Origin of the sequence: Vibrio mytili, from assembly GCF_000830505.1 — a bacterium.
GTDB lineage: Bacteria > Pseudomonadota > Gammaproteobacteria > Enterobacterales > Vibrionaceae > Vibrio > Vibrio mytili.
On the sequence record NZ_JXOK01000076.1, the window covers coordinates 1 to 115343 of the forward strand.

At 45.7% G+C, this 115343-nt stretch carries 108 protein-coding genes and 9 pseudogenes (1 of these 117 running past the window's edge); 49 read left to right on the forward strand and 68 right to left on the reverse strand.

Going from position 1 to position 115343, the window contains the following annotated elements; genetic code table 11:
• Window positions 1-18 precede the first annotated feature (18 nt).
• The 4 genes and pseudogenes from SU60_RS22940 to SU60_RS17915 form a co-directional block, all read left to right on the forward strand.
• Window positions 19-190, forward strand: a pseudogene (locus SU60_RS22940) (HipA domain-containing protein); the annotation flags it as partial.
• Window positions 132-332, forward strand: coding sequence for a hypothetical protein (locus SU60_RS22050; protein WP_041156728.1), 201 nt, complete (start codon window positions 132-134; stop codon window positions 330-332). The pseudogene SU60_RS22940 and the gene SU60_RS22050, both read left to right, overlap by 59 nt.
• 230 nt (window positions 333-562) lie before the next feature.
• A complete protein-coding gene (locus SU60_RS17910; RefSeq protein WP_041156729.1) occupies window positions 563-1144 on the forward strand; it encodes a YqaA family protein in 582 nt (193 codons plus the stop codon).
• Window positions 1145-1368: 224 nt separating this feature from the next.
• Window positions 1369-2172, forward strand: coding sequence for a MetQ/NlpA family ABC transporter substrate-binding protein (locus tag SU60_RS17915; RefSeq protein ID WP_041156730.1), 804 nt, complete (start codon window positions 1369-1371; stop codon window positions 2170-2172).
• Between the two features lie 95 nt (window positions 2173-2267).
• Here the strand turns inward: SU60_RS17915 and SU60_RS17920 are convergent, their stop codons facing one another.
• Together SU60_RS17920 and SU60_RS17925 are read right to left on the reverse strand one after the other, a co-directional pair.
• Window positions 2268-2540 (reverse strand): hypothetical protein, encoded by a 273-nt coding sequence (locus SU60_RS17920; protein ID WP_041156731.1) that lies wholly within the window; start codon window positions 2538-2540, stop codon window positions 2268-2270.
• A 163-nt stretch (window positions 2541-2703) separates the two neighbouring features.
• Window positions 2704-4070 (reverse strand): annotated as a pseudogene (locus tag SU60_RS17925) (8-oxoguanine deaminase).
• Window positions 4071-4395: 325 nt separating this feature from the next.
• On the opposite strand from SU60_RS17925, the gene SU60_RS17930 reads away from it, so the two are divergent.
• The 4 genes and pseudogenes from SU60_RS17930 to SU60_RS17945 all read left to right on the forward strand — a co-directional run bounded on the left by SU60_RS17930 (window position 4396) and on the right by SU60_RS17945 (window position 10579).
• Window positions 4396-6153 carry a bifunctional lysophospholipid acyltransferase family protein/GNAT family N-acetyltransferase gene (locus SU60_RS17930; protein ID WP_041156732.1) on the forward strand — a complete coding sequence of 586 codons (1758 nt, stop codon included), beginning with the start codon at window positions 4396-4398 and terminating at the stop codon, window positions 6151-6153.
• A gap of 622 nt (window positions 6154-6775) precedes the next feature.
• A complete protein-coding gene (locus SU60_RS17935) occupies window positions 6776-8728 on the forward strand; it encodes a PTS mannitol transporter subunit IICBA (protein ID WP_041156733.1) in 1953 nt (650 codons plus the stop codon).
• A 111-nt stretch (window positions 8729-8839) separates the two neighbouring features.
• Window positions 8840-9988 carry a mannitol-1-phosphate 5-dehydrogenase gene (locus tag SU60_RS17940; RefSeq protein WP_041156734.1) on the forward strand — a complete coding sequence of 383 codons (1149 nt, stop codon included), beginning with the start codon at window positions 8840-8842 and terminating at the stop codon, window positions 9986-9988.
• A gap of 61 nt (window positions 9989-10049) precedes the next feature.
• Window positions 10050-10579: pseudogene (locus tag SU60_RS17945) on the forward strand (MltR family transcriptional regulator).
• Window positions 10580-10715: 136 nt separating this feature from the next.
• Here the strand turns inward: SU60_RS17945 and SU60_RS17950 are convergent.
• The 4 genes from SU60_RS17950 to SU60_RS17965 all read right to left on the reverse strand — a co-directional run bounded on the left by SU60_RS17950 (window position 10716) and on the right by SU60_RS17965 (window position 16855).
• On the reverse strand, window positions 10716-13403 hold the full coding sequence (locus SU60_RS17950) for an ImpA family metalloprotease (RefSeq protein WP_164833057.1): 2688 nt from the start codon (window positions 13401-13403) through the stop codon (window positions 10716-10718).
• On the reverse strand, window positions 13355-13636 hold the full coding sequence (locus tag SU60_RS17955; protein ID WP_041156736.1) for a hypothetical protein: 282 nt from the start codon (window positions 13634-13636) through the stop codon (window positions 13355-13357). Before SU60_RS17955 ends, SU60_RS17950 begins: the two co-directional genes overlap by 49 nt.
• 455 nt (window positions 13637-14091) lie before the next feature.
• Window positions 14092-15924 carry a glutamine--fructose-6-phosphate transaminase (isomerizing) gene (gene glmS / locus SU60_RS17960; RefSeq protein ID WP_041156737.1) on the reverse strand — a complete coding sequence of 611 codons (1833 nt, stop codon included), beginning with the start codon at window positions 15922-15924 and terminating at the stop codon, window positions 14092-14094.
• Window positions 15925-16093: 169 nt separating this feature from the next.
• Window positions 16094-16855 (reverse strand): DeoR/GlpR family DNA-binding transcription regulator, encoded by a 762-nt coding sequence (locus SU60_RS17965; protein ID WP_041156738.1) that lies wholly within the window; start codon window positions 16853-16855, stop codon window positions 16094-16096.
• A 431-nt stretch (window positions 16856-17286) separates the two neighbouring features.
• Here SU60_RS17965 and pykF point away from each other — a divergent pair, with 431 nt between their 5' ends.
• Window positions 17287-18699 carry a pyruvate kinase PykF gene (gene pykF / locus SU60_RS17970; protein ID WP_041156739.1) on the forward strand — a complete coding sequence of 471 codons (1413 nt, stop codon included), beginning with the start codon at window positions 17287-17289 and terminating at the stop codon, window positions 18697-18699.
• Window positions 18700-18858: 159 nt separating this feature from the next.
• Here the strand turns inward: pykF and ilvN are convergent, their stop codons facing one another.
• From ilvN to SU60_RS18000, 6 genes are all read right to left on the reverse strand, one after another.
• Window positions 18859-19353: an acetolactate synthase small subunit gene (gene ilvN / locus SU60_RS17975; RefSeq protein ID WP_041156740.1), complete on the reverse strand. Its 495-nt coding sequence runs from the start codon at window positions 19351-19353 to the stop codon at window positions 18859-18861.
• Window position 19354: 1 nt separating this feature from the next.
• Window positions 19355-21079, reverse strand: coding sequence for an acetolactate synthase 3 large subunit (locus SU60_RS17980; RefSeq protein WP_041156741.1), 1725 nt, complete (start codon window positions 21077-21079; stop codon window positions 19355-19357).
• 460 nt (window positions 21080-21539) lie between these two features.
• Entirely contained in the window at window positions 21540-23336 is a 1797-nt protein-coding gene (locus SU60_RS17985; protein ID WP_041156742.1) for an AMP-dependent synthetase/ligase, read from the reverse strand.
• A gap of 310 nt (window positions 23337-23646) precedes the next feature.
• Window positions 23647-24606, reverse strand: a complete 960-nt coding sequence (gene calR / locus SU60_RS17990) for a LysR family transcriptional regulator CalR (RefSeq protein ID WP_041156743.1) — start codon at window positions 24604-24606, stop codon at window positions 23647-23649.
• A 565-nt stretch (window positions 24607-25171) separates the two neighbouring features.
• Complete coding sequence (locus SU60_RS17995; protein WP_041156744.1) at window positions 25172-26221, reverse strand: MJ1255/VC2487 family glycosyltransferase; 1050 nt, start codon at window positions 26219-26221, stop codon at window positions 25172-25174.
• 3 nt (window positions 26222-26224) lie between these two features.
• Window positions 26225-26773 (reverse strand): phosphatase PAP2 family protein, encoded by a 549-nt coding sequence (locus SU60_RS18000; protein ID WP_041156745.1) that lies wholly within the window; start codon window positions 26771-26773, stop codon window positions 26225-26227.
• Between the two features lie 426 nt (window positions 26774-27199).
• Here SU60_RS18000 and leuA point away from each other — a divergent pair, with 426 nt between their 5' ends.
• The 5 genes from leuA to SU60_RS18025 all read left to right on the forward strand — a co-directional run bounded on the left by leuA (window position 27200) and on the right by SU60_RS18025 (window position 32943).
• Window positions 27200-28747 carry a 2-isopropylmalate synthase gene (gene leuA / locus SU60_RS18005; protein WP_041156746.1) on the forward strand — a complete coding sequence of 516 codons (1548 nt, stop codon included), beginning with the start codon at window positions 27200-27202 and terminating at the stop codon, window positions 28745-28747.
• Window positions 28748-28826: 79 nt separating this feature from the next.
• Entirely contained in the window at window positions 28827-29918 is a 1092-nt protein-coding gene (gene leuB / locus SU60_RS18010; protein ID WP_041156747.1) for a 3-isopropylmalate dehydrogenase, read from the forward strand.
• Window positions 29919-29992: 74 nt separating this feature from the next.
• Window positions 29993-31411 carry a 3-isopropylmalate dehydratase large subunit gene (leuC, locus tag SU60_RS18015; RefSeq protein ID WP_041156748.1) on the forward strand — a complete coding sequence of 473 codons (1419 nt, stop codon included), beginning with the start codon at window positions 29993-29995 and terminating at the stop codon, window positions 31409-31411.
• Window positions 31412-31422: 11 nt separating this feature from the next.
• Complete coding sequence (gene leuD, locus SU60_RS18020; protein ID WP_041156749.1) at window positions 31423-32025, forward strand: 3-isopropylmalate dehydratase small subunit; 603 nt, start codon at window positions 31423-31425, stop codon at window positions 32023-32025.
• 135 nt (window positions 32026-32160) lie between these two features.
• Window positions 32161-32943 carry a DUF547 domain-containing protein gene (locus tag SU60_RS18025; protein WP_041156750.1) on the forward strand — a complete coding sequence of 261 codons (783 nt, stop codon included), beginning with the start codon at window positions 32161-32163 and terminating at the stop codon, window positions 32941-32943.
• Window positions 32944-33083: 140 nt separating this feature from the next.
• Here SU60_RS18025 and djlA read toward each other — a convergent pair whose 3' ends face one another.
• Window positions 33084-33941 carry a co-chaperone DjlA gene (djlA, locus tag SU60_RS18030; protein ID WP_041156751.1) on the reverse strand — a complete coding sequence of 286 codons (858 nt, stop codon included), beginning with the start codon at window positions 33939-33941 and terminating at the stop codon, window positions 33084-33086.
• Window positions 33942-34111: 170 nt separating this feature from the next.
• Between djlA and lptD the strand changes: the two genes are divergently transcribed.
• The 6 genes from lptD (at window position 34112) to apaH (ending at window position 40869) form a co-directional block, all read left to right on the forward strand.
• Window positions 34112-36457, forward strand: a complete 2346-nt coding sequence (gene lptD, locus SU60_RS18035; protein WP_041156752.1) for an LPS assembly protein LptD — start codon at window positions 34112-34114, stop codon at window positions 36455-36457.
• A gap of 59 nt (window positions 36458-36516) precedes the next feature.
• On the forward strand, window positions 36517-37806 hold the full coding sequence (surA, locus tag SU60_RS18040) for a peptidylprolyl isomerase SurA (protein WP_041156753.1): 1290 nt from the start codon (window positions 36517-36519) through the stop codon (window positions 37804-37806).
• On the forward strand, window positions 37796-38794 hold the full coding sequence (gene pdxA / locus SU60_RS18045; protein WP_041156754.1) for a 4-hydroxythreonine-4-phosphate dehydrogenase PdxA: 999 nt from the start codon (window positions 37796-37798) through the stop codon (window positions 38792-38794). Before surA ends, pdxA begins: the two co-directional genes overlap by 11 nt.
• On the forward strand, window positions 38791-39600 hold the full coding sequence (rsmA, locus tag SU60_RS18050) for a 16S rRNA (adenine(1518)-N(6)/adenine(1519)-N(6))-dimethyltransferase RsmA (protein ID WP_041156755.1): 810 nt from the start codon (window positions 38791-38793) through the stop codon (window positions 39598-39600). The genes pdxA and rsmA overlap by 4 nt, the downstream gene beginning before the upstream one ends.
• Before the next feature lie 70 nt (window positions 39601-39670).
• The gene (gene apaG / locus SU60_RS18055; RefSeq protein WP_041156756.1) at window positions 39671-40051 is read left to right on the forward strand and encodes a Co2+/Mg2+ efflux protein ApaG; all 381 of its coding nucleotides are present in this window, start codon (window positions 39671-39673) and stop codon (window positions 40049-40051) included.
• Window positions 40052-40062: 11 nt separating this feature from the next.
• Window positions 40063-40869, forward strand: coding sequence for a bis(5'-nucleosyl)-tetraphosphatase (symmetrical) ApaH (gene apaH / locus SU60_RS18060; RefSeq protein ID WP_041156757.1), 807 nt, complete (start codon window positions 40063-40065; stop codon window positions 40867-40869).
• Between the two features lie 81 nt (window positions 40870-40950).
• Here the strand turns inward: apaH and folA are convergent, their stop codons facing one another.
• From folA to rplU, 6 genes and pseudogenes are all read right to left on the reverse strand, one after another.
• Entirely contained in the window at window positions 40951-41433 is a 483-nt protein-coding gene (folA, locus tag SU60_RS18065; protein WP_041156758.1) for a type 3 dihydrofolate reductase, read from the reverse strand.
• Between the two features lie 9 nt (window positions 41434-41442).
• Window positions 41443-41914 (reverse strand): annotated as a pseudogene (locus tag SU60_RS18070) (threonine/serine exporter family protein).
• Window positions 41911-42714, reverse strand: coding sequence for a threonine/serine exporter family protein (locus SU60_RS18075; RefSeq protein WP_052481561.1), 804 nt, complete (start codon window positions 42712-42714; stop codon window positions 41911-41913). Before SU60_RS18075 ends, SU60_RS18070 begins: the two are co-directional and overlap by 4 nt.
• Before the next feature lie 300 nt (window positions 42715-43014).
• Window positions 43015-44190 (reverse strand): Obg family GTPase CgtA, encoded by a 1176-nt coding sequence (cgtA, locus tag SU60_RS18080; protein ID WP_041156759.1) that lies wholly within the window; start codon window positions 44188-44190, stop codon window positions 43015-43017.
• A 215-nt stretch (window positions 44191-44405) separates the two neighbouring features.
• Window positions 44406-44663 (reverse strand): 50S ribosomal protein L27, encoded by a 258-nt coding sequence (gene rpmA / locus SU60_RS18085; protein WP_005383095.1) that lies wholly within the window; start codon window positions 44661-44663, stop codon window positions 44406-44408.
• A gap of 20 nt (window positions 44664-44683) precedes the next feature.
• Window positions 44684-44995 (reverse strand): 50S ribosomal protein L21, encoded by a 312-nt coding sequence (gene rplU / locus SU60_RS18090; RefSeq protein ID WP_000271393.1) that lies wholly within the window; start codon window positions 44993-44995, stop codon window positions 44684-44686.
• Window positions 44996-45251: 256 nt separating this feature from the next.
• On the opposite strand from rplU, the gene ispB reads away from it, so the two are divergent.
• Window positions 45252-46223 (forward strand): octaprenyl diphosphate synthase, encoded by a 972-nt coding sequence (gene ispB / locus SU60_RS18095; protein WP_041156760.1) that lies wholly within the window; start codon window positions 45252-45254, stop codon window positions 46221-46223.
• 160 nt (window positions 46224-46383) lie between these two features.
• Here ispB and SU60_RS18100 read toward each other — a convergent pair whose 3' ends face one another.
• Complete coding sequence (locus tag SU60_RS18100; RefSeq protein WP_041156761.1) at window positions 46384-46575, reverse strand: hypothetical protein; 192 nt, start codon at window positions 46573-46575, stop codon at window positions 46384-46386.
• A 110-nt stretch (window positions 46576-46685) separates the two neighbouring features.
• Window positions 46686-47621, reverse strand: coding sequence for a malate dehydrogenase (gene mdh, locus SU60_RS18105; protein WP_041156762.1), 936 nt, complete (start codon window positions 47619-47621; stop codon window positions 46686-46688).
• A gap of 359 nt (window positions 47622-47980) precedes the next feature.
• Between mdh and argR the strand changes: the two genes are divergently transcribed.
• The 4 genes from argR (at window position 47981) to SU60_RS18125 (ending at window position 53233) form a co-directional block, all read left to right on the forward strand.
• Complete coding sequence (gene argR, locus SU60_RS18110) at window positions 47981-48451, forward strand: transcriptional regulator ArgR (RefSeq protein ID WP_041156821.1); 471 nt, start codon at window positions 47981-47983, stop codon at window positions 48449-48451.
• A 410-nt stretch (window positions 48452-48861) separates the two neighbouring features.
• Window positions 48862-49830 carry a TAXI family TRAP transporter solute-binding subunit gene (locus SU60_RS18115; protein ID WP_041156763.1) on the forward strand — a complete coding sequence of 323 codons (969 nt, stop codon included), beginning with the start codon at window positions 48862-48864 and terminating at the stop codon, window positions 49828-49830.
• A gap of 341 nt (window positions 49831-50171) precedes the next feature.
• Window positions 50172-52751, forward strand: coding sequence for a TRAP transporter permease (locus SU60_RS18120; protein ID WP_041156764.1), 2580 nt, complete (start codon window positions 50172-50174; stop codon window positions 52749-52751).
• A gap of 44 nt (window positions 52752-52795) precedes the next feature.
• Window positions 52796-53233 (forward strand): universal stress protein, encoded by a 438-nt coding sequence (locus SU60_RS18125; RefSeq protein WP_041156765.1) that lies wholly within the window; start codon window positions 52796-52798, stop codon window positions 53231-53233.
• Between the two features lie 140 nt (window positions 53234-53373).
• Here the strand turns inward: SU60_RS18125 and thiQ are convergent, their stop codons facing one another.
• The 5 genes from thiQ to mpl form a co-directional block, all read right to left on the reverse strand.
• The gene (gene thiQ / locus SU60_RS18130; RefSeq protein WP_041156766.1) at window positions 53374-54078 is read right to left on the reverse strand and encodes a thiamine ABC transporter ATP-binding protein; all 705 of its coding nucleotides are present in this window, start codon (window positions 54076-54078) and stop codon (window positions 53374-53376) included.
• Window positions 54072-55664 carry a thiamine/thiamine pyrophosphate ABC transporter permease ThiP gene (gene thiP / locus SU60_RS18135; RefSeq protein ID WP_084735954.1) on the reverse strand — a complete coding sequence of 531 codons (1593 nt, stop codon included), beginning with the start codon at window positions 55662-55664 and terminating at the stop codon, window positions 54072-54074. The genes thiQ and thiP overlap by 7 nt, the downstream gene beginning before the upstream one ends.
• Window positions 55665-55678: 14 nt before the next feature.
• Complete coding sequence (gene thiB / locus SU60_RS18140; RefSeq protein WP_041156767.1) at window positions 55679-56686, reverse strand: thiamine ABC transporter substrate binding subunit; 1008 nt, start codon at window positions 56684-56686, stop codon at window positions 55679-55681.
• Window positions 56687-56944: 258 nt separating this feature from the next.
• Complete coding sequence (locus tag SU60_RS18145) at window positions 56945-57580, reverse strand: flavin prenyltransferase UbiX (RefSeq protein WP_041156768.1); 636 nt, start codon at window positions 57578-57580, stop codon at window positions 56945-56947.
• Window positions 57581-57587: 7 nt separating this feature from the next.
• Window positions 57588-58946 carry a UDP-N-acetylmuramate:L-alanyl-gamma-D-glutamyl-meso-diaminopimelate ligase gene (gene mpl / locus SU60_RS18150; RefSeq protein ID WP_041156769.1) on the reverse strand — a complete coding sequence of 453 codons (1359 nt, stop codon included), beginning with the start codon at window positions 58944-58946 and terminating at the stop codon, window positions 57588-57590.
• Window positions 58947-59259: 313 nt separating this feature from the next.
• On the opposite strand from mpl, the gene fbp reads away from it, so the two are divergent.
• Both fbp and ppa read left to right on the forward strand, forming a co-directional pair.
• Entirely contained in the window at window positions 59260-60276 is a 1017-nt protein-coding gene (gene fbp, locus SU60_RS18155; protein ID WP_041156770.1) for a class 1 fructose-bisphosphatase, read from the forward strand.
• 127 nt (window positions 60277-60403) lie between these two features.
• On the forward strand, window positions 60404-60931 hold the full coding sequence (gene ppa / locus SU60_RS18160; RefSeq protein ID WP_041156771.1) for an inorganic diphosphatase: 528 nt from the start codon (window positions 60404-60406) through the stop codon (window positions 60929-60931).
• Window positions 60932-61035: 104 nt separating this feature from the next.
• Here the strand turns inward: ppa and SU60_RS18165 are convergent, their stop codons facing one another.
• The 3 genes from SU60_RS18165 to tamA all read right to left on the reverse strand — a co-directional run bounded on the left by SU60_RS18165 (window position 61036) and on the right by tamA (window position 67110).
• Complete coding sequence (locus SU60_RS18165; protein ID WP_041156772.1) at window positions 61036-61383, reverse strand: gamma-glutamylcyclotransferase family protein; 348 nt, start codon at window positions 61381-61383, stop codon at window positions 61036-61038.
• Window positions 61384-61447: 64 nt separating this feature from the next.
• On the reverse strand, window positions 61448-65401 hold the full coding sequence (gene tamB, locus SU60_RS18170; RefSeq protein ID WP_041156773.1) for an autotransporter assembly complex protein TamB: 3954 nt from the start codon (window positions 65399-65401) through the stop codon (window positions 61448-61450).
• Window positions 65398-67110, reverse strand: a complete 1713-nt coding sequence (tamA, locus tag SU60_RS18175; RefSeq protein ID WP_041156774.1) for an autotransporter assembly complex protein TamA — start codon at window positions 67108-67110, stop codon at window positions 65398-65400. The genes tamB and tamA overlap by 4 nt, the downstream gene beginning before the upstream one ends.
• Window positions 67111-67332: 222 nt before the next feature.
• Between tamA and msrA the strand changes: the two genes are divergently transcribed.
• Window positions 67333-67971, forward strand: coding sequence for a peptide-methionine (S)-S-oxide reductase MsrA (gene msrA / locus SU60_RS18180; protein ID WP_041156775.1), 639 nt, complete (start codon window positions 67333-67335; stop codon window positions 67969-67971).
• 68 nt (window positions 67972-68039) lie between these two features.
• Here msrA and SU60_RS18185 read toward each other — a convergent pair whose 3' ends face one another.
• Window positions 68040-68240 carry a DUF1107 domain-containing protein gene (locus SU60_RS18185; protein ID WP_041156823.1) on the reverse strand — a complete coding sequence of 67 codons (201 nt, stop codon included), beginning with the start codon at window positions 68238-68240 and terminating at the stop codon, window positions 68040-68042.
• Between the two features lie 274 nt (window positions 68241-68514).
• Between SU60_RS18185 and SU60_RS18190 the strand changes: the two genes are divergently transcribed.
• From SU60_RS18190 to SU60_RS18220, 6 genes and pseudogenes are all read left to right on the forward strand, one after another.
• Entirely contained in the window at window positions 68515-69066 is a 552-nt protein-coding gene (locus SU60_RS18190) for a YtfJ family protein (protein WP_041156776.1), read from the forward strand.
• A 241-nt stretch (window positions 69067-69307) separates the two neighbouring features.
• Window positions 69308-70000, forward strand: coding sequence for a zinc uptake protein ZrgA (zrgA, locus tag SU60_RS18200; RefSeq protein WP_041156778.1), 693 nt, complete (start codon window positions 69308-69310; stop codon window positions 69998-70000).
• 49 nt (window positions 70001-70049) lie between these two features.
• Window positions 70050-70772 (forward strand): annotated as a pseudogene (locus SU60_RS18205) (ABC transporter ATP-binding protein); the annotation flags it as partial.
• 4 nt (window positions 70773-70776) lie between these two features.
• A pseudogene (locus SU60_RS18210) lies at window positions 70777-72035 on the forward strand (ABC transporter permease).
• Window positions 72036-72039: 4 nt separating this feature from the next.
• Window positions 72040-72534 carry a DUF3299 domain-containing protein gene (locus tag SU60_RS18215; RefSeq protein ID WP_041156779.1) on the forward strand — a complete coding sequence of 165 codons (495 nt, stop codon included), beginning with the start codon at window positions 72040-72042 and terminating at the stop codon, window positions 72532-72534.
• A 399-nt stretch (window positions 72535-72933) separates the two neighbouring features.
• Window positions 72934-73839 (forward strand): TIGR03899 family protein, encoded by a 906-nt coding sequence (locus SU60_RS18220; protein WP_041156780.1) that lies wholly within the window; start codon window positions 72934-72936, stop codon window positions 73837-73839.
• 134 nt (window positions 73840-73973) lie between these two features.
• Here the strand turns inward: SU60_RS18220 and cysC are convergent, their stop codons facing one another.
• From cysC to cobA, 5 genes are all read right to left on the reverse strand, one after another.
• Complete coding sequence (cysC, locus tag SU60_RS18225) at window positions 73974-74591, reverse strand: adenylyl-sulfate kinase (RefSeq protein ID WP_041156781.1); 618 nt, start codon at window positions 74589-74591, stop codon at window positions 73974-73976.
• Between the two features lie 24 nt (window positions 74592-74615).
• Window positions 74616-76340 (reverse strand): SLC13 family permease, encoded by a 1725-nt coding sequence (locus SU60_RS18230; protein WP_041156782.1) that lies wholly within the window; start codon window positions 76338-76340, stop codon window positions 74616-74618.
• A gap of 181 nt (window positions 76341-76521) precedes the next feature.
• A complete protein-coding gene (gene cysN, locus SU60_RS18235) occupies window positions 76522-77952 on the reverse strand; it encodes a sulfate adenylyltransferase subunit CysN (protein ID WP_041156783.1) in 1431 nt (476 codons plus the stop codon).
• Between the two features lie 17 nt (window positions 77953-77969).
• Window positions 77970-78878, reverse strand: coding sequence for a sulfate adenylyltransferase subunit CysD (cysD, locus tag SU60_RS18240; protein WP_041156784.1), 909 nt, complete (start codon window positions 78876-78878; stop codon window positions 77970-77972).
• Window positions 78879-78936: 58 nt separating this feature from the next.
• Window positions 78937-79812: a uroporphyrinogen-III C-methyltransferase gene (gene cobA / locus SU60_RS18245; RefSeq protein WP_052481563.1), complete on the reverse strand. Its 876-nt coding sequence runs from the start codon at window positions 79810-79812 to the stop codon at window positions 78937-78939.
• 264 nt (window positions 79813-80076) lie between these two features.
• Here cobA and cpdB point away from each other — a divergent pair, with 264 nt between their 5' ends.
• Entirely contained in the window at window positions 80077-82038 is a 1962-nt protein-coding gene (gene cpdB / locus SU60_RS18250) for a 2',3'-cyclic-nucleotide 2'-phosphodiesterase (RefSeq protein ID WP_041156786.1), read from the forward strand.
• A gap of 214 nt (window positions 82039-82252) precedes the next feature.
• Here cpdB and dbpA read toward each other — a convergent pair whose 3' ends face one another.
• Window positions 82253-83632 (reverse strand): ATP-dependent RNA helicase DbpA, encoded by a 1380-nt coding sequence (dbpA, locus tag SU60_RS18255; protein ID WP_041156787.1) that lies wholly within the window; start codon window positions 83630-83632, stop codon window positions 82253-82255.
• Window positions 83633-83777: 145 nt separating this feature from the next.
• On the opposite strand from dbpA, the gene SU60_RS18260 reads away from it, so the two are divergent.
• Complete coding sequence (locus tag SU60_RS18260) at window positions 83778-84245, forward strand: GNAT family N-acetyltransferase (RefSeq protein ID WP_041156788.1); 468 nt, start codon at window positions 83778-83780, stop codon at window positions 84243-84245.
• Window positions 84246-84351: 106 nt separating this feature from the next.
• On the opposite strand, the gene SU60_RS18265 is transcribed toward SU60_RS18260, so the two are convergent.
• A complete protein-coding gene (locus tag SU60_RS18265) occupies window positions 84352-84966 on the reverse strand; it encodes a LysM-like peptidoglycan-binding domain-containing protein (RefSeq protein WP_041156789.1) in 615 nt (204 codons plus the stop codon).
• Between the two features lie 244 nt (window positions 84967-85210).
• On the opposite strand from SU60_RS18265, the gene bamJ reads away from it, so the two are divergent.
• Entirely contained in the window at window positions 85211-85831 is a 621-nt protein-coding gene (bamJ, locus tag SU60_RS18270; protein WP_041156790.1) for a BamJ family beta-barrel-assembly machinery protein, read from the forward strand.
• Window positions 85832-86271: 440 nt separating this feature from the next.
• Window positions 86272-86750, forward strand: a pseudogene (locus tag SU60_RS18275) (DUF2780 domain-containing protein).
• 92 nt (window positions 86751-86842) lie between these two features.
• Here the strand turns inward: SU60_RS18275 and rplQ are convergent.
• From rplQ to rpmE, 29 genes and pseudogenes are all read right to left on the reverse strand, one after another.
• Entirely contained in the window at window positions 86843-87223 is a 381-nt protein-coding gene (gene rplQ / locus SU60_RS18280; protein WP_005383141.1) for a 50S ribosomal protein L17, read from the reverse strand.
• A gap of 26 nt (window positions 87224-87249) precedes the next feature.
• A complete protein-coding gene (locus tag SU60_RS18285; protein ID WP_014230672.1) occupies window positions 87250-88242 on the reverse strand; it encodes a DNA-directed RNA polymerase subunit alpha in 993 nt (330 codons plus the stop codon).
• A gap of 24 nt (window positions 88243-88266) precedes the next feature.
• A complete protein-coding gene (gene rpsD, locus SU60_RS18290) occupies window positions 88267-88887 on the reverse strand; it encodes a 30S ribosomal protein S4 (protein WP_014230671.1) in 621 nt (206 codons plus the stop codon).
• 27 nt (window positions 88888-88914) lie between these two features.
• Window positions 88915-89304: a 30S ribosomal protein S11 gene (gene rpsK, locus SU60_RS18295; protein WP_001118870.1), complete on the reverse strand. Its 390-nt coding sequence runs from the start codon at window positions 89302-89304 to the stop codon at window positions 88915-88917.
• A gap of 18 nt (window positions 89305-89322) precedes the next feature.
• Window positions 89323-89678 (reverse strand): annotated as a pseudogene (gene rpsM, locus SU60_RS18300) (30S ribosomal protein S13).
• A 149-nt stretch (window positions 89679-89827) separates the two neighbouring features.
• Entirely contained in the window at window positions 89828-89941 is a 114-nt protein-coding gene (gene rpmJ, locus SU60_RS18305; RefSeq protein ID WP_000868186.1) for a 50S ribosomal protein L36, read from the reverse strand.
• Window positions 89942-89979: 38 nt separating this feature from the next.
• A complete protein-coding gene (gene secY / locus SU60_RS18310) occupies window positions 89980-91314 on the reverse strand; it encodes a preprotein translocase subunit SecY (protein ID WP_041156791.1) in 1335 nt (444 codons plus the stop codon).
• Between the two features lie 20 nt (window positions 91315-91334).
• Window positions 91335-91769 carry a 50S ribosomal protein L15 gene (rplO, locus tag SU60_RS18315; RefSeq protein ID WP_041156792.1) on the reverse strand — a complete coding sequence of 145 codons (435 nt, stop codon included), beginning with the start codon at window positions 91767-91769 and terminating at the stop codon, window positions 91335-91337.
• A 5-nt stretch (window positions 91770-91774) separates the two neighbouring features.
• Window positions 91775-91951, reverse strand: a complete 177-nt coding sequence (gene rpmD, locus SU60_RS18320) for a 50S ribosomal protein L30 (protein ID WP_005379565.1) — start codon at window positions 91949-91951, stop codon at window positions 91775-91777.
• Between the two features lie 7 nt (window positions 91952-91958).
• The gene (rpsE, locus tag SU60_RS18325) at window positions 91959-92462 is read right to left on the reverse strand and encodes a 30S ribosomal protein S5 (RefSeq protein WP_004745894.1); all 504 of its coding nucleotides are present in this window, start codon (window positions 92460-92462) and stop codon (window positions 91959-91961) included.
• Between the two features lie 14 nt (window positions 92463-92476).
• Window positions 92477-92830, reverse strand: coding sequence for a 50S ribosomal protein L18 (gene rplR, locus SU60_RS18330; protein ID WP_005435088.1), 354 nt, complete (start codon window positions 92828-92830; stop codon window positions 92477-92479).
• 9 nt (window positions 92831-92839) lie between these two features.
• Window positions 92840-93373: a 50S ribosomal protein L6 gene (gene rplF, locus SU60_RS18335; RefSeq protein ID WP_041156793.1), complete on the reverse strand. Its 534-nt coding sequence runs from the start codon at window positions 93371-93373 to the stop codon at window positions 92840-92842.
• 13 nt (window positions 93374-93386) lie between these two features.
• Window positions 93387-93779, reverse strand: coding sequence for a 30S ribosomal protein S8 (rpsH, locus tag SU60_RS18340; protein ID WP_009707834.1), 393 nt, complete (start codon window positions 93777-93779; stop codon window positions 93387-93389).
• Window positions 93780-93808: 29 nt separating this feature from the next.
• Window positions 93809-94114, reverse strand: a complete 306-nt coding sequence (gene rpsN / locus SU60_RS18345) for a 30S ribosomal protein S14 (RefSeq protein ID WP_004410442.1) — start codon at window positions 94112-94114, stop codon at window positions 93809-93811.
• Window positions 94115-94131: 17 nt separating this feature from the next.
• Window positions 94132-94671, reverse strand: coding sequence for a 50S ribosomal protein L5 (rplE, locus tag SU60_RS18350; RefSeq protein WP_041156794.1), 540 nt, complete (start codon window positions 94669-94671; stop codon window positions 94132-94134).
• Between the two features lie 47 nt (window positions 94672-94718).
• Window positions 94719-95036, reverse strand: coding sequence for a 50S ribosomal protein L24 (gene rplX, locus SU60_RS18355; RefSeq protein WP_041156795.1), 318 nt, complete (start codon window positions 95034-95036; stop codon window positions 94719-94721).
• A 13-nt stretch (window positions 95037-95049) separates the two neighbouring features.
• On the reverse strand, window positions 95050-95421 hold the full coding sequence (gene rplN / locus SU60_RS18360; protein ID WP_004410450.1) for a 50S ribosomal protein L14: 372 nt from the start codon (window positions 95419-95421) through the stop codon (window positions 95050-95052).
• Between the two features lie 163 nt (window positions 95422-95584).
• Window positions 95585-95839 carry a 30S ribosomal protein S17 gene (rpsQ, locus tag SU60_RS18365; RefSeq protein WP_041156796.1) on the reverse strand — a complete coding sequence of 85 codons (255 nt, stop codon included), beginning with the start codon at window positions 95837-95839 and terminating at the stop codon, window positions 95585-95587.
• Window positions 95839-96030, reverse strand: coding sequence for a 50S ribosomal protein L29 (rpmC, locus tag SU60_RS18370; protein WP_005379576.1), 192 nt, complete (start codon window positions 96028-96030; stop codon window positions 95839-95841). The genes rpsQ and rpmC overlap by 1 nt, the downstream gene beginning before the upstream one ends.
• Complete coding sequence (gene rplP / locus SU60_RS18375) at window positions 96030-96440, reverse strand: 50S ribosomal protein L16 (RefSeq protein WP_005379577.1); 411 nt, start codon at window positions 96438-96440, stop codon at window positions 96030-96032. Before rplP ends, rpmC begins: the two co-directional genes overlap by 1 nt.
• Before the next feature lie 11 nt (window positions 96441-96451).
• Window positions 96452-97150, reverse strand: coding sequence for a 30S ribosomal protein S3 (gene rpsC / locus SU60_RS18380; protein ID WP_041156797.1), 699 nt, complete (start codon window positions 97148-97150; stop codon window positions 96452-96454).
• Between the two features lie 18 nt (window positions 97151-97168).
• On the reverse strand, window positions 97169-97501 hold the full coding sequence (rplV, locus tag SU60_RS18385; RefSeq protein ID WP_041156798.1) for a 50S ribosomal protein L22: 333 nt from the start codon (window positions 97499-97501) through the stop codon (window positions 97169-97171).
• 10 nt (window positions 97502-97511) lie between these two features.
• Window positions 97512-97790 (reverse strand): 30S ribosomal protein S19, encoded by a 279-nt coding sequence (rpsS, locus tag SU60_RS18390; RefSeq protein WP_041156799.1) that lies wholly within the window; start codon window positions 97788-97790, stop codon window positions 97512-97514.
• A 20-nt stretch (window positions 97791-97810) separates the two neighbouring features.
• On the reverse strand, window positions 97811-98635 hold the full coding sequence (rplB, locus tag SU60_RS18395) for a 50S ribosomal protein L2 (protein ID WP_041156800.1): 825 nt from the start codon (window positions 98633-98635) through the stop codon (window positions 97811-97813).
• A gap of 15 nt (window positions 98636-98650) precedes the next feature.
• Window positions 98651-98953: a 50S ribosomal protein L23 gene (rplW, locus tag SU60_RS18400; RefSeq protein ID WP_004398471.1), complete on the reverse strand. Its 303-nt coding sequence runs from the start codon at window positions 98951-98953 to the stop codon at window positions 98651-98653.
• Window positions 98950-99552 (reverse strand): 50S ribosomal protein L4, encoded by a 603-nt coding sequence (rplD, locus tag SU60_RS18405; protein ID WP_041156801.1) that lies wholly within the window; start codon window positions 99550-99552, stop codon window positions 98950-98952. The genes rplW and rplD overlap by 4 nt, the downstream gene beginning before the upstream one ends.
• A gap of 17 nt (window positions 99553-99569) precedes the next feature.
• The gene (gene rplC / locus SU60_RS18410) at window positions 99570-100199 is read right to left on the reverse strand and encodes a 50S ribosomal protein L3 (RefSeq protein ID WP_041156802.1); all 630 of its coding nucleotides are present in this window, start codon (window positions 100197-100199) and stop codon (window positions 99570-99572) included.
• Window positions 100200-100213: 14 nt separating this feature from the next.
• Complete coding sequence (gene rpsJ / locus SU60_RS18415) at window positions 100214-100525, reverse strand: 30S ribosomal protein S10 (RefSeq protein ID WP_004410492.1); 312 nt, start codon at window positions 100523-100525, stop codon at window positions 100214-100216.
• Window positions 100526-100964: 439 nt separating this feature from the next.
• Window positions 100965-101183 carry a 50S ribosomal protein L31 gene (gene rpmE, locus SU60_RS18420; RefSeq protein WP_041156803.1) on the reverse strand — a complete coding sequence of 73 codons (219 nt, stop codon included), beginning with the start codon at window positions 101181-101183 and terminating at the stop codon, window positions 100965-100967.
• Between the two features lie 295 nt (window positions 101184-101478).
• Between rpmE and priA the strand changes: the two genes are divergently transcribed.
• The 7 genes and pseudogenes from priA to rraA all read left to right on the forward strand — a co-directional run bounded on the left by priA (window position 101479) and on the right by rraA (window position 110568).
• Window positions 101479-103680, forward strand: a complete 2202-nt coding sequence (gene priA / locus SU60_RS18425) for a primosomal protein N' (RefSeq protein WP_041156804.1) — start codon at window positions 101479-101481, stop codon at window positions 103678-103680.
• A 338-nt stretch (window positions 103681-104018) separates the two neighbouring features.
• Window positions 104019-105025: pseudogene (gene cytR, locus SU60_RS18430) on the forward strand (DNA-binding transcriptional regulator CytR).
• A 549-nt stretch (window positions 105026-105574) separates the two neighbouring features.
• Complete coding sequence (locus tag SU60_RS18435) at window positions 105575-106120, forward strand: SPOR domain-containing protein (RefSeq protein WP_041156805.1); 546 nt, start codon at window positions 105575-105577, stop codon at window positions 106118-106120.
• A 496-nt stretch (window positions 106121-106616) separates the two neighbouring features.
• The gene (gene hslV / locus SU60_RS18440) at window positions 106617-107168 is read left to right on the forward strand and encodes an ATP-dependent protease subunit HslV (protein ID WP_041156806.1); all 552 of its coding nucleotides are present in this window, start codon (window positions 106617-106619) and stop codon (window positions 107166-107168) included.
• A gap of 23 nt (window positions 107169-107191) precedes the next feature.
• Window positions 107192-108523, forward strand: a complete 1332-nt coding sequence (hslU, locus tag SU60_RS18445; protein ID WP_041156807.1) for an ATP-dependent protease ATPase subunit HslU — start codon at window positions 107192-107194, stop codon at window positions 108521-108523.
• Between the two features lie 520 nt (window positions 108524-109043).
• Window positions 109044-109961 (forward strand): 1,4-dihydroxy-2-naphthoate polyprenyltransferase, encoded by a 918-nt coding sequence (locus tag SU60_RS18450; protein WP_041156808.1) that lies wholly within the window; start codon window positions 109044-109046, stop codon window positions 109959-109961.
• A gap of 82 nt (window positions 109962-110043) precedes the next feature.
• On the forward strand, window positions 110044-110568 hold the full coding sequence (gene rraA / locus SU60_RS18455) for a ribonuclease E activity regulator RraA (protein WP_041156809.1): 525 nt from the start codon (window positions 110044-110046) through the stop codon (window positions 110566-110568).
• Between the two features lie 423 nt (window positions 110569-110991).
• On the opposite strand, the gene zapB is transcribed toward rraA, so the two are convergent.
• A complete protein-coding gene (gene zapB / locus SU60_RS18460; protein WP_041156810.1) occupies window positions 110992-111234 on the reverse strand; it encodes a cell division protein ZapB in 243 nt (80 codons plus the stop codon).
• 348 nt (window positions 111235-111582) lie between these two features.
• On the opposite strand from zapB, the gene glpX reads away from it, so the two are divergent.
• From glpX to SU60_RS18480, 4 genes are all read left to right on the forward strand, one after another.
• Window positions 111583-112590 (forward strand): class II fructose-bisphosphatase, encoded by a 1008-nt coding sequence (glpX, locus tag SU60_RS18465; RefSeq protein WP_041156811.1) that lies wholly within the window; start codon window positions 111583-111585, stop codon window positions 112588-112590.
• Window positions 112591-113029: 439 nt separating this feature from the next.
• The gene (locus tag SU60_RS18470) at window positions 113030-113644 is read left to right on the forward strand and encodes a helix-turn-helix transcriptional regulator (RefSeq protein ID WP_041156812.1); all 615 of its coding nucleotides are present in this window, start codon (window positions 113030-113032) and stop codon (window positions 113642-113644) included.
• Window positions 113645-113763: 119 nt separating this feature from the next.
• Complete coding sequence (locus tag SU60_RS18475; protein WP_041156813.1) at window positions 113764-114090, forward strand: DUF3135 domain-containing protein; 327 nt, start codon at window positions 113764-113766, stop codon at window positions 114088-114090.
• Between the two features lie 464 nt (window positions 114091-114554).
• Entirely contained in the window at window positions 114555-115196 is a 642-nt protein-coding gene (locus SU60_RS18480; protein WP_041156814.1) for a YrbL family protein, read from the forward strand.
• 136 nt (window positions 115197-115332) lie between these two features.
• On the opposite strand, the gene tpiA is transcribed toward SU60_RS18480, so the two are convergent.
• Window positions 115333-115343 carry the end of a triose-phosphate isomerase gene (gene tpiA / locus SU60_RS18485; protein WP_041156815.1) on the reverse strand. The gene runs 760 nt beyond the window's last position, so the window shows 11 of its 771 coding nt (coding positions 761-771); its start codon lies off the right edge, out of view; it ends in the stop codon at window positions 115333-115335.

Sequence of the window (115343 nt, forward strand, 5' to 3'; positions counted from 1 at the left end):
GCAATGAGGAAGGCTGGTATGAGTAAGTGGCAACAGTTAGACGTATTTATCAGTACGAATACCAAAATTGGTCGTTTTATTCTTCCTATCGGAACACTCTGGTTTCCCGATTTCGCCACACATCCCTTTCTATGATAACGCTTCGCCACGTAGTATCGAGAACTATCTCAGAAATCTCCTTCCTGAAGGAAGCGATTGAACTTACGGAAACTCAAGTAGTCGATGAAGGGGAGCGTGAACACATAGAACTATGTATGTTACTCATACAAGCAGAATGTGAATACTTGCTAACGCAAGCCGACATTGTGCCAGAAATGAGTGAGCTTCTTTAATGGCAAACGCAGGGGCTATAGTAAACAGTTTATAAATTATTTTTGAACATAAACGTTTTAATGGTCGCCAGATATTCAACAAAATGGCATACCTTGATGTTTAAGAGCATAAAATCAATAAAGAACTTCGGTACCTTCAAAGCAAACAGCACTTACTGGCACGGTCTATCATAATAATGTCACTAGGGTCTGAATAAGCTTCATCAAATATTCTCAAGGATAAAGTTTTCATGGTTAAAACATTGAAAAGAAAAACCAAAGATCTGATTGAGTCTGAGTATATTATGGGGGGAGTTTTCACAGCCTCTTTTCTTGAGTCCACCATTGTCCCCATCCCTTTGGAAGCATTGCTTATTCCATTGTTGCAGAAACGGCGCGATAAGCTCTGGCTGATTGCGTTAATGGCCACTTTAGGTTGTATCGTGGGCGCGCTATTCGGATATGCGCTTGGATACTACACTTTCGAACTATTAAGAGATTATATAGTGGCAAACTGGATAACGGAGCACCGCCTTGATACGGTCATACTGAAAATGAATACCGAGGGCTTCTGGTTTATCATGACTTTAGGCATAGCACCCATCCCATTCCAAATTGCTATGTTGGCGGCAGGAGCAACTCACTTTTCGCTCCCTTTGTTTCTACTCGCGACGGGACTATCTCGTGCCGTGAGGTACTTTGGTATTGCGTTGGTAGTGTATGTTGCTGGTGACAAAGCAGAAGAATTAATAAAAAAATATAAACTTGCAACAGTAGGTCTAATAACGCTGGGATTGATAATGGCCTGGTATCTGAGTACAAGCGGTGGCTAGTATATCCGTAATCATTAAAGGTGCAGGATTTTCGATGCAATCATACTAATCTAAGTAAACATATAATTTAACTGAGGCGAATACTTTTCTCGTGAAAACGGATGATATGAAAAACCTCGATAACTAGGATATTTCTATTACCTTGCAATCAAAGATTGACCTTACTTATAAGCCTGATAGGATGGCCATATAGACGTCTAAAAATCGATATAAATGGAGTTATCATGAAGCGTTTTCGTCATCTTAAGCAGTTGTCCCTTGTACTCGCGGCAGCGCTTAGTCTAACCGCCTGTGATCAAAAGGAAGAGTCTGTCATCAAAGTTGGAGCAACAGTGGGGCCTCACGCACAAGTCGTTGAAGCCGTCGCGAAAGAAGCCGCTAAACAAGGTTTAAACGTCGAAGTCGTCGAATTCTCAGACTACATTACCCCTAATGCAGCATTAAGTGATGGCAGTATCGATATCAACAGCTACCAGCATCAACCATTTTTAGACAACTTCAACAACAGCCGCGACGGACACCTTGTCTCTATTGGTCAATCTATTCTGATGCGTATGGGCTTGTACTCAAACAAATACCGTTCATTAGAAGAGTTGCCAGCCAATGCTCGAATTGCAATTCCGAACGATCCCACCAATGGGGGGCGCGGTCTTCTTTTACTGGCTGATGCGGGGTTAATCGAGTTAAAGCCTGGCGTTGGCTACAAAGCGGCACTGACCGATGTCACTTCCAATCCAAAAGAGTTTGAGTTCATCGAAGTTGATGCGGCCCAACTGCCGCGAACACTCGATGATGTCGATGCAGCCGCGATTACCATGAATTACGTGATGTCGTCTGGATTGGATCCGAAAAAGCAAAGTATCTATCTTGAATCAAAAGATGCCCCATTGGCTGTTATGGTCATCGCGACGCGAGAAGACGCTAAAGATAATGAAGCGTACCAAAAGTTCGTTTCTATATATCAATCACAAGCGATTCGTGATTTCTTAAACGATACATTCAAAGGCACGATAGAACCCGCATTCTAACGACAAGCCTATTCTAACGAAAAGCAAAAGGCGCATGGGTTCACCATGCGCCTTTTGTATATCAGGCTCTCATCTCACATCACTATGATTTCGTATTAATTGCGCTCAGCATCGAGCTTTAATTCTAAATAACGTTGGCGCGCTGAGGTAAGTTCTGGGTTGCTGAGCCACTTCCAAAGAAAATATGGCGGCACTAAAAATACAATGAAGTACATGGATTCACTGAAAAATATGTGCGCAATCGATGCTTGATGTTCGAAAAGTGCCGTTAAGCCAAACAAGTCCAGCAAGATCCCCAACACACCGAATACCACTGAAATGACAATCGCCAACCCCAATAGCTCTCTTAAGAGATATTTATATAACATGGTACTAATTCCTTCTAGCAGTCGGTCATATAAACTTACGCTCATACTACATGCTTTGATTTGATACTTATCAATTTCGCATGACTACAATTAAGATCTTAGTTTTACAAAATATCGCCAACAAAATCCGCTCATTCATCGGAGCAGCTCAGTATATTTGGGTTTAATGACTGCTACCCGCAGACAGCTCTGCCAGTCGCTTAGCAGCTCGGCTATGACGGGTCATCAAGTCCTGTAAATCGACGCCGATCACTTCACCATCATGCACTCGCCACTGTCCGGCAACCATGACTCGGTCCGCCTGTTGTGCGCCACATAATAACAAGGCAGCAAGCGGATCATGACTGCCAGAAAAGCGAATATCATCCAGCTTAAACATCGCGATATCGGCTTGGAACCCAGTGGCTAGTTCACCAATATCGTGCCGCCCCATCGCAAGCGCTGATCCTTTGGTTGCCCAGCGTAACGCATCGAAATGACTCACCTTGCAGAGCCATATTGCAAACGCTGTAAATACATCGCCATTCTAACTTCGGCAATCATATTAGAGCCATCGTTTGAGGCGGAACCATCGACACCAAGCCCTACTTTGACTCCGGCCTGCTCTAGCTCTAGGTTTTTACACATGCCCGAAGCCAGCATCATATTCGAGGTTGGACAGTGACTCACTCCTACTCCCGCCTTGCCTAAGCGGCCGATCTCCTCAGCGTTAAAATGAATACCGTGAGCCAACCAAGTGCGCTCGTTCAACCAGCCAACGCTTTCGAGATAATCAACAGGCCGTAAGCCGAACTGCTTCAGACAGAAGTTCTCTTCATCAATGGTTTCACATAAGTGGGTATGAACCATCACATTCTCATCGTGCGCGATTCGTGCGGTCTCTTGCATTAAGTCTGTAGTCACGGAGAACGGGGAGCATGGCGCAAGAGCAATTTGTGTCATCGCGCCATCGTGTCCTTGGTGGTATGTCTGGATCAGTCGCTGACTGTCATCAATGATGGCTTGCTCGGTTTGGATGGTGTGCCGAGGCGGCAAACCGCCCTGATCTTCACCCAAACTCATGGAGCCACGGGTAAAAATGGCGCGTACACCTAGCTTTTTAGCCGCTTCAACTTGTAAATCAATCGCGTGTTCTAAGCCATTAGGCAATAAGTAGTGATGATCAGAAGCCGTGGTACAACCTGATCGCATCAGTTCCACTAACGCTAATTCTGTGGCAACACTCATCATCTCTTGATCGAGGTTGGCCCAAACTGGATAGAGGCTCTTTAGCCAATGAAATAGTTCTTTGTTAAGCGCATCGGGGTATGCACGGGTCAGTGTTTGGTAAAAGTGGTGATGGGCGTTGATCAACCCTGGAGTGATAACGTGCTGGCTGGCGTTGACGACCGAGTCGATTTTGGTGTCAGGTGTGGCATTAAGGGCCACCAGCTCAACAATGGTATTACCGCGAATCACCAGCCCGCCACGAGCATCCTGCTCATTGCCAGTGTAAATCGCGAGTGGATTCTTAATCCATATTGTTTCCATTCATAAATATCCTTAGCCGTTTCAACCATTTCAGGGGAAGCGGACTTGTACCCAATGATGCACACAAAGTGGCCTGGGTCATGTTGTAAATAAATCATACCGACATGTAAGTCAGCGTCATACCCAATCGTCTTGAAGTCGTTCGGGTATCGTTACCATAACATAAGCCATTGAAGATGGTCACGAATCAAACATCAGTAGCTCTACTTGCTCAAACTGGTCAACAAAACGTCACCCTTTTGTCACCAAAGTCTCACGACTTTGCCTCTGAATTGTCATGCGTAATTTCTACTATCCGATCAGTCACTCGTACTCTGAGGTATATATGGACCGTTCGACTCCTTTTCGTCTCCCCCGTAAAACACCATTTGGTATTGGTGAAAATGTCGCAGAATGGGCAACCGGGTTATCTCAACTCGATAAGTTTTACGCTCAACGACCAGTTAATGCGGACATTCCGACCTTCTTACGCTTTACGCTCGATATCTTAGGCATCGATTATCGCGTTGTGCATGGTTCACTGAACACGATACCCAAGCATGGAGCAACGGTCGTGGTGGCAAACCATCCACTCGGGTGCGTAGAGGGCGTGATTCTGGCAGAGCTATTGTTAATGGTGCGTGACGATATTCAAATCCTAGCTAATCAATACCTTAAAACAGTACCAGAACTGGATCAGCTATTTATTGGTGTCAATGTTTTCGAAGGCAAACAAGCGACCAAATCGAACATGAAAGCGCTACGTAGCGCAAACAAACACTTAGCCAACGGTGGATTATTGTTAGTTTTTCCGGCTGGCGAAGTATCGCATTTGGTGGATTCGAAGCAACAGCGGCTCGAAGACAAAGAATGGAGCCGCAGTGTCAGCACCCTGATCCGCAAAAACAAAGCCACAACAGTGCCTGTTTTTATTAACGGACAAAACTCCAAACGCTTTTACATGGCGGGGAAAATTCACCCTTTACTGCGCACATTGATGTTAGGGCGTGAGTTATTAAACAAAAAAGCGCAATCCATTGAGCTCTCGTTCGGTCAAGCGATTAAATTTAAAGAGCTGATGAATTTAAACGATGATCAAGTGGTGAATTATTTGCGGCTCAATACTTACCTCCTCAATCGTCAAACCAACACAACGCAACAAAATATCGCAGCCAATGCTTTACTTCCGATAGCCGCAGGGTTACCTATAGACCAATTGCTTGAAGAGCTGAACAACCTACCAAAAGAAACCAAGCTTTTACAAAGTGGCGAGTTTGACGTTTACTGCACTGCTGCGCATCAGATCCCCTCACTACTGCATGAAATTGGGCGTCTGCGTGAACACAACTTTCGTCTGGTTGGCGAAGGCACCGGCCAAGCCATCGACATTGATCATTTCGATCACGATTACTTACACCTGTTCGTCTGGGATAGAGAAAATCAATGTTTAGTCGGGGCTTACCGTCTTGGTCTAGTGGACCAGTTGCTGGCGAAACATGGTGTGGAAGGTTTGTACTCTCGTACTCTGTTTAACTACGATGAAAGTTTTCTTAACAAAATGGGCAAATCGATCGAAATGGGACGTTCGGTGATTGCCGAGCAATACCAAAAGAGCATGAGTGCCCTACTTCTGCTATGGAAAGGAATTGCGACATTTGTACATCAAAATCCAGACTACACTCACCTGTTTGGTCCTGTGAGTATCAGCAACGACTACAGTGATACCGCCCGTCAGCTACTCGCGCAATCCATGACACTTCATCATTACGACACCACTTGTGCAGAGCACGTGACACCATCAAACCCGTTACCAGAAAACCATATTTCTTGGAATACCAGCATGTTGACGGCGCTAGGAGATTTACAGTTATTATCGCGCGTTATCGCACGCATCGATGAAGGTAAAGGAGTCCCCGTACTGCTGCGTCAGTATTTAAGCCTCAACGGAAAGCTAGTCTGTTTTAATGTCGATCCTGCCTTTAACAATGCACTGGACGGCTTAATTATGGTCGACTTACGTAATGTGCAAGAAAAAACGTTGTCTCGCTATATGGGCAATGAGCACGCACGTGAATATTTTGTTCATCATGCTAAGCAAAGCTAAATAGTTAAAATAGCAACTGAATTCATCAGGAGCTCACTTCCTTTATTCATAGAAGTCCTGCTTAGACTGGTTACAAGCAGGACTTGTCTAAACAGGTAAGCAATGCGCTATCTACAAGACATCAATCGGTGTACAAGAACCCATCAGAAAAAATGATGCATAAGTAGTGCTTCATAAGCCATACGACCAATTTCGTTACAAAATTTCACAAAACAACAAATGTGATTTAGATCGCACTTACCACAAAAGCAACCAAGGATAAAAGCGTGATATTGATCGGCTCGATCATTTAATTTGATGTTAAAAAAAAATCAAAAGTGATTATGATCACAATTTATTTTTTATATTAATTTCAAAAAACATCGAAATGATCACTAATATTTTTATTGACAAAAATGAAAGTGAGGTTTTGTTATAAAGTTACGTGTCAGTTAATTGATCACTATCACGTAAAAAATGCTTTTCTGCTAAAGAAATGCGGGGGCAGATCACGAAAAACCCGTTGTCAGTTCCAATTGGAAATTGTGTGGTAAATTGATTGGGTACTAAACAATCAAACAAGCGGTTTTGGCGAACCGTTTACGACAACAATATTCATCAGAACATCGAACGGGGAACTGTTATGATATCACCAGATGCAAAGATCAAGATACAAAATTTTGGTCGTTTTCTATCAAACATGGTAATGCCTAACATCGGCGCGTTCATCGCGTGGGGCTTTATCACTGCTCTATTTATTCCAACTGGGTGGCTACCAAATGAAACACTAGCCTCTATGGTTGGCCCGATGATCACTTACTTACTGCCACTGCTTATCGGTTATACCGGTGGTAAATTAGTCGGCGGCGATCGCGGGGCGGTCGTTGGTGCCATCACCACAATGGGTGTTATCGTCGGTACCGACATCCCCATGTTTATGGGTGCCATGATGGTCGGCCCTATGGGTGGTTGGGCCATCAAAAAATTCGATAACTACATTGATGGTAAAGTAAAAAGCGGCTTTGAGATGTTGGTGAACAACTTCTCAGCAGGCATTATCGGTATGCTGTGTGCCATCCTTGCTTTCTTCCTAATTGGCCCATTTGTCAAAGTGCTTTCAGGTGGCTTAGCTGCGGGTGTTAACTTCCTTGTATCAGCGCACCTTTTGCCACTGACTTCTATTTTTGTTGAGCCAGCGAAGATCCTATTCTTGAACAATGCCATCAACCACGGCATCTTCTCTCCATTGGGCATCCAACAAGCCTCAGAAACAGGTCAATCTATCTTCTTCCTGATTGAAGCAAACCCAGGTCCTGGTCTTGGTATCCTATTGGCTTACATGGTGTTTGGTAAAGGTACCGCTCGTCAAACAGCAGGTGGTGCATCCATCATCCACTTCTTCGGCGGTATTCACGAGATATACTTCCCATACATCCTAATGAATCCCCGTCTTATCCTTGCTGCAATCGCAGGCGGTATGACAGGCGTATTTGTTCTGACCATGTTCAATGCAGGTATCGTTTCTCCAGCATCACCAGGTTCCATCTTCGCGGTGTTATTGATGACACAAAAAGGCGCGATCGTTGGTGTGTTGGCCTCTATCATTGCAGCCGCAGGGGTATCATTCTCTGTAGCCGCTCTGCTAATGAAAACCCAACGTTCTACAGAAGAAGACGGTGATGGCGCATCGTTAGAAAAAGCCACATCACAAATGAAAGACATGAAATCTGCCGCAAAAAACAGCGCTGCGGTAAACAGTGAAAGCAAAGGCGACATCGACCTAGCAACAGTACAAAGCATCATTGTTGCTTGTGATGCGGGTATGGGCTCAAGCGCAATGGGCGCAAGCATGCTACGTAAAAAGGTCCAAGAAGCGGGTTTAAATATCAGCGTAACCAACCTTGCCATTAACAGCTTACCAGAGAGTGTAGATATCGTGATTACTCATAAAGATTTAACGGATCGTGCTCGTAAGCATGCTCCAAACGCACACCATATTTCATTGACAAACTTCCTAGACAGCGAAATGTACAACCAGCTTGTCACCAAACTGCTGGCTGCACAGAAACAGACAGCGGCAAATGACGATCAAATGGTCAAAGTTTCGATTCTTGCAGCAAATGACGACAGCTTTGAAGAGCAACAACCGTCTGTATTCCGTATCCAACGTGAAAACATCCATCTAGGGTTGCAAGCCGCCAATAAAGAAGAAGCAATTCGCTTTGCAGGCAATAAACTAGTCGAACTTGGCTATGCAGAGCCTGAATACGTTGACGCAATGTTTGAACGTGAGCAACTGGTTTCCACCTATCTTGGCGAATCTATCGCAGTACCTCACGGTACCGTAGAAGCGAAAGATCGCGTGAAGAAAACTGGCATTGTTATCTGCCAATACCCATCTGGTATCCAATTTACTGAAGACGAAGACGATGTAGCAAAACTGGTTATTGGCATTGCTGCCAAGAATGATGAGCACATCCAAGTGATCACCACCATTACCAACGCGCTTGATGAGCCGGAAGCCATTGAGAAGCTGACAAGCACCACCGACGTAGAAGAAATTCTCAACATCCTTGGTGGTCAACAAGCCGCTTAATGATGCTTTCCATTTGCTCCTGAGCAAGCTGAGGTCAACCGTCACCCCCTATGTGGTTGGCCTCACTTTAGATTCATTCGTCAATATTGAAGACATTGGTAGGTAAAGATTATGAAAAATGCAGTTCATTTTGGTGCAGGTAACATTGGTCGCGGCTTCATCGGTAAACTCTTAGCAGACGCAGACGTTGAGGTCACGTTTGCGGACGTAGACGCACCATTGGTCGACCAGCTGAGCCACAAACAAGAATACAAAGTCAAAGTCGTCGGCACAGAGTGTCAAATCGACACTGTGACACACGTAACCGCGGTAAACTCAGCTAGTGAAGACGTGATTGACCGCATCGTAAAAACCGATTTAGTCACTACAGCGGTCGGTCCAAACGTATTGGATATTATCGCAAAAACCATCGCGGCAGGGATTGCAAAACGCTTTGAAGTGGGTAATGACGAGCCGTTAAACATTATCGCCTGTGAAAACATGGTGCGAGGTACAACACACCTGAAAGGCGAAGTGTACAAACATCTGGATAAATCACTGCACGCCAAAGCGGATGAGTTGGTTGGCTTTGTTGATTCCGCGGTCGATCGCATCGTACCACCAGCAGAAGCAGCCAACGATGATCCACTCGAAGTCACCGTAGAAAGTTTTAGTGAATGGATCGTCGATGAACAACAGTTCAAAGGTGACATTCCCGATATCACGGGCATGGAAAGAACCAATAATCTAATGGCCTTTGTCGAACGCAAGTTGTTTACGCTCAATACAGGTCACTGCATCACCGCTTATTTAGGCTGTTTGAAAGGCCATCGTACGATTCGCGAAGCGATTGAAGATCCGAGTATCCACGCTCAAGTCAAAAAAGCGATGCAAGAAAGTGGCGAAGTGCTAATACGTCGGTACGGTTTTGACCGTGACATGCATAATGCTTATATCGAGAAGATCCTAGGTCGCTTTGCTAATCCGTACCTGGTTGATGAAGTGGACCGTGTTGGTCGTCAACCTATCCGAAAATTGGGGGCGAACGATAGATTAGTCAAGCCACTACTTGGCACAATGGAATATGGCACTGAAAATAAGACGCTTTTAAAAGGCATAGCAGCCGCATTAAAGTACACTAACGACACTGACCCCCAAGCGGTTGAACTACAACGTGCTTTACAAGAAGTCGGTGTGAAAAAAACACTGACGAAGTACACCGGTCTAGCAGAAGATAGCATTGAAGTAGCTCAAATTGAGGCTCTCTACAATCAGCTATGATGGGCTCAAGGGGAGCGCTCCACGCTCCCCTCAATATAATAACAACACAGTAACTCAGTATATGGCAGAAAACATCAACGAAACCGAGATCATTGAACGGCTAAATAGCGCACCATCGGTACGAGGCTTCTTTATCGCGGCTGTTGACGTGTTTAACGACGCGATTGACGGCTTGATACAGAGAATCTTTCGTAAAGATAACTTCGCAGTTCAGTCCGTTGTCGGCCCGTTATTGCAAGACTCAGGCCCCCTAGGCGATCTCTCCGTTCGTTTGAAACTATTGTATGGTTTAGGTGTGTTACCTGACGATGTATATCATGACATCGAAGACATCATTAAGTTAAAGCATCACCTTAATAGTGACGCTTCAGACTACGAATTCACTGACCCAAGCATATTGAGCCCGATCAAAAAGCTACACTTGGTAAAGAAAATGGGCATGGTTCAATTTGAAGTCAACCAACCCGATGACGATATCGATCTTGAGTTCTATCAGCTGCAATTGCAGCGCCAGCAACAAATCATCAAATCAGGCTTTCACTTGCGATTGTCGAGATCTGCAATGAACTCGGCAAGGAAAGCCCATTTTAAACGATAACTTCTGAGCCAGTCACCTAAGATTACCCAAGAGTGGGCTTACCAAAACATAGGCTTATCGCAACAATAGATTTACCCAAAACAATTGTCTATTCAAACAACATCTATCTATTCAAACAGTAAGGCAAGATTATTCGGTGGCGTACTCCAGCGTTGATGGGTCTGACGACATATCAATTCGATGCCCTGCAGCGTAATCATTCATCGGCGTTGTGGTATAGAAGAACAGCGGCTCTACGGGTAAACCAAATGTATCAAGTTGCTGTGTCGCTGCTGAAGAATATTTAATTCCCCACATATCAAACACATTTCGCTGATCATGACCGGTCAGTTTAGATAATGTGATCAGCAAGTAGTCATTCCCATACTGGCTGTTTCTTGAGCCATCTTGATCTGGTCGAGTCGCGTACGTACTAAAGCCAAGCTTACCCTTCACATTATCCCAATCGTCTTCTGTCTCTTGAGTGCTGTTGTCGACATCCGCCGCTAAGAACTCGCGCGCATGAAGATACAGTAAGGTATAAATTTCCCAAGCGGTTTTAGCATCACTGCTATTTTGCTTATCGGCCCAATACAGAGCCCATTGGGTGTAAAATGCTAAGCGCTTATTGCCTTGAGCCGAGTAACTTGCGTCAGTCCAGAGATCCTGATTCAGCTTATCTGATGAGTTTCCACTTTTTAGGCCTGCGACTAACATGTCAAAGGTCGCTTCATAGTCGACTTTGTTGGAACCTAAATCGACGCCAAAATCTTGGTATAAACGACCGTTCTTTTGCAGTGGGAAAATGTTATTAGACACTTCACCACTGATGCCACCATCCACTCTAAACTCTTGATACTGCAAGTTATGCCCAAGCTCATGACTCTCCAAAAAGCCTCTTGGGTTTACGCCTTGCATTTGTGTATAAGGATTGCCACTACAACCCGCGCCACACGCAGCGGTATTTCCCGCAGTAATGTGCTGAACATTTGGAAGTTGATGCAGCTCGGCATTCTCACAATCCCATCCGAATTGATTGCACTGTGCTAACACTGCCGCCGACAATGGTTTCGTGCCCGCGAAACCGGCCATATGGTAAGCGCCGCCAATAAAGTAATAATCCAACTCATTAAGGTATCGGGTTAAATCACCAGCGTAAATATCATTGTTGACCACACTTAGCATCTTATCGACTCGGGTATGAATCTCGACGCCATCAAGTTTAATTTCAGCCCACTCAAACGGGGTTTGCATCAACTCATCGACAAACGAGCTGACGTTGCCATTTTCACGCAAATTCAACACAGGTTGCGTGCCAACATTGGTCACGTTGAACGTCAGCGTTTGCCCTGCTACGGCACCATTAAAGCGAACTTCTAATGTGCCTCCGTAGGGAGAATTCACCTCTACTGGCTCAGATGGATTCAATGGCATATTCGGACTTTTCAAAAAACGTGGACGCGCATAGCCGACAATACCAGAACCTTTTTCAGGGTTCCAAACTCGGGTGCCGCCATTTGGTGTTGTGTTGATATAGAAACTGACGCTTGCGTTACCCGCATCGACAAGTTCAATGGTTGCGGTCCTACCCGGCTTTATATAGCGGCCCAATGCGGTAAAACCACTTTCTGCCGGAAGTGTGACAGTCACGGTTTCTTGTTGAGGTGACACAGGGAGTTGGCCCTGATCCGTTAACGCAAAAGTCCCCATATTAGGCTGCGCTTCCCCTGCGGTACGCAAGTACGTCACCATCGCATCTGATACATACGCTTTCTGAAAACGGTAATCTGCCATATCCTCTTCTTTGAACATAGGATAAGACATGCTGCGACGATTAAGATCTGCCCAAATATTGGCTAAGCGATAAAATTCATTCCCCGGTGCAGAAAATAGTGGTGTCCCCGACTTGGTGTAGCTATCAAACACGTCACGCAGCGCCTCAACAGGCTCAACCAATGACGCATTTAAATTCGGCACATCCGGGCACTTAAATGTTCCCGCAGAATTGACACAAGAACTCCAGTCGTAGTTGGTGTTCAACGAACCATCGTTTAATGCGGTAAAGAAAGGCAAGTATTCGTGGAACGGATTAGAAAGTCGCTCAATATTTTCTGTCGCACTACGTCCCCCAGTATATTGATCTTGTTTAAAGTAGTTGCTGGCGCCCGCAACTGCATACTCCATTCCCATCGCGGCTAGAATCTGCGCACCTTCCTCTGGCAAGAACTCACCATGATTGTGGAGGTACAATATTGGCACCCCAGATTGCAGCAATGCCGAAACCTGACTTTGCAGATCACCAACCTCTTTCTCGACCGCACTGATCAAAACCAGATCGGATTGCTGAGCACACGCGAGATTTTCTTCATCGGTCCCGCCAAGCACTGAACACTGAGACTGAGTCACATCAATGCCAATATGCTCAAACGGCGCTTCAACACAGTCTTTAAACGCTGGCTGACATACCCAACCAGAAGACAAATCGTAAGCGATGTTCAACGTACTAGGAATGGGTGCATTCGCATCGCCACTCACTAACCAAGATAAAACTCGTTTAAAGTCCTTTTGGTATGCATCGAGATAAGAATAATTACTGTCGTTATCCTGGATTAAAAAGTTGCCACCAAAAGCCGCCGCTCGTACACCATCATGGCCCTGTATCGTCGCTAACGTATTGCCATCGTCACCCATAATAAGTGGCGTTGCTCCTTGTGCCCCCATTGGTTCTATTAACACGGAACGTCGCCCAATAAGGTATGGTGACGGTGCGGCACTTCCGAGCACGTCGCTTAACAATGAGGTATTGGACTCAATCGTTCGGTTGGCGGAAGCGAGCATAGCTCCAACACCATAGGCGCATCTTCAACAGTGAGGCCAGAAATATCCCCGTCGCTTAACGCAGCTTGTAAAGCGACCGCTGGCTCAGGCGTACTCGAACCGCCGTTATCGGCATCTTCCTCAGGGATTTGCTCAATCACATCAGACGTAGAGTCATTTTTATTGTCGTCACTGCTACCGTTACAACCGAGCAGTAAAAAAGGCAGTAAAGCCATCAAAAGCATTTTAAACATGGTGGTATTTATCCAAGAAGTTGAAAGAGACCTTACAGCGAAAGCATCCAAGCAAGATTAAACGATTGTGATACAGAATGTTATGACAATGAATTAAAAAGTAACACAATCGATTAGCGAGAAAATATGACTCTGATGCCAAAGTCGGTTTTAATACCAATTACAGTAAATATCACAGTAAATAAGTGAGCAGAAATAGCGCAGGAAAAATGCTTGAGAACGAGGCGAAATTTTTCGATAAGCAGTTATTCTACAATCAACCTACTTTATAAACGAAAAAGGCAACGAAGTTATCGAGTATTTTAACAAGCTAGAATGACCAGTTATTGACTGCGATTGGTATAAGTCTGATGTGGATGTAAAGCAAACTGATTTCGGATCCTAAGTGGCTGATAAAAAAGCGGCACATACGCTCGCATGTGCCGCTTTTATAAATCAAAATGTAAGTGTCGTCATTACTCTACGGTTACTGCTTTGGCTAAGTTACGAGGTTGGTCGACGTCAGTGCCTTTGATCAGTGCGATGTAGTACGACAGTAACTGCATTGGGATGGTGTAGTAAATCGCCGCAGTAATTTCGCTAACGTGTGGCAGCGTGATGATCTTCATCGTATCATCGCCTTCAAATCCTGCGTCAGCATCGGCAAATACATACAACAAGCCACCACGTGCGCGGACTTCTTCAACGTTGGATTTGAGCTTTTCAAGTAGATCATTACTTGGCGCTACCACAACCACTGGCATGTCTGCATCGATCAAGGCAAGTGGACCGTGCTTTAGCTCACCCGCTGCATACGCTTCAGCGTGGATGTAAGAGATCTCTTTTAGCTTCAGCGACGCTTCCATCGCGATTGGGTAAAACTCGCCACGACCTAAAAATAGTGTGTGGTGCTTGTCTGCAAAATCGGTTGCCAGAGCTTCAATGTCTTTTTCGAAAGAAAGCGCGGCTTCGATCTGTTTTGGTAACGCGTGTAGCGCTTCCACAATCTCTTTCTCTTTTTCTTTGCTGATGCGGTTTTGTTGTTTACCCAGAGCGGTAACTAACATCAGAAGTGCAGAAAGCTGCGTGGTGAAGGCTTTGGTTGAAGCCACACCGATTTCTACGCCAGCGCGAGTCATAAAGGCAAAGTCTGACTCACGAACCAAAGAAGAACCCGCTACGTTACAAATCGTCATTGCCGCCATGTAACCTTTCTCTTTCGCTAAACGAAGTGCGGCTAATGTATCCGCGGTCTCACCTGACTGAGATAACGTGATCAGAAGGCTGTTTGGACGCGTAACAAACTTGCGGTAACGGAACTCAGAAGCAATTTCTACGTCACAGCTCACGCCGGCAATATCTTCAAACCAGTAACGTGCTGTCATGCCTGCATTGTAAGACGTACCACACGCAACGATTTGCACGTGCTCAACTTTGTTCAAGATGTCCGCAGCATGCACACCAATCGCATCCGTTACAACAGAATCAGCGGTGATGCGTCCTTCCATGGTGTTGATTAACGCTTTTGGCTGCTCGTAGATTTCTTTCTGCATAAAGTGGCGATACTGACCTTTATCACCCGCATCATGCTCGGCGTTGGATTCTGTAATTTCACGTTCCACACGCTCGCCTTTCTCATCGTAAACAGTGACTTCACGACGTGTGATCTCCGCGACATCACCTTCTTCTAAGTACATAAAGCGACGTGTCACGTTTAGTAGCGCAAGTTGATCCGAAGCAAGGAAGTTTTCACCGACACCAAAACCGATCACGATCGGGCTGCCTGAGCGCGCAACGACAATACGAGAAGGATCTTTACGATCCACAGCTACCGTGCCGTAGGCACCTTCCAGTTGCTGCGCGGTTTTTTGTACCGCTTCAAGCAATGTTTCTGAGGTGCGTAGTTCCCACTCAACCAAATGAGCGATCACTTCTGTATCGGTTTGCGACTCAAATACATAACCACGTGAACGTAATGTTTCACGCAGCTCTTCGTAGTTTTCAATAATGCCGTTATGGACAACAGCAATGTCGCCTGACATGTGTGGGTGTGCGTTAACTTCTGACGGCTCACCGTGCGTTGCCCAGCGAGTGTGAGCAATCCCAGTTCCGCCGATGACTTTTGCTTTGTCAACCGCATCAGCAAGCTCTTGAACTTTGCCTAAACGACGAACACGGGTGAGGTTGGACTCACCATCGACAACCGCAACGCCAGCAGAGTCATAGCCGCGGTATTCCAATCGGCGTAAACCTTCAACCAAAATTTCTGCAACATCTCGTTGTGCCACTGCACCGACGATTCCACACATGTATTTTTCTCCGTTAGTAGTTTTGTACTTCCCTTAGCCATAGTTTCGTAATGAGGCAGCAAGCAAAGGCCTTTCTATGGGGAAGTAAATTTGAAACTTTTGAAACTGAATATGTTCGGTAATGGCGCATCAATAGCGTAAGATGCACCTATGACCTACACACGGCTGACTAGGCGCAAATCACCTTCACACCATGTTGTTCAATCTGCAATTTGTGCTCAGCTTTAAGCTCAGCATCAGTGACAAGCACATCAATTTGATGCCAATCAAGCTCAAGATTTGGGATTCGACGCCCTATTTTTTCTGATTCGATCATCACGATCACTTCTCGAGACACTTCGGCCATCACTTTGCTCAAACCAACCAATTCATTGAATGTCGTCGTTCCGCGATCGAGATCGATCCCATCAGCACCAATAAACAGTTGATCAAAGTCGTAAGCGCGTAATACCGATTCGGCGACTTTGCCTTGAAAGGACTCCGAGTGCGTGTCCCACGTCCCTCCGGTCATTAACAACGTCGGCTCACTCTCCAATTCGTTAAGAGCATTCGCAACGTGGAGTGAATTGGTCATCACAACTAAGCCACGCTTATCGTTTAACTGTTGAATGAGAGCCGCGGTTGTACTGCCACTGTCGATCACAATGCGATTATGGTCGCGTATCAGCGAAGCCGCCGCTTTTGCTAAGCTTAACTTTCGAGTCGAAACATTTGAGCTCAATTCTTCATGAATGACTTCTGTTGGAATGGCGATGGCGCCACCATAGCGGCGTAAAAGTTGTCCATTTTTTTCTAGAGAAGCCAAATCCTTTCTAATGGTAACTTCTGAGGTCTCAAATTTTTGTGCTAACTCATCAACACTGACTTCTCCCCGCTCGGAAACCAAGTTTGAAATCGCATGTCTTCTGAGTTGAGTGTTTCGTTTCGACATTTATATTTATTTTTAAAGTTTCGATGTGAAAGTTATTATAGTCAAAACGAAACTTACAAGTCCATTTATTTCGAACCAAAAAATTAATATTTCTCGTTAAAACCTTGTCCTAAGACAAATCTTAAGCCGTGATATTGCGGTGATTCGGTGGTAGAATTCGCCACCGAAAAGAAAAAAAATTACATAAATGACGGTTATTTTTTTGCAACTTTTTGCATATAAAGTGGGATCAGTCACAAAAAGGTAATCAAAATCGCCGAACCTTTAGTCATAAAATGACTAAACTTGGTGAAAGACTTTCAGAATCTGAAGTTAAATATTGTGGTGACAATTTGGTTGGTGGCAGGCACTAAATGTCACAAGAATCACCTCAAGCTTCAGGAAAAAAACAACTTTCAAATTGTAACTATACTTACCGGAGAGTATCTTCCATGAAAAAGACCAAAATCGTTTGTACGATTGGCCCTAAAACTGAATCTGTAGAGAAGTTAACTGAACTAGTAAACGCAGGCATGAACGTAATGCGTCTAAACTTCTCTCACGGTGACTTCGAAGAGCACGGCACTCGTATTGCGAACTTCCGCCAAGTAATGGAAGCAACTGGCAAACCACTAGCTATTCTTCTGGATACTAAAGGCCCTGAAATCCGTACCATCAAACTAGAAGGTGGTAACGATGTGGACCTTGTTGCTGGTCAAGAATTCACTTTCACAACGGATACATCAGTTGTTGGTAACAAAGAAAAAGTAGCCGTCACTTACGCTGGTTTCGCAGCAGACCTAAGCGCTGGTAACACTATTCTTGTCGACGATGGTCTGATCGAGATGGAAGTTATCTCAACGACTGATACTGAAGTAAAATGTAAAGTACTGAACAATGGTGCTCTAGGTGAAAACAAAGGTGTTAACCTTCCTGGTGTTTCTGTAAACCTTCCTGCTCTATCTGAAAAAGACAAGAACGACCTTAAGTTTGGTTGTGAGCAAGGTGTTGATTTCGTAGCGGCTTCTTTCATCCGTAAAGCTTCTGACGTTAAAGAAATCCGTGAAGTACTTGCTGCAAACGGCGGCGAGAACATCCACATCATCTCTAAAATCGAAAACCAAGAAGGTGTTGATAACTTCGACGAAATTCTTGAGCTTTCTGACGGCATCATGGTTGCTCGTGGTGACCTAGGTGTTGAAATCCCTGCTGAAGAAGTTATCTTTGCTCAGAAAATGATGATCGAGAAGTGTAACCGTGCACGTAAGATGGTTATCACTGCAACTCAAATGCTTGATTCAATGATCAACAACCCACGTCCAACTCGTGCGGAAGCGGGCGACGTTGCAAACGCTGTAATGGACGGTACTGATGCTGTAATGCTTTCTGGTGAAACGGCTAAAGGTAAATACCCTGTTGAAGCGGTAACTATCATGGCTCAGATCGCAAACCGCACAGATGCTGCACTTAAGGCTGAGCTAGGTTCTCGTCTAGATAGCCCACGTCTACGCATCACTGAAGCAGTATGTAAAGGTGCAGTGGATACCGCTGAGAAACTAGCGGCCCCTCTAATCGTTGTCGCTACGGAAGGTGGTAAGTCTGCTCGTTCAGTACGTAAATACTTCCCAACAGCAAACATCCTAGCACTAACAACAAATAAGAAGACAGCAGCTCAGCTAGTTCTGACTAAAGGTGTTACACCAGTTGTTGTTGACTCTATTGCAAGCACTGATGCTTTCTACATCGCAGGTAAAGAACTTGCTCTAGAATCAGGTCTTGGTAACAAAGGCGATATCGTTGTGATGGTTTCAGGTGCACTTGTTGCTTCTGGCACAACAAACACAGCGTCTGTACACGTACTATAAGACTGGATTTTCAGTTAACTGATCGAAGAGGGCTTTAAGCCCTCTTTTTTTTATTTTTATTTTTGTATGAGTGAATTGGAAATACCAAAGCAGCAGAAAAAACCATCGTCAATGACGATGGTTATGATTTAAATGATGAAAGCTTGGGCTCGCTTAGGGTTAAGGTTTTAACGCACGCTCTCCACGCGCAATACCAACCACACCACTTCGCGCGACTTCAACCACGTCGGTGACTTCCGATATCGCTTGAATAAATGCATCCAGTTTTTCGCTGGTACCCGCTAACTGCACGGTATATTGTGAAGCAGTGACATCAACAATTTGGCCACGGAAGATATCCGCGGTGCGTTTCACCTCGGCACGAGCAAAGCCACTGGCTTTGACTTTTACCATCATCAGTTCGCGTTCCAGATGTTCAAACTCAGTCACTTCCTGAACTTTTAATACATCAATCAGTTTGTGCAACTGTTTCTGGATCTGTTCCAATTGCATCTCGTTGGATGTGGTAGTGATGTTCAATCGTGAAAGGGTTTCGTCATCCGTTGGCGAAACCGTCAAAGATTCAATGTTGTAACCACGTTGAGAGAACAACCCGACAACGCGAGACAATGCACCCGGTTGGTTTTCCAATAGTAATGAAATGATGTGTCTCATATTAAGTTCTCTCCGTTTTGCTTAGCCACATTTTATCCATACCCTCGCCTTTAATTTGCATTGGGTAGACGTGTTCAGTTTCATCGACATTAATGTCAACGAACACGAGGCGGTCTTTCATATCTAACGCTTTTTGTAGCCCTTCTTCGAGCTGATCTGGCGTTTCGATACGAATACCAACGTGACCATAAGCTTCTGCAATCGCTGCAAAATCAGGAACAGAACTCATGTATGAATTTGAATGGCGGCCTTGATAAATAATGTCTTGCCACTGCTTTACCATGCCTAAGAAACGGTTGTTCAAGTTAATTATCTTAACCGGGATGTCGTATTGCATTGCGGTCGACAACTCCTGAATATTCATCTGGATACTGCCATCCCCCGTCACGACAACGACTTCTTCTTCCGGCATTGCAAATTTAACGCCCATGCCCGCAGGTAAGCCAAAGCCCATTGTGCCTAGACCACCGGAGTTGACCCAACGACGTGGCTTATTAAATGGATAGTAAAGCGCTGCGAACATTTGATGCTGACCTACATCAGAGGCCACATAAGCATCACCATTGGTCAATTTATGCAGAGTTTCAATAACTTGCTGTGGCTTGATACGTTCAGGTGAGGTTTCGTAAGCCAAGCATTGACGATCACGCCATACTTTTATTTCTTCCCACCAAGCGTGAATGGCTTCTTCATCATTACCACAAGATTGCTCAGCCAAAAGACCAAGCATGGTGATCAACACTTTTTCCGCTGAACCGACAATCGGCAGATCCACTTTGACGTTTTTAGAGATCGACGACGGATCAATATCGATATGCATGACCTTAGCGTTCGGACAGTATTTCTCTAGGTTGTTGGTGGTACGGTCATCGAAACGGACACCGATACCAAAGATCAGATCAGCATCATGCATCGCCATGTTGGCTTCATAAGTACCGTGCATCCCCAACATGCCAAGTGAGTTTTTGTGCGTTCCAGGGAAAGCACCTAACCCCATCAAGGTACTGACCACGGGTAAGTTAAGCTTGTCTGACAATTCAAGAATGTGCTCATGTGCTCCAGATATCACCGCGCCACCACCGACATAAAGCACTGGTTTTTTCGCTTCCAGTAACGACTTCAACGCTTTCTTGATCTGACCTTTATGGCCAGAAGTGGTTGGCTTATAAGAACGCATCGAAAGACTTTCAGGATACTGGTAAGGCAATTTGATTTGCGGGTTAAGCACGTCCTTTGGCAAGTCAATCACTACCGGTCCAGGACGACCCGTTGTCGCAATGTAAAACGCTTTTTTGATCGTTTCAGGAATGTCTTCCGCTTTCTTAACTAAGAAACTATGCTTCACCACGGGGCGCGATACACCAACAATGTCACACTCTTGGAATGCATCGTTACCAATCAGGTTATTGGGTACGTTACCTGAAATCACGATCATTGGGATTGAGTCCATATACGCGGTTGCAATACCAGTAATAGTATTGGTCGCGCCTGGACCTGAACATACCAGTACCACACCCGGTTGTCCGGTTGCGCGAGCATAGCCATCCGCCATATGCGTCGCGGCTTGTTCGTGTCTGACTAGTACGTGTTTAATTTGGTCGGTTTTGGCGTGCAGTGCGTCATAGATATCTAGAACGGAACCACCAGGGTAACCAAAGATCTGAGGTACATTCTCTTCGATCAGAGATTGCACAACCATCTCTGCACCTGACAACATTGCTGTCATACTTGCTCTCCTTACCCAGTACCCTGTCCGTAAGGTCAACGGATTGGTCTGGTTTCACATAGTTTAGGGCTTATTCGTAGCCTAATCGAAATACTTCAACGTTTTCGGCTATGTCTTGCGATTGTCATAACATACCGCAAGGTTACCCAACAAATGTAACGTTTTATTATCAACGGGTCTAATGTGATTCAAATCACGTTTTTCAACAACATACCGAAGATGAGAGAGTTTGAAGGGATAGCCGCCAAAGAATGAAGCATAGACAGCACGATAAAAGATGGTGCGACTTCAAAAGAGCATATTATTTCAAGACTAGTGCGATAGTGATGACAAAACAATCGCTCCTGACAGTACAACATAGACGGAACACTGACATAAAAAAATCCCCATAGCGATAAGCAATCACTGTGGGGAATTTTTCATCAATCTGAAATCTAACTGAGTTTAACTGCGATTATTATCACTTTTCTTTGTACATTTCTTCGATTTCAACCTGGTATTTATCATTGATCACTTTACGACGAAGTTTTTGAGTTGGCGTTAATTCACCATCGTCCATGGAAAAGGATCTGGGTAGTAATTTGAACTTTTTCACCTGTTCAAATTTAGCCAGCTCTTTCTGCAATTCATTCACACGTTTTTCCAGCATTTCCACCACTTGGTGATGCTTAATCAGTTCAACTCGATCGTGATAGGCAATGTTTAACTCTTTCGCGTACTCTTCCAGCGAATCAAAACATGGCACGATAAGCGCCGAAACAAATTTACGTGTATCAGCGATCACTGCAATCTGTTCGATAAAATGGTCTTTACCAATCGCGCCTTCAATCATTTGTGGTGCAATGTACTTACCACCCGACGTTTTCATCAGTTCTTTGATTCGATCAGTAATAAATAGATTACCATTTTCATCAATATGACCCGCGTCACCGGTTTTTAAGAAACCGTGTTCGTCGAATGTTTTCTCGGTCTCTTGTGGCATTTTATAGTAACCACGCATCACCATCGGACCGCGCACCAAGATTTCGTTGTTTTCGCCTATTTTAACTTGCGCACCGGGCATCGACATGCCAATAGAATCAGGGTCAAAGGCTTGGTCATCCCAGCATGACACCGTTGCTGTGGTTTCTGTCATACCGTAGCCCAACTTCACGTTAATACCAATGGCATGAAAGAATCGACCGATTGTCTCATCCAACTTAGCGCCACCACACGGCATGAAGTTAATGCGGCCGCCAAGTAAAGCTCGTAGCTTACTCATTACTAACTTATCGGCCAGAGCGTGAGATTTACGCAGTAACAAAGATGGCTTACGTTTTTCCTGATGGCACAACGCCATTTTTGCGCCCATATTGACTGCCCAGGTAAACATAATTTTACGGTGAATTGGCGCACGAGACACTTTCTCGTGAATCGCGGAGAAGATTTTTTCATAGAAACGCGGAACCGCACACATTACGGTTGGACGTACTTCGCTCAGCGCATCTCGCACTTGCATGGTGTCTTGCAGGTAACAGTTGGTTGCTCCTTTATACAAAACATAAAATGTCCATGCGCGTTCAAATACATGTGAAAGTGGCAAAAAACACAGTGAAACATCATCTTGAGATAAGCTTAAGCGCTGGTCATGACCATCAAGTTGTGCCGCGATATTGGCATAATCCAACATCACACCTTTAGGCTGGCCAGTTGTGCCAGAGGTATAAATCAGGGTAAGTAAATCGTCTGATCGTGCCTGCAATAAGCGCTCATCTAGCTCGACTTGATACTGATGCTCGCCACTGGCAATAAAGGCTTGCCAACTGATCGCAAATTCATGCTCACCCAGCTCGATGCTGTCTGACATGGCAACCACCAACTCGAGTTGAGGACACTGTTCGAAGATACTCACCGCGGCATCGAACTGTGCTTGCTCACCGACGAATAGTACTTTGACGTCGGCATTATCGAGAATATACGCAGACTGAGCGGCGGTATTCGTCGGATAAATAGGAACCGTGACACCACGTAATTGCAATGCGGCAAAATCAGCAATGGTCCACTGCGGCATATTGTTAGAGAAAATGCCCACTTTATCCTGAACTCTCAATCCTTGAGCCAAAAGTGCAAGCGATAACCCATCAACTTGCTGACCAAATTGCGTCCAAGTCATCCCTTGCCATTCATCGCCCACTTTGTGTTTGAGCGCAACGCGAGAGCCGCCGTTTGCAATTTGTTCACGAATACATTTAACAATATGAAAATCTAATTTGGCCATTTCTTCACTTACCTTTTGGCTTACAGGCGTAAGCTAATTGAGCGAACAAGTGTACTCACAACCTTTCGAAACACAACTGACCGATATCAAACTTCCACCTAATTAGCGACGAACATCACCAACATCGTCTATTTCTAAGTAAAATGCAACGGTAAACTGCCCTTAATTAATTGTTTTCACTTACAATAAAGACACTAAAATGCCCCTAAAAAGCTCACACCTTTTAGGGGCATTTTATTGTAAAAATTGATGACTTTATTGTGAATAATTGACAAGTTTAGTGTAAAAGCTCAATTTTCAATCAGGTGAACTACTTAGTCGCGATGACTTCGCCACAAATGATCATCAGTTGATCGCGTAGCCAGATGTGACCTTTGTCTTTTTCACTCGACTCGTGCCAACTTAAGTAACCACCGATCTCTTTGTTCGCAAATGGCAAATCAAGGATCTGTAACTGATCGCTGTTCACTGCGTTTTCGGCCATCCAACGCGGTGCAATGGTCACCAACTCAGACTGTCCAACGACATACAGTAGATTACTTAAACTTGAACCTTGGTATGAAGCTAAGCAATCAAGTTCACGGTAAGCTTGTTCAGAAAAGCTGCGTTGACCATGCACTTTTGATAGTTTTGCATGCTTTTCATTAATGAGCTGTTCTGCACTCACACCACCTTGAATACGCGGATGCGATTTAGAGGCGATCACGACCAACTCATCTTTAAAAATTTCTGTACTTGAGAAGCCTTGTTCATCAAATCGAGCATAATCAATCACAAAGTCGATTTCTTGATAGCGCATACGCTCAGACAAAAGACGGTCAAACTCGGCATCTAAATGCAATTGAACATTTGGCGCTTGCTGGTGCACTTTCGACATGATTTTCGGTGCAAAGCGCATATCACATGGGCTGCAAATCGCGAGCTTAAACAACCGATTTGACGACTCAGGCTGAAAAACTGAGCTTGGGAGTTCATTACGGATTAACTGCAATGCTTGGCGAATAGGGCCAAATAACTGACGAGCACGTTGCGTAGGTTGAATGCCTCGCCCTTGGCGCATAAACAACTCGTCATTAAACATCACTTTTAATCGCGCAACCGCATTACTTACAGCGGGTTGCGACATACCCAAATTGTGTGCTGCACGGGTAATATTTTGCTCTTGCATTACCGCATCAAATACGGTCAAAAGGTTCAAATCGACACCGCGCAATGTGCTTTCCATACGGTAGCTAGCAATTGCGCTCATCGCATCTTTTTTATCTGACATGGAGTGCGTCTCTTTTAGTAATCGTCAATTTGGCACAATGAATACTCAGCGCTTAGAGCCACATTTTTTCGCAACCGGATCTCACGAGTTCTGCGCTTGTTCATAACCAAAAATGAATCATTTATTATATTTGTTGACCAGATGATTCCGGCTTGAAATGTACTATCAACTAATTGGTCAGTAATTCGCAACTCGTTTGATATTTAATCACTAAATTTTAGCCAACACGACCAATAAACAAAAATAATCAATAAGTTAACTAAAATATAAAAAACTCTAAAACGCCTTTCTCAGAGCATCCCTACCGCCATCGAGTCTATTGATGGCAAATTAAAAATTTAGTTAAAATTATTAATGACGATTATTCTTACCCACCGTACCCTAAAGTCGCATCAATCAATTGTTTTAGAGACATCAGGGAAACCGCACAAAGACAATGCATAGAAATAATGTGGTGAGCATAAGACTGCAGCAACTTAAGCAGGTTAAGTTGCTACTTATTTCCATGACAAGATAGGGAGGATTGGTACCTTATCGTTTAGGAGAATTAGAGAGGTTAAGGGAGCTAAAGGTTTGGAGAAACGTAACTCGGAAAGTCAACTTGCTCCCAAAGTTGCTTGGAAAGCATTTCTTGCGAATCCCACTCCCCCTGCAAGACCCACTGCGCGATCGCCTGGGCAACATCGGGGTAATGGACACTTTCCGCCTGTTGCTCTTTAAGCCATAAACGCACAGTTGAAATGTCTAAGCTGCCCATCGACATCGCAAGCCCCAATTCTTCAAGCGTCGCCACATTACTTTGTTGCTCAAACTGCCCAGATAAGGGTTTTAATAATAGCTTTTTACCCAACGAAAGTGCTTCCGAAGGTAACTCAAACCCACCATTGGCAATCACACCACTGCATTGATGTAAGTGATGCTGAAAATCTGTGTGGCTAAGCGGTCTCAACTCAATATTTTCAATGTATTCAGGCTCAATCACATCCGGGTGATAACAAATAAACGATTGTTGATTGAAATGAAACAGCAGATCACCGATGTCTTCTATCGATTCAAAAGGCAAATAAACCAGTACAAAGTTATCGTTGTTCGTTTGGTTGTTGTTCGTATGCACGATAGGAGGCAATAATGGTTGATCAAAGTGATACCAATGAAGACCTAAGTAATGTTGCGACGGAGCAAAGTGCTGGATGACTGATTTATCTAACCAACTCGCCCCTTTTAACGGAACTGGGTAACGGAAGGCATTTTGATGGCTGATACCAATGCATGGTTTTTTCTGCTTGCGAGCTGCCCATGCCGTCACTGGTTCAAAATCATTAAGAACCAAATCGTAGGAGGATAAATCCAATTGATTGACCTCTTTACAAAACTGTATGAGGTTATTCTGCAGCGCCGTTTTTGTGTAGTTAACAGCTCCCTTGTGGGTAATAAAAGTAAAGCCTCGACGTGTTTGATAGTCTCCAAAGTCTTCCATCGAAAAATACTTTTCTGGTGCTCGACCTGAAAATAAAAAATCCACTTGAACATCATGAGATTTAAACGCGTGGCTCATGGCTCTGGCGCGAGCTATATGACCGTTTCCCGTCCCCTGAACACCGTAAAGTATCTTCATAAATTACGCTCCTACTATCATTATCGCTAAGCCACCACAGACGCTTCCTAACAGAGCACCAATCATCACGTCGGTCACAAAATGTACCCCCAGAAGAATACGTGACATACCAATCAGGCTGGCCCAAATGAACGCGGCAGAACCCATACCTGGATAGTAGTGATCAATCAGAGTTGCCATCACAAAACCTGCAGCAGTGTGTCCTGAAGGTAAGCTGTAGCGATCAGAAGGGGTAATGAAAGCAGGCAGTAACGCGTTCAACTCTTCTGGACGGCGACGTTTAAAACTGTTTTTCAACGTCCAATAAATCGGTAACTCAATGACAAAAGCCAATAAGCCAGAGAGTAAAAAGATCGCTCCATATTGTTTATCCACGAGCCAAGCAACCAACCCAAGGGCGAGGTAGAGGTGTCCATCACCGCTGTGAGAAATTGCTTTGCTAACATTGGCAACGGGTTGATTAAAGCGATGCTGAAGACAAACACTTGATACCGCGAGATCCAGCTTCGCTATCTTAGTGAATGGATGTGCAATTGACTCAATGGTTCTCATCTGATTTATCCTTACTTACGCAGGCAATGCCCTTGTAGAAAAATTAGGCGATTTAGGTGACAGGTAAATGACGGGATGTTGGAGAATTGATGACAGCAAGATCCAGTATCAAAACACGTAGCATCTTTGACTGACTCATCCGATAAGAGTAAAAAATTCACTTTAGGGTTGACGTACTCCACTGAGTGCGGTACTAATTCTGTTAACTTAATTTCGTGGAAAGCTTAACAACTATGTCAGCTCATTTTTCTATCCTGCTTAGCCTCCTCCTGATCGTGACCAGTTCGCGCGGGTAGGCTGTGGAAGAAAAAATAACCACAACGTCTTCAAAAAACCCGCATGTCAATGCGGGTTTTTTTATATCTAAATACTGGAAGTAAACGATTAACTCACACAAAAAGTGTAGAAATCACTAAGGAAGCAAACATGAATGATCAAGTCATTATATTCGACACCACCTTGCGTGATGGCGAGCAAGCGTTGTCAGCAAGCTTGACGGTTAAGGAAAAACTGCAAATTGCCTATGCGCTGGAAAGGCTAGGCGTTGATGTCATCGAAGCAGGCTTCCCAATCTCTTCTCCTGGTGATTTCCAGTCAGTACAAACCATTGCTAAAAATATCAAAAATAGCCGTATTTGTGCGCTTTCACGTGCCGTTGCCAAAGACATCGATGCAGCAGCTGAAGCATTGAAAGTCGCGGATCAATTTCGAATCCACACGTTTTTGGCCACTTCCACTATCCACGTAGAAGATAAGCTACGCCGTAGCTATGACGACGTGCTAGAAATGGCTGTGAACGCCGTCAAACATGCGCGTAACTACACAGATGATGTTGAGTTTTCGTGTGAAGATGCAGGCCGTACTCCAATCGATAACCTATGCCGTATGGTGGAAGCCGCAATCAATGCAGGTGCCACGACAGTCAACATTCCAGACACCGTAGGTTACACCGTTCCAAGCGAGTTCGGCGGTATCATTCAAAACCTATTTAACCGTGTACCCAATATCGATAAAGCGGTCATATCAGTCCACTGCCATGATGATTTAGGCATGTCGGTTGCCAACTCCATCGCTGCAGTACAAGCAGGTGCTCGCCAAATTGAAGGAACCATCAACGGCATCGGTGAGCGTGCAGGCAACTGTTCGCTTGAAGAAATTGCGATGATCATTAAAACCCGACAAGAGCTATTGGGTGTCCACACGGGCATCAAACATGACGAAATTCACCGCACGAGTAAGTTGGTTAGCCAACTATGTAACATGCCAATTCAAAGTAATAAGGCCATTGTCGGGGCCAATGCATTCAGCCACTCTTCAGGTATTCACCAAGATGGTATGCTTAAAAATAAAAACACCTACGAAATCATGACGCCTGAGTCAATTGGTCTTAAAAATCAAGCACTAAACTTGACAAGTCGTAGTGGTCGAGCAGCGGTGAAGAGCCACATGGACAGCATGGGTTATAAAGAAGATGAGTATAACCTAGATGCACTTTATACCGATTTCTTGAAACTGGCTGACCGTAAAGGACAAGTATTCGACTACGATCTCGAAGCCTTAATGCACTTCTCGAATCTACGTGAAGAAGATGACTTCTATAAATTAAACTACTTGAGCGTACAATCTGGTAGTGTGATGGCAACCACCAGCATTAAAATACAATGTGGTGATGAGGAAATGTCTGAAGCAGCGGTGGGTAATGGCCCAGTAGATGCGCTATACCAATGCATCTACCGCGTCACAGGTTACGACATTGTGCTAGATAAGTTCGACTTAACCGCGAAAGGCGAAGGCGAAGACGGCTTAGGCCAAGCAGACATCATCGCCAATTACAAAGGACGCAAATACCATGGTACCGGTGTATCCACCGATATCGTTGAAGCTTCTGGCCAGGCGCTACTTCATGTAATCAACAGCATTCATCGCGCAGATGAAATTGAAGAGATGAAGAGAAAGAAAATCGCGGCGGTATAATTTTCCGGAGCGGCACCGCTCAGGACTGAACTAATTTGATAAAAATTAAGCTTAAATATTAGAGTATTAAAGGATTAACATGACAGACAAATCATACAAAATTGCCGTTCTACCTGGTGACGGTATTGGCCCTGAGGTGATGGCACAAGCGCACAAAGTGCTCGATGCAATCGAGAAAAAGCACAGCTTGTCATTTGAGCGCGATGAGCACGATGTCGGCGGCATTGCTATCGATAATCACGGCACGCCACTGCCAGAGAGCACAGTAAAAGCGTGTGAAGAGTCTGATGCAGTTCTGTTTGGTTCTGTTGGTGGTCCAAAATGGGAACACTTACCACCAAACGATCAGCCAGAGCGTGGCGCGTTGCTGCCACTTCGTAAGCACTTCCAACTGTTCTGTAACCTACGTCCAGCTCAAATTCATAGTGGCCTAGAAGCGTTCTCTCCATTACGTGCCGACATATCCGAGCGTGGTTTCGATATTGTAGTAGTGCGCGAGCTTACTGGCGGTATCTACTTCGGCCAACCAAAAGGTCGTGAAGGTGAAGGCGCAACTGAAAAAGCGTTCGATACCGAGGTCTACCACCGTTTTGAAATTGAGCGTATCGCTAAAATCGCCTTTGAATCTGCTCGCCTACGTCGTAAGAAAGTTTGCTCGATCGACAAGGCGAACGTACTTCAAAGCTCGATCCTATGGCGTGAAGTAGTGGAAGAAATTGCCAAAGACTACCCAGACGTTGAGCTGTCACACATGTACATCGACAACGCTACCATGCAGCTAATTAAAGACCCAGCGCAGTTTGACGTGATGCTCTGTTCAAATATTTTTGGTGACATCATTTCTGATGAGTGTGCGATGATCACAGGCTCTATGGGTATGCTGCCTTCAGCAAGCTTAAACGAAAGCAAATTTGGCCTTTACGAACCAGCCGGTGGCAGTGCGCCTGACATCGCAGGTAAAAACATCGCCAACCCAGTGGCACAGATTCTTTCAGCAGCTCTGATGCTCCGTTACAGCTTGGGTGAAGAAGCGGCAGCGCAAGATATCGAAGCTGCGGTATCTAAAGCGCTTTCTGCTGGCGAACTGACGGGCGATCTGGCCGGAGACAATCCTGCGCTAAGCACTTCAGAAATGGGCGACAAAATTGCAGAGTACATCTTGAACTCATAAACCAGAACTAGATTGATAATAATTATTCGCACCTGATGAGCCGTTCTCAGGTGCTACACACAGGATTAGTGATAATGGGCAAAACACTATACGAAAAAGTCTACGACGCGCACGTTGCCGTCGCAGCAGAAGGGGAAACCCCGATTCTTTACATCGATCGTCACTTGGTACACGAGGTTACCTCTCCACAGGCTTTTGACGGCTTGCGAGAGAAAGGCCGCCCAGTGCGACAGGTCAGCAAAACGTTCGCAACGATGGATCATAACGTTTCAACCACGACCAAAGACATTAACGCCTCAGGTGAGATGGCGCGAATCCAGATGGAAACGCTATCGAAAAACTGTGAAGAGTTTGGTGTGACGCTTTACGACCTGAATCATAAATACCAAGGCATCGTTCACGTTATGGGCCCAGAGTTAGGCATTACCCTACCTGGCATGACTATCGTGTGTGGTGATTCTCATACCGCAACCCATGGTGCATTTGGCTCGTTGGCGTTTGGTATCGGCACCTCTGAAGTTGAACACGTGTTAGCCACTCAAACGCTAAAACAAGCGCGTGCGAAAACAATGAAGATCGAAGTCAAAGGCAAAGTGGCTCCGGGTATTACCGCAAAAGACATCGTGCTTGCCATCATTGGTGAAACGACGGCCGCTGGCGGCACAGGTTATGTAGTAGAGTTCTGTGGTGAAGCCATTACCGACCTTTCTATGGAAGGCCGTATGACCGTGTGTAACATGGCCATCGAGCTAGGTGCAAAAGCGGGCCTTATTGCGCCAGATGAGACCACCTTCGAATACATTAAAGGCCGTAAATTCTCGCCGCAAGGCGCTGACTTTGACGCTGCTGTAGAGTATTGGAAAACCCTAAAAACAGACGACGACGCTGAATTTGATGCAGTGGTCACTTTGAACGCAGCAGACATCAAACCACAAGTCACGTGGGGAACAAATCCAGGTCAGGTAATCGCGGTGGATCAACCGATCCCATCTCCACAAAGCTTTGCCGATCCCGTAGAGAAATCCTCCGCGGAAAAAGCACTGGCATACATGGGCTTAGAAGCTGGTAAGTCACTCTCTGACTATCCGGTTGATAAAGTGTTTGTTGGCTCTTGCACCAACTCACGCATTGAAGACATGCGCGCCGCTGCAGCAGTAGCAAAAGGTCGTAAAGTCGCCTCACACGTTCAAGCACTTATTGTTCCTGGTTCTGAGCAAGTAAAAGCTCAGGCAGAAGCGGAAGGCTTGGATGTCATCTTCAAAGAAGCAGGGTTTGAATGGCGTCTTCCAGGCTGTTCAATGTGTCTAGCAATGAACAATGACCGTTTAGGTCCACAAGAGCGCTGCGCATCAACCTCAAACCGTAACTTTGAAGGTCGTCAAGGCCGTGACGGACGCACACACTTGGTTAGCCCTGCAATGGCCGCAGCCGCTGCGATTGCTGGTCACTTTGTTGATATTCGCGAATTCACCATTTTTGATAAACAGGACTAGGGAGAACAATCATGTCAGGTTTTAAACAACACACTGGTTTGGTTGTGCCTCTGGATGCCGCCAACGTCGATACCGATGCCATCATTCCAAAGCAGTTCCTACAAAAAGTATCTCGCTTAGGTTTTGGTAAACACCTGTTCCATGACTGGCGCTTCCTTGATGATGCTGGCGAACAGCCAAACCCTGAGTTTGTGATGAACGCACCGCGTTACCAAGGCGCTTCTATCCTACTCGCACGTGAGAACTTCGGTTGTGGCTCTTCTCGTGAACACGCACCTTGGGCACTAGCGGATTACGGCATCAAAGCCATCATCGCACCGAGCTTTGCCGATATTTTTTACGGCAACTCAATCAACAACCAAATGGTGCCGGTACGTTTGACTGAGCAAGAAGTGGATGAAATATTCCAGTTCGTTGAAGCCAACGAAGGGGCAGAAGTCGAAGTCGATTTAGAAGCCAATGTGGTTCGTGCCAACGGCAAAGAGTACAGCTTTGAAATTGATGAGTTCCGTCGTCACTGTTTGTTGAATGGTTTAGACAACATTGGGCTGACGCTTCAACATGAAGATAAAATTTCGGAATACGAAGCGAACATTCCTAGTTTTCTACGCTAAGCGCTGTTGATTCTCTAGCAATGATATAAGCACAAGGCTGACGATTGTCAGCCTTTTTCGTTTTTATGTGTAGATGAAAGAAAACAAGGACGAAACAGGTCTACACTAACAACAAATTCCACAGTAGATATCTCTATGAAACGCCTTTTATTGTTGTTATGTACCCTATTTTCTTGTGCTGTTTTTGCCGCCCCCAAGGCAGAGTTATGGCCGTATTGGAAGCAATCCGATGAAGCCAATCCAACGCACGTTTCTCATCAGGAATGGCAGCAGATACTCGATAATTATCTTGTAACTCAAGGGGAAAACACCCTATTTCGCTACCGCTCGGTGTCGACCGCAGATCAAACAAAACTTAAGCGATATATTCAACGCCTTTCTAATCTCGATCCTAGACAATACCGAAAAGCTGAGCAATACGCTTACTGGGTAAACCTGTATAACGCGCTCACCATCGATCTTATTTTGGACCATTACCCTATCCAGTCGATCACAAAATTAGGCGGACTGTTTAGTTTTGGTCCCTGGGATGATGAGGTGGTGAGTATTAATGGTAAGTCACTGACATTAAATGACATTGAACACCGAATCCTTCGTCCCATCTGGCAAGACCCTAGAACCCACTATGCCGTCAATTGTGCTAGCTTGGGCTGCCCGAATTTACAACAACAAGCGTTTACCGCCAACAACACTCAAGTTCTGTTAGACAACGCGGCAAAAGCTTTTATAAACAGTGATAAAGGCGTATCAATTCAGGGGAACAACGCACAACTCTCCTCAATTTATGATTGGTTTGCAGCAGACTTTGGGGGTGAAGCGCAAGTGTTTGACCACATTAGAAAATACGCCCCGCAGTACAACAGTTTTTCTGGTCGAGTGACCTACGACTACGATTGGAGCTTGAATCAAGCCAACTGATTTTTAACAAGATTTGTCCGCTTGAATAGTTTTAGTCCACTTGAATCGCTTTAGGTCACCAGTAACCCCAAAACCAAAGCGGGCACGAAAAAGGGCACAATGTGCCCTTTTGCTGTTCATCTTTGATAGAAAATTCGAGATTACTTAAAGCCTTTGACCTTTTTAATCAAATCATACGCATTTTGAATTTCTTGCGATTTTTCTTTAGCCATATTCATCATCTCCGGCGGCAAACCTTTCGCCATCAACTTATCTGGATGGTGTTCATTCATCAATTTGCGATGAGCGCGTTTCACGGTTTTACTGTCTGCATCGGCAGCGACACCCAAGATTTTGTATGCATCCGCCAATTGATCTGCCTGAGACGCTTGCTGCCAACCGCCACCAGAAGAGTGATGTTGGCCTTGGTGACCATGAAAGCCACCTTGGCTTTGAAAACGAAATGCCGCTTCTTGCATATGCAAACGGCGTTCGAGCTGCTCAGAGGAAAAACCTAAACCACGCGCAATCTTGTGTAACACATTGCGTTCGCTAGGATGAATTTCACCGTCAGCAAACGCCGCAGAGATTTGCAGTTCGAGGAAAAATTGCAGTAAATCATAACGTCCTGCGGTAGAAATTTTGACACGCTCGAGCACATCCTCTAATGGAAAATGGCTTTCTTTACCATCACGAAACGCATCTTGTGCCGCTCGACGGTGTTCACCGTGAAGGTTCATGCGATCCATCATCGCGGACGCTAACTGAATTTCTTCTTTGGTTACTTGCCCTTTCGATTTTGCCACATGTCCCATGACTGAGAATGCGGCTTTAAAAAACTCTTCCTGACGCTGCGCCTGACTTGGGCCAGAACCAAAACCACCGGCAGAGAATCCGGCCTGTCTTAAGCGACGGGCTTTATCAAACTGATGCCCGATAAACAAGCCAAACAGCAAACCAAGCGGCCCACCAAATAACAAACCAAAGAATGCCCCAAGAATTTTGCCAAAAATATGCATTATGTGTTCTCTATCAATGAATTTTTATCAACGACCGCGGTCTTATAGTGCTGGATGCAACGATTTCCTTTATGATAATGGAATTAGTTTTATTTCGGCTAGGCTATTCCATTAAGGTACACCAAGCCCTATAGCCATCGAGTAGCAGTGACAAAGGAAAGTTCAATTCAATGCAACGTCTCTCCCGCACATTTTTAGCGGCCTCTATTAGCACCGCCCTGTTTGTACCCACGACTCAAGCCGACGCAAATACTGGTGATAGTGTGCAGGAAATGCCCACCACAGATCAATGTTTGGTCGAAACAAGTGGCGAAGAGGACACGCTCAACACCCCTGTCGTGGTCGAAGCTGACCAACTACAAGCGATCAATGGTGACAAAGCACAATACTCAGGTAATGTAAAAATCACCCAAGGGGCTAAAAAAATCACCGCTGATAATGTCACTCTGCACCAACAAGATAATGTTGTGGTTGCAGAAGGTAACGTGACTTTCGACGATGGACAAGTTAAAGCGCGTTCTGACCGCGCGACGAATGATATCAATAAAGATACGTTTTCACTTGAGAACACTGAATACCAGTTTACTTGTCAACAAGGTCGCGGGACCGCAGCTTATATCGCACGAACCGGCCAATCAGTTTATGAATTAGAAGACGGCTCTATCACATCTTGTCCAGAAGGCGATAACTCTTGGCGCCTCGTCGCATCGGGCATCGATGTGGATCAAAATGAAGAGACCGCGACGTTACATCATCCTCGATTTGAAATTCTTGATGTTCCCGTTATTTACGTGCCCTATTTAACCATGCCGATTGGTGACACTCGTAAATCGGGTTTCTTGTTTCCTTCGGTGTCATACGGTTCAAGTGACGGCATGGAAGTTGAAATCCCATACTACTGGAACATTGCGCCTCAGTACGATCTAACCCTGACGTCTCTGTACATGCAACAGCGTGGTACAAAACTCGATGCAGATTTTCGCTACCTTACCGATGGCTGGGGAAAAGGCGGGCTCAAAGGTGAATATCTCAACCAGGATAGAAAGTATGAAGATGAGGCTCGTTGGGGCTATCAATATACGCATGAGGGCATTATCGACAAGCATTGGGTTGTCGATATCGACTACTCAAAAGTCAGTGATATTAACTACTTTATTGACTTAGACTCTGATATTGGTAACCGAGAAGACGGCCAATTAATGCAAAGTGGTAAGGTTCAGTACCGTTCTGATTTCTGGGATGCGGCATTAAGTGCACGCGACTTTCAGGTATTACTCCAAAGGGAGAACCAACCTTATCGCGTCATGCCTCAGTTGGATCTGAACTACTACGGGCCGCTTTGGGGCAATGTGTTCCAATTTGATGTAAAAAGCCAGGTCAGCCGCTTTGAAACCGATGATACCGCGCGACCAAATGCCACTCGTGTTCACATCGAACCTGGTTTCACTGTACCATTAACGACCTCTTGGGCCTCATGGACAACCGAAGCACGCGCCCTTTCCACCTATTATTCGCAAGATTTAAGCGGGTTAACCGACGTCGCATTAAAGAACCAACTTGACGAGCAAGTCTCGCGTGTTATTCCTGAGTTTCGCTCTCATGCTCAACTTTACTTAGAGCGAGACACCAGTTTGGTTGATGGTTATACACAAACACTGGAACCGCAAATCCAGTACTTGTATGTACCCAAAGAAGATCAATCCAATATCTATAACTATGACACTACGTTGCTGCAAACCGACTATTACGGTCTATTCCGCAGCCGAAAATACAGTAGTATCGATAAGGTCGCCTCAGCGAATCAATTGAGCTATGGTGCCAGCACGCGCTTTTTTGATGACGACTACAAAGAGCGCCTAAATGTCTCATTTGGTCAAATTTACTATTTTGATAAAAAGACCAAACTGAGCAACAGTACCAACCTGCCAGATGAAACCTCTAACTACTCATCGTGGGCGGTAGAAGCAGAGTTCAACTATAACGATTACCTGTTCTATCATGGTGGTGTTCAGTACGATATCGACTTGAGTGAGATGCAACTGGCCAACAGCACCATGGAGTATCGATTCAATCGAGGCTTCATTCAGGGTAACTATCGTTATGTCACCCGCGAATACATTGAAGATACCATCATTCTTGAGAATCTCGACACGATTACACGCAAAGGTATTTCTCAAGCTGGTATTGTGGGCGCGTATGAGTTCAATCCTAACTGGTCGGCAAGTGGTCAATATTACTACGACCTTAATGAAAATATGGATTTGGAATGGCTCGCCAGCCTGCGCTACCAATCTGATTGTTGGTATATTGGATTTACGTATGCAAACCAATTGGTAGGCTGGGAAAATCAAGCCATTGGTAGTGATGGTTCTTCAGCGGAATACGAGAATAACTTCGGCGTCAACTTCGGCATTCAAGGCTTTGCGACCAATAAACGCTCTGAGACGGCAGAACAAGAACTCGGCGGGTCTGATAACGCGATCAAGTATGGTCGTCCATTCTATCTGAACAATTAATCGAATTAAGCGTCTGAGTATAGTAAGACGCTTCTTAAAAAATACTGACGGAATTTTAAATGAAAATTTGGAAATCAATCTTATTCACGACCCTACTCTCTTACGCTTGCGGAGCAGTAGCAGCACCAGTAGAGCTTGATAAGGTTGCAGTCATCGTTAATGACGGTGTCATTCTACAAAGCGATATCGATACTGCGATGAAAACACTTCAGGCCAACGCTCGTCAAAATGGTAAGAGCTTACCCCCGACGAGTGTTTTGAAAGACCAAGTGGTAGAAAAGCTGATCATTGATACCCTGCAAGGCCAAGAAGCCGATCGCATTGGTGTGCGTGTTGATGACAGTCGCTTAAATCAAGCGATCGCAGAAATTGCACGCAACAACAACCAGAGCGTGGAGCAACTTACCGCATCTGTACAAAGCGAAGGGATCAGCTACTCAGAATTTCGAGAGCAAATTCGTAAAGAAATCGCCGCTTCAGAAGCACGCAATGCGTTAGTGCGTCGACGCATTAACATTTTACCAGCAGAAGTGGATAACCTAGCTGAGCAACTCTCGAAGCAAACCAACGCCTCAGTACAGTACAAAATCAGTCACATTCAATTACGTTTCTCTGATGATAAAGATAAGTCTGCGGTCGAAGCAGAAGCAAACGAGCTAGCTCAAAAACTGGCTCAGGGTGCAGACTTTACCGAAATGGCTTACACCTATTCAAAAGGTCCAAAAGCGTTACAAGGTGGTGATTGGGGCTGGATGCGCAAAGAAGAAATGCCAACCATTTTTGCTGACCAAATCAAAATGCAAAACAAAGGAACAATCATTGGCCCATTTCGCAGCGGTGTGGGCTTCCACATCTTAAAAATTGATGATGTGAAAGGTCTAGAAACCGTTGCTGTGACCGAAGTGAATGCCCGTCACATTCTGATCAAACCGACCGTCATCTTGAGCGATGAAGGGGCTAAAAAGCAGTTAAATGAGTTCGTTCGTCGCATCAAGTCAGGCGAAGCTACGTTTGCTCAACTCGCCTCTCAATACAGCCAAGATCCTGGCTCTGCGGCGCAAAATGGTGAGTTAGGTTACCAAACTCCAGATCTTTACGTGCCAGAGTTCAAACACCAAGTAGAGACATTGCCAGTCGGCTCAATCAGTGAACCATTTAAAACCGTTCACGGTTGGCATATTGTTGAAGTACTAGACCGCCGTAAAGTCGACCGTACTGACTCAGCAATGAAAAATAAAGCTTACCAAATGCTGTTTAGCCGTAAGTTTAATGAAGAAGCAGGTGCATGGATGCAAGAGCTACGTGCCAGCGCGTTTGTTGAAATTGTGGGTGATAACAATGGCAACTAATTCGATTCGTAGAATTGTCGTTACCTCAGGAGAACCTGCGGGCATCGGCCCTGATTTAGTGCTGGCTCTTTCTAAGGAAGACTGGGCGCACCAAATCGTGGTCTGTGCAGACAAAAATATGTTGATGGAACGGGCTGAATCACTTGGCATCGACGTTCAACTCGCTGATTACAATGCAGAAGAAGCGCCGACCGCTCAAAAAGCCGGCACCCTTATCGTTGACCACGTCGATATCGCGGAAAAAGTTGTCGCTGGACAACTCAATGAAGCCAACGGGCACTACGTGCTAAAAACGTTAGAAAGAGCCGCTTTGGGCTGTATGAATGATGAATTTGATGCTATTGTCACCGGCCCTGTACATAAGGGGGTGATCAATAGAGCAGGCGTTGCTTTCAGTGGGCATACAGAATTCTTTGCTGAAAAATCTAACACGCCGCTCGTAGTAATGATGCTCGCGACTGAAGGGCTGCGAGTCGCTCTGGTGACGACGCACATTCCATTGGCTTATGTGTCAAAAGCGATCACAGAAGAACGATTGGAAAAAATCATCGATATTCTTCATCATGACTTAGTAGAAAAATTTGCTATCAAACAACCAAATATCTACGTATGCGGATTAAATCCGCACGCTGGTGAAGATGGCTGCTTAGGGCATGAAGAAATCGAGACCATCACTCCGACTCTAGAAAAGATTCGACGCGAAAAAGGTATCAACCTGATCGGCCCATTGCCGGCAGATACCATTTTCAACGAAAAATATTTAAACGATGCTGATGCTGTTTTAGGCATGTACCACGATCAAGTGTTGCCAGTATTAAAATACAAAGGCTTTGGCCGTTCGGTAAACATTACGCTTGGTCTACCTTTTATTAGAACATCGGTTGATCATGGTACGGCACTCGATCTGGCAGGGACAGGTCAAGCGGATACAGGGAGTTTCCGAACAGCGCTCAAGCATGCGATAGATTTAGTAGAGAAAAAACAATGAGAAATGATGTCCATTTAGGACACAAAGCGCGTAAACGTTTTGGTCAAAACTTCCTGAACGATCCATATATTATTGATGGTATCGTATCAGCAATTAACCCAAAATCGGGCCAAAACCTGGTTGAAATCGGTCCTGGTCTTGGTGCCATTACAGAGCCTGTTGGTCGCGAAGTAGACAAGTTCACTGTTATTGAGCTAGACCGAGACTTGGCAGAACGTTTACGTAACCATCCTGAACTGGCAGATAAGCTGACCATTCATGAAGGTGACGCGATGCGCTTTGACTTCACACAACTTGTGAAGCCAAACAATAAGTTACGTATTTTTGGTAACTTACCGTACAACATCTCAACACCATTGATGTTCCACCTTTTTGAGTTTCATAAAGACATACAAGACATGCACTTTATGCTGCAAAAAGAAGTGGTAAACCGTCTTGCAGCAGGCCCAGGCAGTAAAGCATATGGCCGCCTGACAGTGATGGCTCAGTACTATTGTAAAGTGGTACCAGTACTGGAAGTGCCACCAACAGCATTTGTACCGCCACCAAAAGTGGATTCAGCCGTTGTACGTCTAATCCCTTACGAAGAGCTACCATGTCCAGCCAAAGATCTACGTTTGTTAGATCGTGTCGTTCGCGAAGGCTTTAATCAGCGTCGTAAGACTGTTCGTAACTGTTACAAATCGCTGTTAAGTACTGAAGTGCTAGAAGAGCTAGGCGTAAACCCGGGCATGCGTCCAGAAAACCTGACGCTAGAACAATTTGTTGCAATGGCTAACTGGTTAGCCGATAACCCACAGCGTTAAACTCGAACAACAATATGCCAAATCCAGTGGGCTTGGCATATTGCATTACTCAGTAATTCAGGGAGTGCACATGGACGTCATTCAACCTTGTATCAAAATTCAAGTTCACACCAAATACATCGCAGAACAATCGAACCCAGAACTGCATCGCTACGTTTTTGCCTACATCATTACAATCAAAAATCTCAGTCAGCAAACCGTACAACTGATCAGTCGCCGCTGGTTGATTACTGACTCTAACGGTAAGCAAATGACGGTTGAAGGTGATGGTGTCGTTGGTCAACAGCCCTTTATCCCAAGTAATGACGAATACACTTACAGCAGTGGAACGGCGTTAGAGACACCCGTTGGCGTCATGCAAGGCCACTACAAATTACTCGATGAAAACGGGCAAGAGTTCACGACAGAGATTGAACCTTTCCGTCTTGCGGTTCCAAATGTATTAAATTAACTGGAGATCAAGTGGCAACCTATATCGTTGGTGACATTCAAGGCTGTTTCGATGAATTGCAGCGACTCTTAGAACAAGTATCTTTCTCTCCTGAACATGATCAACTTTGGTTGGCTGGTGATCTCGTTGCCAGAGGACCAAAATCATTAGAAACGTTACGTTTTGTCAAATCGTTAGGCAACAGCGCCAAAGTCGTGCTGGGTAACCATGACCTGCACTTACTTGCGGTGGCGCACGGCATTAAAAAGCTTAAAGATAAGGACAAAACTGCCGCGATTTTCTCTGCGCCCGATCGAGATGAGTTGTTAAATTGGCTAAGTCAACAACCACTCCTTGCAGAACATGACGAGTTTGTTATGTGTCATGCAGGCGTATCGCCACAATGGGACTTAGCCACAGCACGCCAATGTGCCCGTGAAGTTGAGAGCCTGTTAGAAAGCGATGATTTGCCTTGGCTACTGCACAATATGTACAGCAATACTCCGGATTACTGGGATGACTCATTGCAAGGGTTAGATCGCTACCGCTACATCATTAATGCGTTTACACGCATGCGTTTTTGCTTTAGCGATGGCCGCTTAGACATGGATTGCAAACTGCCTCCTAGCCAACTGTCTGGTAATGAATTACTGCCTTGGTTCGATTTACCGCAGAGAGTCGCTCTGGGTAAAACCGTATTATTTGGGCACTGGGCAGCTCTGCAAGGTTACTCCGGCGAACAAGTAATTGGGTTGGATACTGGCTGTGTCTGGGGAGGAAGCCTGACGATGATTCGCTGGGAAGATAAGCAAGTGTTCAGTCAAGAGGCGTTAAATTAAGCCCTCAGATTCCAAATACCTGATAAACAAAAAGCACCGCATGTCGCGGTGCTTTTCTGTTCTATCGCTTCCGACTGTTAACTATTGCTTTTCCAATACCGTAAAAAGCATGTTGTAAGCGTTCTTTTCGTCTGCTTTATATGCTTCCGAATACGTCTCTTTAAACTCGTCTCCCCAATCAGGGAACTGAGTATCGCCGTCTATATGCGCCTCGATATGCGTCACATACAATTTTTTCGCCATTGGTAAGCACGCCGCGTAAATCGCGCCACCGCCAATGATCATTACTTCTTCCACATCCCCTGCGGCTTTGAATGCTTGGTCAATAGACGTCACGGTTGTCACGCCTTCAATGGTCAGTGATTCATCTCGACTGATCACGATATTTAAACGACCAGGCAATGGGCGCCCAATCGACTCATAAGTTTTGCGTCCCATGACAACGGGCTTGCCCATGGTGCATCGCTTAAACCAAGCAAAATCTGCAGGAAGATGCCAAGGCATTTGATTGTCTTTACCAATGACACGGTTATCCGCCATTGCGGCAATCATACTAATGATCATATTCTTTCCCTATACTATCGGTTTCCGGCGATAGAATAACAGCCCCGGGACAGCAAGACCAACGGCTAATCCTGCAATAATGAACATGGCTTTAAGGAAATTTTCCATACAGGTGGCTATCAACTCTGGCGAATAGCCCAGGTGATTAATTTCTACCATCGCGATCATGCTTTATAAGCAAAGACGCCAGGCACCATTGGAATTAAGGCAGCAACGGTAAACACCTTGGGATGAGCTAAGAAGCGATGCGACCAATGCACGCCAATCATCCAACCAAGGTCGCGGCAAAGAACGTCGCCCACTCTATCGGCACACCAAACTGCATCATCAAGTAGCGACTACCATGACCTATTGCCCCGCCAACCGCGCAATAAACTAACGCTCTCTGCGGTACGTTAAACACCAACGCAAAGCCAACAGCAGGAATGGAGGCAAAAAACATGTCATTCAGTAGCCCCACAGCTAAATCAAAAATACTCATTGCACTGCCCATCCCCAAATCCCAGTGACACTCATTGCAGCGACGATGCCTAGGCACGTCGCCAGAGTCAGTAAACTTGCCATAACAAAACGAGCAATGCCCATATTAATATGGCCTTTTAACATATCAGCGACAGAGTTGATCAAGGGGAAGCCGGGTACAAGCATCAACACAGAGGATGCCATCGCAACGGTTGGAAGATTGCCAATGTCAAAGATGACTGCTTGTGCGGAGATCAATGTGGTCACAAAGGCAGTCGAAGCAAAGTTGAGAAGCGGATTAAAATGTCGGTGCCCTATTTCCTGACGCACTATCATGCCACAAGCCGATGCCAGAAATGTCATCATAAAAACACTCCAGTCTCCGCCAGCTAAGTGACTGAATGAGGCACACGACAAACCAATCATAACCACTACAAGCCAGCGGTTGTAGCGTTCTGGACTGATCGAGTTGAGCTTTTTCTGCGCCATGTTCGCATCTAATAATCCGCGTTCCATCATAATGCAAATACGTTGGATTTGGGTCACCGCACGCATGTTAATGCCGCGATCAGCGCAGCTACGAGTAGTGGTAATACAGTGTCCGTCCATCACGGTTGTGACAACCAGTGCATTAGCAGATAAGGCGACTGCCACTTCACTCATGCCACATGCATGACCAATACGGCGCATAATGTCGCTCACAAGCGTGCTTTCTGCGCCATGAGCCAATAACATTTGTCCAGCATGAGCAACAAGGCGAGAAATCGCCCTTTGATCCAATACGTTACTATCGACAGGCGATATCGTTTCCAGAGCCATAGATACGTCTAATTCCTTTTAGGGTCTATATTGATGTGATACCCGATTAATTGATAGAGGCATGAGGTGAGAATGGCTAAATCTCCAAAACCAGATCGTCAACTCAATCGTTAAGCCAAGTATTCAAAGAAGTCACTCTCTACTCAAGCATCTTGAGATGTATGATTGTGCCGTAAATTTCATCGTCTAAATATGACATAGATAAAAAAAAAAGCCGCAATAGACATTGCGGCTCAATAAAATATTTTCGATTCAGTATCACTTTTGACAGTAATTCAGACTGATTATCAGTTCGCCTGATCAGTCACGAACATAAACAACGTGTCCGTCATCATCTTCGTCGTCCCAATCATCCCAGTCATCGTCGTCATCTTCAGTGATAACGTCTTTACCTGACATGGCATCTTTATGGTAGTCATCCCACATGAAGTTGACTTTATCTTCTTCAGCCACTTCTTCCTCTTCTCGAGGTAGATTGTCCATAAAGTCGGCCAATTTATAACAAAGCTCTTTCGTGCCCGAACGGTTGATCGCCGAAATCTTAAAGTATTCGTCTTCCCAACCTAGCGCATCTAAGATCTCTTGGATCTTTTCATTCGCTTCTTCTTCTGGCATTAAGTCTACTTTGTTGAAGACCAACCAACGAGGTTTCTCAGCAAGCTTCTCACTGTATTGCTCCAATTCATCAATGATCGTCAGTGCATTTTGCACCGGATCAGATTGATCAATCGGCATTATATCGATCATGTGTAGCAAGACACGGCAGCGTTCTAGGTGTTTCAAGAATCGAATACCCAGGCCAGCCCCATCAGCAGCACCTTCAATCAAGCCAGGAATATCTGCAACGACAAAACTTTTTTCTGGCACGACACTGACGACGCCCAAGCTTGGAATCAAGGTTGTAAACGGGTAATCCGCCACTTTTGGTTTTGCTGCTGACACCGCACGAATGAAGGTAGATTTACCAGCATTCGGCAAGCCAAGCATACCAACGTCTGCCAATAACAGCAGTTCTAAACGAATCTCACGGACTTCACCTTTGGTACCCAGCGTTCTTTGACGAGGCGCTCGGTTTACAGACGATTTAAAACGCGTATTCCCTAATCCGTGCCAGCCACCTTTGGCAACCATCACTTTTTTGCCGTGTTCTGCAACTTCGGCAACAATTTCATTGGTGTGGATATCAACCGCACGAGTACCCACAGGCACACGCAGCACAATATCTTTACCGCGCTTACCAGTACAGTTACCACCACGACCATTCTCTCCACGCTCTGCTTCGTAAAAGCGTTGGAAACGGTAATCAATCAAAGTATTGAGGTTTTCGTCGGCTTGGATGTATACATCGCCACCATCGCCACCATCGCCACCATCAGGACCACCTTTTGTGATGAATTTTTCACGCCAGAAACTCACAACGCCGCTACCGCCGTCGCCAGCCTGAACTTTTACAACCGCTTCATCTACGAACTTCATCTTTTACTCCGACTACTTCGTGCGTGGTTTAAATCTACTTTGTCATCAGACAATTTTAGCAGATGACAGATCTAAGCTCCCAGATTAAAACCCTTACGGATTCAAACGAGAAGCTTCGATATGCCGACTGACTACCCATAAATAAAAAACCCCGCCGATTCGGCAGGCTTTTGAATTCAGCTTTAAGCTATTAAGTAATACGGTTAAAAACCTAATTACTCAGCTTCGATGCTAACAAACTTACGGTTTTTAGGACCTTTCACTTCAAACTTCACTTTACCTTCAGTAAGAGCGAATAGAGTGTGGTCTTTACCGATACCTACGTTGTTACCAGCGTGGAATTTAGTACCACGTTGACGCACGATGATGTTACCTGCTAGTACAGATTCACCACCGAAGCGCTTAACACCTAGGCGTTTGCTTTCTGAATCGCGGCCGTTACGAGTAGAACCACCAGCTTTTTTGTGTGCCATTGTTAAACTCTCCTAATAGATTAAGCGTTGATACCAGTGATCTTCACTTCAGTGAACCACTGACGGTGACCTTGTTGCTTACGAGAGTGCTTACGACGACGGAACTTAACGATTTTAACTTTATCGCCACGACCGTGTTGTACAACTTCAGCAACAACTTTGCCGCCCTCTACTAGAGGAGCACCAACTTTAATGTCTTCGCCGTTAGCAACAAGAAGAACTTTATCAAATTCTACAGTTGCACCAGTTTCAACGTCTAATTTCTCTAAACGAAGAGTTTGACCTTCGCTTACACGGTGTTGTTTACCACCAGATTGGAAAACAGCGTACATATTTTACTCCGCTTTTTCCGCACAGCCTTTCTTGAGGGTGTGCGCTAAACTAATCATCAATAGGGCGCAGATTCTACAGAATAGACGTCCCCATGACAAGCCATATTTTGAAAAAATTGGCGAAAAGCTAATCGCCAATGAAAAGTGCGGCAATCATGCCCTTTAGTCATGTATTAATCAACGTTTTTTAGTGTATTATTCGACAATTATATAAATCGAATAAGCCTTGCAGGGTCTAACTTCAGCCGGATGTACAATGGATTTTAAAACTATCCAAGCGCTTACTGCCGATGACATGGCAAAAGTGAACGAAACAATTCAAGCCCAACTCAATTCTGATGTCTCTTTAATCAACCAACTTGGTTTTTATATTGTTGGTGGTGGAGGGAAACGCCTAAGGCCTCTGTTGGCAATCCTGTCAGCACGTGCTCTTGGTTATCAAGGCAGCGGTCATACCATGGCGGCTGCGTTTATTGAGTTCATCCATACCGCTACCTTGCTGCATGATGATGTAGTAGATGAATCGGATATGCGTCGTGGTAAAGCGACAGCCAATGCTGCTTTTGGTAATGCTGCGAGCGTACTGGTGGGAGACTTTATCTATACCCGCTCATTTCAAATGATGACTGAGCTAGGATCGATGAAGATCCTTAAACTAATGAGTGATGCGGTTAACGTGATCGCCGAAGGTGAGGTTCAGCAGTTAATGAACTGTAATGATCCAGACACCACGGAAGATAACTATATGCAGGTTATCTACTCTAAAACAGCGCGTTTGTTCGAATCAGCCACACAGATTGGCGCTATTTTGACGGATGCTCCAGAACACGTTGAGCTCGCTCTACAGAACTATGGTAAGTATCTTGGTACCGCTTTCCAGCTTATTGATGATGTCATGGACTACACCTCTGATGGCGAAGACATGGGTAAAAACGTGGGTGATGACTTAGCAGAAGGCAAACCGACCCTTCCGCTGCTTCATGCGATGCGCAATACAACGCCAGAGAACGAGCAAATGATTCGTGATGCGATTGAGAAAGCGAATGGCATGGAACGTATCGATGCCATCTTAGCCGTCATGAAACAAGCAGGTTCTTTGGAATATACAACGCAAAAAGCGCTGGACGAAGCAGACAAAGCAATCGCAGAACTCAAAGTGTTACCAGAGTCGGAGTACAAACAGGCACTGGTCACCTTAGCGCACGTGGCGGTAAAACGAACTAAGTAGGTTATCCCTTCTACTCACGATCAGTACCGTTGTCAGTTAAAAAAGAAGGCAGAGTTAAACTCTTCCTTCTTTTTTAATTATTGCTTTTTCTTTAACTGGCTTTTCCCGTGATTGTCGTCGGTTCATCAGGTTGCCTGCTTACATTTATCAGAGTACCTGATTAATAGTATCTATCGCTACTGCCGTGTAATTGAGGATCGTCCTCAATTTCATCAAAAGTGACGGCAATTTGCTGATCTGTACCTTGCTTTGACAACAGCACCGTTTGAGCTTCATGATCAACCACAAGGATTTTACCCACACCTTGCTGGCATTCGACAATCATACCTTTTCTAATTCGACTCGCTTCCATCCTCTGCTCCTCTTGACGCTAACGCATTCATAAATTTGTACGTAAAGAAAGGTAGAGGGATCAAAAAAGCCGATCCCAAGATCGGCTTTATATTCAAATAACTTTTTACATTATTTAGCGAATTCAACACCAATATTGATATCGCCATTCAGCGTTTCTAGCATGTTATCTAGTGCGGACTTCTCATAATCGCTTAGCGCACCGTAGCTTAGGATTTCTTCCACGCCTTCTTTGCCTAGTTTCACTGGCTGAGCAAAGTATGGGGCATGTTCGCCATCCCCTTCAACGTATGCACACTCGACAACACCTTCTTCACCTTGCAGCGCACGGACGAGAGATAAACCAAAACGACATGCCGCCTGACCCATTGATAGCGTCGCACTGCCGCCACCCGCTTTCGCTTCAACAACTTCTGTACCTGCGTTTTGAATGCGTTTGGTCAGCGCTTCAACTTCTTCCGCTGTAAATTCCACACCTTCAACTTGAGAAAGCAAAGGAAGAATCGTTACGCCAGAGTGGCCACCAATAACAGGGACACGAACATCGCCTGGATCTTTATCTTTAAGCTCAGCAACAAATGTCTCTGAACGAATCACATCTAGTGTGGTTACACCAAACAATCGACGCTTGTCGTAAACGCCCGCTTTCTTAAGAACTTCAGCAGCAATTGGCACGGTAGTATTAACCGGGTTAGTGATAATACCTACGCAGGCCTTTGGACAAACAACAGCAATTTTTTCCGCTAACGACTTCACAATCCCAGCATTTACATTAAATAGATCGGCACGATCCATACCAGGTTTACGGGCAACGCCCGCAGAGATGAGCACAACATCCGCCCCTTCTAGAGCTGGCGTTGGATCTTCACCTGAATATCCTTTGATCGATACCGGTGTTGGAATGTGGCTAAGATCTGCTGCAACACCAGGAGTCACAGGCGCAATGTCATATAGGGCTAAATCAGAACCTGCAGGTAGGCGGTTCTTAAGTAAAAGGGCAAGGGCTTGACCGATACCGCCAGCGGCACCAATAACGGCTACTTTCATGTAGTTCTCCTTGAGAGTATTTCTCTTATATACGTATTCATAGGGTAGTTTGTAACCAACTGGAGTTAAGCTATCGGAATCACAACTTGATTACAATCAATTAACGCTAGCTTTGCGACCTCGCGCAACTCGCTTCAGACGTGCTACAAGCAAAGGCCAGATTATTGTTTTATTCTGCTGAAAAGACAACAAATCCCCTGCCATTTGTCTCACAGGTGTAATAAATGATACAAAACTCCGTTCGGTTTATTGTTTACAGTGATGCAACTAACATATTGCCCGCTCTTTTTGGTACTCTCTGAATATCTATGCGAGAATATGCAAAATTGCATATCCGTAATAAAGAGAATCGAATGACTATACGCAATTCTGAAAAACAAGATAATTTAGTCCGTGCATTTAAAGCCCTACTCAAAGAAGAAAGCTTTGGTTCCCAAGGTGAAATCGTTGATGCCCTAAAGCAACAAGGCTTCGATAGCATTAACCAGTCGAAAGTTTCTCGCATGCTGACAAAATTCGGCGCTGTACGTACAAGAAACGCAAAAATGGACATGGTCTACTGCTTGCCAGCCGAGTTAGGCGTCCCAACGGTAGGCAGCTCACTGCGTGAACTCGTGCTCGACATTGATCATAACGATGCCGTCGTGGTGATTCACACTGGTCCAGGAGCGGCACAATTGATTGCGCGCTTACTTGACTCTTTAGGTAAATCTGAAGGTATTCTTGGCGTCGTTGCCGGTGACGACACCATCTTCATAACACCAACCTTACCTGTATCAACGAAACAGCTGTTTAAATCCGTGTGCGCCCTGTTCGAATACACAGGTTAATCAACAAATCGTTGCGATAATTTGTCCGTAACTATTTGTGAGCTATGAAATAAATTGTATTTCATAGCTCACAAAACCCGCTCATCCTGCCTAAAATTAATCTCTTTCCCATCACTATATTTGTGATGGCGATCACGCATTGAATCATTTTCATCGTCTTTACTTAGTTGAACATAAGTAATTGTTATAAAAAGAATAAATCTATTGATTATTCACTGTACTAAATCGAAAGTTTTAGATTTATTCGCTATAACTTTTAACATTCGAATAATTTTCTACCAATTTGTTGTTATAATTCGCTTACTTTTTCAAGCAATTAGATGAAAAAGTTGCCGTTTCCAAAACAGGAAACTCCAGAGGTAATTTACAATTATTTCCGGGTAGAGAATGAATATAAGGAAGGGAAATTCATGGCATTTAACAAACTTCTCAAAGTAGGTGCAATCGCTGCAGCAGTGATGGGTGCAGGTGCAGTCAACGCTCAAGAGTTTATCACCATCGGTACCGGTTCAGTGACAGGTGTTTACTATCCAACAGGTGGTGCGATCTGTAAATTGGTCAACAAAGGCCGTAAAGATCACGACGTACGCTGCTCGGTAGAATCAACGGGTGGTTCGATCTACAACGTAAATACTATCCGCGCTGGCGAATTGGACTTTGGTATCGTGCAATCGGATTGGCAGTACCATGGTTACAACGGTACGAGTAAGTTTGCCGATCAAGGCCCATACAAAAAGCTACGCGCAATGTTCTCTCTTCATACCGAACCTTTCAACATTATCGCACGTGCTGATTCTGGTATTAATGGCGTAAAAGATCTTGCTGGTAAACGCGTCAATATCGGTAACCCTGGGTCTGGTGACCGCGCAACGATGGGCGTGGTCATGAATGCGATGGGCTGGACAAATGACAGCTTTAAGTTAGCGTCGGAGCTCAAAGGCTCAGAGCGTTCTCAAGCACTTTGTGATAACAAAATCGATGCCTTCATCTATATGGTTGGTCACCCGAACGGTTCTATCAAGGAAGCAACAACATCGTGTGATGCAAAACTGGTTTCCGCTACAGGTCCGGAAATCGATAAGATTGTGGCCGACAATCCTTACTACGCATACAGCACGGTCCCTGCTGGCATGTACCGTGGCACTGATGAAGATGTAAACAGCTTTGGTGTAGCTGCAACCATGGTGACAACGTCTGATGTTTCAGATGAAGTGGCATACACGGTAGCAAAAGCCGTATTCGAGAATTTCGATACCTTTAAGCGTCTTCACCCTGCGTTTGCTAACCTGAAAAAAGAAGACATGGTAAAAGCTGGTCTTTCTATCCCGCTTCACCCTGGTGCAGTGAAGTACTACAAAGAAGTGGGTCTACTTAAGTAACCACTGATTGAAGTGGATTGTATGTTTTATGTCACTGGATGTTTTATGCCACTGGCGACACATGTAGTCCACTTAAGCATACTGGCTTAAGTCAATTGAGCCGGTATGCTTTGCTCTATATTCCGTTACCCCCTCTTATAATGGGTTTGTATGCCTATCTCTTTTTGGCATGTAATGCTCACGAAATTTTAACGCTGACAGTCAAAGTATCTATTCACAGTCACGACTTTGGTCTCATTCAGCGCAAACTCAAAAAAGCAAACCTCACTCTATTCACTACACTGATAGAGTCGAACTGTGGTTCTCAATAGAAAGAATCATGAATAATAAGGATTAAGTACATGGCGACGAATAATACTCCGTCACAAGATGTGCAAGAGATGGTGGCTCAGGCAGACACAGGTGCACGCAGTCCATTGGGCATGCAAGGGCGAATTCTTTGGTTCGTTCCTCTGTGTTGGTCACTATTTCAGCTCTGGTACGCATCGCCGCTACCGTTTATTTTTAATTTTGGCGTACTCAATGACACAGAGGCTCGAGCGATTCACTTGACCTTTGCGATTTTTTTGTCTTTCACTGCTTATCCCGCAATGAAAAACTCGCCACGCGATCGTATCCCGCTCGTGGATTGGATTCTTGCTCTGGCTGGTAGTTTTTCTGCTGCTTATATTTATATATTTTATACAGAATTAGCAGGCCGCTCCGGGGCTCCAATCACCATGGATATCGTGGTTGCGGTCATCGGAATGGTACTGTTGTTGGAAGCGACACGCCGAGCGTTAGGGCCACCATTGATGATCGTGGCAGCCGTGTTCCTCACTTATACCTTTGCCGGACCTTACATGCCGGATGTGATCGCCCATAAAGGTGCGAGTTTAAACAAAGCGATGTCGCACTTATGGCTAACCACCGAAGGGGTATTTGGTGTGGCACTCGGTGTTTCAACCTCGTTTGTTTTCTTGTTTGTTCTGTTTGGAGCAATGTTAGAACGTGCGGGCGCTGGGGCTTATTTCATTAAAGTTGCCTTCTCTCTATTGGGTCACATGAAAGGTGGACCTGCGAAAGCCGCCGTTGTCGCATCTGGCTTGTCAGGCTTAGTGTCAGGCTCTTCAATTGCCAACGTTGTGACGACGGGTACCTTTACTATCCCACTCATGAAACGAGTAGGCTTTCCGGGCACCAAAGCAGGAGCGGTCGAAGTCGCTGCCTCGACCAATGGCCAGTTAACCCCACCAATTATGGGTGCGGCGGCATTCTTGATGGTCGAATACGTCGGAATATCTTATGTGGAGGTGATCAAAGCTGCTCTACTCCCGGCTCTGATTTCTTATATTGCTTTGATCTACATCGTTCACCTTGAAGCTTGTAAAGCAGGCATGACAGGTTTGCCACGCCGTCATAACCCAACCATGCTGCAAAGTATGTTGTCGTTTATAGGAACCATTTTGGGTCTGTGTGTAGTCAGCGCCCTGGTCTACTATGGTGTTGGCTGGACTAAAGATGTTTTCGGTGCAGCGGCAACGCCAATTGTCACGGTTGCATTGCTCATTGCGTATGTTTGCTTAGCCAAAATCTCCTCTAACCACCTTAAAGATGGTGATATCAGCATTGATGAAGAACTCACGGAAGTCCCGGAACCAGGACCAACCGTAAAATCTGGTCTGCATTTCCTACTGCCTATCGTGGTATTAGTTTGGTGTTTAACTGTTGAACGCTTCTCACCTGGACTATCTGCATTCTGGGCCACCGTTTTCATGATTTTCATCTTGTTGACTCAACGTCCTTTGATTGCATTCTTGTCTAAAGAAGGCAGCTTGAAGGAGCAGACCAAAGAAGGCTTTATCGACCTTGCAGAAAGCTTGGTATCTGGCGCGCGCAATATGATCGGTATCGGCGTTGCCACCGCAGCGGCAGGTACGGTCGTCGGCGTGGTGACCTTAACAGGTATTGGCTTGGTCATGACCGACTTCGTTGAGTTCATCTCCGGTGGTAGCGTGATACTCATGTTACTGTTTACTGCAGTGATCAGTCTGATATTAGGCATGGGTCTACCAACGACAGCAAACTACATTGTAGTTTCAACCTTGATGGCTCCGGTGATCGTCACGTTAGGTGCTGCGCATGGTTTGATCATTCCACTGATTGCGGTGCATTTGTTCGTGTTCTACTTTGGCATCTTGGCGGATGATACCCCACCCGTTGGTCTGGCAGCATTTGCCGCTGCAGCGATTGCCAAATCGGACCCAATTCGTACTGGTATCCAAGGCTTTACCTACGATATACGCACGGCGATCTTGCCATTTATGTTCGTGTTCAATACCCAACTGCTATTAATGGGCATTGATACATGGTGGCATCTGGCACTGACGATAATCTCTTCGATTATTGCCATGTTGATTTTCTCCGCAGCAACTCAAGGATGGTGGTTTACTCGCAATAAATGGTGGGAAACCGTTCTACTATTAGTGCTAACGTTCTCTTTCTTCCGTCCCGGGTTTTGGTGGGACATGCTCTACCCGGCGAAAGTCAATACACCGGGCGTGGAAGTGGCTCAGATCGTTGAAACACTCGATGTAGGGCAATCACTTGAGCTTCGTGTTGCTGGAGAGAACTTAGAAGGTGAGTACATCGAAAAAACCGTTTTACTCCCATTTGACGATGAAGCGAAAACTGCGGAAGAACGACTGTCATCTATGGGGCTGATGCTCACTCAAAGCGACAATAAAATGATTGTCGATATGGTCGAGTTTGGCAGTCCGGCAGAATCCGCAGGCGTCGATTTCGACTGGGAGATCAAATCGGTCATTCAAGATGCCGCACGTCCGATGAAAGAGTGGGTATTTGTGCCCTGCCTAATGATTTTATTACTAATGGCCATGAACCAAAAACGTCGTGCTCGCAAGGAACAATTGAGCGCATAACCGAATTAGCCCCGAGGACACGGGGCTTTAATGAGAGACATTGAATGTACAAACAAATACTTGTTCCGGTCGATCTGAATGAACAGGGTTTCTCTGATCGTGCTGTCGAATTAGCGGTGTGGCAAGCTCAACACGCCAATGCCGAGATTCATTTGTTGACGGTATTGCCGGGAATCCATATGTCGATGGTCGCGACGTATTTTCCCAAAGATGCGGCCAAGAAAATGAAACAAGACGTGGAAAAGCAACTAACCGCGTTTGCCAAGGCGAACATCACGGACGATGTGACTTATCACGTGCACGTCGCTGAAGGAAAAGCCTACTCGACCATTCTTGATCACGCTAAGCGCTTGCATGCAGATCTGATCATCATGCCAAGTCATAAGCGCTCCAAGCTCAATAAAGTGATGCTAGGCTCTGTCGCGAGTAAAGTGGTGGAATACTCACCAATTAACGTGATGGTGGTGAAACCACAAAGTTAAACGGCCGTTAACTGTTTTTATGGTTAAGTGTTGTTTGGCGAGGACGCCTATTCAAAAGCGTTGAGCGACACAGAGTTTATGCGAAGAAAGGTTGATGTTCACATCAACCTTTTTGTTTGGTATTCGCTCGTTATTTGGTATTAGCTTGCGGCTCGGACAAACGCTTGTAAAGCTTCACTCGGATGCACCGCCGTGAGTTCATCCATCTTTCCTGCTGCTTCTATTTGTCCAGCAGCAACAAAGGCAAAGTGACTGGCGATGGCATTGGCATCACTCAAATGATGCGTCACCATAATCACCGTAATCCCCCGCTCCTCTGCAAGGCTTTTGACTAACGTAAGCATTTCTTCCCTAAGCACAGGGTCGAGCGCAGAGAAAGGTTCATCCAGTAACCACATCGCATGAGGCTGAACAAAGCAACGAGCTAACGCCACTCGTTGACGTTGCCCCCCCGATAAATGTTCCGGCAAACGATCGAGAAATTCCGCAACCCCAACTTGCTGCGCAGCGTGTTCGACCTGATGTTTCTGCGCGGGGGTGAGTTTTAACCCTGGGTGTAAACCTAAACCAATGTTGTCACGTACAGTTAGGTGAGCAAACAAATTATGCTCTTGAAATAACATAGAAAAAGGACGCAGATACGGTGCCTTATCCACGATAGATTCACCATTGATTCGAATATCCCCGTCATCGGGACTAATGAACCCAGCGACCAGAGCTAATAAAGTCGATTTTCCTGCGCCACTCGGGCCCATCAGCGACACAATCTGACCACGCTCTATGGTTAAATCAAAACGAAACAGTTCATGTTGATAAGTGTACTGCACGTCATCCAACACTAACATTCCGCTTTCTCCTTGGTTTTGAGACCTTTTTCAATCACTGTAAAACACCCTACGCTGAGCAAGAGTAAAGTAACGGAGACGACCGCTGCTGCTTCCATTTGATAACTACCGAGTAACTGGAATAAATACAGAGGCAAAGTGCGAAATTCTTGTCCGCCAAACAACGCAATCGCGCTTAAGTCACCGATCGAAAACATAAAACTGATCGCAAAAGCATGCGCAAATGGCTTACGTAACGCTTGCCATTCCACCACTTTAAACCTTTGCCACCCTCTCATGCCTAAACTGGCACAGACATACTGATATTGTTGTTCGATATGCAATATCGGTTGCGCCAAAGTTTTGATCACATAGGGTAAAGCCATCAACCCATTCACCAATATGACCACGAAAAATGCCAGACTGAATACATCGGTAAAGGAACGCAATAACAAAAACAGCCCTGTACTGATGACCAAACCCGGAGTCACCAAAATTATGGTTCCGACCAATTCAATATGATCCGCTCGAGCATTTCTGTTTTGCAAACGCCAGCGCCGACTGGTCAGTAAAATAGACACGCCTGCCGCTACCGCTAACGCGCTGGCAATTGTCGCAACCTTGAGCGAGTTGAATAACGCCAGCCAAAAGCGTTCGTCGGTGAATACCTCACCTATTTGCGGATTTATTCCACTGAGTACCACCATCGCAAGAGGCGGCACAACCAGTAAAAAGGCACCCATGATCCAAATGCTATCCCAAGCTTTTGACCACCCATGATCCTTCGTTAGGTATTGCTGTACCGATGTACTACCAGCACTGATGGAAACAGGCTTCGTCATTTTCTGCACACCGATGGCCAAGGCACCACACAACAGCATTTGCCATAGCGCAAGTAACGCCCCTGCCTGTAAGTCAAAATCAAACTTAATCGCCTGATAGATAGCAAGCTCAATGGTGGTCGATTTAGGCCCGCCACCGAGCGCCATGACCGTAGCGAAACTGGTAAAACAGAGCATGAACACCAGCCCACAAACGTGGGGCAATTGCTGCCTTAAACGTGGCCATTCAACCCAACGAAACTTATCCCAGTGGCTCATACCTAAATGCGCGCACAGCTTATGTTGTTCTGCAGCAATGGACTCCAAAGGCTGCAACAACAATCGCGCCGCATAGGGTAAATTAAAGAACACATGAGCGAGTAAAATGCCATTCAGACCATAAATAGAAAATGGCATCTGAACATCGAAATGCTGCAACCACTCTGCGAGCAAGCCACGATTGCCATATATCGCCAGCAAGCCAAATACGCCAACTAAAACGGGCAGTACCAGCGTGGAAGCAAACAATTTCAGTAACAACGCTTTGCCGAAGAATTGTCGTCTCGAGAGCGCATGCGCGACCGGAATTGCCAACACAACACTGAGCAACGTAGACAAAGCCGCTTGATAAAAGCTGAATTTCGTCACATGACGATAATACGGATCCGACCAAATGATCGACATATCGAGGGAGGGAGCTTGGACAAGTAATGCGCCCAGCGCTGAAATAACAAAGGCCGCGATAAGCACCGCGACCCCTAAACCGACTTTAGGTACGGAGTTCACTCGAAAACCTTACCTTACATAGTGAGCGCATTTTGCCATTCACGCACCCAAGTCCTGCGCATTTTGGCCACTTCTTCTGCTGAGAAACTCAGTGGCTGGCTTGGGATATTTAAGCTTTCAAACCCTTTTGGTAACGCAACATCGGTAACGGGATACATCCAGTTTCCTGTTGGCATCGCTGATTGAAACTCATCACTCAAAATGAAATGCATGAATTCATCCGCCAATTTGGCGTTTTTAGACCCTTTCACCTTTGCCGCGACTTCGACTTGCATATAATGACCTTCGGCAAAATTGGCACTGGCATACTTGCCATCATTTTCAGCAATTAAATGGTAAGCCGGTGACGTGGTGTAAGAGAGTACCAGATCAGACTCCCCGTTTAAGAACATCGAATACGCCTCTGACCAGCCCTTGGTCACGGTAACCGTCTTATTCGCTAACTGTTGCCACGCCTGTGTTGCTTTATCGCCATAGATGGACTTCATCCATAACAATAAGCCTTGACCAGGGGTTGACGTACGAGGGTCTTGATAAATCACTTTCAAGTCATCACGCTCTTCCACCAGCTCTTTCATGCTTTTTGGTGGCTGAGCCAGTTTGTCTTTGTTGTAAATAAACGCGAAGTAACCGTAATCGTAAGGTACGAACGTCTTATCATCCCAACCGTTAGGTAAAATGGTGTTTGACGTATCCACACCATGCTCAGCCAATAAACCGGTCTTTTTCGCCTCAACCATAAGGTTATTATCGAGCCCCAAGACTATATCGGCTTTTCCATTACTGCCTTCTAAACGCAGGCGGTTTAAGATCGATACGCCGTCATCTAAAGCCACAAAACGGATATCGCAACCGCACTTCGCTTCAAATGCTTGTTCGATTTTAGGTCCCGGCCCCCAATCAGCAGCAAATGAATCGTAGGTATAAATGGTTAACGTATTTTCTGCAGCGAACGCTGAAGTTGATGTCGCTGAAGTTGATGCAATAACGGCTAGGGTGACTAAGCTTAAAGATGTTTTCACGGCTCGCTCTCCAATGAGATGTCGTTGAGCGGCACAGGGTTGAGGTGGGATTTCGAGTTGCCAATCTCCGACTCAATTCCTACGCCAGCATTATCTGGTTCAGGTAATACGGGTCCCTGTCCGCTTAAGCGTGTTAAGCATTAGGTCTCAGCGCCCAATTTCATAGCAATGAACTGGGATGGCTCCCCGATGAGTTGGACGAATTGTATACCCAAAGCCCCTAGCATTGCTAGGATAAGCAGGGAAATTAAGCATCACTTAGGTACGTTGGTCGTAACCCCAGCGAGGAACTAAACCTTGTTCAATACCGAGATGGTCCAAAATCCGCGCTACCATAAAGTCGACCAAATCTTCGATGCTCTTGGGCTGATGATAGAAACCCGGTGCCGCAGGCATGATGGTCACCCCCATTTGCGACAACTTGTGCATGTTCTCTAGGTGCAGAGTGGAAAATGGCGTTTCCCGTACCACAAGCAACAACTGACCGCGCTCTTTCATCACTACATCTGCCGCACGCTCAATCAAGTTATCGGACATGCCATGTGCAATCGCGGCGACACTACCAGCGGAACACGGACAGACCACCATTTGTTTTGGCGCAGCAGAACCAGACGCGACGGGAGAAAACCAGTCGTCTTTCCCGCATACAGTAATATTATTGGGGTCGCAATTCAGATGGGCGACCAGCGCTTTTTGCGCTGCCTCTGGGCCGCTTGGTAACTTCAAACCATGCTCTGTCGCCATCACCACTCGCGCGGCAGAGGAAATCAATACATACACGTGGTAATCGGCTGCGACCAAACATTGCAAAAGTCTCAGCCCATAAGGCGCACCAGAAGCGCCAGTGAGAGCTAAGGTTATGGCTTTTTGCGGCTGCGGTTTATTGTAAGGCATAGCGGAATCAAACTTTTTGTTTTAGTTGTTCGAGAAGCTTGGCGTGAATACCACCAAAGCCACCATTACTCATGACCAAAATGTGGTCACCTGGTTTGGCCTGTGCCACGATTTGCGCGACAAAGCCGTCAATGTCAGCGTCAACAAACGCAGGTTGTTGGCATTGATCGGCGATCTCTTGCACCGACCATTCAATATTGTCAGGCTGAAACAAGAACACTTCATCAGCATTGTGCAGCGACGCCGCCAATGTCTGCTTATGTACTCCGCGTTTCATCGTGGCTGAACGAGGCTCTAATACCGCAAGAATACGTTGTTCACCCACTTTATTACGCAATCCACCTACCGTGAGTTCAATCGCGGTGGGATGATGAGCAAAATCGTCATAGACCGTCACACCACACGCTTCCCCTTTTAGCTCCAAACGACGCTTGGTATTGATGAAACGCCCCAACGCCTGACACGCTAAGTCTGGAGTCACGCCAACGTGCCTAGCCGCAGCAATCGCCATTAACGCGTTATCCACGTTATGATCGCCCACTAAGTCCCACTCAACCGTACCGACGACATTACCTTGTAGAGACACTTCAAATTTTGAACCGTCAATAACGAGTTTATGTGCTTGCCAGTCCCCGTCGTCTCCTGAGAACTGTCTCTCGGTCCAACAGCCGCGTTCCAATACATCCGCAATCGCTGGATCTTTTTTCGGCGCCAAGATCAATCCATTGCCCGGAACGGTACGCACCAAGTGGTGGAATTGACGCTTTATCGCTTCAAGATCGTCAAAGATGTCAGCATGATCGAACTCAAGATTATTCATGATAAGTGTGCGAGGGTGATAATGAACAAACTTAGAACGCTTATCAAAAAAAGCACTGTCATATTCGTCTGCTTCGACGACAAAAAACATGCTTTCACCCAAACGAGCAGAGATACCAAAGTTGCCCAGCACGCCCCCAACTAAAAAGCCCGGCTGATAACCACAGTCTTCTAAGATCCACGCCAGCATGCTGGCGGTGGTGGTTTTTCCATGTGTACCAGACACAGCAAGCACCCAACGATCGTGCAGTAAGAACTCGTTAAGCCATTGTGGTCCGGAGGTATAACGCATATTGCTATTAAGCACGTGCTCAACACATGGATTTCCACGGCTCATGGCATTCCCAATCACAACAAGGTCCGGTTGAGGGTCAAGTTGAGAAGGGTCAAATCCTTCAATAATTTCAATACCTTGAGATTCCAACAATGTGCTCATCGGCGGGTAAACATTGGCATCGGAGCCAGTTACTTTGTGTCCGAGCTGACGGGCTAAAACTGCCGCACCGCCCATAAACGTGCCACAGATACCCAAGATATGAATGTGCATAAACTTAACCTTGTAATGCGTTGTTTGAACTGTTCATTATCGCGATAACCACAAGAAAAGCGAGTGTCTTTGGCTTGGTTGTGACACTGCCTTTCACAAAGTTGACAAGGGTGAACAAGATCTAAACAAACGTCATGACTTAATGATAACAACATCGCCCAGTATACAAACAAATTGAGATCTCAGTCGGTTACTTCAATACCATTAAAAAGATCTGCGACATAAAATTACGTTTAACGCAATCGTTTAACATCCATAAAGAGATGCCCTATTGCGCCATACCCCCAACAATATATTAATGTAAGGATTTACCATGTCAGGACTGCGCACTTTAGGCGAGTTCATTGTTGAAAAACAAGCGGATTTCCCCCACGCTAGCGGTGACCTATCATCTCTTTTAGCCTCCATTCGTTTAGCTGCAAAAATCGTTAACCGCGAAATCAATGCAGCAGGTCTTGGTGATATTACTGGTGCCGTTGGTACTGAAAATATTCAAGGTGAAGATCAACAAAAGCTCGACGTGTATGCGAATGATAAATTCAAAGCGGCACTGGAAGCACGTGATCAAGTTTGTGGCGTTGCCAGTGAAGAGGAAGACGAGGCTGTCGCGTTTAATAAAGAGCTCAATCAAAACGCCAAATACGTGGTATTGATGGATCCACTGGATGGTTCTTCAAATATCGACGTTAACGTCTCGGTTGGCACTATTTTTTCGATTTATCGCCGCGTATCCCCTATTGGCACTCCAGCAACTGAAGAAGATTTCCTCCAACCAGGCCATAAACAAGTCGCAGCCGGTTACGTAATTTATGGCTCATCCACCATGCTGGTTTACACCACAGGTAACGGTGTCAACGGCTTTACTTACGACCCATCGATTGGCAGCTTCTGCTTATCACATGAAAACATGATGATTCCAGAAGATGGTAAGATTTACTCAATCAACGAAGGCAACTACATTCGTTTCCCTCTCGGTGTGAAAAAGTACATCAAATACTGCCAAGAAAACGAGCCTGAAGATGGTCGTCCATATACCTCTCGCTACATCGGCTCATTAGTCGCGGATTTCCACCGTAATTTATTAAAAGGTGGCATCTACCTTTATCCAAGCACTCAAAGCCATCCACAGGGCAAACTGCGCCTACTTTACGAGTGCAATCCGATGGCATTCCTCATTGAACAAGCGGGTGGTCTTGCGTCTGACGGCCAGCAACGCATTATGGAAATTAAACCAACTGAATTGCATCAGCGTGTGCCTTTCTTTGTTGGCTCGAAAAATATGGTGACCAAGGTCGAGTCGTTCCTTGAAAAATATCGTGATGAAGAATAGCGTTATCGTTATCACTCAACTCTAGACGAGAACTTCAGACTTTAGTCCAATGCGGCAGGTGTTTACCTGCCGCATTTTTATCGCTAAAGTGAATTGCGAATCAATCGTAATGAAAAGGAATATTCACATGAGTTTAAACCATGTACCAGCAGGTAAATCCTTACCTGAAGACATCTATGTCGTTATCGAAATCCCTGCCAATGCTGATCCAATCAAATACGAAGTCGACAAAGACTCTGGTGCTGTTTTCGTGGATCGCTTTATGTCTGCGCCAATGTTTTACCCATGTAACTATGGCTACGTCAATCATACGCTGTCTTTAGACGGTGACCCGGTTGACGTACTTGTCCCAACGCCATACCCGTTGATGCCAGGTTCGGTCATTCGTTGCCGTCCGGTTGGTGTGTTGAAAATGACTGACGAATCCGGTGAAGATGCAAAAGTCCTTGCTGTTCCTCATTCAAAAATATCCAAAGAGTACGAGCACATTCAAGACGTGGGTGATATCCCTGAACTATTGAAAGCGCAAATTACGCACTTCTTCGAGCGTTATAAAGAACTGGAATCGGGTAAGTGGGTCAAAGTGGATGGCTGGGCTGATGTAGAAGCCGCGAAGGCAGAAATCTTAGAATCTTACGAGCGTGCGCAAAAGTAATCGATGCCACGCTTAATCAAAGAGCTGCGAAATGCAGCTCTTTTTGTTTTTATCCAACATGTGTATTTGCCGTTGTTGTGTGTAACCGAGCGTGGGGGATGATATTACACTCTTTGACACCAATCTCCTGAGGCAATCTCTTCCGTCAAGTGTTCCGTGTCTTGATACAAATAAATCCACGCTTGCCCAAACGGTGTTGTGATCGTTTCTCTGCGATATTCAACGGGCACGTCTTCAAGCTTATCTAAGGCAGCGAGCGTATCATCATCAATGAGATACACTTCACCTTGAATAGCACGCTGCCCCGCAGATACGCCGGGATAAGGACCTAAATCATACAACGCATATGCCGCATCACTCTCATGAAGACCAAGGAACTCAGCCGAACTCAAATAGTGATGGTTATACTCTCCTTGGCGTAACGTCCCATACACAAAAACCAAATGCTGCATAACCACTCCTTAGTTAGCTGGCCTAGGGCCGAATGATCTTTCGGATTAAATTTTGCTCAAGATATTAGTTAAACTCAAATTGATAGAGCAGGTCAACGGCACTATCAACACCAGAAACAGCTTCTAAGTATAGGTCTGTCATCAGTCGATAGCGAATGGTGAACTCACCTAAGGAGTTAAAAATACCTACCCCGTATTTCACTTGTAGACCCGGCATAATGTAACCACTGACCGTAACTTGAGAGTCATCCCCAGAACCGGCCGTATCCAACTGCAAGTCTTGCACTCCGAATGCTTCACCTATTTGCCCCACTACGCGACCACTTTTCGCCAAACTTAAACCAATCAGCGTGGTCGTCATGGAGTTTCCACCTTCTGCATCAATATCTTGTCCACGTAGAAGATAAGACAGCGCATTCGCTTGTGCCATAGAAGGCTCAGAGAAGATTTCCATGCTTGGATTCGACGCAGGTCCTGTCACTCGAACCCCCGCGATCACATCGTCTTGGGTGTTATCTGGATTACGAATCGCGGCAATAGACACATATGGCTGATCCGCTGGACCGTTCATCAAGATTTTCCCTTCCTGAATCACCAAGTCTTGACCAAACGAGCGGTATGAACCATCGACGATGTTCACTTCACCAACGATAAACGGCCCTTTATCTTTTTGCGAAACATTGAGACTGCCTTTTAGGCCGCCTTCCAAACCAAATGCAGACAGGTGGAAGTCATCACCAATGTTAATGCGGATATCGGTCTCGATATCAAACGGCATTGGGGTCAAGTCATCTACAGGTTGTAAGTTTTTGTCTAACACCACCACGTCACTAGAGACCCCTACAGCACTTGGTGGTAACTCTTCAACCACAATGCGTCCCCAAGGTAAATTGATGTTGCCTTCCACTTTTGCCAAGGTCGGAGTTACATCAATCGTCATATCTGGCTCGACTTTGATTTTCACCATCGGTGGCATATCAACACGCAGTTCGTCAGCAAATACGCGCACTTTGGTATGCCAATCTTGTAAATCACGCCAATCCGCATCCCCCGTGATTTCTAACTTACCGTCAGGCGTCATGATCCCAGCATTCAAATCGGCTTGATGTCCGGTAAAATTGATCGCAACCTGCCCGGAATCGACATCAATTGGGGTGACTTCCCCTTGCAAGGCGATTTTATCTATTAAGAATTGACCATTGACCTGTGGGTGTAATACATCTCCCGACAGCGCCAGATCCGTATTCATGTTCGCTTTGAATACACTGTAGTCACCAATCAATGGCGCTAAGAAGTCCAAATGGAAGGTAGATAAGGAGACGTTGCCTTTCATTGTTGGCGTTTCTGCTGACACGTTCATCAGCGATACGTCACCGGAAAGATCACCATTACGTGTGACATCAAGCAACCATTCCATATCCAACTGATCTTTGGCAAGAGCCGCTTTAAAATCAAAGCTCTCCCACTCCAGGCGAACAGGCTCTTCTAAAGTTTGCTCCACATGCCCTGATGGCATCTGAACATTCACGGTTGCTTGTGGTTTCATGCCCGGCGCCCATTTCGCCTCCGCTTGGGCATTCACAGAGCCTTGCAGTTGGGTGTTTTCCGGTAAGAACTGTTTGATTTGGTAAAAACCAAAATTGTTCACGGCCAACTTCACCTCACCGCGCTCACCCGCAGTAACGTCTTCGGTTAAACACACTTTGGATTGGTCTTGCAGCCAACAGTGTGCCGCAACATTCGCAACCTGTTTGTCAACGTTAACACTGACAGGCGTCGATTTTTGCAGTGTCCAAGGTCCTTGAGGTGTACTAAAGGTGACACGACTTAACACGCCATCCCAGATCATTTGCGGCTGTTTTTTCAGCGAACCTTGAACTTCTAAGCTGGTTGACACCACCTCAGACTCAACATCTAACGTAACGTTGTGTTGCGCTTCGCCACCAGACACTTCAAGATCTGCGCTATCAAACACCATGTTGTCATAGGTGATGTTATTCGCCAGCAAACTCAATTGTGCATTTGCCGTTGGTAGCGGAGAAACATCGCCTTTTAACGTCACTGAGTCGACACTCGCAAGCTGTTGCCACTTCACTTGGTTTAGGGCCAAGTCAAGATTAATGTCAGGCTGTTTAAGGCTCCCACGCAGCAACACTTTACCTTTCATGTTACCGCCAAGATCGGCAAGGCTTTTAGAAAAATCAGGGAAATTAACATCAACATCCATCAAGATTTGTTGATCAATTTTACCTTTTGCCCGTAGCTGGTTCGGACCATGGGATAGCACTAAACCTTGGGTATTAACTTGAAGGTCGTCCCCTTTACCAGTTCGGTCAGCCGCTTCCAATTGACCTTCAATATTCAGCGGATATCCACGCAGTATGCCGTCAATATCGAGCTTAGGCAGACTGACCTGCCAGCCGCCTTGTTCGGTTAACGATCCCGAGGTTGATAATTGACCACTGATATCACCTTCCGCCTCCTGCCATTGCAAGCCCGGCTGAATGTGCTGCAAGTTGAGATCGGCTTGCCAGTTAATCGGCGTGGCCCAGTTGGCCATAATTTTACCGCTCAACTCGCCACCTAAGGTTTTCACTACCAAGCTTTCCAGATCAATCTGCTCTAAAGTGCCCTTACCGTTTAATGCTAGGTCCACATCAGGGATGTCTTTACCCGAGGCTTGAGTTTCCAAGGCCACGGCATAGCCATCCAACGAACCTTTTGCGCTAAGGGTGGGCACAGAGACTTGGTAATCACTCTCTCCCGATAATGGCCACTGCGCTTCGACATTCTTGACCTCAACATCGAAAGGTAATTGCGCCTTAAGCGGCTGAACTTGACCTTTAATTTCTGCTTTGACCAACTCAGAGAGCGAAACGTCAAATGCTAACCCTCCCGCCGAGCCTGAGGCTGAAAGAGAAAGCTTTTGTCCTTTCGCTTCGGCGTGTTTCACCAAGGCATCTAGCTGAGCACGAAGCGGATACTCTGCCGTCAACGTAACTCGCGAACTTAACGTTGCCTCGACCTCTGGCATATCAAGCTCCAGCGTTTTAACATCGACTTGATGTCCCCCTGCGTTGGCTACCAAACCAAGATGATGAACAATAATCGGCGTTTCACCAGCTAACTCAAAATCATCAATATCAAGACGTCTTACCTCCACAGTTAGTGGAATCCACACTTCTGGTAACTCGATGTCTTTCGATACAGGATCGTTTTCAGAGGATGCGTTTTGTTCTGATTCTCCATCCTCTTTTAAGGCTGCCGCCTCTTCAGGTGACGCACTAGTTTCAGATGCCACTTTAGCTTCTGATGGCACGTTCTCCGATGACACGTTCGCGTGCTGTGTCACCTCCTCTTGAGGCGGTACAGCATCGTTCTCTTGTGTTTCAGTCGTTTTCTCTTCAGCGCTTTTCTGCTCTACGCTTTGGTTGTCAGCGTTCGTTTCACCTGGTGCCAGCGCAACATTAATTGCTTTCAACGCCGTCGGGGCAATCACCAAACGATCCCCCTGCATCGACATAGCGGTAGAGAAGGTTTGCCAATCCACGCGATTGCCTAACACATTGAGTTTAATATCATTCAAACGTACGTTATTGACAAAGATCGGGACGGGAGTACTGATAGAGCGTAATGGTGGCGTCTCTTCTTCCGGCTCACTCGCAGGCGGCAATTCCGGCATTTGAAAATTAACGCCCTGAAGCGCGAGTTCATCAACACACACGCGCGGGTCTAACAAACAACGAAAGTTAATCGCCAATGTGAGCTGCTCAACTTTAGCGTCAACATTCAATGTTTCATCAACAAAACTAACGTTTTGAAGCTTAAAGCGAGGGAAAAGCGTACCTTGAACACTTTCAATATTGAGTTGCGGCAACGCCTGCTGCGCGCCCCACAATGCGAGCTTTAAACCGGGATGCGTAAACAGTACCACCGCAATCAAAAGGATAAGCGTTAACAATAAACTGACCAAACTGAGCGATAACCATTTGGTCCACTTAAACATCACTTTGATCATAGTTCAGGCCCCAAAGAGAAGTGGATACGGAATTCGTTCTTCTCTGGTTCATCCAATCCCCAAGCGAAATCAAAACTGACCGGACCAACGGGCGATGCCCAGCGAATCCCCACCCCGGCACCTGATTTCCATTCAGGGGTTTGGTTAAATGCATCACCGATATCGTAAAACGTGGCGGCCCACCAGTTACCATACATGCGATATTGATACTCTAGCGAGCTCGACACGATGTACTTAGCACCCGTTAAGGCGCCACTGGCATCAACGGGAGAGATGGACTCGTATCCATAACCACGAATGTTGTTGTCACCACCGGCAAAGAAACGTAACGATGGAGAGAGTTTTTCAAATTCTTCCGAGATATTTGCACCACCTTCAAGGCGGAATAGGCCTCGGTGGTTCTCGCCAATGCCGCGAATCCAAGATGTTCGACCCAACAAACGTAACACCCGAGTGGCAGACAACACCGCTGGATCACCATATTCAACAGTGACCGTCTGCTTATCCCCCCACATTGGCATACTGCCGCCACGCACTCGAGTGCGAGTAAAAGTTGCACCTGGAAGTAAGAAGTGCACGCCATCTTCTTGTAGGCCTTGAGAGTAGTTTTCATATAGGTGACGAACATACAGTGTTTTATTCCAGCCTTTATCCACCAGCCAATGACGCTCCAACGCTAAGTTGGATTCTAAACTCTCAGTATCTCGATTATCCAAATGCTTTAAGCCAAATTGCACTTGGTAATATTCGTGTAAGACATCATCCAGTGGTATTTTGTACCCTGCCGTAATAGTTTGTTCTGGCATAGACAATGACAGAGCCGTATTGAAGCTGTGACCACGGCCGCTCACCCACGGCTTTTTCCATTTCAATGTACCGCGCACACCCGTATCCGTAGAATAACCGATACCCGTTTCAAGCTGATTTTTTGCAGCAGGCGCCACCGTCACTTTGATCGGCAAGTCTCGCCCTTCATCGATCATACTCAAATCGGGCTCAACAAAAACGGAAGAGAACCAATCGGTATTAGAGAGGTTTTGGTTGTACTCACCAACACTGGCAACTAAATAAGGTTCGCCAACATCAAACGGACGCAGCGATTCAACACGGTCTTCCCAAATTTGGCTACCAGTGATACTGACAGCACCGAAGTGATAACGAATACCACTGTCGTAATGCAAACGAACATTCGCTTGGTTGTAATCCGGTATGATTTCTAGCTGATTGAGAGTAAAGTCACCATTAAAGTAACCGCGCTGTAAGCCTAAATTACGAATCCCTGATTTTAGACTGTCGTAATCTCCTTGATTAAGCACCCCACCGACTTTCATCGGAGACTGGGCGAGCAGATCTGAGAACGCGGAATCGTCTTTCGCTTCCCCTTCAATCACGATATCCATGACTTGGACTTTAACTGGTAAGCCTTTCTTGATATTAACGAGTAACTCTTCATCTTCCTCGTTAACGGTATAGTCGATGGTGGCATGATAATAGCCCAGCGCGTTTAAGGCTTCGTTGATGCTGTGGTCTAGGCGTGCCTGAAAACGTAAAGACGTTGAATACTCTTTTTCAGGAATGGAGGAAAGATAAGCATCCACGTTGTCTTTCAAAGCACCATCAATGCCTTCAACGCTTATGGATACGTTGGCATAGACGCTATGAGAAAACGCAAGCAGGCCAATAATGGTAGAGAGAGCTTTTTTTATCATGCTTTTTGGGCTGAATGAGAGTGAAAAAACGTAAATAATGATAACGCCAATTAAGGCCTAAGTCTGTAATAATAATAGCGTTACTAGAATCTATGTCATCACAACATCAAAGACAGAAGAAATTAAACATTTCGCAAATATAAGACACACACCCTATAAACGTTCAAGACGAAAAGACCAGCATCTTGAAGCTATTTGGGTAGACATAAAAGGATACATACTATGCTCAGCAAACAGACATTAATCAGTATAGACGATGCGCTTCCGGGACGAGAGCAAGCCATGCAAATTGAAGATAAGCATTTTGTAAATCACGCTAGTCTCACCGAGCCATTACAACCTCACCAACAACAAGTCTTGCTAGGTATGGGCTGCTTCTGGGGGGCGGAACGCCTGTTTTGGCAACTCGAAGGTGTCGTATCAACCTCAGTAGGCTACTCTGGCGGATACACCAAAAACCCAACTTATGACGAAGTCTGCACGGGAAAAACCGGCCATGCGGAAGTCGTCAGAGTCGTCTTCGATGAGCGTGTTATTTCGTTGCAACAGCTGCTGGCTGTGTTCTGGGAAAAACACGACCCAACCCAAGGAATGCGTCAAGGCAACGATCTTGGTACACAGTATCGCTCGGCTATCTACACTTACTCGCAAGAGCAACAGGCCATCGCTGAGCAATCAAAACATCAGTATCAACAAGCCCTGCAAGAAGAGCAGAGATCGGCTATCACAACGGAAATACAATCAGCGGGTGCGTACTATTTTGCAGAAACCTACCACCAGCAATATCTCGCTAAGAACCCTGACGGATACTGTGGCATCGGAGGAACAGGAGTTTGTTTCCCGCCAAGCCTGCAAAAATAAAGCGTGTAAATTGTGTAAATACAACAAGAGCGACCTAGGTCGCTCTTTATCGCGTCGCTGTCCACTGATCAGCCAGACAACGTGGATATGGCCTGATTCACTTCTTTAAAAACGCTCAGTCTTTTATGGTCATTCACATCAGGGAGTAACACTTTGCCGTTGTCAAAATCAAAACTGCCAACGCCAGCAATGAAGAACTGTCCCTTAAATAATGTCTTAACGAAACGAGCCACTTGTAGTGGTCGATATACTGCGAACTCGCGTAACATAACCATAATTCACCTCAACTCCTTTGAGAACATATAGAGTGATACTCCTTAGCACTCTACAGTCGCAATATGCGACGGGCTTCATTTTAGCAAATTTTGATTACAACGCAACATTACACTACCGCATACGTTAAAAAAATGTTACACAATGTAATACTGCTACTCTTATCGCTATCTGGGTAAGTAACTAAACAACTTGTCGCGACTTTACCTCGCTAGAGTGTTTAACTAGTTATTTAGATTGATATTATTGACACTTATGGAACATAAAAATATGAAAACGAAGACTCTCCTACCACTACTTTTATCTCTCTCGTCACCGCTTGCCTTTGCGCATAACCTATCGATTGGTGATACGGTTCAGCCAGTAAGTGTCAACGCTTATGGTGAAATTGTCATGCAAGGTGAAGGGGTGGCCTACCAGCCATGGACAACACAACAAATGCTTGGCAAAGTTCGTGTCATTCAAGCTATCGCAGGACGCAGCAGCGCGAAAGAAATGAACGCGCCGTTGATGTCAGCGATTACCCAAGCAAAATTTGCTGAAGAAAATTACCAAACGACAACGATCATTAATCAAGATGATGCAATTTGGGGAACTGGCTCATTTGTGAAGTCATCCGCGCAAGACAGTAAAAAGACATATCCTTGGTCGTCAATGGTGCTGGATGAAAACGGAAACGTCGCTCAAGCGTGGGATTTACAGCCTGAGAGCTCTGCTATTATCGTTCAGGATAAACAAGGGAAAGTGTTGTTTGTGAAAGAAGGGGCTTTAACTCAATCTGAAATCGAACAAGTCATCAAGCTGATTAAACAAAATATTTAATTTTTCCCTGACTCCTGGCTTTCACCTGCTGGGAGTCAATTTTCCTTTCCGCTAGGCCTGCCAAGACACCAATCTCTGTTGAATTTTCTTGAGAAAAGAGTGAACTTTTGTCAAAAACAAGTGTTATATTATAACAATTAGTAGTTTTAATACGCACCATCATGATGATGCGACTTACTTTCGTCTTTATACCACAATACTCGCGATTGATAGGGTATATAACTAGAATTAGGGAAAGAAAATGTCACCAAAACACGCTTTAGCTCTTGTTATTGGCCTCGCTTTATCCACGGCAGCAAACGCAGAAGAATTTCGTCAGCACGAAGCTCATGTTCATGGGCACGTAGAATTTAACATCGCTCAAGATGGCAAAGATCTGTTAGTTGAAATAACAGCACCAGGCGCCGATGTGGTTGGCTTTGAGCATGCTCCTGAAAATGAATCCCAAGAACATACACTCAAGCATGCATTAAGCACGCTGGAAGATGCCAATGCAGTACTGACTATCAACTCACAAGCTCAATGTGAGATAGAAGAAGTCGACGTGACCAACACGTTGGGTGCCGCGCATAGTGAACATGAACATCATCATGATGCCGATGAGCACGAAGGCCACGAACATCACCACGATGCCGATGAACACGAAGGCCATGAGCATCACCACGATGCCGATGAACACGAAGGCCATGAGCATCATCACGATGCTGACGAGCACGAAGGTCATGAGCATCACCATCATGAAGGACATGAACACGGTGAGTTTAACGTCCAATATCGCTACAGCTGTGAACAAGTTACCAAGCTCAGCAATATCGAAACTGACTGGTTCAATCAATTCCCATCAACTGAGTCTATCGGTGTTAACCTGTTCACAGACACCACACAGTCAGCGCTTAGCCTGAGCAAAGACAATACCAACATTGAAATCAAATAATATTAAAGGCGTGTAAGTACCTACTTACACGCCTTTTTTGGTAACCACTATGATTGATTCCGTCTCATCCAGCGTTGTTCAACTCGACAATGCCCAATTTTATTGGCCCGGTTCAGACAGCGCGACCATCAATATTCCTCACCTCCACATTAACTCAGGTGAACATATCTTTATCAAAGGTCCGAGCGGCTGCGGCAAGTCAACTCTGTTAGCCCTGCTTACTGGTATTAATACCCTTAGTAGCGGTTCACTCTCGGTTTTAGGTACAGAACTGTCTGACTTAAGCGCAAGTCAAAGAGACAAGTTTCGTGCCGACCATATCGGTTATATCTTCCAGCAATTCAATTTATTACCGTATCTCAATGTCCTAGATAATGTATTGCTGCCTTGTCAATTCAGTAACATAAGGCGTGATAGAGTCGCCCCCAATGCCAACCATCAAATGCTCACGAAACAAGCCTCAGAATTATTGGAGCGACTGCACTTACCCAAAACCTTGCATCAGCGTTCAGTGTCGGAGCTGAGTATTGGTCAACAACAGCGTGTTGCGGCAGCACGAGCATTGATAGGACACCCGGCGTTAGTAATTGCTGACGAACCGACATCTGCACTGGACCACGATAATCGTATGGCCTTCATTGAACTGTTAATGGAACAAGCGCATCACGCCAGCGCAACGCTAGTATTTGTTAGCCACGACCCTACGTTAGAAACCTTGTTTGATCGCACGATTCACCTTCCTGACATCAACCAAAGTAGTACTCCAGGAGCTTATCATGAGCGCCGTGGTCAAATTGGCATGGAAAAGCTTGATGAACCGAAAAACCACGGCATTGTTGACGATCATGACCGTCGCTATTTCCGTGGTGCTTCTACTGGGTGTTGAGCGCATCCGTACTGAGGCAAAAGACAGCTTCGCGAATACCATCTCAGGCACTGATCTCATCATTGGTGGTCGCTCTGGGCAAGTGAATTTACTGCTTTATTCCGTATTTCGAATTGGCAACGCCACCAATAACATCGACTGGAAGAGCTACCAAGAATTCAGTCACCACAAAGCGGTCGACTGGGCGATCCCAATTTCACTAGGAGACTCCCATAAAGGCTTTCGTGTCATGGGAACCAATCACAGTTATTTTGAGCATTATCGCTACGGAAGTAAGCAACCACTTACTTTTTCTCACGGTACTGAGTTTCATGGCTTGTTTGAAACCGTCATTGGCTCCGATGTGGCGAAAAAACTGGGTTATCACATTGGCAGTGAGATTATTATTGCTCACGGAATCAGTGATGTCGCGTTCAGCCGTCACGATCATCTTCCGTTTAAAGTCGTCGGCGTTTTAGCTCCAACGGGCACCCCTGTCGATAAAACGGTGCATGTTTCTCTAGAAGCTATCGAAGCCATTCATGTTGGCTGGGAAAGCGGAGCCCGTTTGGGACCCACCCCAACCGCAGAGCAACTCAAACAGCGAGATTTTCAACCCAAACAGATCACCGCAATGTTGGTCGGATTGAAATCGCGTATCCAAGCCTTTGCCCTGCAGCGACAAATCAACACGTACCCGAAAGAACCTCTCAGCGCAATTATGCCTGGTGTCGCACTGCATGAACTATGGGGAATGATGTCCGTGGCCGAACAAGCTTGATGGCAGTATCTGGCTTTGTCGTGGTAGCTGGATTGCTCGGCATGTTGAGCAGCTTACTTACTAGCCTGCAAGAGCGGCGCCGTGAAATGGCAATACTTAGAGCAATGGGGGCAAGACCGATGCATGTGTTTTCATTGCTGATCAGTGAGGCAAGTTTGCTCACAGCCGCAGGCATCATTAGCGGCGTGGTCGGACTCTATTCAGTGCTCTTGTTGCTGCAACCTTTCGTGCAACAGCAATACGGGATCCACTTGTCCCTTAATGTTCTTTCTTCATACGAATGGATGCTGCTTGGATTTGTTCAATGTGCTGGTATCATGATTGGATTCATTCCTGCATTCCGCGCGTATCGGCAATCACTCAGTGACGGAATGACCATAAGGATCTAATACGATGTGGAAAAAAATACTCGCAGGTGCCCTACTACTGATGTCATTCGCAGCTCCTGCCGTGGCGAATGACAAGCCACTAAAACTCGATTGGATTGATCTTATTCCCGAATCGGAACGAGATATGTTCGATAGCATCGGTATGCCCGCCACCGACCACACTGGTGGCGCAGCAAAACAATCGAAGATCGGTGGAGTCAGAACAGAGCTGAATGGCAGTGAGGTGAAGATTCCTGGGTTTGTTATCCCGCTCGAAGGGGATGCGAATACCGTGACTGAATTTTTATTGGTGCCTTATTTTGGGGCCTGTATCCACGTGCCGCCACCGCCACCAAACCAAATCGTTTACGTAAAATTCCCGAAAGGAGCGCCCGTTCAGGAATTATGGGATATCGTCTACGTGGTGGGGAAACTTAAAACAGAAATGACCAGTCTTGAACTTGCAGAAACAGGCTACATGATAGAAGGCGAAAGCATTGAAGCATACGATGACATGTAGAGTACAGTAATGTGAAGCTTACAAAGTGGAAGCTGTCATCTTTAAGCAGAACGAAAACACGTTGAGGCGTCGTTTGGCGCCTTTAACTAATAGCACACCTGCCCAGCTCAACAGAGTATGCCTTACCCACCGCGGTCACGGTCTACATAATATAGCGCGATAAATACGCCAACACACTGACATAAAGCACCAAAAGAAACGCAATCGACAGGTGCTTTTTCAGTTTGCTCACATTCGATAGCCTCATCACCCCTCCAAAATAATCATAACAATTTTAACAAGTCATTATCATTTTGAATAGCTTTATTCGTTCAAAATCTGAGACCCTTCTCTAGTCGCTTCACACAATAAGGTGTAAATTGGAGCAAGCATTAGCTGCAGCTCTTGGTAGGAACATTAATGGCAGAACCAACAAAACAACCTGTTGTCATCGAACATCAGACCAACTCACAAACAAATAACAGCAAAGATAAAAAACAAAGCTATATCAAAGACAGCGCAAGCCGAATAAAAAGCATCGCCCAAATTTATGGCCTAGATGCACGATTGCAAGACGCACCTCCTGCCAAATCCGCACTTGAACGCGCTCAGATTCGTGAGCAACGACGCCAAGAACAGCGGCAAAAAAACCTCGAGAAGATTTTGAAGTTAGCGCACAGCTCATGCCGGGATGAAACCGCGGGCGAACCCGATCAAGACTGGCTGTACCGTTTTTTCGATATGGCGCAGGACATCCACAATAGCTCGATGCAGAAACTATGGGCGCAAGTGATGAAGCGCGAGGTCACTAACCCAGGCTCAACATCAATGAAGGCTTTGAAAATCCTCAAAGATATGTCGCCTAAAGAGGCGCAAACGTTACAGAAAGCCGCGTCTCTGGCGTGCAGTTTTGGTGGTGATAACAGTAAAAAGTTACTGATTGGCTACAAGGCCCATGGCGGGATTTTTAGTTTTGGCAAACGGGATACCACCAGCAACTTAAACATGGGGAACTTTCAGCTTCCCTACTCAAGCATGCTCGTGTTGATCGAATTAGGACTGCTGCATAATACCGAACTAGAGTCTGGAGAAATCAGTATCGACACGCCACTCATACTGGCTTACCAAGGAAAAAACCTGTCACTTCAGGTCAATAGCAAAGGCGTTCGATTACGTTATTACCGCTTTACTCCCACCGGCAACGAGCTGTGTACACTACTCGGAAACAAACACAATGCAGAGTATTACGATCACATGGTGACCCTATTGAACCATAAATTTAGTGTGCATACGGATACCAGCGGCAGTGTCGATCTTAGCGTTTAGCGATGACATCAAAAGATAACAATGAGAGACAAGGGTAACTATGAAACTAAAAGAGCTTTGGGCGACTTCTCACCGCAAAGCTCTTGTCTAATATTTCGACCTATTGACCATCAATGATCCAAAAGGTGACATCACTAACGGATGACACCGCGCTGCTTAAGATCGTCGATACATAACTCAACCAGCTCTTCAACACTCTTTTCACCTGCTGGCAAGTCAATCTCTGGGTGCTCTGGAGCTTGGTACTCAGAATCAATCCCTGTGAAGTTGGGGATCTCACCTGCACGGGCTTTTTGATACAAACCTTTCGGATCACGTCCTTCACATACCTCAAGCGAAGCATTGACGAACACTTCAATAAATTCACCTTCAGGCAATAAATCCCGCACGAGTTGACGCTCAGCACGGTGCGGCGAAATAAATGCAGACAGGACAATCAGGCCAGCGTCAGCCATCAACTTAGTCAGTTCACCGATACGGCGAATATTTTCTCGACGGTCCTGTTCCGAAAAGCCTAAATCACTGCATAAACCATGACGAACATTATCCCCGTCCAGCAAATATGTGTGATACCCCAATGAGGCTAAGCGGTTTTCAAGCGCACCAGCGACGGTAGACTTACCCGCACCAGATAGCCCCGTAAACCATAGTACGGCTGGTTTTTGTTTCTTGAGCTCAGCACGAAACTGTTTATCAACCGAGTGCTGATGCCAGACAATGTTTTCATCTTTTACCGTCGATTCGGCAGTCATAACGTATCCTTGTAAATATCGCAATTAAAACGGGAAAAAGACCGGAATCAGAGTCAGTACTAATACGGAATACACAATCGAGATTGGTACACCAATTCGTACATAGTCGGTCATTTTGTAATTACCTACACTGTAAACCAATAAATTCGTTTGGTACCCGTAGGGAGAAATAAAGCTCGCGCTTGCGCCAAACAATACCGCCATAATAAACGGCATCGGATCGACCCCATAACCAACCGCCATACTATAGCCAATGGGAAATGAGAGCGCTGCTGCAGCATTGTTAGTCACAAGCTCGGTCAAAACCAGCGTCATAATGTAAGTGGCCACCAGCGCGCCAAACACCCCCCAGCCATTGAATGCCTCAATAAACATATTGCCCATGCGTACCGACAAGCCTGACGATATCATCAATTGAGCGATGGACAACGCCGAGCCAACAATCACGACAATATCAATAGGGAAACGACGACGCAGTTCAGAAAGCTGAATAATGCCAAGCGCGATGAGCGCTATAATATACACCGAGAGCCCCTTAATAATAGGGACGAGATCCAGAAGAGCACAACCAATAACCGCAGCAAATCCAAGCAACACAATGGAAGATTTGTTGGCATCTAACTTAGCGCTAGAATCCAAATCGTGCATTAGGACAAACTCTTTGCTATGCGCACGACGCTCTGCCTCAAAGCGTTTACCCGGTACCAGAATCAAGGTATCGCCCGGTGCCAGTTTGATATTGCCCAATCCGCCCTCAAGGCGCTCATGTCCACGCCGAATCGCAACCACAACGGCATCAAAACGATCACGAAAACGACTTTCTTTCAGAGTTTTATGACAGAAAGTAGCCGAAGAGCTAACCACCACTTCAACGAAACTTTGCCCATTAAGGTGTTGTTGACCAAATAATTTGAGACCAGGGATCTCTTGCAAGGTGGCCACACTTTCCACATCGCCACAGAACAAGAGGCGATCTTTCGCATTCAGTACAAAATCTGGCCCAACGGATGATACGGTCACGCCATCTCGCACGACTTCCGCTAAAAACAGTTTTCTTAGTGCACGAAGGTTATTTTCACTCACGGTGCGACCAACCAACGGAGAACCAGGCTCAACTCGTGATTCTAAGAAGTACGGTAAATCCTCTTGGTTGTGGTCATCGTAACTCGGCAGAAAATAACTCAAAGGAATAAGAATCAACAACCCACCCACCAAGACCGCTAATCCAATCGCAGTAGGTGTAAAAAAGTTAAGACTTGGCAGACCCGCATCTTCAACAAAGCTATTAATAATTAAGTTCGTCGACGTGCCAATCAAAGTCAGAGTACCACCAAAAATGGCAGCATAAGAGAGCGGAATTAATAACTTAGAAGGCGCATGTTGTTGATTCCGTTTTATCGCGCCAATTAAGGAGACCACAACCGCGGTGTTATTGGTAAACGAGGACAACAATGCCGTCGATAGCCCTAGTTTCGCAATCACGCTACCGAGATTCCCTTCTGAAATACTGCGGCTTACCCAACTGATCAGTAAGGTTTTTTCTAACGCGCACGAAGCAAGGATCAACAACACTAAAGTTAATAATGAACCGTTGGTAAAGTTAGCAGTAATGGTTGTGGTATCTAACATTCCTGCGACAAACGCAGTAAAAGCTGCCCCAGCAAACACGTAGCTAGGTTTAATTTTAGTCACAAGCAAACAAGTAATAATGCCAAGCAGAATCGCTAATACCAATCCTTGTTCCCACATAACCTTTCCTTACCAAAGAGCCCAATTCGGGCAAAACTAGTTGCTACACATTCAGACTGTGTAGGACAACAAAACCAGAGCAAGCGAAAAATGAAGACCAGAATGCTCAATGAACATTGAGACACTCTGGTTCCAGGGGAAAGTGCCTGACTGTATTTCGCAGCTCAGTCAGGCAAACCATTTACTTTTTCAGTAATTGGTTTAGATCTTTCGCTTCCCAGTGTGGGAAGTGTTTGCGAACCAGTGCGTTTAGCTCCAGTTCAAATGCAGAAATGCCCGTTAAATCACGTTCGACTTCTGCTAGACTTTCTTTCACCATCCCCGCACCCACGGTCACATTCGTCAGGCGGTCGATAATGATGAAGCCACCGGTATCTGCGCAGTCTTGGTAGTTATCAATAGCGACAGACTCATTCAGAGACCACTCACACAAACCAATACCATTAAGTGGTAATTCAGCGGCGCTGTGGGTTGATAGGTTGTTGATATCGTACTGGTGACGAATCGATTCGACATGACCAACCGTTTTCTTACCCGCGATTTTAATATCGTAATCACGTCCTGGCTGCAATGGCTGCTCTGTCATCCAAACAACATCAGCCAATAAGTGGTTAGTGCTTTCGACTTGATCGCTCTCAACGACAATCAAATCACCGCGGCTGATGTCAATTTCATCATTGAGCGTCAGCGTCACGGCTAAACCAGTACTCGCTTCTTCTAAGTCTCCATCAAAAGTGACAATGCGAGCCACTGTCGACGTTTTACCAGAAGGTAGCGCTTTAACCGTATCGCCTACTTTCACCGTACCCGATGAAATCGTGCCAGCGAAGCCACGAAAATCGAGGTTAGGACGGTTGACGTACTGCACAGGGAAGCGGAACTCACCCGTGCCTTTGTCTTGATCGACATCGACGGTTTCTAACAACTCAAGCAATGACGGGCCTTCAAACCAATCGAGGTTTGTGCCTTTATCGACGACATTATCACCTTCCAGAGCAGAAATTGGGATGATTTGAATATCAATATCGCCCGTCAAGTTCTCTGCAAAATCTAGGTACGCTTGACGAATTTCTTCGAAACGCTCTTGCGAGTAATCCACCAAGTCCATCTTGTTGATCGCCACGACAAAGTGCTTCAAACCTAATAGGTTTGAAATGAAAGAGTGACGTCGAGTCTGATCGAGAATACCTTTACGTGCATCCACAAGAATAACCGCAAGATCACACGTAGAGGCACCCGTTGCCATATTACGTGTGTACTGCTCATGTCCAGGAGTATCCGCAATGATGAACTTACGTTTCTGTGTCGAGAAGTAACGGTAAGCCACATCAATGGTGATGCCCTGTTCACGTTCCGCTTGCAAGCCATCAACCAACAACGCCAAGTCTGGTCTTTCACCAGTGGTACCTGAGCGCTGGCTGTCTGAGTGAACGGCCGCTAACTGATCTTCATAAATTTGTTTTGAGTCATGGAGTAAGCGCCCGATCAGGGTACTCTTACCATCATCAACGGAACCACAAGTCAGAAATCTAAGTAACGACTTGTACTGGTGTTGTGTTAAATAGCCTTCGATACCAAGCTCGGCTAATTGAGCTTCAACTGCACTGTTCATTATCTTTCCTTAGATCCTTAGAAGTAACCTTGACGTTTCTTGAGCTCCATCGATCCTGACTGATCGTGGTCGATCGCACGGCCTTGACGCTCACTTGAGGTTGCCACTAGCATCTCTTCAATAATGCCCGGCAAAGTATTGGCTTCTGACTCAATCGCACCTGTTAGTGGATAACAACCAAGGGTACGGAAGCGAACACTTTTCTCTTCAATCACTTCACCAGGTTGAAGCTCCATACGATCGTCATCTACCATGATCAACATGCCGTCACGATCGACTACCGGACGCACTTCTGACAGGTATAGAGGTACGATCTCGATGTTTTCTAGGTAGATGTATTGCCAGATATCTAACTCAGTCCAGTTTGATAGAGGGAAAACACGAATACTTTCACCTTTGTTCACCTGGCCGTTATAGGTTTTCCAGAGCTCCGGACGTTGGTTTTTCGGATCCCAAGTGTGGTTTTTGTCACGGAAGGAATAGACACGCTCTTTCGCACGTGATTTTTCTTCGTCGCGACGAGCACCACCGAACGCAGCATCGAAACCATACTTATTCAGAGCTTGCTTCAAGCCTTGAGTCTTCATGATGTCGGTGTGCTTCGATGAGCCGTGAACAAATGGGCTACATCCCATGGCAATCCCTTCAGGGTTCTTATGCACTAACAGCTCAAAACCGTACTTTTCTGCTGTGCGGTCACGAAATTCAATCATCTCGCGGAATTTCCAGTCTGTGTCGACGTGTAAAAGAGGGAATGGGATTTTTCCTGGATAAAACGCTTTACGCGCAAGATGCAGCATCACTGATGAATCTTTACCAATCGAATACATCATGACTGGGTTATCAAACTCAGCTGCAACTTCACGGATAATATGAATACTCTCCGCTTCGAGTTGTTTAAGATGAGTTAAACGTTGTTGGTCCATGTTTTGTATTTCCTTTTAAGCTTAAGGCTGCTTTACGTCTCTAATCTTTGGACTGATATTATATGGAGTGAGCAATAGCACTTTTGTTGAATTCAGTACTAGACAAAAACCAGTCCAACTTTTGAGACAACTGTACAACTTCCCCTACCACGATCAAAGAAGGTGATTGAGCATCTTTAGATAAATCAGATAGTTGGGATAAATTTCCCTTAAATACTTTTTGCTGAATTTGGGTGCCACGTTCAATAATCGCAATTGGAGTTGCAGCTGATCTACCGTGTTTAATGAGTTGATTCTGAATATAGTGTGATTTCATCAAGCCCATGTAGATCACTAAAGTTTGATTTCCACGGGCAAGGGTTGACCAATCCATCTCATCACTTTCTTCTTTCAAGTGACCAGTAACAAAGATGGCGGATTGTGCATAATCACGATGAGTCAATGGGATTCCAGCATAAGCGGTCGCGCCCGCAGCGGCAGTAATTCCTGGGACGACCTGAAAACGTACCCCGCCATCCGCCAGTACTTCTAATTCTTCGCCACCACGACCAAACACAAAAGGATCGCCGCCTTTGACTCGAACAACTCGGTGGCCCTGCTTAGCGAAATCAATCAACAACTGATTGGTTTTTTCTTGCGGCACGCTATGGTGACCAGCCCGTTTACCGACACACACCAAAATTGTATCGCTTGGGATCAACGCCATGATTTCTTCTGAAACCAAGTAGTCGTATAACACCACATCCGCTTGCTGCAGACAGTTAAGCGCTTTGACGGTCAAAAGTTCAGGATCACCGGGACCCGCACCAATTAACGCCACTTCGCCAGGTTGAAGCGATCGCTTTGCAAACCTCGTCGTTTCAATCGCCGTATTATCGGCAACCAAACGAGGCTTTTGCGGGGGAAAAGAAGTCACTGAATCTTTCGCTGCCATGTGTTTACTCATCATCCATAGATATCGTTAAGATGGCATTATGGCGGGGTGCTCATATTACCTGAAATTCTAAAATTTCATTTTTTATTCAAAAATCTGCTAAGAAGTTTTTGTTTGGTCTCATTCAAAAGCGTGAATACGTCGATGTTTCATAACAAAAGCATTGCGTAGAATTAGGTCAAGTCACATTTTTTTGCATCTTAATCATAGATTTGCACTACCCTTTGTTACATCTCTCGATATACCAATCAATTGGAGCACTACATGAAAACCGCCGTGAATCCTATTTCCGTCGCAGTCTTAAGCGGTATGTTGACCCTTGCTGGTCCAGCGATGGCCGATACCATCAAACTTCGCATCATCGAAACCACCGACATCCATACCAACTTGATGGATTACGATTACTACAAAGATCTTCCTTCACAGAAAATTGGCCTAACCCGCGCCGCAACCTTAGTTAAACAGGCAAAATCAGAAGTAGAAAACAGTGTGTTGGTGGATAACGGAGATTTAATTCAGGGCAGCCCTATGGGTGATTACATGGCGGCAAAAGGCCTCAAAGCGGGTGAGATACATCCAGCTTATAAAGCAATGAATCAACTCAATTACGACGTCGGCAATATCGGTAATCACGAATTTAACTACGGCTTGGACTTCTTGCACAAAGCCATTAACGGTGCCAACTTCCCTTACATTAATGCCAATGTTTTTGATCAAAAAACCGGTAAGCACTACTTCAAGCCCTACCTGATCAAAACCCATACCTTTAAGGATACCGACGGTCAGAGCCATCCGATCAAGGTTGGTTATATTGGTTTTGTCCCGCCACAAATCATGGTTTGGGATAAGAAAAATCTAGAAGGTAATGTGTTCGCGAAAGACATCAAGCAAATGGCTGAGAAACTCGTTCCGCAAATGAAAAGCGATGGAGCAGACGTGATCATTGCTATTCCTCACTCGGGTATTTCTACCGTTCCGTACAAACTCGGTGCGGAAAATTCGGTTTACTACCTGACCGATGTGAAAGGTATTGATGCTATTGCATTTGGCCATGCTCACGCCGTTTTCCCAGGCAAAGACTTTGCTACCCTTCAAGGTATCGATAACGATAAGGGCACCATCAATGGCGTCACTGCAGTGATGCCAGGGCGTTGGGGTAGCCACGTGGGCGTGATGGATCTGACACTTGAGCAAACCGAAGGGAAATGGCAGGTGGTTGACGGCCAGTCAGAAGCCAGACCAATTTTTGATAAAACCAATGGTCAGCCATTGGCTAAAGCAGACCAAGGTATCGTCAAGGCGCTAGAGCATGACCATAACGCAACACGAGAATTCGTCAACCAGCCGATAGGCAAAGCAAACGATGTGATGTACAGCTTTTTAGCCTTAGTCCAAGACGATCCAACCATTCAGATCGTCAACCTAGCTCAAAAAGATTATGTAGAACGTTTTATTCAAGGGGACCCAGATTTAGCTGACATCCCCGTACTCAGCGCTGCGGCACCGTTTAAAGCCGGTGGACGTAAGAACGATCCGAGTAACTTTACTGAAGTAGAATCCGGGCAATTAACCTTCCGTAACGCGGCAGATCTGTACTTATATCCGAATACGCTGGTCGCTTTAAAAGTACAAGGTAAACAAGTCCGTGAATGGCTTGAATGCAGCGCTGGTCAATTTAATCAAATTGACGTCAATAGCACTGAGCCGCAATTCCTGATTGACTGGGATAACTTCCGTACCTACAACTTCGATGTGATTGATGGGGTCAACTACCAAATCGATGTGACTCAACCGCCAAAATACGACGCTGGCTGTAAGGTGATTAATCCCGATTCCAAACGTATTGTAAACTTAACGTTTAACGGTAAGCCTGTCGATCCAAAGCAGGACTTCATCATTGCGACTAACAACTACCGCGCTTACAGCAATACCTTCCCGGGGACAGGACCCGACTTCATTGCGTTCGACGCACCAGATGAAAACCGCTCTGTACTTGCGGCGTATATTTCTCGCGTGAGTGAAGAAAAAGGGGAAGTAACGCCAAGCGCCGACAATAACTGGTCGTTTGCACCGATAAAGTCAGACAAACCGCTGGATATTCGCTTTGAAACATCACCAAGTGACAAAGCCGCGCAGTTCATCAAAGACAAAGCACAATACCCGATGAAACATGTCGCAACGGATGACGTGGGTTTTGCTGTTTATCAGATTAATTTGAATAGATAAGAGAGAAAGGTCCTAGGATCCTAGGTTTTAGGGTCCTAGGAAAAGATTGGGAATACGGAATACGGACCTTCCTTAATCTGTAAGCGAAGCGCTCCGTAATCCAAAACAACAAATATAAATGATACGTTTCACACAGTGGTTACAGCGCGATCCCCTAGGGCCTAGGACCTTTAACCTAGGACCTCTGTTTATAACCTAGGACCTTTCAGTACACCTATTTCAAAATCCTCGCGCGGAACTGACGCCCTTTCATCTTACCATTACTGATGGTTTGTAGGGCTTTTTTGGCAGCAGACTTCTCAACCGCGACATAAGCGCGCATTGGGAACAAATGAATCTTGCCGACTTGCGAGCCTGGAATACCATTTTTTCCAGTCAAACAACCTAAAATATCGCCTGGGCGAACTTTTTGTTTCTTGCCGCCATCAATATTGATCGTCACCATTTTTGCCTGGTATGGCTGCTGATTTGACTTCGTTGGCAACGTGGCTGGCACGATATCCATCTCTAAGTATTCTTCAATGCGAGCAACACGCAGGCCGTCTTTTTCACCAAAGAAGCTGAATGCCAATCCTTTACTGCCTGCACGGCCAGTACGACCGATACGGTGTACGTGGACTTCTGGATCACGAGACAGCTCAAAGTTAAATACCGCGTCGAGGTTGTCTACGTCCAGACCACGTGCCGCTACGTCTGTTGCGACCAGGATGGAAACACTCTTGTTAGCAAACTGAACCAGTGCTTGGTCGCGTTCACGCTGTTCAAGGTCTCCGTGAATATCAATCACGCTAAACCCTTTGTGATGCAGTTCATCAGCGACGCTCTGAACCTCTTTTTTGGTATTACAGAAAACCACCGCGGATTCTGGCTGATGAGTAAGTAACAAGTTAGCTAGAGCCTCATCGCGTGCTTCAGAGCCTTCAACTTTATAAAAGTGCTGAGCAATGCTTGATGTATCATGCGTCGACTCCACCTTTATCACTTCCGGTTTCTGCATAATACGCTGCGCAATGTGTTCGATTTTCTCAGGGAAAGTCGCGCTGAATAGCAACGTTTGTCGCTGCTTGGGCGCGGCATCGATAATTGCATCTAGTGCATCTTGGAAGCCCATGTCCAGCATCCTATCTGCTTCATCCAGCACCAAGGTGTTCAGTTCGTTAAGATTGATTCTGCCTTTCTCAAGATGATCCAAAATACGACCAGGTGTTCCGACTAAGATGTGTGCGCCATGCTCCAGTGAGCCAATTTGAGGCCCCATCGGCATCCCACCACACAGGGTAAGCACCTTAATATTGTGAATAGCACGCCCTAAGGTACGAATTTCTTTCGCAACTTGATCGGCTAACTCGCGAGTAGGACACAAAACCAATGACTGGACTCTAAAACGCTTCACATCTAGGTTGGATAATACCCCAAGGCCAAATGCGGCAGTTTTACCAGACCCCGTTTTCCCTTGTCCAATCACATCACGCTGCTTAAGAATGGCAGGCAAACTCAATGCTTGAATTGGCGTCATATGGGTGTAATTGAGAGATTCAAGCGTCGCTAATAGCGCAGGGTTTAGCTCAACTTGGTCAAAGGTTGGTTTGGTCACAGATGTATCCTCAGGAGGGATGAATGAGATCGGACATTATCGACTGATTTGCCAGAAACGCCAGTTAAAATTCAACATTGCTAATGAGCATTAATCGAAAACCAAGTAAAATCAATCACTCGACTCAAATAACGGAATTGTACTCATGCTCACCTGGATCGCTTTACCTTTTTCTCAACTGACAACACATCAATTGTACGAGCTAATGCGATTGCGGGTTGATGTTTTTGTCGTAGAGCAAACCTGTCCCTATCCAGAGCTTGACGGCAAAGATACACTTGAAGGTGTTTATCATCTACTAGGCTATCGCGACGAAGAGTTGGTAGCCTGCGCACGTTTACTCGCTGCGGGAATAAGCTACGAAAATGTCAGTATCGGTCGCGTAATCACGAAAAAAACGGCACGTGGAGGCGGCCTAGGTCACCAACTGCTCGAACAAGCACTGCTACACTGTGAAACGTTATGGCCAGGTCAAACCATCGATATTGGAGCACAGCAGCACCTTGCTCAATATTACGCTCGCCACGGATTTGATGCTATTTCTGATAGTTATCTTGAAGATGGTATACCCCACATCGACATGCGCAGAGAGCCCACCACAAATACAAATTAGTCCCTGTTGATAAAACAATTGACCAAAACAAATAAAAAAGACGCGGTACATGCGCGTCTTTCTTCTAAATCACTGTCACAGCTTAAGTAACTGGCTTAGCGCGCCGCTATTTATTGCGACCAAACGTACCATCCGATAGACGAAAAAACATCACCGAGTGATCGCTTTTATCTAACTGCAACATATCTAGCTGCCCATCTTCAGAAAACTTGAAACGAATGAGCTGTCCCTGCTTGATGTGACTTAATGGCTTATCGCTGCCTTCGATTTTGACCAACGCACTCAGATCTGCCATGGAAAGCTGGTTATTTCGGAAAACTTGCGCAAGCGTATCCCCATTTTTCACTTGGTATTCCTTCCAGCTTTCAGATTTCGGACCTGAGTTTTGCGATGTCCTTTGCTGACTTAAACTTTGGGTGTTTAACTCAATAGCGACTCTTTGATGATCTGCCTGAGGACTCTGTTCAGCAAGTTCTTCGGTCCTACTCCCTTCCGTTGTCTGCGGCATAGGTATGACAAAAAGCAATAGAAACAAGGGAACAAGCACCATCAGCACGCGCTGATGAAATTTAGGCAAGCGCTGCCAAAACAGTGTGACCGGTTTGATACGCGCCAACCACTGACTTTTGCTGAACGGCTGCTTCCAGTTGATAGCAGCGAACTTTTGCTTAGCCAATTCTACATAATCAACTTGCTGCTTTTTCTTTCTGCGACGATTCATTGTAATGAGCCCCTTAATACTTCTACTGCCAGTATAAAAATACCAGCGCGGAGAGTATATGTTTTTCACCAAACTAAAATGGTATTTAAGTGAAATTAGCAGAAAATTCACTTGGAGTAAGAGATAAGTCACACCATCAATGGTTACACCCATGCTCACAGGACACAATTACGCTCAATCATTTAAACCTAAGCGCGAAACTGATATCCTGTGCCTTCAAACACTCCTAATAAGAGCGACATTCATGTCTGAAATTAAATTTGAAACTGCAGAACAAAAAGCAAGCTACGGCATTGGCCTGCAAATGGGTCAACAACTTGCTGGTTCTGGTCTAGAAGGCCTAAGCGTCGATGCTATCGCGGCGGGTATTGCTACAGCACTCACTGGTGATATGCCAGCTATCGAAATTGATGAGATCAACGCAGCACTGCAAGAGATTCACACTCGCGCGGAAGCGGCTCGTCAAGAAGCGGCTAAAGTAGCGGCAGCAGAAGGCGACGCATTTCTAAAAGATAACGCACTACGTCCAGAAGTAACGGTTCTTGAATCAGGCCTTCAATACGAAGTTGTTTCTGAAGGTACAGGTGAAGTACCAACTTCAGAAAGTTCTGTACGTGTTCACTACCACGGTCAGCTAACAGACGGTACGGTATTTGATAGCTCAGTATCTCGTGGTCAACCTGCTGAGTTCCCGGTAACTGGCGTAATCAAAGGCTGGGTTGAAGCACTGCAACTAATGCCTGTTGGTTCTAAGTGGAAACTTTACGTACCACAAGATCTTGCCTACGGTGAGCGTGGCGCTGGCGCTGCTATCCCACCATTCGCAGCATTGGTATTCGAAGTAGAACTACTTGATATCCTATAAGAAATGACCGTTCATTTCGATTGATAAAGCGTCGCACCTGCGACGCTTTTTTTATGCTTGCTGGACTGGCTCCGTAATATCAAGACAACTAATCCCAATCTACATAAGTATTGAATCATTCCTATTAGTTAAAATCACTGATAGCGGCGTTATAGATTTTGTAATTCGAATAACTCGTTGCTGCAATCTAGACCTTGCTCTAAGCGACTTCCGTTTTGAAGTAGGTTCTAACCACTTACTTCATAAGGTAGGTATAAACAGTAGCTCTCTGTTTTAGTTGTCAATTTCTTAACAAACTTATTGATGTATCTTCGCAACAAACACCGACGAGCCACTACTATTGGTATAGAATTAAAACGAATACCAGCTCCAGATCGTTCACCACAAAAATAACGCTGGCTTTGGTATAACATAAAATACGCTCAACCATTGGAGGTACTATGCGTAAAACACTCCTAGCTCTCGCGTTGCTATCGATGAATATCGGCAACGCCCACGCCTTTCTTGACTCTGTAACCGATAAAGCAAATGAGAGCGGATTAATGGATATGGTCGGTGAAAGCTTGGCAATGGAATCTTCGCCGTTGACGAATGTACTAACGAGCAAACTTCCGGTATCGACAGAGCAAGCAGCCGGTGGCAGTAGTGCATTATTGGCAATGGCGCAAAGCCAACTCTCTGCAGAAAATAGCAACGAGTTAGAATCACTCATCCCAGGTCTATCGAGTCTAGGTGATGCACAAGGCTTATTAGGCAGTGTCGATAGCCTAAGTGGGGTGCAAAGTGCATTTGACCAATTAGGGATAGACCGGCCATGATAGCTCAGTTCGCACCAGTGATTATTCAATATCTAGGAGAGCAAGGGGCAAGTGATGGATTGTTAAACTCACTCGGAGGTTTGTGGACAACTGCAGATTGATGACTGAGAAATATTGAAGAAGTGCTCTTCATCTATATTACAGATACAAAAAAGCCGAGCTAATGCTCGGCTTTTTCGTTCTTACGAACTGATTACTCAGCAGCTTCTTCAGCAGCTGGGCGATCAACAAGCTCAATGTAAGCCATTGGAGCTTTATCACCAGCACGGAAGCCAGCTTTTAGGATACGAGTGTAACCGCCCTGACGAGCAGCAAAACGTGGACCTAGTTCGTTAAATAGTTTTGCAACTACTTCGTTGTCACGAGTACGTGCAAATGCTAGACGACGGTTAGCAACACTGTCAGTCTTAGCTAGTGTAATCAAAGGCTCAACTACGCGACGTAGCTCTTTTGCTTTTGGCAAAGTAGTCTTGATAACTTCATGACGTACTAGAGAGCTAGCCATGTTGCTGAACATCGCTTTGCGATGTGAGCTGTTGCGGTTGAGTTGACGACCACTCTTACGATGGCGCATGACCTAATCCTTCTAACTAGTATCGATTAATCTTCAGCGATTGATGCAGGTGGCCAGTTTTCTAAGCGCATGCCCAGAGAAAGACCACGTGACGCAAGTACGTCTTTAATCTCAGTAAGAGATTTTTTACCAAGGTTAGGCGTTTTAAGTAGCTCAACCTCAGTGCGTTGTACTAGATCACCGATGTAGTGAATCGCTTCTGCTTTCAGACAGTTAGCAGAGCGAACTGTTAGTTCAAGATCGTCTACAGGACGCAGTAGGATCGGATCGAATTCTGGCTTCTCTTCCTTCTCCTCAGGAACACGTACATCACGAAGATCTACGAACGCATCCAATTGTTCAGCTAAAATAGTAGCTGCACGACGGATAGCTTCCTCAGGTTCTAGAGTACCGTTTGTTTCCATATCGATAACAAGCTTGTCTAGATCGGTGCGTTGTTCTACACGAGCTGCTTCTACAGCGTAGGCAATTTTGTCTACTGGGCTGTAAGTAGCATCTACTAGTAGGCGACCGATTGGACGCTCATCTTCTTCAGTATGGATACGCGCAGAAGCTGGAATGTAACCACGACCACGTTCTACTTTAATACGCATTGCGATTTCAGCGTTGTCATCCGTTAGGTGACAAATAACGTGTTCAGGGTTAGCGATCTCTACATCACCATCATGGGTGATGTCACCTGCAACCACAGGGCCCGAGCCTGATTTGTTCAAAGTAATGAACACTTCATCTTTGCCTTCAGCGACACGCACAGCCAAACCTTTAAGGTTTAGAAGGATTTCAAGAATATCTTCTTGTACACCTTCTTTAGTGCTGTACTCGTGAAGTACACCTTCAATCTCTACTTCTGTGACTGCACAACCAGGCATAGAAGATAGAAGAATGCGGCGAAGTGCATTACCCAGAGTATGACCAAAGCCACGCTCTAATGGCTCAAGAGTTACTTTTGCGTGAGTCGAGCTGATTTGTTCGATGTCAACTAGACGTGGCTTAAGAAATTCTGTTACAGAACCCTGCATTGTGTCCTCTCTTTAGTTTAAACCTTACTTAGAGTAAAGCTCGACGATCAATTGTTCGTTGATGTCAGCTGATAGATCTGAACGTTCAGGCATACGCTTGAATGTACCTTCCATCTTGCCACCATCGACTTCAATCCAAGTTGGTTTTTCACGTTGTTCTGCAACTTCTAGAGCTGCTTTAATACGAGATTGCTGTTTAGCTTTCTCGCGGATAGAAACAACGTCATTAGCCGCTACTTTGAAAGAAGGAACGTTTACAACTTTACCGTTTACTAGGATAGCTTTGTGGCTAACTAGCTGACGTGCTTCTGCGCGAGTTGCGCCAAAGCCCATGCGGTAAACTACGTTATCAAGACGACCTTCAAGAAGCTGAAGCAGGTTTTCACCAGTGTTGCCTTTAAGGCGAGCAGCTTCTTTGTAGTAGTTACGGAATTGTTTTTCTAGAACGCCGTACATACGACGAACTTTTTGCTTCTCACGAAGCTGAACGCCATACTCAGATAGACGACCGCGACGAGCGCCGTGTACACCTGGTGCGTTATCAATTTTACACTTGGTATCGATCGCGCGAACACCAGACTTAAGGAACAAGTCAGTGCCTTCGCGACGGCTAAGCTTCAGCTTAGGACCCAAATATCTTGCCATGATTCTTCTCCAATTGTCCTAGAAACGTTATACGCGACGTTTCTTAGGTGGACGACAACCGTTATGAGGGATTGGTGTAGCATCAACAATGTTTGTGATACGGAAACCAGCGGCGTTTAGTGCACGAACAGTAGATTCGCGACCTGGACCAGGACCCTTAACCATAACTTCCAAGTTCTTTAGGCCGTATTCTTTAGCCATTTCTGCACAACGTTCAGCAGCAACCTGTGCAGCGAACGGAGTAGACTTACGAGAACCACGGAAACCAGAACCACCTGCAGTAGCCCATGCAAGAGCGTTACCTTGACGGTCAGTAATGGTTACGATTGTGTTATTGAAAGAAGCATGGATGTGCGCAACGCCATCTGCAACTTGCTTGCGTACGCGCTTACGAGCGCGAGTTGGTTGTTTAGCCATTGTACTCTACCTTCCCGATTATTTCTTGATCGGCTTACGCGGACCTTACGGGTGCGAGCGTTGGTTTTAGTACGCTGTCCACGTAGTGGTAGACTGCGACGATGACGAAGACCACGGTAACAGCCAAGGTCCATAAGACGCTTGATGTTCATGGAAACTTCACGACGTAGATCACCTTCTACAGTGTACTTAGCTACACCATCACGCAGTTGATCGATCTGCTCTTCAGTTAGTTCACTGATCTTAACATTTTCAGCAATGCCCACTTCAGCTAGGATAGCTTGAGAGCGAGTTTTACCGATGCCGAAGATCGCAGTTAGTGCGATTACAGCATGTTTTTGATCAGGAATGTTAATGCCTGCTATACGGGCCATTATTCACTCCTAAGTGTTTCTATAAAAGAATTAGCCGCAGCAAAGCCCGTTATGGATACGCTGCGGAATACTACTTCTTTTGCACGCAAAAGGTAGGCCGAGGAATATACTCGACCTATCCTTCATTTTCAAGTAAAAATTTCTGCTAATTAGCCTTGGCGTTGTTTATGCTTTGGCTCACTGCAAATCACGCGAACGACACCGTTACGCTTGATTACTTTACAGTTACGGCAGATTTTTTTAACGGAAGCACGAACTTTCATTGCTAAACTCCGTAAATGAAACTGAGTCTACCGCCGGATTAACGGCCGTAGCCTTTCAGATTCGCTTTCTTCAACACAGAATCATACTGTTGAGACATCAGATGAGTCTGTACCTGTGCCATAAAGTCCATAATTACAACCACTACGATAAGTAGTGATGTACCGCCGAAGTAGAAACGTACGTTCCACGCGACCATCATGAACTCGGGAATCAGACAGATAAAGGTAATGTACAGTGCACCTGCTAGGGTAAGACGTGTCATCACTTTATCTATGTATTTCGCTGTCTGCTCACCTGGGCGGATACCGGGTACGAATGCACCGGACTTCTTCAAATTATCTGCTGTTTCACGCGGGTTGAAAACCAACGCCGTGTAGAAAAAGCAGAAGAAGATAATTGCTGCTGCATAAAGCATTACATACAGCGGTTGACCTGGGCTAAGAGCCAAAGACACGTCAGTTAACCAACCGAACGCGCTGCTCTCACCGTTCTGACCAAACCACTGAGCCAGTGTTCCTGGGAACAGGATAATGCTTGATGCAAAAATTGCTGGTATTACACCTGCCATATTAATCTTAAGTGGCAAGTGAGAACTTTGTGCAGCAAACACTTTACGTCCTTGTTGACGCTTCGCGTAGTTTACAACGATTCGACGTTGACCACGCTCCATGAAAACAACGAAGTAAATAACTGCAAAAGATAGTACCGCAATCAACAACAGAAGAAGTACATGCAATTCACCTTGACGCGCTTGCTCGATTGTTTGACCGATTGCAGAAGGCAATCCAGCAACAATACCTGCAAAAATTAGCAACGAAATACCGTTACCAATTCCACGCTCTGTAATTTGTTCACCTAACCACATTAGGAACATGGTGCCGGTTACTAAACTTACGGTAGCAATTAGCGTAAACATGGTTTGGTTGATAACAACCAGATTATCGACCATGTTTGGTAAGCCTGTTGCAATACCTATAGCCTGGAATGTTGCAAGTACAAGCGTGCCGTAGCGTGTATATTGGCTTATCTTACGACGGCCTGCTTCACCCTCTTTTTTGAGTTCAGCTAACGCTGGATGAACTACAGTCAGCAATTGGACAACAATAGATGCCGAAATATACGGCATGATGCCCAATGCTAATATAGATGCACGCTCAAGAGCACCACCGGAGAACATGTTAAACATTTCAACGATGGTACCTTTTTGCTGGTCGAACAAATCGGCAAGTACAGCAGCGTCAATACCAGGAATCGGCACAAAAGAGCCTGCTCGGAATACTAAAAGTGCACCAATTACGAATAATAAGCGCGACTTTAGTTCACTTAAGCCGCTCTGAGCACTACGAAAATCTTGTCCTGGTTTCTTAGCCATCTGTACCTCGTTCCTCGAGATTATTCCTCGATTTTACCGCCTGCAGCTTCGATTGCAGCTTTAGCGCCTTTAGTCACACGTAGACCTTTAACAGTCACAGCTTTGTTAATTTCACCAGAAAGAACAACTTTTACAAATTCGATGTTCTTAGTGATAACGTTAGCAGCTTTAAGACTGTTTAGATCAACTACGTCACCAGAAACTTTCGCTAGCTCAGCTAGACGAACTTCAGCAGACACTAGGCTCTTACGAGAAGTGAAACCGAATTTTGGTAGACGTTGTTTCAGAGGCATCTGACCGCCTTCGAAACCTGGACGAACACTGCCGCCAGAACGTGATTTTTGACCTTTGTGACCACGGCCACCAGTTTTACCTAGGCCTGAACCGATACCACGACCTACTCGCTTCGCAGAAGTTTTCGCGCCAGCAGCCGGTGCTAGAGTATTCAAACGCATTCTGATTACTCCTCAACTTTAACCATGTAGTAAACCTTGTTGATCATACCGCGAATACACGGTGTATCTTCAAGTTCTACTGTGTGGTTGATTTTACGAAGACCTAGACCACGCAAAGTAGCTTTGTGCTTAGGTAGACGACCAATTGAGCTTTTAGTTTGAGTTACTTTAATAGTTGCCATGGTGTTCTTACTCCGAAATAGATTCAACAGTTAGACCACGTTTAGCAGCAACCATTTCTGGTGACTTCATGCTACCTAGTGCATCGATCGTTGCACGAACGATGTTGATAGGGTTCGTAGAACCGTATGCTTTAGATAGTACGTTGTGTACACCAGCAACTTCTAGTACCGCACGCATCGCACCACCTGCGATAACACCAGTACCTTCTGCTGCAGGCTGCATGTAAACTTTAGAGCCCGAGTGGCGACCTTTCACTGGGTGGTGAAGAGTGCCTTCGTTTAGAGCGATCGTAGTCATGTTACGACGCGCTTTTTCCATTGCTTTTTGAATCGCTGCAGGTACTTCACGAGCTTTGCCGTAACCGAAACCTACACGACCATTACCGTCACCAACAACTGTTAGTGCAGTGAAGCTCATGATTCGACCACCTTTAACCGTTTTAGAAACACGGTTAACTGCGATTAATTTTTCTTGCAAATCATTCGCTTGAACTTGTTGTTCTTTAGCCATCTTCCAACCCTACCTTAGAATTTCAGACCAGCTTCGCGAGCAGATTCTGCTAGCGCCGCTACTCGACCGTGGTATTGGAAACCAGAACGATCAAATGCAACTGCAGTTACGCCCTTCTCAAGAGCGCGCTCAGCAACAGCTTTACCTACTGCTTTTGCTGCATCAACGTTACCAGTGTATTTCACTTGCTCACGGATCGCTTTTTCTACAGTAGAAGCTGCTGCGATAACCTCAGAGCCGTTAGCCGCGATAACCTGTGCGTACACGTGACGAGGAGTACGGTGTACAACTAGGCGAGTCGCACCCAGTTCTGCAATCTTACGACGTGCGCGTGTAGCACGACGGATGCGAGATGCTTTCTTATCCATAGTGTTACCTTACTTCTTCTTAGCTTCTTTAGTACGCACATTTTCATCTGCGTAACGAACACCTTTACCTTTGTAAGGCTCAGGCTGACGGTAAGAACGAATGTCAGCCGCAACCTGACCAACTAGTTGCTTGTCAGCACCAGTGATCACGATTTCAGTTTGGCTTGGACATTCGGCTTTAATACCCGCTGGCAACTCGTGCTCAACTGGGTGAGAGAAGCCTAGTGTTAGACCTACAGCGTTGCCTTTAATAGCAGCACGGTAACCAACACCTTTAAGAGTTAGCTTCTTAGTAAAGCCTTCAGTAACACCAACAACCATGTTGTTAACTAGTGCACGAGCAGTACCTGCTTGTGCCCAAGCGTTATCAACACCTTCTTTAGGACCGAAAGTAAGGTTGTTTTCTTCCTGAGCGATAACTACAGCGTTGTTAAGAACGCGAGTTAGTTCGCCCTTAGCACCTTTTACAGTGATTTCTTGGCCGTTTAGTTTCACCTCTACGCCAGCTGGAATAGCGACAGGTGCTTTTGCAACACGAGACATAGTCTACTCCTTATTAAGCTACGTAGCAGATGATTTCACCACCAAGACCTGCTTTACGTGCAGCGCGGTCTGACATAAGACCCTTGGAAGTAGAAACGATAGCAATACCCAGACCACCCATTACAGAAGGAAGGTCATCTTTCTTCTTGTAAACACGTAGACCTGGACGAGAAACACGTTTAAGTTGCTCGATTACTGGTTTTGCTTGGAAGTACTTAAGTGTAACTTCTAGCTCAGGTTTTGCTTCGCCTTCAACAGCGAAGTCAACGATGTAACCTTCAGCTTTTAGTAGTGCAGCAATTGCAACTTTAAGCTTTGAAGAAGGCATTTTTACAGCAACTTTGTTTGCTGCCTGACCGTTACGAACGCGGGTCAGCATATCCGAAATCGGATCTTGCATGCTCATATGATTTACTCCAAATGATTAAGTGGCAATTACCAGCTAGCCTTACGAAGTCCAGGAATCTCGCCTTTCATGCAAGCTTCACGAACTTTGATACGGCTCAGACCGAATTTACGTAGGTAACCGTGTGGACGACCAGTTTGGTTACAACGGTTGCGCTGACGAGATGCACTTGAATCACGTGGAAGAGATTGCAGTGTTAGAACTGCGTTCCAACGATCTTCTTCAGATGCGTTTACATCGCTGATGATAGCTTTTAGCGCCGCACGCTTTTCAGCGAACTTAGCTACAAGCTTTGCACGTTTAGCTTCACGTGCTTTCATTGAATTTTTAGCCATAACAGTAACCCTTCACCTTACTTACGGAATGGGAAGTTAAAGGCAGCCAGCAGAGCACGGCCTTCCTCATCAGTACCAGCAGACGTCGTTACAGTGATGTCTAAACCGCGTACTCGATCAACTTTATCAAAGTCGACTTCCGGGAAGATGATTTGCTCGCGAACGCCCATGCTGTAGTTACCGCGTCCGTCAAAAGACTTAGCGCTAACGCCACGGAAGTCACGTACACGTGGAAGAGCGATATTAATCAAACGCTCAAGAAAATCCCACATACGTTCGCCACGCAAGGTTACTTTACAACCGATAGGGTAGCCTTCACGGATTTTGAAACCTGCAACAGATTTGCGCGCTTTTGTGATAAGTGGCTTTTGACCAGAGATCGTTGCCATATCAGACGCTGCATTTTCTAGCAGTTTCTTATCGTTGATTGCTTCACCAACACCCATGTTAAGGGTGATTTTCTCGATTCTAGGGACTTGCATGACGCTTGTGTAACCGAACTGTTTGGTCAGTTCAGCGACTACAGACGACTTGTAGTAATCATGCAGTTTCGCCATAGTAGAACTCCAAATTACTTCTATCTATTTCTCGAAAGAAATAGGAATTAGTTAGAAACGGTTTCGCCGTTAGACTTGAAGAAACGAACTTTCTTGCCGTCTTCAAAACGGAAACCGATACGGTCAGCTTTACCAGTAGCTGCGTTAAAGATTGCAACGTTAGAAACATCAATAGCTGCTTCTTGTTCAACGATGCCACCTTGTTGACCTAGAGCCGGAACCGGCTTTTGGTGTTTTTTAACAAGGTTGATGCCTTCAACGATAACTTTACCAGTTGCTAGAACCTTAGTTACTTTACCTTTCTTGCCTTTATCTTTACCAGCAAGAACGATTACTTCGTCGTTACGACGGATTTTAGCTGCCATTTCTACGTGCTCCTTACAGAACTTCTGGAGCCAGTGAAACGATCTTCATGAACTTATCGCCACGAAGTTCGCGTGTCACAGGACCAAAGATACGTGTACCGATTGGTTGCTCAGTATTGTCATTAAGCAATACGCAAGCATTTCGGTCGAAGCGAATGACAGAACCGTCAGGACGACGTACGCCTTTACGGGTGCGCACTACCACCGCCTTCAGAACGTCACCTTTCTTAACTTTACCGCGAGGAATTGCTTCCTTGACAGTAACTTTGATGACGTCACCGATATGTGCATAACGGCGGTGAGAGCCACCCAGAACCTTAATACACATTACGCTGCGTGCGCCTGAGTTATCAGCTGCGTCCAGCATACTTTGCATTTGGATCATGTTAGTGCTCCGCTAAATATTAATAACTAGACCCATCACGGGTCGGGCTGCCTCTTTAAAAGGGACGCGAATTGTACCACCCTTTTTTGTGATTGGGTAGTCAAAAAATAAACGGCTCCAAAATATTTTTTGGAGCCGCTTGCTTTTCATAGAACCAACGAGATTAAATCTTCGCTTTTTCTAGAACTTTTACCAAAGTCCAAGACTTAGTCTTAGACAATGGACGACACTCTGCGATTTCAACTGTGTCGCCTAGGCCACACTCGTTGTTCTCGTCATGTGCGTGTACTTTAGTTGTGCGTTTCACGAACTTACCGTAAATTGGGTGTTTTACGAAACGTTCGATTGCAACAGTGATAGACTTGTCCATCTTGTCGCTAACAACACGACCTTGTTGAGTACGTTTTACTTCGCTCATTATGCGCCTGCCTTCTCAGTCAAAACAGTTTTCACACGTGCGATATCACGGCGTACAGCTTTCAGAGTATGAGTTTGCTGTAGCTGACCAGTAGCAGCTTGCATGCGCAAGTTGAACTGTTCACGTAGCAAATTCATTAGCTCAGCGTTAAGCTCTTCAACGCTTTTCTCGCGTAGATCTTGTGCTTTCATCACATCACCTGCTTAGTTACAAATGTAGTTTTGAAAGGCAGTTTACGTGCCGCTAGACGGAACGCTTCACGTGCCAATTCTTCAGGTACACCACCCATTTCGTACATTACCTTTCCAGGTTGGATTTGGGCTACCCAGTACTCAACGTTACCTTTACCCTTACCTTGACGAACTTCAAGTGGTTTTTCTGTGATTGGTTTGTCTGGGAACACACGGATCCAGATTTTACCTTGACGCTTAACGTGACGTGTCATTGCACGACGTGCCGCTTCGATTTGACGAGCAGTTAGACGACCACGGCCAACAGCTTTAAGACCGAATTCGCCGAAGCTTACATCAGTACCTTTAGCTAGACCACGGTTACGACCAGTCTGAACCTTACGGAACTTAGTACGTTTAGGTTGTAGCATCTGTCGACTCCTTACTTACGGCCTTTGCGCTGCTTCTTAGGCTTATCGCCTTTTGGCTCAACAGCGTTAGCTGCCGGCATACCACCTAGGATCTCACCTTTGAAGATCCAAGTTTTAATGCCGATCACACCGTATTGGGTGTGAGCCGAAGAAGTTGCGTAATCAATGTCAGCACGTAGAGTGTGTAGAGGCACACGACCTTCACGGTACCACTCTGAACGTGCGATTTCAGCGCCGCCTAGACGACCGCTTACTTCCACTTTGATACCTTTAGCACCTAGACGCATTGCGTTTTGTACCGCGCGCTTCATAGCACGACGGAACATAACACGACGCTCTAGCTGAGACGCGATGCTGTCACCAACAAGTTGCGCATCTAGCTCAGGCTTACGTACTTCAGCGATGTTAATTTGCGCTGGTACACCTGCAATTTTCGCTACAGCTGCGCGTAGCTTTTCAACGTCTTCACCTTTCTTACCGATAACTACGCCTGGACGAGCAGTGTGAATAGTCACACGGATGCTCTTAGCAGGACGCTCGATAACGATGCGTGAAAGAGACGCTTTTTTCAGTTCTTTAGTTAAGAACTGACGTACCTTGAAGTCGCCGTCTAGGTTGTCAGCGAACTCTTTGGTGTTAGCAAACCATGTAGCATTCCAAGGCTTAACGATGCCTAGACGAATACCATTAGGATGTACTTTTTGACCCATTTGCTTACTCTCCTAGTCTCAAGCGTCTGCTACAACAACAGTGATGTGGCTTGAACGCTTCAAGATACGATCCGCACGACCTTTAGCACGAGGCATAATACGCTTCATGGTAGGGCCTTCATCTACGAAGATTTTAGCGACTGATAGATCGTCGATATCTGCACCTTCGTTGTGCTCCGCGTTTGCGATAGCTGACTCAAGAACTTTCTTAACTAATACAGCAGCTTTTTTGTTGCTGAAAGTTAGGATTTCTAGAGCTTGGTCAACAGATTTACCACGGATTTGATCCGCAACTAAGCGAGCTTTCTGAGGCGAAATGCGAGCAAAGTTATGTTTAGCAATTGCTTCCATTATCTACTCCTTAGCGCTTCTTAGCTTTCTTATCCGCAACATGGCCGCGGTAAGTGCGTGTAGGTGCAAATTCACCCAGTTTGTGACCGATCATTTCATCAGTTACAAATACTGGTACGTGCTGACGACCATTATGGACAGCGATGGTCAAACCGATCATCGTAGGGATGATCATTGAGCGACGGGACCAAGTCTTAATAGGCTTTTTGTCTCCGCTTTCCACCGCTTTCTCTACCTTCTTCAGCAAGTGTAGGTCAATAAATGGACCTTTCTTGAGAGAACGTGGCATGGCTTATCCTCTTATATAGATTACTTGTTACGACGACGTACGATGTACTTGTCAGTGCGTTTGTTCTTACGGGTCTTGAAGCCTTTAGTTGGCATACCCCAAGGAGATACTGGGTGACGACCACCAGATGTACGGCCTTCACCACCACCGTGTGGGTGGTCGATCGGGTTCATTACAACACCACGAACCGTTGGACGGATACCGCGATGACGTGATGCACCCGCTTTACCTAGTTCACGTAGCATGTGCTCAGAGTTACCAACTTCACCGATTGTTGCACGGCCTTCAGAAAGAACTTTGCGCATCTCGCCAGAACGTAGACGGATAGTTACGTACGCACCGTCGCGAGCAACGATTTGAGCGTAAGCACCAGCCGAACGAGCTAGCTGACCACCTTTACCAGGCTTAAGTTCAACGTTATGTACTGTTGAACCTACTGGGATATTACGCATTGGTAGAGTGTTACCAGCTTTAATTGGTGCGTTAACACCAGACTGAATAACATCACCAGCTACAACACCTTTAGGTGCTAGGATGTAGCGACGCTCACCGTCTTTGTAAAGAACTAGAGCAATGTTTGCGCTACGGTTTGGATCGTATTCAAGACGCTCAACTGTCGCTGGGATACCGTCTTTTGTACGTTTGAAGTCAACTACACGGTAGTGGTGCTTGTGACCACCGCCGATGTGACGTACTGTGATACGACCTTTGTTGTTACGACCACCGTTCTTAGAGTTTTTCTCTAGAAGTGGAGCGTACGGCTTGCCCTTGTGTAGGTCAGCGTTAACAACTTTAACAACGTGACGACGACCAGGGGAAGTCGGCTTACATTTAACAATAGCCATTCTTAACTACTCCTGTTATTCCGCGCCGCCAACGAAGTCAAGATCTTGACCTTCTTTCAAAGTAACGTACGCTTTCTTAACGTCGCTGCGGCGACCTTGGCGTAGACCTTGACGTTTGGTCTTACCCTTAGTGATAAGAGTATTTACAGACTTAACTTCAACTTCAAATAGCTTTTCTACAGCTGCTTTGATCTCTTTCTTAGTTGCATCTTTAGCTACTTTGAAAACGATAGTGTTCGCTTTCTCAGCTGCCATAGTTGCTTTTTCAGAGATGTGCGGTGCACGTAGAACTTTTAGGATACGCTCTTCAGTGATCATGCTAGCATCTCCTCAACTTGCTTAACTGCTTCTGCAGTCATTACAACTTTGTCGAACGCGATTAGTGAAACTGGGTCGATACCAGCAACGTCACGTGCGTCAACTTTGTATAGGTTACGAGCAGCTAGGAATAGATTCTCATCTACTTCGCTAGTCACGATAAGCGCGTCTGTTAGCTCAAGCTCTTTAAGCTTAGCTACAAGCTCTTTAGTTTTTGGTGCTTCAACTGAGAAGTTATCAACAACGATTAGACGCTCTTGACGAACTAGCTCAGAAAGAATGCTCTTCATAGCACCACGGTACATTTTTTTGTTTACTTTTTGGCTGTGATCTTGTGGTTTCGCAGCAAAAGTAACACCACCTGAACGCCAGATTGGGCTACGAATTGTACCAGCACGCGCACGGCCAGTACCTTTTTGGCGCCATGGCTTAGCGCCACCGCCAGAAACTTCTGAACGTGTTTTTTGAGCACGAGTACCTTGACGAGCACCTGCTGCAAATGCAACAACTACTTGGTGTACAAGAGCTTCGTTAAACTCACGTCCGAAAGTAGTTTCGGAAACAGTTAGTGCATCGGCACCTTTAACCATTAGTTCCATTACTTACTCCTGAGACGTTATGCTTTAACAGCTGGTTTAACGATCACGTTGCCGCCAGTTGCGCCTGGGACTGCACCTTTAATAAGAAGCAGGTTGCGCTCAGCGTCAACACGTACGATCTCTAGGTTTTGAGTCGTTACACGCTCTGCACCCATGTGACCTGCCATTTTCTTGCCTTTAAATACGCGACCTGGAGTCTGACATTGACCGATAGAACCAGGAGCACGGTGAGACAATGAGTTACCGTGTGTCATATCTTGAGTGCTGAAATTCCAACGCTTAACAGCGCCTTGGAAACCTTTACCCTTAGATGTACCAGTAACGTCTACTTTCTTAGTTTCGTTGAATAGTTCAACAGTTAGTTCTGAACCAACTTCGAACTCTTCGCCGTTTTCTAAACGGAATTCCCAAAGACCGCGGCCAGCTTCAACACCAGCTTTAGCAAAGTGACCTGCTTCAGCTTTGTTTACGCGGCTAGCTTTCTTAGAACCAGCAGTAACCTGGATTGCTGTGTAACCGTCAGTTTCAAGAGTTTTCACTTGAGAAACGCGGTTTGCTTCAACCTCAACAACAGTTACTGGGATAGAAACGCCGTCTTCAGTAAATACGCGGGTCATGCCCACTTTACGACCGATTAGACCAATCATACTTCTAATCTCCCTTAACCTAGGCTAATTTGAACGTCAACGCCCGCAGCAAGGTCTAGACGCATTAGAGCATCAACAGTTTTGTCTGTTGGCTCAACGATGTCGATTAGACGCTTGTGAGTACGGATTTCGTACTGGTCACGAGCTTTCTTGTTAACGTGTGGAGAGATAAGAACTGTGAAACGCTCTTTACGAGTTGGCAGTGGGATTGGACCACGAACCTGTGCGCCAGTGCGCTTAGCTGTTTCAACGATTTCCGCTGTAGAAGCATCGATTAGTTTGTAATCGAAAGCTTTTAGGCGGATACGGATACGTTGGTTCTGCATGAGACAGAGCTCCAAATTTAATAAATTACACAAACAATATCGCCACTCAAACTCGTCAAGACGAGAGAATGCCGATTGATTTATGTGAAACCGTAGCATCCAAGATTAGGACGCATTGTCAGTTAATTTTCGATTAACTATCCCTACATACCAGAGTCACCTCTGGGGATAGTTTTTCCGAAGAAAAGATAGCTAATTGTATTAACCGCGAACATAAGCTGAGTATACATTACCTCGTAAATCCTTAGATTTACTCGCTCCTCACTGCTCATTGGTTCACAACTGGCTTAACCAGTGCGCTGCATTATACAGATCACACTTTAGGTTGCAAGCACCGAATGAAAAATAATCGAATTTATCCGGCACGCAAGCTGCCTATAAAACAAAAAGGACGCCGAAGCGTCCCTTTCTTAAACTGTAATCGTAATAGCGACGGCTATTATTTCTTACTTGATAGTGCACCAAAACGCTTGTTGAAGCGATCAACACGGCCGCCTGTATCAACGATACGTTGCTTACCAGTGTAGAATGGGTGGCACTTGTCACATACGTCTAGGTGGATTGACTCTTTACCTAGAGTAGAGTTGAACTCAAAAGAGTTGCCGCAAGAACAAGTCGCTTTTACTGCTTTGTATTCTGGGTGGATACCAGGTTTCATAGGATAACCTCAAAGTAGGCCGTGTCGCTATACGAGTCTATGCCGCACACCACACGCAATTAACATCAAAAGTCGATACCGCTTTGGCTGATTGCCGAAGCCATATCTCAAGGCGCGATATACTAATGAATCGCATAGCAGGGATCAACTTATTTGATAACTTTTTCGCCACTTTTTTAGTCAAGCAGCGCGCACTGGCGAGTTTACGACGTTAGCATGCAGGTTTACTCGAATTTTCATGCCGATTTTAATAGACTCTAACCTCTTCCCTCTTTTTATATGTAGCTAACTACCTATGCGTCCATCCATCGCCAGAGTGGCACTACCCGTACCACTCGACAAACAGTTTGATTATGCCATCCCGGGACATTTGTTTCCGATTATTGGTGGGCGCGTGTCGGTTCCTTTTGGTCGTCAAACCTTAGTTGGTATCGTAACCGCGATGGTGAATCATTCAGACTTTCCTGTAGAGCAACTCAAACCGATAAAAGCGGTGTTAGATTCGCAGCCAATCTGGTCAGAGAAACTCTACTCCTTACTGACTTGGTGCAGCCAGTTTTATCAATATCCACTCGGCGATACATTACACAACGCCATGCCAGGTGCATTACGCAAAGGGAAACCAGCGGATTTTGCCACGCTACAGGAATGGCAAATCACCGAGCAAGGTAAAAATAAGCTAATGCAGGGTTTGGGGCGAGCTGTCAAACAGCAACGTGCCCTACAAATGATGAGCCAGGGGCCGATTCCTCACCAAGAGCTGACCGAGCAAGAAATCACATCGACAGTGCTCAATACGCTTGAAGATAAAGGATGGATTGAGCGCATCGAGAAAAAACCTATGGTCACCAAATGGCAGCATCAGGTAGAAAATGACGTCGACAAACCAAAGCTTAATCACGAACAAGCCCTCGCCATTGCCAGTGTGAATAGCCAAACTGGGTTCGCCTGTTATTTATTAGAGGGGGTCACTGGCTCAGGCAAAACCGAAGTGTATCTTAACCTAATTAAACCCGTTTTAGAGCAAGGTAAACAAGCGTTGGTATTAGTGCCAGAAATCGGCCTAACCCCTCAAACCATCAACCGTTTCAAGCGTCGCTTTAATGTCCCAGTGGATGTCATTCACTCAGGTTTAAATGAAACGGAACGTTTAAATGCTTGGTTATCGGCACGAGATAAAGCGGCGGGCATTATCATTGGTACACGCTCAGCGCTCCTGACGCCGTTTGCCGACCTCGGTATTATTATTGTCGATGAGGAACACGACTCGTCGTACAAACAGCAAGACAGTTTGCGGTATCACGCTCGTGATGTCGCCGTGATGCGCGCTCACAAAGAGCAAGTGCCGATAGTGCTGGGCTCAGCAACGCCTGCACTCGAAACATTGCACAACGCGCTATCTGGTAAGTACCACCACCTGACGTTAACGCAACGAGCAGGCTCTGCGGTACCAACAACCAACAAAGTGCTCGATGTCAAAGGACATTACTTAGAAAGTGGCCTGTCTGCCCCCTTAATTGCCGAAATGCGCAAACATTTGAAAGCTGGCAATCAGGTGATGCTGTTTCTTAACCGTCGAGGCTTTTCTCCCGCCCTGATGTGTCACGAATGTGGGTGGATTGCGGAGTGTAAACGTTGCGATGCCTATTACACCTTTCATCAATACAGCAACGAGGTACGCTGTCATCACTGCGGTTCACAGCAGCCGGTGATTCATCAGTGTCAGGGATGTGGCTCTACCCAGTTGGTGACGGTTGGGGTTGGGACAGAACAGCTAGAACAGCAACTCGCTCAGCTTTTTCCAGAATACAAAGCGATTCGGATTGATAGAGATAGCACACGCCGCAAAGGTAGCCTAGAAGATGCACTCGAATCGATTCGTAAAGGCGAATATCAAATTTTAATTGGCACCCAGATGCTTGCTAAAGGACATCACTTTCCCAATGTTACCTTGGTCGCTTTATTGGATGTCGATGGTTCTTTATATAGTAGTGACTTCCGTGCCTCTGAGCGTTTAGCCCAACTCTTTATACAAGTTGCAGGTCGCGCAGGCCGTGCAAGCAAACGAGGCGAAGTCATTTTACAAACCCATCACCCTGAGCACAGCTTATTACAGGCGCTGCTGCAAAAAGACTATCGCCACTTTGCAATGACCGCACTGGAAGAGCGTAAGCTTGCCCAACTGCCGCCATACAGTTTTTTGACTTTGTTTAAAGCGGAAGCGAATCAAAGTGAGATCGTTGAAGACTTTTTGCGCCAAGTTCGCTTCACTTTAGAGTCACACCCACTCTTTGATGATAGCTGTTTGGTATTGGGCCCTACTCCATCACCGTTAGCCAAACGTGCAGGAAAATACCGGTGGCAACTTTTGTTGCAAACCCAGCACCGCTCTCTCATGCAAAAGTTACTAACCAGTGCCAAGCCAGCGATTGAGCTATTACCGAATGCTAAGAAAGTCCGTTGGAATTTAGACATAGAACCACAGGATCTCAGTTAGCAAACGTTTAACTATGTAACTAATCACCTTTTGATGTGAGTCAAATCACACTAGGAATGCATTTTTTGTTAAATAGACCGTAACTTTTGCTACAGAAACGAATAAACTATCCCAAATGGTCAATCATCTAAGGCTTAAATCCTTAGATTGCAATAACTAAGAAAGCGATACCCATCGATGCGGTGATAAAGATGCATCGGCAGCCGTCATTTCATCGCGAACAAGTCATTCATCGCGTACAAACAGTCGCAACGCATTCAGAGATGGATAACACAGCAATATGCGGTGTAGCGACGACGAGTGGATATCGTCCAAAACATTTGAGAGGTTAGAACATTATGGCGACAATGAAGGATGTTGCCCAGCTGGCGGGAGTGTCGACAGCGACAGTCTCACGAGCTTGATGAATCCAGAAAAGGTTTCATCTTCGACGAGGAAAAGAGTCGAGGATGCCGTTCTCGAGGCCGGTTACTCGCCAAACTCATTGGCGCGTAACTTACGTCGAAATGAATCAAAAACGATTGTCACTATCGTTCCTGACATCTGCGATCCTTACTTTTCTGAAATCATCCGTGGGATCGAAGACGCGGCGATGGAACACGGTTATTTGGTCTTGTTAGGCGATAGCGGCAAGCAAAAGAAACGTGAAAACTCGTTTGTAAATTTAGTGTTTACCAAGCAAGCGGATGGCATGCTACTGCTCGGCACTGACTTACCTTTTGACGTCAGTAAGCCAGAACAAAAAAATCTTCCTCCCATGGTCATGGCTTGTGAGTTTGCCCCAGAGCTTGAACTGCCAACAGTACATATCGATAACCTGACCTCTGCCTTTGAAGCCGTTAACTACCTGACCCAATTAGGGCATAAACGCATTGCCCAAATCTCAGGGCCAGAAAGCGCAGCATTGTGCCAATTTCGCCAACAAGGGTATCAACAAGCGCTTCGTCGCTCTGGAATCGCTAAAGAAGAACTCTACAGCGTCGTGACTGAATTTTCTTTTGACGGCGGTGCACGTGCAGTGCGTCAATTACTTGAGTTACCTGAACCGCCAACGGCTATCTTCTGTCACTGTGACACCATCGCTATCGGTGCCATTCAAGAAGCAAAGCGTTTGGGTTTACGTGTACCACAGGATCTGTCAGTAGTGGGATTCGATGACATTAACTTCGCGCAATACAGCGATCCACCGTTAACGACTATCTCGCAACCCCGCTACGAGATTGGTCGCCAAGCCATGTTGATGATGCTCGATCTGCTCAAAGGCCACAACGTTAATTCGGGCTCGCGTCTACTTGATACACGCCTCGTCGTTCGAGGCAGTGCCGCGCCACCAGCGATGAGGTAGAAAAACTAGGTCCTAGGTTCTAGGTCCTAGGCGTACTCGCTGAAGTTACAGTAAACAAAGGCGATTCTGGTGTATGTGGCCTTGGAATACGGGTTACGGAATACAGGACTCACGGCCAACACCTCCGTGATCTAGAAGCGCAGCGCTCTGTATTCCCAAACCACAAATACAAAGGCCACTATCTAGATCGTGAATCCAACGCCCTCCCTCTATGTCCTAGGTGTACTACTCGCTGAAGTTACAGTGCTCAAAGGCGGCTCGCCTTGGAATACGGGTTACGGAATACAGGACTCACAGCAAGCACCTCCGTGATCTAGAAGCGCAGCGCTCTGTATTCCCAAACCACAAATACAAAGGCCACTATCTAGCTCTTGAATCTCAACGCCCTCCCCCTAGGACCTTTCTTTTACCTAGGACCTATCTCTTCTCCCCTAGGACCTATCTTTAATTTTATATCCCCTTACCTAACAAGAATGCATTAACAGGGTGTTTTCTCGTATCATTCTGGATTAACATACCTGCAAGAATCCTTGATGATCTGAAGTAACCGTGGCAAACAAAGATTATGTAAGACGGGGGCGAGGCGCCCCAAAAAAACCAACCAGAAAACAAACTCCTAAGAAAAAGCCTTGGCGTAGTGGTCTGCTTGCTATTTTGCTCGTGGGCGGTTTTGGCTATGGCTTGTATATGCTAAGCAGCGATCCTGAGCCAGAGCAACCTGTGGTGCAACAGCCGACAAAACCAGTCAGCAAACCAAAGCCTAAAAAAGATCTTCCACCACCACCAGAAGAGAAGTGGGAATATGTAGAGACACTACCGAAGCGAGAAGTCGAGGTCGTGGCAAAAGACATTAAAGTCTCAAAAATCCCTTATATCATGCAGTGTGGTGCGTACAAAACCCAAGCCCAGGCAGAAGAGCGTAAACTTGCCGTCGCCTTCCAAGGCATGTCGAGCAGAATTATCAAAAAGTCCGGCAGCTCTTGGTATCGAGTCGTCCTAGGTCCGTACAAATTCAAACGCGATGCGGAAAAAGACCGTCACAAGTTGCAACGTGCGAAAATCGAGCCGTGTGCGATTTGGAAGGATAATTTATAAAAAAAGGGCCTAGGGAAAAATAGGGCCTAGGTTCTAGGTCCTAGAGGGATCTAGCTGAAACTTCGGCGTTTTAGCGTCACCATTTGAACTTGTGGCTTGGAATTACAGAGCGCTTCGCTTACGGAATACAGGGAAATTAGGCCCTAGATTCTAGGCTCCTAAGTCTAGAGGGAGCTATCTGAAACTTGGGCGTTTTAGCATCACCATTTGAACTTGTGGACTGGGATTACAGAGCGCTTCGCTTCCCGATTACAGAAGTGTTTACTGTAATCCGTAGTCCGTAACCTGTATTCCAAGGCCACTCTCTTCGGCCTCACGTTTTTTCACCGCACCTTCAGCGATCACGCCTAGGACCTAGGATCCTATAACCTAGGACCTACCTCTTACCTAGGATCCTACAAATCTAGGACCTCTGTTTATTTCCCCCTTGAATCCCAAACTACCCTCCCCCATATACAGAATTAAATCCAAAGAGAAATAATTCAAGAGGTCGACTGTGACTACCATAGTATCTGTACGTCGAGGCAATAAAGTCGTCATCGCGGGTGATGGCCAAGTATCGCTGGGCAATACCGTCATGAAAGGGAACGCACGCAAAGTACGCCGCTTATACAACAACCAAGTACTGGCAGGCTTTGCAGGCGGTACCGCGGATGCCTTCACCCTATTTGAACGCTTCGAAAGTAAGCTGCAAATGCACCAGGGCCATTTGACCAAAGCCGCTGTAGAACTGGCGAAAGACTGGAGAAGTGATCGCGCACTGCGCAAACTCGAAGCACTGCTTGCTGTCGCAGATGAAACCGCCTCTTTAATCATTACTGGTAATGGTGACGTCGTTCAGCCAGAAAATGACCTGATCGCGATCGGTTCTGGTGGCGCTTACGCACAGGCAGCGGCCACTGCGCTACTCGAAAATACCGACTTGGACGCACGTGAAATTGCAGAAAAAGCATTGAACATCGCAGGTGACATCTGTGTATTCACCAACCATCACCACACGGTAGAAGAGCTAGACTCAACCACAGAGCTCGCTAAACCAACCGAGTAATCGTAACGAAGTAAGGAAAGAATATGTCTGAAATGACACCTCGCGAAATCGTTCATGAACTGAACCGCCACATTATTGGCCAAGAGAAAGCAAAACGTTCGGTTGCGATTGCGCTTCGTAACCGCTGGCGTCGTATGCAGCTCGAAGAGAGCTTGCGTGCAGAAGTGACGCCGAAAAACATCTTGATGATCGGTCCTACTGGTGTGGGTAAAACTGAGATCGCTCGTCGACTTGCAAAACTGGCAAACGCGCCGTTTATCAAAGTCGAAGCCACTAAATTCACCGAAGTGGGTTACGTAGGTAAAGAAGTCGAAACCATCATTCGTGACTTAACAGATGTCGCAGTAAAAATGACGCACCAACAAGCGATGGAAAAAGTGAAGTTCCGCGCTGAAGAGCAAGCCGAAGAGCGCATTTTGGATGCATTGCTACCACCCGCTCGAGACAGTTGGGGCCAAGCTGAACAAACCGAAGAGTCGTCGCACACACGTCAGGTTTTCCGTAAGAAATTACGTGAAGGGCAACTCGATGATAAAGAAATTGAAATCGACGTTGCCGCACCTCAAATGGGCGTAGAGATCATGGCGCCTCCTGGCATGGAAGAAATGACCAACCAATTGCAAGGCATGTTCCAAAACCTTGCAGGCGACACGAAGAAGAAACGTAAGCTGAAAATCAAAGATGCACTCAAAGCGCTAGTTGAAGAAGAAGCCGCGAAGCTGGTCAATCAAGAAGAGCTCAAAGAAGCCGCAATCTTCAACGTAGAAAACAACGGCATCGTCTTTATTGATGAGATCGATAAAATCTGTAAGCGTGGTGAAAGCTCAGGCCCAGATGTATCTCGTGAAGGTGTCCAGCGCGATCTACTTCCTTTGATTGAAGGCAGTACCGTATCAACCAAACACGGCATGGTAAAAACTGACCATATCCTATTTGTGGCTTCTGGTGCCTTCCAAGTAGCAAAACCGTCAGACTTAATCCCAGAGTTGCAAGGCCGTCTACCAATTCGTGTTGAACTGGAAGCATTAAGCAGCAATGACTTCAAACGCATCCTAACGGAGCCAAAAGCGTCTTTGACGGAGCAGTACGTTGCATTGATGAAGACCGAAGATGTCGATATAGAGTTTACCGAAGACGGAATCACGCAAATCGCGGAAGCCGCCTGGACCGTTAACGAAAGTACCGAGAACATCGGTGCGCGCCGCCTGCATACCGTCATGGAGCGCTTGATGGACGAGATCTCTTACGATGCTGCGGAGCAATCTGGCGCCAAGTTTGTGATTAACTCAGACTATGTGAAAGCTCGCCTAGGCGATACTATCGAAGATGAAGATCTAAGTCGTTTTATTCTTTAAAAAAGGACCTAGGTTCTAGGATATAGGAAGGACCTAGGTTCTAGGCTCCTAGGTCCTAGGTGTGATCGCTGAGGTTGCAGAGATCAAACGCAACCTCGGTGAGTGTGGTCTTGGAATACAGATTACGGAATACAGAACATACTCCTCTGTAATCGGTAAGCGCAGCGCTCTGTATTCCAAAAACAACAAGTGAAAAATTCGCCGTTTAACACTGGAGCCCCCGCGTACTCCCTCTAGGACCTAGGACCTATGTTTCCCCCTAGGACCTTTACTGTATTCTGTAATCCGTATTCCCGAAACAACAAATACAAAACTCACCAATTAACACTGCGGTGTCAACAAACTCCCCTAGGACCTAGGACCTTTGTTTTCCCTAGGACCTATTTTCCCCCTAGGACCTCTTTTCCCCTAAGACCTCTGTCTTCTGTTTTCTTATATTTTATTGACTTGCTTCAGGTCAATAGCGTAACCGAGTGTTTGAGCTTATACTGGGCAAATGAATTACTAGCACGAAAATTTCATGAAACAATCTCTGCAGATCTGGCTTGAGGCCGCTCGCCCTAAAACATTACCACTCGCATTGGTCTCCATTCTTACCGGTAGTGTGCTTGCATACGCTGCGGGGGATTTCTCTTTGATGGTATCCATTCTGGCGTTTGTCACCGCGACATTACTGCAAATCCTTTCTAACCTTGCCAATGATTATGGTGACGCGGTTAAAGGTACCGACAATGAAAAACGTCTTGGCCCAGTACGTGCAATGCAATCTGGTGCTGTCAGTCCTAAGCAAATGAAACAAGCCATCATCTTTAATATTGGACTCACGGTCATTTCCGGACTTGTTTTAGTGCTCTATTCACTGAACTCGGTAGAAAGTATCGTGACCTTCATCGGGCTCGGAGTGCTTGCGATATTGGCAGCGATTGCCTACACCATGGGCAGCAAACCTTATGGTTACGTCGGGCTTGGTGATATTTCAGTCTTTCTGTTTTTTGGTTTACTGGGCGTATCTGGTACTTACTTCCTCCATACCGGCCATATCGATAGCACTTTATTTCTTCCTGCACTTGGCTGTGGGTTGCTCGCGGTCGCAGTACTCAATATTAACAACATGCGCGACATTGAAAATGACCGTGAGTGTGGCAAACGAACCGTGGCAGTACGCTTAGGTCAGCGCAAAGCCAAGCAATACCATTTTCTTTTGCTTGGTGGGGCTGTGGTTGCGTTTGCCAGTTACCTATTGATTCAAGATAAGTCCATCTGGATTAGTCTGCCCTTCTTGCTCAGCGTCTATTTCGTTCTCCATCACGGAAAAGCGGTTTGGTATACAGAAAAACCAGCACAAATTGCCCCGATGTTGCCAGCCATCGTCAAATGCTCCTTAACGACCAATATATTGTTCGCAACAATTGTGGTAGCTCAAACTCTGGTAAGTTAAAAAAAGAATGTCATTGCATTGACTTAATGCCCAGATATACTCAAGGACAACCAATTTTCTTTTCTGCTTAGAAAGGTACGCTATGGAATACAACACCTCAGCACTCTGTGACATCTATCTCGATCAAGTCGATGTGGTTGAGCCAATGTTCAGTAACTTTGGCGGCAGCGCTTCATTTGCCGGACAGGTCACCACTATCAAGTGTTTTGAAGACAACTCACTGATCCGTGAAACGCTTGAGCAAGATGGCGTCGGTCGTGTTCTGCTAATTGACGGTGGCGGCTCCTTACGTAAAGCCCTTGTCGATGCAGAAATAGCAACCATCGCAGAAGACAACGAATGGGAAGGCATCGTCGTTTATGGGTGCGTTCGTGAAGTCGACGAACTCGAAGACATGAACCTCGGGATTCAGGCACTCGCTTCTATCCCTGTCGGCGCCACCAGCCAAGGTATCGGTGAACTAGATGTCCCCGTTAACTTTGGTGGCGTCAGCTTTCTCCCTGAAGATTACCTCTATGCCGACAGCACCGGCATTATCCTCTCGCCTGAGCCGCTCAATATTGATTTAGAGTTGGATGAGGAAGAAGAAGAGGTGCTAGGGTCCTAGGAAAAAAAGGTCCTAGGTTCTAGGTTCTAGGTTCTAGGCGAGATCGTTGGAGTTGCAGAGTTCAAACGCAACCTAGGCGAATGTGGTCTTGGAATACAGATTACGGAAACACAGGTCCTAGGCGAGATCGTTGAAGTTACGGTGAATAAACGTGACCTTAGTGAATGTCGGCTTGGATTACTGATTACAGAATACGGAACCCGGAAACACAGGTATTAGGCCCTAGGCTACTAGGTGAATGTGGCCTTGGAATACAGAACATACGCCTCTGTAATCTGTAAGCGAAGCGCTCCGTAATCCAAAACCCAAACACGAAACCAACATTTATCCCAGCTAGTTCCGCGCACTCCCTCTAGGACCTAGGACCTTTATGTAAAAACACCCGCCGAGGCGGGTGTTTTAGATTCGAATGAACCGATAGAATTACTCTACGTCGTCCATTTTGCCAAGTAGTGCGCGAATGCGTTCTTGCCACTGAGCGTGCTCTTGTTGTGCTTGTTGAGCTTTCTGCTCAAGATCTTCACGTTGAGAGCGCAGTTCATTCGCTTCTGTTTCTAGTTTCACTTTGTCTTCTTTCAGCTCTTCTACTTCCATCTGAAGAAGAGTGATTGTGTCAACTGCGGTTTGAATTTTCGATTCTAATTGTTCTAGTACTTCAAAAGACATCTTGGCCTACCTATGTTATTCCGTTGGAGTGACGCACGAGACAGACGTGCACCTAACCTATATGAAGTTCATTCTACTCAGCGTAGCGATGATAAACACGCCCTATATTCGATATTTTGCATCATTCGATTAAAAAAACAGCGCTATTTCACTAAACGCTGACTTTTCTTATTCGTGAGGCAATTTTAACCACGTTATTTTGCCATCGCCACAATAAAAACTCAGCCAAGCTTTGATCAAATTCAACTTAGTGAAGGTTAAAGACACGCAAAAAGGCAAACGTTTAACCAGCGTTGTGCTAAAATCCTCGCGCAAATTATTCTTCCCTCTTGCTTACTTGGAGACATCATGAAACGCGATTTAGCAATGGCATTTTCCCGTGTGACTGAAGGTGCAGCACTCGCTGGTTACAAATGGCTTGGCCGTGGCGACAAAAACGCAGCAGACGGCGCGGCCGTAGAGGTTATGCGTACGCTACTGAACAAAACTGAAATCAGTGGTGAAATCGTGATTGGCGAAGGCGAAATCGATGATGCACCAATGCTCTATATCGGTGAGCAAGTGGGTATCGGTGGTGATGCCGTTGATATTGCGGTTGATCCAATCGAAGGCACTCGCATGACGGCTATGGGTCAGTCCAATGCACTTGCAGTCCTTGCGGCTGGCGAAAAAGGCAGCTTTCTCAAAGCCCCTGACATGTACATGGAAAAATTGGTTGTTGGTCCAGGTGCCAAAGGGGTTATCGACCTCAACAAACCACTAAAAGAAAACTTAGATAACATCGCCAATGCGCTCAACAAAACACTCGACACGCTTGTCGTCATCACCCTAGCCAAACCACGCCATGACGACGTTATCGCCGAGATGCAATCCATGGGTGTGCGCGTCTTTGCCGTGCCAGACGGTGACGTAGCAGCATCTATCCTAACGTGTATGCCAGACAGTGAAGTCGATGCTATGTACTGCATCGGTGGCGCGCCAGAGGGTGTGGTCTCTGCCGCCGTTATTCGAGCGTTGGACGGTGATATGCACGGTCGCCTTCTTCCTCGCCATGAAGTCAAAGGTGACAACGAAGAAAACCGTATCTACGGTGCTGCCGAACTAAAACGCTGTGAAGAGATGGGCGTTAAAGCCAATGTAGTTCTAAAAATGGAAGACATGGCCCGCAGCGATAATGTGGTGTTCTCCGCCACTGGCATTACCAAAGGTGATTTGTTAGACGGTATCACGCGTCAAGGTAACATCGCCACCACAGAGACGCTGTTAATCCGCGGTCGCTGCCGTACGATTCGTCGCATTAAGTCCATCCACTACTTGGAACGTAAAGACCCAGAAGTGCGCGATATTATTGTGTAGTTTTTAGGACCTAGGGTTATAAAACATATGTCCTAGAATCCTAGGTTCTAGGGTCCTAGGAGAGCTTGCGGTAAGGTCTGTGAAAATCGGACATTTAGGTGCTAGCGGTCTTGGAATACGGATTACAGAATACAGAAACACAGGTCCTAGGTCCTAGACGGAATCGCTGAAATTGTAGTGACCAAACGTGAGACTGGTGAATGCAGTCTTGGAATACAGATTACAGAACCCACGGTAAAAAACTCCGTAATCTGGAAGCGAAGCGCTCCGTATTCCAAAACAACAAGCACAAAACTCACCAATTAACACTGCTGTACCAACAAACTCCCCTAGGACCTAGGCCCTCTCTTTTCCCTAGGACCTGTGTCCACGATTATAAAGCCTTTCCTTTACTAACCCTATCGCGCATAATATGTACTGACATATAAATGGTGGGTATATGAAAACCGTAGATAGGATATTGCAAATCGTTAAGCGTGACGGCTCTGTCACTGCTAAACAACTTTCTTCTGAATTGAGTATGACGACCATGGGGGCGCGTCAGCACCTGCAAGGATTGGAAGACGATGGCATCCTTTCTACTCACGATAAAAAAGTCAAAGTCGGTCGTCCAACACGGCATTGGCAACTGACTCAAAAAGGTCATGAGCAATTTACCGATCGTCATGGTGAGCTCACCATTCAATTCATCGAAGCAGTCGAACATATTTTCGGCAAAGAAGGGCTGGAAAAAGTCACCTCCGAGCGTGAAAAGCTGACCCTGCATAACTATCGTCAGCACCTTGCGCAATGCGACTCCCTTGAGAGCAAACTAGAAACCTTAGTCACTCTGCGTGAACAAGAAGGCTACATGGCAGAGCTGGAACAAGATGAACAGGGCTTCATTTTGATCGAAAACCACTGTCCTATCTGTAAAGCCGCAACACGCTGCCCAAGCTTATGCCAATCTGAATTAAGTGTATTCCAGTCTCTGCTCGGAGAAGACACAACCATCACTCGAACTGAGCATATCATTCAAGGGCAACGCCGCTGCGTATATCGTATTCAAGCGTGAGGCCATTCAGATCTTAGCGCCGACCTGTCTCACTAACGAGACGGACATTCTATTTGCAATCTACCCTCTCTCAATTGGTATAGGCTTTTAGGTATCCCATATGGATTTGGAGAACCATAATGGCAAACCCACAACAAAGCCTGCAACAATCCCTACCCTCATTTGATGAAATGGTAAGAATGGCAGAGCGTGATCCTGTTGCTTTCGAGCAGTTCCGTCATGATATGGCAGAAGCGATGATTAACAATGCGTCTGCGAAAATGCAACCAAGGTTGCGAGCGCAGCAAAGCCATATCGACAGAATGATAGACCACTGCAAAAACCCCAACCACACCAATGTTGTTCTGGGAAACGAACTGAGAAAGCAATTCGTTAAGTTTCAACAAGCGTTGCAAGGAAAGCCACAAGCGAACAAACCCGACAATAATGTTGTTCAGTTTTATTAAAATAAGGTCCTAGATCCTAGGTTCCTAGGTCCTAGACGTGATTGTTGGAGTTGCAGCGAACCAACGTGAGGCTGGTGATCGCTGCTGGGATTACAGATTACAGAACCCACGTTAAACGCTTCAATATTCCAAAACCACAATAGAAAAACCAACCATTTAACACCGCCGTACCAGCAAAAACCTCAGTACTCTGTAATCCGTATTCCATAGAAGCAAGCACCTTCCGTCGGGTTATTAACGGGACCACCAGCGCTTGCCACCTAGAACCTAGGACCTTTCTTTTATCTAGGACCTATGTTTATCTCCCTAGGACCTTGTTTTCTAACCTAGGACCTAGGTTTATCCCCTAGTACCTAGTTTTTCCCCAGTTCATGATACAATTGCAACAAGTTCAAAAGTTTCTCTCATAAAACGAACGTGTCATTCTGTTGATGATCACGAGAGAAAACATGTAAAGGTCAAAGATGCAATCAGATCATGAGTTCCAAAATTGGACAGTCATCGGTAAAGGCACGGAGCGAGTTTGTCTCCAAAACCCTGAAGACAGAGCCCAATGTGTTAAGCTGAGCCGGAAAGACACAGCCAAACAAACTTATCGTGAAATTCAGTTTTTTGAACGATTAAAAAATAAAAAGGTTCAGTTCACCCACATTCCTGACTATTTAGGAAAAGTTACCACAGAGACCCAAGTAGGATTTAAGCAACAAGTTGTTTTAGATGAAGATTTGTCGGTCTCATTAAACTTGTCGCAGTACATATCTCAACAGCAAGAATCGGTTGATTTCGATAATATACTTCGGGCCATTAGTACTCTAAAAGATTACTTGATGGAGAATCGCATCATACCGAGCGATCTAGTGCTGACGAATATACTGGTTCAGCAATCGGGAGGTGAAATCAGGCTGTATCTGATTGATGGGTTTGGTAATACCGAGTTTATTCCTTTATCGAGTTTTGTTCCTTATCTGATGCATAGAAAGATAAATCGCAAGTTTACGAAGTTATTAAGACACAACTTGCCTGTATGTATTCAGGCCACTAAGGGTCCTGAAGAGCTGGAAACGTACAACAAAAAAGCGGACGAATTTGAAGCGCGGTACCTTTAACCGTGTAGCGATTGGTCAAACGGACTACGACTTAGACAAGCTCAAGTCTAGACAGGCGAAGACTAAGGTCAATACCAAAGACAGAAAAGGGATGCGTGATGCATCCCTTTATTATTTCTACTTGTTTAAAACAAGATTACGCTTTAG

Excerpts from the sequence above, each read along its gene's own strand:
- SU60_RS17915 (WP_041156730.1), top strand. The coding sequence starts at position 1,369 with ATGAAGCGTTTTCGTCATCTTAAGCAGTTGTCCCTTGTACTCGCGGCA.
- zapB (WP_041156810.1), bottom strand. The coding sequence starts at position 111,234 with ATGTCTTTTGAAGTACTAGAACAATTAGAATCGAAAATTCAAACCGCA.
- rplN (WP_004410450.1), bottom strand. The coding sequence starts at position 95,421 with ATGATCCAAATGCAAAGTATGCTGGACGCAGCTGATAACTCAGGCGCA.
- rpsJ (WP_004410492.1), bottom strand. The coding sequence starts at position 100,525 with ATGCAGAACCAACGTATCCGTATCCGCCTAAAAGCTTTCGATTACAAA.
- surA (WP_041156753.1), top strand. The coding sequence starts at position 36,517 with ATGAAAATTTGGAAATCAATCTTATTCACGACCCTACTCTCTTACGCT.
- rplR (WP_005435088.1), bottom strand. The coding sequence starts at position 92,830 with ATGGATAAGAAAGCATCTCGCATCCGTCGTGCTACACGCGCACGTCGT.
- SU60_RS17950 (WP_164833057.1), bottom strand. The coding sequence starts at position 13,403 with ATGCTCGCTTCCGCCAACCGAACGATTGAGTCCAATACCTCATTGTTA.
- SU60_RS17910 (WP_041156729.1), top strand. The coding sequence starts at position 563 with ATGGTTAAAACATTGAAAAGAAAAACCAAAGATCTGATTGAGTCTGAG.
- SU60_RS18265 (WP_041156789.1), bottom strand. The coding sequence starts at position 84,966 with ATGAATCGTCGCAGAAAGAAAAAGCAGCAAGTTGATTATGTAGAATTG.
- folA (WP_041156758.1), bottom strand. The coding sequence starts at position 41,433 with ATGATCATTAGTATGATTGCCGCAATGGCGGATAACCGTGTCATTGGT.
- rpsH (WP_009707834.1), bottom strand. The coding sequence starts at position 93,779 with ATGAGCATGCAAGATCCGATTTCGGATATGCTGACCCGCGTTCGTAAC.
- SU60_RS18075 (WP_052481561.1), bottom strand. The coding sequence starts at position 42,714 with ATGGCTCTGGAAACGATATCGCCTGTCGATAGTAACGTATTGGATCAA.
- SU60_RS18000 (WP_041156745.1), bottom strand. The coding sequence starts at position 26,773 with ATGAGAACCATTGAGTCAATTGCACATCCATTCACTAAGATAGCGAAG.
- rpsE (WP_004745894.1), bottom strand. The coding sequence starts at position 92,462 with ATGGCTAAAGAACAACAAGTTCAAGCGAATGATTTGCAAGAAAAATTA.
- SU60_RS17980 (WP_041156741.1), bottom strand. The coding sequence starts at position 21,079 with ATGACAGCAATGTTGTCAGGTGCAGAGATGGTTGTGCAATCTCTGATC.
- tamA (WP_041156774.1), bottom strand. The coding sequence starts at position 67,110 with ATGATAAAAAAAGCTCTCTCTACCATTATTGGCCTGCTTGCGTTTTCT.
- calR (WP_041156743.1), bottom strand. The coding sequence starts at position 24,606 with ATGTCAGATAAAAAAGATGCGATGAGCGCAATTGCTAGCTACCGTATG.
- rplU (WP_000271393.1), bottom strand. The coding sequence starts at position 44,995 with ATGTACGCTGTTTTCCAATCTGGTGGTAAACAACACCGTGTAAGCGAA.
- rplF (WP_041156793.1), bottom strand. The coding sequence starts at position 93,373 with ATGTCTCGTGTTGCAAAAGCACCTGTCGCTATTCCAGCTGGCGTAGAG.
- rplQ (WP_005383141.1), bottom strand. The coding sequence starts at position 87,223 with ATGCGCCATCGTAAGAGTGGTCGTCAACTCAACCGCAACAGCTCACAT.
- SU60_RS18120 (WP_041156764.1), top strand. The coding sequence starts at position 50,172 with ATGGCGACGAATAATACTCCGTCACAAGATGTGCAAGAGATGGTGGCT.
- rplB (WP_041156800.1), bottom strand. The coding sequence starts at position 98,635 with ATGGCTATTGTTAAATGTAAGCCGACTTCCCCTGGTCGTCGTCACGTT.
- SU60_RS17965 (WP_041156738.1), bottom strand. The coding sequence starts at position 16,855 with ATGTCGAAACGAAACACTCAACTCAGAAGACATGCGATTTCAAACTTG.
- rplV (WP_041156798.1), bottom strand. The coding sequence starts at position 97,501 with ATGGAAGCAATTGCTAAACATAACTTTGCTCGCATTTCGCCTCAGAAA.
- SU60_RS18125 (WP_041156765.1), top strand. The coding sequence starts at position 52,796 with ATGTACAAACAAATACTTGTTCCGGTCGATCTGAATGAACAGGGTTTC.
- bamJ (WP_041156790.1), top strand. The coding sequence starts at position 85,211 with ATGTCTGAAATTAAATTTGAAACTGCAGAACAAAAAGCAAGCTACGGC.
- ppa (WP_041156771.1), top strand. The coding sequence starts at position 60,404 with ATGAGTTTAAACCATGTACCAGCAGGTAAATCCTTACCTGAAGACATC.
- apaG (WP_041156756.1), top strand. The coding sequence starts at position 39,671 with ATGGACGTCATTCAACCTTGTATCAAAATTCAAGTTCACACCAAATAC.
- rraA (WP_041156809.1), top strand. The coding sequence starts at position 110,044 with ATGGAATACAACACCTCAGCACTCTGTGACATCTATCTCGATCAAGTC.
- leuA (WP_041156746.1), top strand. The coding sequence starts at position 27,200 with ATGAATGATCAAGTCATTATATTCGACACCACCTTGCGTGATGGCGAG.
- glpX (WP_041156811.1), top strand. The coding sequence starts at position 111,583 with ATGAAACGCGATTTAGCAATGGCATTTTCCCGTGTGACTGAAGGTGCA.
- cysD (WP_041156784.1), bottom strand. The coding sequence starts at position 78,878 with ATGGACCAACAACGTTTAACTCATCTTAAACAACTCGAAGCGGAGAGT.
- tamB (WP_041156773.1), bottom strand. The coding sequence starts at position 65,401 with ATGATCAAAGTGATGTTTAAGTGGACCAAATGGTTATCGCTCAGTTTG.
- SU60_RS18185 (WP_041156823.1), bottom strand. The coding sequence starts at position 68,240 with ATGTTACGCGAGTTCGCAGTATATCGACCACTACAAGTGGCTCGTTTC.
- SU60_RS18215 (WP_041156779.1), top strand. The coding sequence starts at position 72,040 with ATGTGGAAAAAAATACTCGCAGGTGCCCTACTACTGATGTCATTCGCA.
- rplP (WP_005379577.1), bottom strand. The coding sequence starts at position 96,440 with ATGCTACAACCTAAACGTACTAAGTTCCGTAAGGTTCAGACTGGTCGT.
- SU60_RS18480 (WP_041156814.1), top strand. The coding sequence starts at position 114,555 with ATGCAATCAGATCATGAGTTCCAAAATTGGACAGTCATCGGTAAAGGC.
- ilvN (WP_041156740.1), bottom strand. The coding sequence starts at position 19,353 with ATGAGACACATCATTTCATTACTATTGGAAAACCAACCGGGTGCATTG.
- SU60_RS17920 (WP_041156731.1), bottom strand. The coding sequence starts at position 2,540 with ATGTTATATAAATATCTCTTAAGAGAGCTATTGGGGTTGGCGATTGTC.
- rpsC (WP_041156797.1), bottom strand. The coding sequence starts at position 97,150 with ATGGGTCAAAAAGTACATCCTAATGGTATTCGTCTAGGCATCGTTAAG.
- mpl (WP_041156769.1), bottom strand. The coding sequence starts at position 58,946 with ATGCACATTCATATCTTGGGTATCTGTGGCACGTTTATGGGCGGTGCG.
- thiQ (WP_041156766.1), bottom strand. The coding sequence starts at position 54,078 with ATGTTAGTGTTGGATGACGTGCAGTACACTTATCAACATGAACTGTTT.
- cobA (WP_052481563.1), bottom strand. The coding sequence starts at position 79,812 with ATGGCAGCGAAAGATTCAGTGACTTCTTTTCCCCCGCAAAAGCCTCGT.
- SU60_RS17935 (WP_041156733.1), top strand. The coding sequence starts at position 6,776 with ATGATATCACCAGATGCAAAGATCAAGATACAAAATTTTGGTCGTTTT.
- SU60_RS18100 (WP_041156761.1), bottom strand. The coding sequence starts at position 46,575 with ATGGAAGCGAGTCGAATTAGAAAAGGTATGATTGTCGAATGCCAGCAA.
- SU60_RS18220 (WP_041156780.1), top strand. The coding sequence starts at position 72,934 with ATGGCAGAACCAACAAAACAACCTGTTGTCATCGAACATCAGACCAAC.
- rsmA (WP_041156755.1), top strand. The coding sequence starts at position 38,791 with ATGAGAAATGATGTCCATTTAGGACACAAAGCGCGTAAACGTTTTGGT.
- rpmJ (WP_000868186.1), bottom strand. The coding sequence starts at position 89,941 with ATGAAAGTTCGTGCTTCCGTTAAAAAAATCTGCCGTAACTGTAAAGTA.
- rplC (WP_041156802.1), bottom strand. The coding sequence starts at position 100,199 with ATGATTGGTCTAATCGGTCGTAAAGTGGGCATGACCCGCGTATTTACT.
- SU60_RS17940 (WP_041156734.1), top strand. The coding sequence starts at position 8,840 with ATGAAAAATGCAGTTCATTTTGGTGCAGGTAACATTGGTCGCGGCTTC.
- SU60_RS22050 (WP_041156728.1), top strand. The coding sequence starts at position 132 with ATGATAACGCTTCGCCACGTAGTATCGAGAACTATCTCAGAAATCTCC.
- leuD (WP_041156749.1), top strand. The coding sequence starts at position 31,423 with ATGTCAGGTTTTAAACAACACACTGGTTTGGTTGTGCCTCTGGATGCC.
- priA (WP_041156804.1), top strand. The coding sequence starts at position 101,479 with ATGCGTCCATCCATCGCCAGAGTGGCACTACCCGTACCACTCGACAAA.
- SU60_RS18285 (WP_014230672.1), bottom strand. The coding sequence starts at position 88,242 with ATGCAGGGTTCTGTAACAGAATTTCTTAAGCCACGTCTAGTTGACATC.
- cpdB (WP_041156786.1), top strand. The coding sequence starts at position 80,077 with ATGAAAACCGCCGTGAATCCTATTTCCGTCGCAGTCTTAAGCGGTATG.
- SU60_RS17930 (WP_041156732.1), top strand. The coding sequence starts at position 4,396 with ATGGACCGTTCGACTCCTTTTCGTCTCCCCCGTAAAACACCATTTGGT.
- SU60_RS18470 (WP_041156812.1), top strand. The coding sequence starts at position 113,030 with ATGAAAACCGTAGATAGGATATTGCAAATCGTTAAGCGTGACGGCTCT.
- SU60_RS18260 (WP_041156788.1), top strand. The coding sequence starts at position 83,778 with ATGCTCACCTGGATCGCTTTACCTTTTTCTCAACTGACAACACATCAA.
- rpmD (WP_005379565.1), bottom strand. The coding sequence starts at position 91,951 with ATGGCAACTATTAAAGTAACTCAAACTAAAAGCTCAATTGGTCGTCTA.
- rpsK (WP_001118870.1), bottom strand. The coding sequence starts at position 89,304 with ATGGCTAAACAACCAACTCGCGCTCGTAAGCGCGTACGCAAGCAAGTT.
- SU60_RS18230 (WP_041156782.1), bottom strand. The coding sequence starts at position 76,340 with ATGTGGGAACAAGGATTGGTATTAGCGATTCTGCTTGGCATTATTACT.
- leuC (WP_041156748.1), top strand. The coding sequence starts at position 29,993 with ATGGGCAAAACACTATACGAAAAAGTCTACGACGCGCACGTTGCCGTC.
- SU60_RS18145 (WP_041156768.1), bottom strand. The coding sequence starts at position 57,580 with ATGCCTTACAATAAACCGCAGCCGCAAAAAGCCATAACCTTAGCTCTC.
- rpsN (WP_004410442.1), bottom strand. The coding sequence starts at position 94,114 with ATGGCTAAAAATTCAATGAAAGCACGTGAAGCTAAACGTGCAAAGCTT.
- SU60_RS18475 (WP_041156813.1), top strand. The coding sequence starts at position 113,764 with ATGGCAAACCCACAACAAAGCCTGCAACAATCCCTACCCTCATTTGAT.
- msrA (WP_041156775.1), top strand. The coding sequence starts at position 67,333 with ATGCTCAGCAAACAGACATTAATCAGTATAGACGATGCGCTTCCGGGA.
- secY (WP_041156791.1), bottom strand. The coding sequence starts at position 91,314 with ATGGCTAAGAAACCAGGACAAGATTTTCGTAGTGCTCAGAGCGGCTTA.
- rplD (WP_041156801.1), bottom strand. The coding sequence starts at position 99,552 with ATGGAACTAATGGTTAAAGGTGCCGATGCACTAACTGTTTCCGAAACT.
- rplW (WP_004398471.1), bottom strand. The coding sequence starts at position 98,953 with ATGATCACTGAAGAGCGTATCCTAAAAGTTCTACGTGCACCGCACATC.
- zrgA (WP_041156778.1), top strand. The coding sequence starts at position 69,308 with ATGTCACCAAAACACGCTTTAGCTCTTGTTATTGGCCTCGCTTTATCC.
- SU60_RS18165 (WP_041156772.1), bottom strand. The coding sequence starts at position 61,383 with ATGCAGCATTTGGTTTTTGTGTATGGGACGTTACGCCAAGGAGAGTAT.
- rpsD (WP_014230671.1), bottom strand. The coding sequence starts at position 88,887 with ATGGCAAGATATTTGGGTCCTAAGCTGAAGCTTAGCCGTCGCGAAGGC.
- ispB (WP_041156760.1), top strand. The coding sequence starts at position 45,252 with ATGGATTTTAAAACTATCCAAGCGCTTACTGCCGATGACATGGCAAAA.
- SU60_RS18115 (WP_041156763.1), top strand. The coding sequence starts at position 48,862 with ATGGCATTTAACAAACTTCTCAAAGTAGGTGCAATCGCTGCAGCAGTG.
- hslU (WP_041156807.1), top strand. The coding sequence starts at position 107,192 with ATGTCTGAAATGACACCTCGCGAAATCGTTCATGAACTGAACCGCCAC.
- pykF (WP_041156739.1), top strand. The coding sequence starts at position 17,287 with ATGAAAAAGACCAAAATCGTTTGTACGATTGGCCCTAAAACTGAATCT.
- mdh (WP_041156762.1), bottom strand. The coding sequence starts at position 47,621 with ATGAAAGTAGCCGTTATTGGTGCCGCTGGCGGTATCGGTCAAGCCCTT.
- rpsS (WP_041156799.1), bottom strand. The coding sequence starts at position 97,790 with ATGCCACGTTCTCTCAAGAAAGGTCCATTTATTGACCTACACTTGCTG.
- rplO (WP_041156792.1), bottom strand. The coding sequence starts at position 91,769 with ATGCGTTTGAATACTCTAGCACCGGCTGCTGGCGCGAAAACTTCTGCG.
- SU60_RS18190 (WP_041156776.1), top strand. The coding sequence starts at position 68,515 with ATGAAAACGAAGACTCTCCTACCACTACTTTTATCTCTCTCGTCACCG.
- cysC (WP_041156781.1), bottom strand. The coding sequence starts at position 74,591 with ATGACTGCCGAATCGACGGTAAAAGATGAAAACATTGTCTGGCATCAG.
- leuB (WP_041156747.1), top strand. The coding sequence starts at position 28,827 with ATGACAGACAAATCATACAAAATTGCCGTTCTACCTGGTGACGGTATT.
- rpmE (WP_041156803.1), bottom strand. The coding sequence starts at position 101,183 with ATGAAACCTGGTATCCACCCAGAATACAAAGCAGTAAAAGCGACTTGT.
- SU60_RS17985 (WP_041156742.1), bottom strand. The coding sequence starts at position 23,336 with ATGGCCAAATTAGATTTTCATATTGTTAAATGTATTCGTGAACAAATT.
- cysN (WP_041156783.1), bottom strand. The coding sequence starts at position 77,952 with ATGAACAGTGCAGTTGAAGCTCAATTAGCCGAGCTTGGTATCGAAGGC.
- rpmC (WP_005379576.1), bottom strand. The coding sequence starts at position 96,030 with ATGAAAGCACAAGATCTACGCGAGAAAAGCGTTGAAGAGCTTAACGCT.
- fbp (WP_041156770.1), top strand. The coding sequence starts at position 59,260 with ATGTCAGGACTGCGCACTTTAGGCGAGTTCATTGTTGAAAAACAAGCG.
- djlA (WP_041156751.1), bottom strand. The coding sequence starts at position 33,941 with ATGCATATTTTTGGCAAAATTCTTGGGGCATTCTTTGGTTTGTTATTT.
- lptD (WP_041156752.1), top strand. The coding sequence starts at position 34,112 with ATGCAACGTCTCTCCCGCACATTTTTAGCGGCCTCTATTAGCACCGCC.
- cgtA (WP_041156759.1), bottom strand. The coding sequence starts at position 44,190 with ATGAAGTTCGTAGATGAAGCGGTTGTAAAAGTTCAGGCTGGCGACGGC.
- rplE (WP_041156794.1), bottom strand. The coding sequence starts at position 94,671 with ATGGCGAAACTGCATGATTACTACAAGTCGTCTGTAGTCGCTGAACTG.
- SU60_RS18025 (WP_041156750.1), top strand. The coding sequence starts at position 32,161 with ATGAAACGCCTTTTATTGTTGTTATGTACCCTATTTTCTTGTGCTGTT.
- glmS (WP_041156737.1), bottom strand. The coding sequence starts at position 15,924 with ATGTGTGGAATCGTCGGTGCAGTGGCACAACGAGATGTTGCAGAAATT.
- rpmA (WP_005383095.1), bottom strand. The coding sequence starts at position 44,663 with ATGGCACACAAAAAAGCTGGTGGTTCTACTCGTAACGGCCGCGATTCA.
- SU60_RS17995 (WP_041156744.1), bottom strand. The coding sequence starts at position 26,221 with ATGAAGATACTTTACGGTGTTCAGGGGACGGGAAACGGTCATATAGCT.
- pdxA (WP_041156754.1), top strand. The coding sequence starts at position 37,796 with ATGGCAACTAATTCGATTCGTAGAATTGTCGTTACCTCAGGAGAACCT.
- SU60_RS18450 (WP_041156808.1), top strand. The coding sequence starts at position 109,044 with ATGAAACAATCTCTGCAGATCTGGCTTGAGGCCGCTCGCCCTAAAACA.
- rplX (WP_041156795.1), bottom strand. The coding sequence starts at position 95,036 with ATGGCAGCTAAAATCCGTCGTAACGACGAAGTAATCGTTCTTGCTGGT.
- rpsQ (WP_041156796.1), bottom strand. The coding sequence starts at position 95,839 with ATGAGCGAAGTAAAACGTACTCAACAAGGTCGTGTTGTTAGCGACAAG.
- SU60_RS17955 (WP_041156736.1), bottom strand. The coding sequence starts at position 13,636 with ATGTTTAAAATGCTTTTGATGGCTTTACTGCCTTTTTTACTGCTCGGT.